This is a genomic window from Pseudarthrobacter sp. alpha12b, from assembly GCF_054130495.1.
Map to the genome: position 1 here is coordinate 4,368,975 of NZ_CP196746.1, position 115,343 is coordinate 4,484,317.

95 protein-coding genes, 4 tRNA genes, 3 rRNA genes and 1 pseudogene (2 of these 103 cut by a window edge) are annotated in these 115,343 nt (G+C 65.6%); 69 read left to right on the forward strand and 34 right to left on the reverse strand.

The annotated features are described in order from the left end of the window. The 18 genes from ACTAQI_RS20305 to ACTAQI_RS20390 all read left to right on the forward strand — a co-directional run. Positions 1–320, forward strand: partial view of a hypothetical protein gene (locus ACTAQI_RS20305; protein ID WP_457948299.1) — the 3' portion only. The gene continues 289 nt to the left of window position 1, outside the view; 320 of the gene's 609 nt are visible here — the last part of the coding sequence; the start codon falls outside the window, past its left edge; the stop codon is at positions 318–320. 17 nt (positions 321–337) lie between these two features. Beyond that, positions 338–1,315, forward strand: a complete 978-nt coding sequence (locus ACTAQI_RS20310) for a major capsid protein (protein WP_457948301.1) — start codon at positions 338–340, stop codon at positions 1,313–1,315. 56 nt (positions 1,316–1,371) lie between these two features. Then, positions 1,372–1,911: a hypothetical protein gene (locus ACTAQI_RS20315; protein WP_457948302.1), complete on the forward strand. Its 540-nt coding sequence runs from the start codon at positions 1,372–1,374 to the stop codon at positions 1,909–1,911. Positions 1,912–1,929: 18 nt separating this feature from the next. Next, positions 1,930–2,349 carry a hypothetical protein gene (locus ACTAQI_RS20320; RefSeq protein ID WP_457948304.1) on the forward strand — a complete coding sequence of 140 codons (420 nt, stop codon included), beginning with the start codon at positions 1,930–1,932 and terminating at the stop codon, positions 2,347–2,349. Beyond that, positions 2,346–2,669 carry a hypothetical protein gene (locus tag ACTAQI_RS20325; protein WP_457948305.1) on the forward strand — a complete coding sequence of 108 codons (324 nt, stop codon included), beginning with the start codon at positions 2,346–2,348 and terminating at the stop codon, positions 2,667–2,669. The genes ACTAQI_RS20320 and ACTAQI_RS20325 overlap by 4 nt, the downstream gene beginning before the upstream one ends. Continuing rightward, on the forward strand, positions 2,669–3,013 hold the full coding sequence (locus tag ACTAQI_RS20330) for a hypothetical protein (protein ID WP_457948307.1): 345 nt from the start codon (positions 2,669–2,671) through the stop codon (positions 3,011–3,013). The genes ACTAQI_RS20325 and ACTAQI_RS20330 overlap by 1 nt, the downstream gene beginning before the upstream one ends. Continuing rightward, complete coding sequence (locus ACTAQI_RS20335; RefSeq protein WP_457948309.1) at positions 3,013–3,471, forward strand: minor capsid protein; 459 nt, start codon at positions 3,013–3,015, stop codon at positions 3,469–3,471. The genes ACTAQI_RS20330 and ACTAQI_RS20335 overlap by 1 nt, the downstream gene beginning before the upstream one ends. A 12-nt stretch (positions 3,472–3,483) precedes the next feature. Continuing rightward, complete coding sequence (locus ACTAQI_RS20340) at positions 3,484–3,948, forward strand: phage tail tube protein (protein ID WP_457948311.1); 465 nt, start codon at positions 3,484–3,486, stop codon at positions 3,946–3,948. A gap of 106 nt (positions 3,949–4,054) precedes the next feature. Continuing rightward, positions 4,055–4,558, forward strand: coding sequence for a DUF7426 family protein (locus ACTAQI_RS20345; protein WP_457948313.1), 504 nt, complete (start codon positions 4,055–4,057; stop codon positions 4,556–4,558). Positions 4,559–4,790: 232 nt separating this feature from the next. Then, positions 4,791–7,667, forward strand: a complete 2,877-nt coding sequence (locus ACTAQI_RS20350) for a phage tail tape measure protein (RefSeq protein ID WP_457948315.1) — start codon at positions 4,791–4,793, stop codon at positions 7,665–7,667. 9 nt (positions 7,668–7,676) lie between these two features. Continuing rightward, positions 7,677–8,660, forward strand: a complete 984-nt coding sequence (locus ACTAQI_RS20355) for a hypothetical protein (protein ID WP_457948316.1) — start codon at positions 7,677–7,679, stop codon at positions 8,658–8,660. Further along, positions 8,657–9,778: a Gp37-like protein gene (locus tag ACTAQI_RS20360; protein WP_457948318.1), complete on the forward strand. Its 1,122-nt coding sequence runs from the start codon at positions 8,657–8,659 to the stop codon at positions 9,776–9,778. The genes ACTAQI_RS20355 and ACTAQI_RS20360 overlap by 4 nt, the downstream gene beginning before the upstream one ends. Then, positions 9,778–10,755, forward strand: a complete 978-nt coding sequence (locus tag ACTAQI_RS20365) for a hypothetical protein (protein ID WP_457948319.1) — start codon at positions 9,778–9,780, stop codon at positions 10,753–10,755. The genes ACTAQI_RS20360 and ACTAQI_RS20365 overlap by 1 nt, the downstream gene beginning before the upstream one ends. 31 nt (positions 10,756–10,786) lie before the next feature. Then, positions 10,787–11,077 carry a hypothetical protein gene (locus ACTAQI_RS20370; RefSeq protein ID WP_457948320.1) on the forward strand — a complete coding sequence of 97 codons (291 nt, stop codon included), beginning with the start codon at positions 10,787–10,789 and terminating at the stop codon, positions 11,075–11,077. Continuing rightward, positions 11,070–11,858 (forward strand): hypothetical protein, encoded by a 789-nt coding sequence (locus ACTAQI_RS20375; RefSeq protein WP_457948322.1) that lies wholly within the window; start codon positions 11,070–11,072, stop codon positions 11,856–11,858. Before ACTAQI_RS20370 ends, ACTAQI_RS20375 begins: the two co-directional genes overlap by 8 nt. Beyond that, entirely contained in the window at positions 11,819–12,832 is a 1,014-nt protein-coding gene (locus ACTAQI_RS20380; protein ID WP_457948324.1) for a M23 family metallopeptidase, read from the forward strand. Before ACTAQI_RS20375 ends, ACTAQI_RS20380 begins: the two co-directional genes overlap by 40 nt. Beyond that, positions 12,829–13,200, forward strand: coding sequence for a hypothetical protein (locus ACTAQI_RS20385; protein ID WP_457948326.1), 372 nt, complete (start codon positions 12,829–12,831; stop codon positions 13,198–13,200). Before ACTAQI_RS20380 ends, ACTAQI_RS20385 begins: the two co-directional genes overlap by 4 nt. A gap of 63 nt (positions 13,201–13,263) precedes the next feature. Beyond that, a complete protein-coding gene (locus ACTAQI_RS20390) occupies positions 13,264–15,423 on the forward strand; it encodes a WD40/YVTN/BNR-like repeat-containing protein (RefSeq protein ID WP_457948328.1) in 2,160 nt (719 codons plus the stop codon). On the opposite strand, the gene ACTAQI_RS20395 is transcribed toward ACTAQI_RS20390, so the two are convergent. Continuing rightward, positions 15,401–16,720, reverse strand: a complete 1,320-nt coding sequence (locus tag ACTAQI_RS20395; protein WP_457948330.1) for an O-antigen ligase family protein — start codon at positions 16,718–16,720, stop codon at positions 15,401–15,403. The genes ACTAQI_RS20390 and ACTAQI_RS20395 overlap by 23 nt on opposite strands. A gap of 143 nt (positions 16,721–16,863) precedes the next feature. On the opposite strand from ACTAQI_RS20395, the gene ACTAQI_RS20400 reads away from it, so the two are divergent. The 3 genes from ACTAQI_RS20400 to ACTAQI_RS20410 all read left to right on the forward strand — a co-directional run bounded on the left by ACTAQI_RS20400 (position 16,864) and on the right by ACTAQI_RS20410 (position 17,814). After that, complete coding sequence (locus ACTAQI_RS20400) at positions 16,864–17,022, forward strand: hypothetical protein (RefSeq protein ID WP_457948332.1); 159 nt, start codon at positions 16,864–16,866, stop codon at positions 17,020–17,022. Between the two features lie 16 nt (positions 17,023–17,038). Beyond that, on the forward strand, positions 17,039–17,389 hold the full coding sequence (locus tag ACTAQI_RS20405) for a hypothetical protein (protein WP_457948334.1): 351 nt from the start codon (positions 17,039–17,041) through the stop codon (positions 17,387–17,389). A gap of 107 nt (positions 17,390–17,496) precedes the next feature. Further along, complete coding sequence (locus ACTAQI_RS20410) at positions 17,497–17,814, forward strand: hypothetical protein (protein WP_457948336.1); 318 nt, start codon at positions 17,497–17,499, stop codon at positions 17,812–17,814. Here the strand turns inward: ACTAQI_RS20410 and ACTAQI_RS20415 are convergent. The 5 genes from ACTAQI_RS20415 to ACTAQI_RS20435 form a co-directional block, all read right to left on the reverse strand. After that, positions 17,811–18,143, reverse strand: a complete 333-nt coding sequence (locus tag ACTAQI_RS20415) for a hypothetical protein (RefSeq protein ID WP_457948338.1) — start codon at positions 18,141–18,143, stop codon at positions 17,811–17,813. The two genes, ACTAQI_RS20410 and ACTAQI_RS20415, sit on opposite strands and share 4 nt — an antisense overlap. Positions 18,144–18,170: 27 nt before the next feature. Next, the gene (locus ACTAQI_RS20420; protein WP_457948340.1) at positions 18,171–19,301 is read right to left on the reverse strand and encodes a tyrosine-type recombinase/integrase; all 1,131 of its coding nucleotides are present in this window, start codon (positions 19,299–19,301) and stop codon (positions 18,171–18,173) included. 84 nt (positions 19,302–19,385) lie between these two features. Further along, positions 19,386–19,477: transfer RNA gene (locus ACTAQI_RS20425), tRNA-Ser, on the reverse strand. Positions 19,478–19,583: 106 nt separating this feature from the next. After that, a complete protein-coding gene (locus ACTAQI_RS20430; protein ID WP_457948342.1) occupies positions 19,584–20,135 on the reverse strand; it encodes a GNAT family N-acetyltransferase in 552 nt (183 codons plus the stop codon). Next, positions 20,114–22,357 carry a prolyl oligopeptidase family serine peptidase gene (locus ACTAQI_RS20435; RefSeq protein ID WP_457948344.1) on the reverse strand — a complete coding sequence of 748 codons (2,244 nt, stop codon included), beginning with the start codon at positions 22,355–22,357 and terminating at the stop codon, positions 20,114–20,116. The genes ACTAQI_RS20430 and ACTAQI_RS20435 overlap by 22 nt, the downstream gene beginning before the upstream one ends. Before the next feature lie 73 nt (positions 22,358–22,430). Between ACTAQI_RS20435 and ACTAQI_RS20440 the strand changes: the two genes are divergently transcribed. Beyond that, positions 22,431–24,368 (forward strand): FAD/NAD(P)-binding protein, encoded by a 1,938-nt coding sequence (locus ACTAQI_RS20440; RefSeq protein ID WP_457948345.1) that lies wholly within the window; start codon positions 22,431–22,433, stop codon positions 24,366–24,368. Positions 24,369–24,481: 113 nt separating this feature from the next. Here the strand turns inward: ACTAQI_RS20440 and ACTAQI_RS20445 are convergent, their stop codons facing one another. Continuing rightward, the gene (locus tag ACTAQI_RS20445) at positions 24,482–29,011 is read right to left on the reverse strand and encodes an ExeM/NucH family extracellular endonuclease (RefSeq protein WP_457948347.1); all 4,530 of its coding nucleotides are present in this window, start codon (positions 29,009–29,011) and stop codon (positions 24,482–24,484) included. 437 nt (positions 29,012–29,448) lie between these two features. Continuing rightward, a tRNA-Ser gene (locus ACTAQI_RS20450) sits at positions 29,449–29,536 on the reverse strand. 108 nt (positions 29,537–29,644) lie between these two features. On the opposite strand from ACTAQI_RS20450, the gene ACTAQI_RS20455 reads away from it, so the two are divergent. From ACTAQI_RS20455 to ACTAQI_RS20495, 9 genes are all read left to right on the forward strand, one after another. Beyond that, entirely contained in the window at positions 29,645–30,628 is a 984-nt protein-coding gene (locus ACTAQI_RS20455) for an NAD(P)H-quinone oxidoreductase (RefSeq protein WP_457948349.1), read from the forward strand. Positions 30,629–30,750: 122 nt separating this feature from the next. Beyond that, complete coding sequence (locus tag ACTAQI_RS20460; RefSeq protein WP_457948351.1) at positions 30,751–31,356, forward strand: PadR family transcriptional regulator; 606 nt, start codon at positions 30,751–30,753, stop codon at positions 31,354–31,356. After that, a complete protein-coding gene (locus ACTAQI_RS20465) occupies positions 31,353–32,090 on the forward strand; it encodes an ABC transporter ATP-binding protein (protein ID WP_457948353.1) in 738 nt (245 codons plus the stop codon). The genes ACTAQI_RS20460 and ACTAQI_RS20465 overlap by 4 nt, the downstream gene beginning before the upstream one ends. A 5-nt stretch (positions 32,091–32,095) precedes the next feature. After that, entirely contained in the window at positions 32,096–34,945 is a 2,850-nt protein-coding gene (locus tag ACTAQI_RS20470; RefSeq protein WP_457948355.1) for a hypothetical protein, read from the forward strand. A gap of 161 nt (positions 34,946–35,106) precedes the next feature. Next, a complete protein-coding gene (locus ACTAQI_RS20475; RefSeq protein ID WP_457948356.1) occupies positions 35,107–37,404 on the forward strand; it encodes a carbon starvation CstA family protein in 2,298 nt (765 codons plus the stop codon). Further along, positions 37,404–37,607 (forward strand): YbdD/YjiX family protein, encoded by a 204-nt coding sequence (locus ACTAQI_RS20480; protein WP_457948357.1) that lies wholly within the window; start codon positions 37,404–37,406, stop codon positions 37,605–37,607. Before ACTAQI_RS20475 ends, ACTAQI_RS20480 begins: the two co-directional genes overlap by 1 nt. Positions 37,608–37,685: 78 nt before the next feature. Then, complete coding sequence (locus tag ACTAQI_RS20485) at positions 37,686–38,312, forward strand: bacterial proteasome activator family protein (protein WP_457948359.1); 627 nt, start codon at positions 37,686–37,688, stop codon at positions 38,310–38,312. 7 nt (positions 38,313–38,319) lie between these two features. Further along, positions 38,320–38,763, forward strand: coding sequence for a hypothetical protein (locus ACTAQI_RS20490; RefSeq protein ID WP_457948360.1), 444 nt, complete (start codon positions 38,320–38,322; stop codon positions 38,761–38,763). 116 nt (positions 38,764–38,879) lie between these two features. Next, complete coding sequence (locus ACTAQI_RS20495; protein ID WP_457948361.1) at positions 38,880–39,725, forward strand: aldo/keto reductase; 846 nt, start codon at positions 38,880–38,882, stop codon at positions 39,723–39,725. Between the two features lie 140 nt (positions 39,726–39,865). On the opposite strand, the gene ACTAQI_RS20500 is transcribed toward ACTAQI_RS20495, so the two are convergent. From ACTAQI_RS20500 to ACTAQI_RS20510, 3 genes are all read right to left on the reverse strand, one after another. Further along, entirely contained in the window at positions 39,866–40,051 is a 186-nt protein-coding gene (locus ACTAQI_RS20500) for a hypothetical protein (protein WP_457948362.1), read from the reverse strand. 100 nt (positions 40,052–40,151) lie between these two features. Next, complete coding sequence (locus ACTAQI_RS20505) at positions 40,152–41,243, reverse strand: hypothetical protein (RefSeq protein ID WP_457948363.1); 1,092 nt, start codon at positions 41,241–41,243, stop codon at positions 40,152–40,154. Between the two features lie 73 nt (positions 41,244–41,316). Beyond that, a complete protein-coding gene (locus tag ACTAQI_RS20510; RefSeq protein WP_457948364.1) occupies positions 41,317–42,306 on the reverse strand; it encodes a hypothetical protein in 990 nt (329 codons plus the stop codon). A gap of 129 nt (positions 42,307–42,435) precedes the next feature. Here ACTAQI_RS20510 and ACTAQI_RS20515 point away from each other — a divergent pair, with 129 nt between their 5' ends. Next, complete coding sequence (locus ACTAQI_RS20515; RefSeq protein ID WP_457948366.1) at positions 42,436–43,677, forward strand: NAD(P)/FAD-dependent oxidoreductase; 1,242 nt, start codon at positions 42,436–42,438, stop codon at positions 43,675–43,677. A gap of 108 nt (positions 43,678–43,785) precedes the next feature. On the opposite strand, the gene ACTAQI_RS20520 is transcribed toward ACTAQI_RS20515, so the two are convergent. From ACTAQI_RS20520 to ACTAQI_RS20530, 3 genes are all read right to left on the reverse strand, one after another. Further along, complete coding sequence (locus ACTAQI_RS20520; RefSeq protein ID WP_457948367.1) at positions 43,786–45,222, reverse strand: phenylacetate--CoA ligase family protein; 1,437 nt, start codon at positions 45,220–45,222, stop codon at positions 43,786–43,788. Between the two features lie 98 nt (positions 45,223–45,320). Then, positions 45,321–45,968, reverse strand: a complete 648-nt coding sequence (locus tag ACTAQI_RS20525; protein WP_457948369.1) for a hypothetical protein — start codon at positions 45,966–45,968, stop codon at positions 45,321–45,323. A gap of 128 nt (positions 45,969–46,096) precedes the next feature. Further along, the gene (locus ACTAQI_RS20530) at positions 46,097–47,035 is read right to left on the reverse strand and encodes a polysaccharide deacetylase family protein (protein WP_457948370.1); all 939 of its coding nucleotides are present in this window, start codon (positions 47,033–47,035) and stop codon (positions 46,097–46,099) included. A 354-nt stretch (positions 47,036–47,389) separates the two neighbouring features. Between ACTAQI_RS20530 and ACTAQI_RS20535 the strand changes: the two genes are divergently transcribed. Both ACTAQI_RS20535 and ACTAQI_RS20540 read left to right on the forward strand, forming a co-directional pair. After that, on the forward strand, positions 47,390–47,605 hold the full coding sequence (locus ACTAQI_RS20535; protein WP_457948372.1) for a hypothetical protein: 216 nt from the start codon (positions 47,390–47,392) through the stop codon (positions 47,603–47,605). A gap of 286 nt (positions 47,606–47,891) precedes the next feature. Beyond that, positions 47,892–48,296, forward strand: coding sequence for a hypothetical protein (locus tag ACTAQI_RS20540; RefSeq protein ID WP_457948374.1), 405 nt, complete (start codon positions 47,892–47,894; stop codon positions 48,294–48,296). A 134-nt stretch (positions 48,297–48,430) separates the two neighbouring features. Here ACTAQI_RS20540 and ACTAQI_RS20545 read toward each other — a convergent pair. From ACTAQI_RS20545 to tmk, 4 genes are all read right to left on the reverse strand, one after another. Beyond that, positions 48,431–48,503: transfer RNA gene (locus tag ACTAQI_RS20545), tRNA-Thr, on the reverse strand. A 105-nt stretch (positions 48,504–48,608) separates the two neighbouring features. Then, positions 48,609–50,177: an alpha/beta hydrolase gene (locus tag ACTAQI_RS20550; RefSeq protein WP_457948375.1), complete on the reverse strand. Its 1,569-nt coding sequence runs from the start codon at positions 50,175–50,177 to the stop codon at positions 48,609–48,611. Then, the gene (locus tag ACTAQI_RS20555; RefSeq protein ID WP_457948376.1) at positions 50,174–51,337 is read right to left on the reverse strand and encodes a DNA polymerase III subunit delta'; all 1,164 of its coding nucleotides are present in this window, start codon (positions 51,335–51,337) and stop codon (positions 50,174–50,176) included. The genes ACTAQI_RS20550 and ACTAQI_RS20555 overlap by 4 nt, the downstream gene beginning before the upstream one ends. Then, positions 51,334–52,044, reverse strand: coding sequence for a dTMP kinase (gene tmk / locus ACTAQI_RS20560; RefSeq protein ID WP_457948377.1), 711 nt, complete (start codon positions 52,042–52,044; stop codon positions 51,334–51,336). Before tmk ends, ACTAQI_RS20555 begins: the two co-directional genes overlap by 4 nt. Before the next feature lie 133 nt (positions 52,045–52,177). Between tmk and ACTAQI_RS20565 the strand changes: the two genes are divergently transcribed. Both ACTAQI_RS20565 and ACTAQI_RS20570 read left to right on the forward strand, forming a co-directional pair. After that, entirely contained in the window at positions 52,178–53,368 is a 1,191-nt protein-coding gene (locus ACTAQI_RS20565) for a trans-sulfuration enzyme family protein (protein WP_457948379.1), read from the forward strand. Between the two features lie 9 nt (positions 53,369–53,377). Continuing rightward, a complete protein-coding gene (locus ACTAQI_RS20570) occupies positions 53,378–53,731 on the forward strand; it encodes a DUF2516 family protein (RefSeq protein ID WP_457948381.1) in 354 nt (117 codons plus the stop codon). Here the strand turns inward: ACTAQI_RS20570 and ACTAQI_RS20575 are convergent. Beyond that, positions 53,716–54,549, reverse strand: a complete 834-nt coding sequence (locus tag ACTAQI_RS20575) for a class I SAM-dependent methyltransferase (protein WP_457948382.1) — start codon at positions 54,547–54,549, stop codon at positions 53,716–53,718. The genes ACTAQI_RS20570 and ACTAQI_RS20575 overlap by 16 nt on opposite strands. A 133-nt stretch (positions 54,550–54,682) precedes the next feature. Here ACTAQI_RS20575 and ACTAQI_RS20580 point away from each other — a divergent pair, with 133 nt between their 5' ends. Then, positions 54,683–55,429, forward strand: coding sequence for a phosphoglyceromutase (locus tag ACTAQI_RS20580; RefSeq protein WP_457948383.1), 747 nt, complete (start codon positions 54,683–54,685; stop codon positions 55,427–55,429). A gap of 79 nt (positions 55,430–55,508) precedes the next feature. Here ACTAQI_RS20580 and phoU read toward each other — a convergent pair whose 3' ends face one another. After that, a complete protein-coding gene (phoU, locus tag ACTAQI_RS20585; protein ID WP_159632912.1) occupies positions 55,509–56,171 on the reverse strand; it encodes a phosphate signaling complex protein PhoU in 663 nt (220 codons plus the stop codon). 205 nt (positions 56,172–56,376) lie between these two features. Between phoU and ACTAQI_RS20590 the strand changes: the two genes are divergently transcribed. After that, positions 56,377–57,618 (forward strand): sensor histidine kinase, encoded by a 1,242-nt coding sequence (locus ACTAQI_RS20590; protein WP_457951117.1) that lies wholly within the window; start codon positions 56,377–56,379, stop codon positions 57,616–57,618. After that, on the forward strand, positions 57,615–58,295 hold the full coding sequence (locus ACTAQI_RS20595; RefSeq protein WP_142119926.1) for a response regulator transcription factor: 681 nt from the start codon (positions 57,615–57,617) through the stop codon (positions 58,293–58,295). The genes ACTAQI_RS20590 and ACTAQI_RS20595 overlap by 4 nt, the downstream gene beginning before the upstream one ends. A 117-nt stretch (positions 58,296–58,412) precedes the next feature. Here ACTAQI_RS20595 and ACTAQI_RS20600 read toward each other — a convergent pair whose 3' ends face one another. After that, positions 58,413–59,012 carry a hypothetical protein gene (locus ACTAQI_RS20600; RefSeq protein WP_457951118.1) on the reverse strand — a complete coding sequence of 200 codons (600 nt, stop codon included), beginning with the start codon at positions 59,010–59,012 and terminating at the stop codon, positions 58,413–58,415. Positions 59,013–59,284: 272 nt separating this feature from the next. Between ACTAQI_RS20600 and ACTAQI_RS20605 the strand changes: the two genes are divergently transcribed. The 8 genes from ACTAQI_RS20605 (at position 59,285) to ACTAQI_RS20640 (ending at position 66,816) form a co-directional block, all read left to right on the forward strand. After that, entirely contained in the window at positions 59,285–59,767 is a 483-nt protein-coding gene (locus tag ACTAQI_RS20605) for a CarD family transcriptional regulator (RefSeq protein WP_011690592.1), read from the forward strand. A 108-nt stretch (positions 59,768–59,875) separates the two neighbouring features. Then, entirely contained in the window at positions 59,876–60,658 is a 783-nt protein-coding gene (gene ispD / locus ACTAQI_RS20610; protein WP_457948384.1) for a 2-C-methyl-D-erythritol 4-phosphate cytidylyltransferase, read from the forward strand. Between the two features lie 8 nt (positions 60,659–60,666). Then, a complete protein-coding gene (ispF, locus tag ACTAQI_RS20615; RefSeq protein WP_457948385.1) occupies positions 60,667–61,167 on the forward strand; it encodes a 2-C-methyl-D-erythritol 2,4-cyclodiphosphate synthase in 501 nt (166 codons plus the stop codon). Positions 61,168–61,176: 9 nt separating this feature from the next. After that, positions 61,177–62,643 (forward strand): cysteine--tRNA ligase, encoded by a 1,467-nt coding sequence (gene cysS / locus ACTAQI_RS20620; RefSeq protein ID WP_457948386.1) that lies wholly within the window; start codon positions 61,177–61,179, stop codon positions 62,641–62,643. Between the two features lie 79 nt (positions 62,644–62,722). Beyond that, entirely contained in the window at positions 62,723–63,712 is a 990-nt protein-coding gene (gene rlmB, locus ACTAQI_RS20625) for a 23S rRNA (guanosine(2251)-2'-O)-methyltransferase RlmB (protein WP_457948387.1), read from the forward strand. A 90-nt stretch (positions 63,713–63,802) separates the two neighbouring features. Next, positions 63,803–65,914 carry a glycogen debranching protein GlgX gene (gene glgX, locus ACTAQI_RS20630; protein WP_457948388.1) on the forward strand — a complete coding sequence of 704 codons (2,112 nt, stop codon included), beginning with the start codon at positions 63,803–63,805 and terminating at the stop codon, positions 65,912–65,914. A 49-nt stretch (positions 65,915–65,963) separates the two neighbouring features. Beyond that, entirely contained in the window at positions 65,964–66,452 is a 489-nt protein-coding gene (locus tag ACTAQI_RS20635) for a ribonuclease domain-containing protein (RefSeq protein WP_457948389.1), read from the forward strand. Between the two features lie 7 nt (positions 66,453–66,459). After that, entirely contained in the window at positions 66,460–66,816 is a 357-nt protein-coding gene (locus ACTAQI_RS20640) for a barstar family protein (protein WP_457948390.1), read from the forward strand. A gap of 35 nt (positions 66,817–66,851) precedes the next feature. On the opposite strand, the gene ACTAQI_RS20645 is transcribed toward ACTAQI_RS20640, so the two are convergent. Both ACTAQI_RS20645 and glgP read right to left on the reverse strand, forming a co-directional pair. Continuing rightward, entirely contained in the window at positions 66,852–68,639 is a 1,788-nt protein-coding gene (locus ACTAQI_RS20645) for a thiamine pyrophosphate-requiring protein (RefSeq protein WP_457948391.1), read from the reverse strand. Positions 68,640–68,700: 61 nt separating this feature from the next. Beyond that, positions 68,701–71,319: an alpha-glucan family phosphorylase gene (gene glgP / locus ACTAQI_RS20650; RefSeq protein WP_457948392.1), complete on the reverse strand. Its 2,619-nt coding sequence runs from the start codon at positions 71,317–71,319 to the stop codon at positions 68,701–68,703. 191 nt (positions 71,320–71,510) lie between these two features. On the opposite strand from glgP, the gene ACTAQI_RS20655 reads away from it, so the two are divergent. The 7 genes from ACTAQI_RS20655 (at position 71,511) to ACTAQI_RS20685 (ending at position 85,631) form a co-directional block, all read left to right on the forward strand. After that, on the forward strand, positions 71,511–73,553 hold the full coding sequence (locus ACTAQI_RS20655; RefSeq protein ID WP_457951119.1) for an alpha-1,4-glucan--maltose-1-phosphate maltosyltransferase: 2,043 nt from the start codon (positions 71,511–71,513) through the stop codon (positions 73,551–73,553). Next, positions 73,550–75,343: a maltose alpha-D-glucosyltransferase gene (treS, locus tag ACTAQI_RS20660; protein ID WP_457948393.1), complete on the forward strand. Its 1,794-nt coding sequence runs from the start codon at positions 73,550–73,552 to the stop codon at positions 75,341–75,343. Before ACTAQI_RS20655 ends, treS begins: the two co-directional genes overlap by 4 nt. Before the next feature lies 1 nt (position 75,344). Beyond that, the gene (locus ACTAQI_RS20665) at positions 75,345–79,043 is read left to right on the forward strand and encodes a 1,4-alpha-glucan branching enzyme (protein WP_457948394.1); all 3,699 of its coding nucleotides are present in this window, start codon (positions 75,345–75,347) and stop codon (positions 79,041–79,043) included. Positions 79,044–79,503: 460 nt separating this feature from the next. After that, positions 79,504–81,027: ribosomal RNA gene (locus ACTAQI_RS20670) — 16S ribosomal RNA — on the forward strand. A gap of 498 nt (positions 81,028–81,525) precedes the next feature. Next, positions 81,526–84,655: ribosomal RNA gene (locus ACTAQI_RS20675) — 23S ribosomal RNA — on the forward strand. A gap of 171 nt (positions 84,656–84,826) precedes the next feature. After that, a 5S ribosomal RNA gene (gene rrf, locus ACTAQI_RS20680) occupies positions 84,827–84,943 on the forward strand. Together the 16S, 23S and 5S rRNA genes form the textbook arrangement of a ribosomal RNA operon. A gap of 148 nt (positions 84,944–85,091) precedes the next feature. Next, complete coding sequence (locus ACTAQI_RS20685) at positions 85,092–85,631, forward strand: hypothetical protein (protein WP_457948395.1); 540 nt, start codon at positions 85,092–85,094, stop codon at positions 85,629–85,631. Here ACTAQI_RS20685 and ACTAQI_RS20690 read toward each other — a convergent pair. Together ACTAQI_RS20690 and ACTAQI_RS20695 are read right to left on the reverse strand one after the other, a co-directional pair. Further along, entirely contained in the window at positions 85,628–86,683 is a 1,056-nt protein-coding gene (locus ACTAQI_RS20690; RefSeq protein ID WP_457948396.1) for a LacI family DNA-binding transcriptional regulator, read from the reverse strand. The two genes, ACTAQI_RS20685 and ACTAQI_RS20690, sit on opposite strands and share 4 nt — an antisense overlap. Positions 86,684–86,685: 2 nt before the next feature. Continuing rightward, on the reverse strand, positions 86,686–88,419 hold the full coding sequence (locus tag ACTAQI_RS20695; protein WP_457948398.1) for a glycoside hydrolase family 13 protein: 1,734 nt from the start codon (positions 88,417–88,419) through the stop codon (positions 86,686–86,688). A gap of 188 nt (positions 88,420–88,607) precedes the next feature. On the opposite strand from ACTAQI_RS20695, the gene ACTAQI_RS20700 reads away from it, so the two are divergent. Further along, the gene (locus ACTAQI_RS20700) at positions 88,608–89,978 is read left to right on the forward strand and encodes an FAD-binding oxidoreductase (protein ID WP_457948400.1); all 1,371 of its coding nucleotides are present in this window, start codon (positions 88,608–88,610) and stop codon (positions 89,976–89,978) included. 3 nt (positions 89,979–89,981) lie between these two features. Here the strand turns inward: ACTAQI_RS20700 and ACTAQI_RS20705 are convergent, their stop codons facing one another. The 4 genes from ACTAQI_RS20705 to ACTAQI_RS20720 form a co-directional block, all read right to left on the reverse strand. Further along, a complete protein-coding gene (locus ACTAQI_RS20705; RefSeq protein WP_457948401.1) occupies positions 89,982–91,400 on the reverse strand; it encodes a DUF4032 domain-containing protein in 1,419 nt (472 codons plus the stop codon). Positions 91,401–91,512: 112 nt separating this feature from the next. Beyond that, entirely contained in the window at positions 91,513–92,595 is a 1,083-nt protein-coding gene (locus tag ACTAQI_RS20710; protein ID WP_018762103.1) for an ABC transporter ATP-binding protein, read from the reverse strand. A gap of 217 nt (positions 92,596–92,812) precedes the next feature. Beyond that, the gene (gene otsB, locus ACTAQI_RS20715; protein ID WP_457948403.1) at positions 92,813–93,649 is read right to left on the reverse strand and encodes a trehalose-phosphatase; all 837 of its coding nucleotides are present in this window, start codon (positions 93,647–93,649) and stop codon (positions 92,813–92,815) included. Next, positions 93,639–95,141, reverse strand: a complete 1,503-nt coding sequence (locus tag ACTAQI_RS20720) for an alpha,alpha-trehalose-phosphate synthase (UDP-forming) (protein ID WP_457948405.1) — start codon at positions 95,139–95,141, stop codon at positions 93,639–93,641. Before ACTAQI_RS20720 ends, otsB begins: the two co-directional genes overlap by 11 nt. 178 nt (positions 95,142–95,319) lie before the next feature. Here ACTAQI_RS20720 and ACTAQI_RS20725 point away from each other — a divergent pair, with 178 nt between their 5' ends. From ACTAQI_RS20725 to ACTAQI_RS20745, 5 genes are all read left to right on the forward strand, one after another. Next, positions 95,320–96,207 (forward strand): DsbA family protein, encoded by an 888-nt coding sequence (locus ACTAQI_RS20725; RefSeq protein WP_457948406.1) that lies wholly within the window; start codon positions 95,320–95,322, stop codon positions 96,205–96,207. Between the two features lie 148 nt (positions 96,208–96,355). After that, positions 96,356–96,429 (forward strand) — tRNA-Thr (locus ACTAQI_RS20730). Between the two features lie 166 nt (positions 96,430–96,595). Continuing rightward, the gene (locus tag ACTAQI_RS20735; protein WP_457948407.1) at positions 96,596–97,021 is read left to right on the forward strand and encodes a ChaB family protein; all 426 of its coding nucleotides are present in this window, start codon (positions 96,596–96,598) and stop codon (positions 97,019–97,021) included. An 84-nt stretch (positions 97,022–97,105) separates the two neighbouring features. Then, positions 97,106–99,277, forward strand: a complete 2,172-nt coding sequence (locus ACTAQI_RS20740; protein ID WP_457948409.1) for an elongation factor G-like protein EF-G2 — start codon at positions 97,106–97,108, stop codon at positions 99,275–99,277. Positions 99,278–99,309: 32 nt separating this feature from the next. Continuing rightward, positions 99,310–100,560 (forward strand): MFS transporter, encoded by a 1,251-nt coding sequence (locus ACTAQI_RS20745; RefSeq protein WP_457948410.1) that lies wholly within the window; start codon positions 99,310–99,312, stop codon positions 100,558–100,560. 107 nt (positions 100,561–100,667) lie between these two features. Here ACTAQI_RS20745 and mmsB read toward each other — a convergent pair whose 3' ends face one another. The 3 genes from mmsB to chvE form a co-directional block, all read right to left on the reverse strand. Continuing rightward, positions 100,668–101,948, reverse strand: a complete 1,281-nt coding sequence (gene mmsB / locus ACTAQI_RS20750) for a multiple monosaccharide ABC transporter permease (RefSeq protein ID WP_457948411.1) — start codon at positions 101,946–101,948, stop codon at positions 100,668–100,670. A 4-nt stretch (positions 101,949–101,952) separates the two neighbouring features. Further along, positions 101,953–103,482 (reverse strand): multiple monosaccharide ABC transporter ATP-binding protein, encoded by a 1,530-nt coding sequence (gene mmsA / locus ACTAQI_RS20755; RefSeq protein ID WP_457948413.1) that lies wholly within the window; start codon positions 103,480–103,482, stop codon positions 101,953–101,955. A 105-nt stretch (positions 103,483–103,587) separates the two neighbouring features. After that, complete coding sequence (chvE, locus tag ACTAQI_RS20760) at positions 103,588–104,715, reverse strand: multiple monosaccharide ABC transporter substrate-binding protein (RefSeq protein WP_457948415.1); 1,128 nt, start codon at positions 104,713–104,715, stop codon at positions 103,588–103,590. A gap of 267 nt (positions 104,716–104,982) precedes the next feature. Between chvE and araB the strand changes: the two genes are divergently transcribed. From araB to ACTAQI_RS20800, 8 genes and pseudogenes are all read left to right on the forward strand, one after another. Beyond that, positions 104,983–106,743, forward strand: a complete 1,761-nt coding sequence (gene araB / locus ACTAQI_RS20765; protein WP_457948416.1) for a ribulokinase — start codon at positions 104,983–104,985, stop codon at positions 106,741–106,743. After that, entirely contained in the window at positions 106,740–107,456 is a 717-nt protein-coding gene (locus ACTAQI_RS20770; RefSeq protein ID WP_457948418.1) for an L-ribulose-5-phosphate 4-epimerase, read from the forward strand. The genes araB and ACTAQI_RS20770 overlap by 4 nt, the downstream gene beginning before the upstream one ends. 34 nt (positions 107,457–107,490) lie before the next feature. Beyond that, positions 107,491–109,011, forward strand: a complete 1,521-nt coding sequence (araA, locus tag ACTAQI_RS20775) for an L-arabinose isomerase (RefSeq protein WP_457948420.1) — start codon at positions 107,491–107,493, stop codon at positions 109,009–109,011. Continuing rightward, positions 109,004–109,069, forward strand: a pseudogene (locus ACTAQI_RS20780) (hypothetical protein); the annotation flags it as partial. The gene araA and the pseudogene ACTAQI_RS20780, both read left to right, overlap by 8 nt. Then, positions 109,066–110,079: a LacI family DNA-binding transcriptional regulator gene (locus ACTAQI_RS20785; RefSeq protein WP_457948421.1), complete on the forward strand. Its 1,014-nt coding sequence runs from the start codon at positions 109,066–109,068 to the stop codon at positions 110,077–110,079. The pseudogene ACTAQI_RS20780 and the gene ACTAQI_RS20785, both read left to right, overlap by 4 nt. Before the next feature lie 76 nt (positions 110,080–110,155). Further along, positions 110,156–110,359 (forward strand): hypothetical protein, encoded by a 204-nt coding sequence (locus ACTAQI_RS20790; RefSeq protein ID WP_457948422.1) that lies wholly within the window; start codon positions 110,156–110,158, stop codon positions 110,357–110,359. Between the two features lie 92 nt (positions 110,360–110,451). Then, positions 110,452–110,754 (forward strand): DUF4193 domain-containing protein, encoded by a 303-nt coding sequence (locus tag ACTAQI_RS20795; protein ID WP_018762118.1) that lies wholly within the window; start codon positions 110,452–110,454, stop codon positions 110,752–110,754. Between the two features lie 159 nt (positions 110,755–110,913). Then, positions 110,914–111,459, forward strand: coding sequence for an AMIN-like domain-containing (lipo)protein (locus ACTAQI_RS20800; protein ID WP_457948423.1), 546 nt, complete (start codon positions 110,914–110,916; stop codon positions 111,457–111,459). 74 nt (positions 111,460–111,533) lie between these two features. On the opposite strand, the gene ACTAQI_RS20805 is transcribed toward ACTAQI_RS20800, so the two are convergent. Beyond that, the gene (locus ACTAQI_RS20805) at positions 111,534–113,090 is read right to left on the reverse strand and encodes an APC family permease (RefSeq protein ID WP_457948424.1); all 1,557 of its coding nucleotides are present in this window, start codon (positions 113,088–113,090) and stop codon (positions 111,534–111,536) included. A gap of 221 nt (positions 113,091–113,311) precedes the next feature. On the opposite strand from ACTAQI_RS20805, the gene ACTAQI_RS20810 reads away from it, so the two are divergent. Next, positions 113,312–113,791: a Dps family protein gene (locus ACTAQI_RS20810; RefSeq protein ID WP_306632365.1), complete on the forward strand. Its 480-nt coding sequence runs from the start codon at positions 113,312–113,314 to the stop codon at positions 113,789–113,791. A 90-nt stretch (positions 113,792–113,881) separates the two neighbouring features. On the opposite strand, the gene ACTAQI_RS20815 is transcribed toward ACTAQI_RS20810, so the two are convergent. Continuing rightward, positions 113,882–115,343, reverse strand: partial view of an MFS transporter gene (locus ACTAQI_RS20815; RefSeq protein ID WP_457948426.1) — the 3' portion only. It continues 95 nt past the right edge of the window; the window shows 1,462 of its 1,557 coding nt (coding positions 96–1,557); its start codon lies beyond the right edge, outside the window; its stop codon occupies positions 113,882–113,884.

Here is a 115,343-nt window from a genome sequence, read left to right on the forward strand (position 1 = left end):
CCCAGGCGCTCACCGAGCGCGAAGCCGACGCCAAACAGGCCAAGACCGAACTGGCAGTCTTCCGACTCGCTGGCAAACAGGGCGCCGACGCTGATGCCCTCCTCGACTCCCGCAACTTCCTGGCGAAGATCGCGGACCTCGACCCGTCCGACACGAAAGCCATCACCAAGGCGATCACGGACGCGGTCACCGATAACCCCAAGCTCAAAGCAACCCAGGCGGCTGCAGCGAGTGGCGGCGACTTCACCGGCGGGTCCGGAGAAAAGCCCGCGAAACCCACCACCATCGCCGGAGCCGTAGCCAAACACTACGGCGCCTAACCGCTTAGGAGCACACCTTGCCCATCACCCTCACTGAGGCGAAGAACAACGCCCAGACCGATCTCGACGTCAACGTCATTGACGAATTCCGCACCAACCCGATCATGGACCTCATCACCTTCGATGACGCCGTGAACCCGGCCGGCGGCGGCGCCACCCTCACCTACGGCTACCGGCGCCTCCTGACGACCGCAACGGCCGCCACCCGTGCGATCAACTCCGAGTACACCCCGCAGGAAGTCACCACGGTCCAGAAGACCGTGAACCTCGGTGTCCTCGGTGGTTCGTTCCAGGTGGACCGCGTCCTCGCCAAGGTCGGCCCCGCCGCTTCCGGCGCTGTGTCCCTGAACATCTCGCAGAAGATCAAGGCCACCCAGGCCAAGTTCGGTGACCTCGTCATCAACGGTGACACCGCCGTGGATGCCAACGGCTTCGATGGCCTGTCCAAGGCCCTCACCGGTTCCTCGACCGAGGACACCACGGCCCGCGACTGGACCGGCGTCATGTCCCAGACCCTGGCGTTCAAGATCCTCACGGACGTTGACGACCTCCTGTCCACCCTCGACGGTGAAGCTGGCATCCTGCTGGGCAACCGCAAGCTGATCAACCTGGTCAAGGCAGCTTCCCGCTTCGCCAACCAGGCCACCCAGGTTGTGGGCCCCCGCAACACCGCCCTGACCTCCTACGCCGGTGCGATCCTGCAGGACGCTGGCCTCGTCGCCGGTTCCGCTTCCGATGTCATCCCCGTCAACACGGTTGACCCGGACGGCGCCGGCCCGCTGACCGCCGGTTCCTCGGCCCTGTACGCGGTCCGCTTCGGCCTGGACGGCTTCCACGGCGTATCCACCGCCGGCGGCCAGCTCGTCCAGACGTGGCTCCCGGACTTCTCCACCCCCGGTGCTGTGAAGACCGGCGAAGTGGAGCTCGGCCCGGTCGCCGTCGCCCTGAAGGCCTCGAAGGCTGCGGGCGTGTTCCGCAACATCAAGGTCCAGTAGTCACCCGCTGCCCCGGCCACCGCGCCGGGGCAGCACCTACCGTGAGGAGCCAGACAATGGCAAAGATCACTGCACCGAACGAAGAATTCAACGGCGAGATCGGCGGCGTCCAGTTCGAAGACGGGAAGGCCGAAACCGACAACCAGGCAGTCATTAGCTACTGCCGTAACGCCGGCTACACCGTGGACGGCGACACCAAGGAGACCGCGCCGGAGCCGGAGTCCCCGGACCCCCGCAACGTACCCGAGCCTGAGGAATCCACCCTGCGGGACGCCGCCGTGGACCCGAAGCCCGAGGACTTCCTCGCACCGACCAACGCCGGCGAAGCGAACCCCCACGGGCCCGAGGTCATCTCCCCGGAGATCCACGCATCCGAGGGTGTCAGGCCGGTCAAGGGCGGTGACGTCCACGTTGAGAACACCAACACCCAGGACGCCGAGGAGAAGGCGCACGCCGTCCAGGAGTCCTTCGAGGCTGACAAGCCTGCAGGGAACGCCTCCAAGGAGGAATGGCACGCCTACGCCACCGCGCAGGGCAAGACCGAAGCGGAACTGGACGGCCTCGGCCGCGACGGCATCCGCGAACTGTTCAACTAACCCGTCTGGAGGGCCGCCGTGAAGGTCTACGCTACCGAGGCTGAACTATCCGCATGGATGACCCCGGCCACCGTCCCGGCCAACGCGGCGGCCCTCCTCAGATCGGCATCCGGCCTCGTCCGATCGTCCACGAAGATGGCCACGTATGGCACGGATGCTGACGGGTATCCGACCAACACGGCTCTGCGAACAGCCTTCCGTGACGCCACCACGGCCCAGGCGCAGTACTGGGCTGACCTTGGGATTGACCCTTCCAAGGGTGCGGCCGGCGTCGCGCCTCTGGCGGCTTCCAAGTCGATCGGTGGGGCATCCATCAACTACAGCGTCTATGCGACCACCGCGGAGGCGCGTGCGGGCGCTGCGGGGGTGCTGGGGCCGGATGCCTTCTACATCCTCGAAGAGGCGGGGCTCCTGTCGGGGAGCCCGGTGGTGCTGTGAGTGACTTTGACGAGTTCATGGTCCATACGGTCACCGTCGAAACCCATGCGGGGGAGGGGCCTTTCGGGAACACGACGTCCCAGGAGTCGGACCCGATCCCGTGCCTCATCGAGGACAGCCAGGGGCTGAGCCGTACCGCGACCGGTGACACGGTATCGACCACGGCCACGCTCTGGATCATGGACACCACCCAGCGAGACAAGTTCACCCCGGAGTCCATCGTCCACCTCAACGGCCGGACCGCCACGGTACTCCGCATCGAACAGGCTGACTCCGGCTCCCTCGGGCTGCCGGACCACTTGAAGGTGGTGCTGACCTGATGCCGAAAGGATGGAAGGTCAGCATCAACCCGAAGGCGAAGGACGTCCTCAACGGGTCCGCGAACCGGGCGGTTGCCCTCGCCGCGGAACACATCCTCGGTGTCTCCAACAAGTCCGTCCCGATCGAAGAGGACACCCTCGAACGGTCCGGGACGGTCTCCACGGACCCTGGCAACTTCACCGCCGCAGTCAGTTATGACACCCCCTATGCGGTGAAGCAGCACGAGGACATGACCCTTCGGCACGACAATGGCCGATCCGCCAAGTACCTGGAAAACGCGATGAACTCCGAAGTGAAAACCGCGGCGGAAATCATCCGGCAAACGATAGCGGGGACCCTGTAATGGCCATCGTCTTCGCCTCGCTCGGGTTCGAGTACAAGCTCCTCATCGGTTTGGGTGAGTACCTCGGCTCCCAGTCGGTTGGCCGGTGGATCACCTCTGGCACGTACCTGGCCACAGACACCGCAATCACGGTAGATGCCCTGCCGGCCACCCCGGACAAGGCAATCGCCATGACGCTCTACGGTGTCGAAGACGCCGGCACTGGGACGGACTCCGTCCAAGGCGTCCAGTTCCGGATCCGCGGTAAAGCCGGTGACCGGCTCTCGGACAAGGACATCTCCTCCCGCCTGTTCGACGCGCTCCACGGCCGGACGAACTTCGAACTCAACGGCATCCCCATCGTCCGGGCCTGGCGGCAGTCAGCGACCCCCCTTGGCCCTGACGGCAACAACCGACAAGAGCACTCCCACAACTACTACCTGCAACTCACCCGCACCGGCACGTACCGGGAAGACTAAGGAGCACACCCAATGTCCACTGAAATCACGCCCGGCGTCGTCGGTGACTACCAGCTTGAGGTAGCGCCCTACACCACCGGCGCCGAAACCACCACCTGGACCATCCTCAAGGGCATGACCGAGTTCACCCCGCCCAAGGTCGAGAAGAACCTCGAAGACGATTCCTCGTTCGACTCGGACGGCTGGGGTTCCCAGATCGCCACGGGCCTCGGCTGGTCCGCGGAAGGCACTGTGAAGCTGCCCCGCGCATCCCTCACCGCTGACCCGGGCCAGGAGATCCTCCGCGCCGCCGGCAACGGCCTCGCTGAGGACGGCCTCGTGCACGTCCGCATCACGAACCGCACTACCCCGACCGAGGGGCAGGTCGGTGTCGCTGACGCGTCTTTCACGAAGAACGGCGGCCCCCGCACGGACATCACCACCGCCGCGTTCACCCTCTCCGGCCGCGGCGCCCTCGAAGACGTCACCATCCCGTAACGCCTTCCCCTAGACCCCGTGCCCGTCCGCTTTCCAAGGGGCGGGCGGGCACGGACACACCACCCTTGGACACCTTGGAACCCCTAACCCCTTGGAGCACACCCCCATGACTGAAACACTCGAACAGCTCGGCACCTTCCTCGACCCCATCCTCGGCGTCCCCTTCCGCGGGAAGACCTACAAGGTTCCCCCGGTAGACGCCGAAACCGGTCTGAAGCTGCAGCGCCTCATCTCCGCCGGCGTGCAGGCCGCCGTTGAGAAGAAACTCGACCCCGAAACCATCGAACTCGTCTCCGACGCCGAGGAGAAGGGCTTCTACCAGACCGTCCTCGGCCCCGTGTACGACGAACTCCTCGCGGACGGGGCAACGTTCCACGCCCTCAAATTCATCGGCCAGACGGCCCTCATGTGGCACGCCCAAGACTTCGACACCGCCGACGAGTTCTGGAGGGCTGAGGGAAAGGCTCCGACGCCGAACAGGGCGGAGCGCCGAACGGCGACCCGGACCGGTACGGCCGCGGCAACTACGACCCGGAAACGGGCCTCAGCGACTGGTACGACTACCCCGAAGGGTACGCGCAGCCGGGCCGCAAGTGGTCGGAAATCCTGAAGCACTGGAACCTGATCGAAGCGGACCTGCAGGATGCCGGCGTTGACGTCGGCTCCGGGATCCTCCGGGAACGGTCCTGGCGGTGGCTGCAGGTCCGCATCATCGGGCTCCTCGGCAAACCCCCGGGGTTCCACCCTGACGGGCGGGCGGTCCCGTCCACCCGCCTCGGCCTGGCAATGAATCCGGTCAAACCACCCAGTAAGCAGCACAACTAAATAGCGGAGGCCCCGACATGGCGCTCAATTTGGGTGAACTCTTCGGCACCATCGGGCTCGACGCCTCGGAGTGGGACAAGAAACTTGTCGGGGCACAGGACTCCCTGAAGCACTTCGGTGTGGCGGGGGCAGCCCTTGCCGGGGCCGCTGCCGTGGCCATCGGGGCGGCCCTGACCAAGGGTGTTGTGGACGCCATCGACATCGAGGCGGGCAATGACAAGATCCAGGCCAGCCTCGGGCTGACCGAGGAGCAAGCCGGGGTTGCCGGTAGGGCTGCCGGGTCCCTGTTCGCCGCGAACTACGGCGAGTCCATGGAAGACGTAAACCTCGCCGTTGAAGCCGTGATGTCCTCAGTGCGGGGCATGCGGGACGCCTCGGAAGAGGAAGTCCAGGCCATGACGGCGGACATGATGAACCTGTCCAAGGTCATGGGCGTAGACGTCGCCCGGGCCGCGCAGGTCGCCGGGCAGATGATCACCTCCGGGATCGCCAAAGACGGGACGCACGCCGCAGACCTGCTGGCAGCGTCCATGCAGAAAGTCCCTGTCAACGTCCGCGAGGACATCCTGGACGCCATTGACGAGTACGGGCCCTTCTTCAACAACATCGGTATCCAGGGTGAGGAAGCCATGGGCATCCTCGTGCAGGCCTCCGAGAAGGGCATGTACGGCATCGATAAGACCGGTGATGCCCTGAAGGAATTCGGTATCCGGGCCACGGACATGTCCACCGCCTCGGGTGCCGCTTACGAAGCCCTTGGCCTGGATCAGGAGGCCATGTCCGCCAAGCTCCTCGCCGGCGGGGAATCCGCAAAAACGGCGTTCGGGGACATCATCCACGGGCTGCAGGAAATGCAGGACCCGGTCGCCCAGTCGCAGGCCGCCCTTGCCTTGTTCGGCACACCCCTCGAAGACCTCTCCGTGACCGAGATCCCCAACTTCCTCGGGGCCCTCGACCCGATGGGTGACAAGTTCGATTCCGTTGCCGGGGCCGCGGCCAAAATGAGCGAGGACCTGAACTCGAACGCGGGCGCCGGGTTCGATGGGTTCAAACGCCAGGCTGAGGCCGCCCTGATCACCTTTGTCCAGGCGAACATCATGCCCTCAGTGGGGAAGTTCGCTACCTTCCTGAACACCACTGTCGGCCCGGCCATCACGCAGTTCGGCGGCTGGATCACCTCCGACGCTCTGCCCGCGCTGCAGGCCTTCTCTGAATGGTTCTCGGCCAACCTCCCCACCATCCAGGCTTGGGCCACCGGCGTCGGGATCCTCCTGCTGCCGCTGTTCCTGAAGATCGCCATCAGCGCCGGCGTCTCCGCGGCGGCGCAGGTAGTCGCCTGGACCATGGCAGCCGGCGGCGCGATCAAGGCCGCAGCAACCTACGTCGCATCGTCCTACGTCATGGTCGGCGCCTGGGTGAAGATGGGCGCCCAAGCCCTCATCCAAGCCGCCCGCATGGCCGCCGCCTGGTTCATCGCCCTCGGCCCTGTCGGCTGGGTCATCGCCGCCATTGTTGGCATCGGCGCCCTGATCTTCGCCAACTGGGACGCCATCGTGAAATTCACGACCGAAGCGTGGGGGAACGTATCCCGCATCGTCACCGAATGGGGGTCCAACACCCTCGGCATGTTCCGCGACTTCGGCGCCAATACCGGCGGGATGTTCGCTGACTTCTTCTCCAACACGGTCGGGATGTTCGTGGACTTCTTCACGAATACGGTCGGCCTGGCACGCGATTTCGCGGCAAATCTGGCAGCTCCCTTCGAAGCCGGTTTCCGCGTCGTCCAGACGATCTTCTCGACCGCCTGGGAGGTCATCCAGACCTACGTGGCCACCGCCCTAGCGATCCTGATTGCTGTCTTTACTGGCCAGTTCGACAAAATCCCCGCGTATTTGCTCTCAGCCTGGCAAAAAATCAGTGGATTTTTCCTCGCCGGAGTGGCGCAAATCGATGCGATTTTGGGTGGCGGAATTTCGGCAGCCGTGAATTTCGCGATCGGAATTTTCAACAGTCTGGTTGCCTGGGTCGCTGGGATTCCGCAGCGGTTCATGGACGGCCTCGCCGCCCTCGGCAACCTTGCCGGGCAGGTAGGTTCTTGGATCTCGAACGCCAAGGACACGGCCATCCGGATCTTCATGGACTGGGTCTCCTTTGTGGCCTCGGTCCCGGGACGGATCATGGCGGGCCTAATCGCCCTCGCGCAGCTCGCGGGAACGGTCGGCGCCTGGATCATGTCGGTGAAGGACGCCGCTGTTGGGAAGTTCCTGGAGCTCGTCAACTGGGTCCGGAACGTCCCGAACATGGTCCTCGATGGGCTCCGTGCACTGGGCAACCTTGCGGGGCAGGTCGGCGGCTGGGTGTCCGGCATGCGGGACGCGGCAGTGAGCCGTTTCCTGGACCTCGTGTCCTGGGTCCGCGGCCTGCCGGGTATGGTCCTCGGCGCCCTGGGGAACCTCGGTGGCCTGCTGGTCAACGCAGGGCAACAGATCATCTCCGGGTTCCTTTCCGGGCTGCAGGCTGGGTTCGAGTCCGTGAAGAACTTCGTCGGCGGCATCGGCCAGTGGATCGCTGACCACAAGGGACCCAAGGCCTACGACCTTGCCCTGCTGGTACCTGCCGGCGGCTGGATCATGGACGGCCTCGAAACGGGTATTCGCCGGTCTATGCCTTCGCTGAAGTCCACCCTCGGGGACGTGTCCGCGACCATCGCGGGCGGCGTCACCGGCGGCCACGTGGGGCTGACGGCCGGGACACACCTCGGCGGGTCCGCGGCGGTAGCCGTTCCTGGCCGTTCGGTCACGTACGCGCCGCACATCTACGGAGGCCCGGACCCTGACGAGCAGGAACGCAAAGCACGCGTCCGGTTCAAAGACCTCCTGACCGCAATCAAATAGAGGAGCCCCATGGCGAACATCGTTTACGGTGCCCCGTACATCCCACCGGTGGACCCGGCACCGGCGTGGTCGGGTATGCCGATGACGTGGACGGCCAAGGGTACCGAGTGGTCCCTGACGGACCGTTCCACGGGCATCTTCCTGCTGCCCGGCGTGCGGGGCCTCGGCTCCGCACGCACGGAACGGCACTCCACCTCATCCCCGGCAGTGGCCGGATCCCAGTATCAGGGCACATCGTTCCTGGACCGGGACGTGATGTGGCCGCTGAAGATCTGGCACAACGGCGGGTCCACGGCATGGGTGGAAAGGGACCGTGCGTTCTGGGCCACCATGGACCCACTCGACACCGGCGTGTGGACTGTCGTGCACCCGGACGGCAACCACCGCTCCCTGACGCTCCGCTTCCTCGATGACGGGGACCACGTCCGGGAGAGGAACCCGCTCCGCCTCGGCTGGGACCGGTACAACATCCACCTCATCGCGGAGCAGCCGTTCTGGATGGGCAGCCCGGTCGTGAGGTCCTTCATCGGGGAGGTCCCACCGGAGCCGTTCTTCCCGCCTGACGGGCCGCAGATCGTCAACATCGCCTCGTCCTTCTCCGCGGCGAACGCCCGGATGGACAACCCCGGCGATGTCGAGTCATACCCGCGCTGGTTCATCGACGGCGACACCTCCGCCGCCTCGGTGGGGGTGGGTGGCGTGATCGTGGACGTGCCGTTCCCGGTGGCCGCCGGCACCTGCCTGGTCATCGAGTCAGACCCGGATCTCCTCGGCGCAACCCTCTACGAAATCACCGTGTCCGGGGCGGAGAAGAAGCCATCCGAACGTGTGATCGGGGTGGACATGATCAACCCCGTTGACATGTCCGCCGACCTCGGTGAGGCCGACTTCGCCGCGGTCCCCGCCGGCGCGCAGGTCCCCCTGTCGCTCCAGATCACCGGGACGGGCACCGTTGAGGTGCTCCTCCCCACGCTGTACAGGAGGCCTTGGTGAGCGCCTTCCGGATCGCCGTCTATGACAAGGACTTCCGGTTCCGCTGCCAGATCGGCAACCCGGCCGCTCTGACCGCCACCGTCCGGCACAACCTAACCTCCACCCTGACCATGTCAGTGCCACTGACTCACCGCCGGTTCAACGAACTCAAGGAAGACGGGGCCCGCCTCAAAGTCTCCTTCAAGGGAGAACACCTGATCAGCGGCCCCATCACCGCGGACAACATCGAAACCGATGGAGTCAAAGGGCTCTACACGGTCACGGTGGAGGACGACCTCCGGGTCCTGTGGGAGATCTTGGGCTGGCCCGTCCCTGTCGCTGACATCACAGACCAGTCAGGCGCCGAGTACCGGACCTACACCGGTAACGCCGAATCGATTGTGAAGGCCGCGGTGGAGGAAAACGGCGTCTTCAGGCTCGCCGTCCCAGGCCTGACCGTGGCGCCGAACCTGAACCGCGGTGCGACCATCCCCGGCGGAGTCCCACTCCGCATGCACCCCCTCGCTGACCAGCTCTTCCCAGCAGTGGAGGAAGCAGGCCTGGGCGTCTCGGTGAAGCACGTGGGCGCCGGGCTTGTCCTGGACGTCTACGAACCCACCACCAAGTCCCGGCTCTCGGTCAAGGGCCGAACCCTCAAAAAGGTCTCCATGAACCGGACCCGGCCCACGGCCTCCCGGGTGATCATCGGCGGCCAAGGCGAAGGGACAGCCCGCAACTTTCGGCTCCTCACCGACGCCGGGCGGGAAGCTCAGTACGGGATGCGCGCCGAAGCCTTCCGGGACGCACGCGACGACAACGACCCAGCGGTCATGGACGCCCGAGGCCAGGAAACACTCACCGAACGCGGACCCAAAAACGGGGTGTCCATCACCCTCGCGGAGGCCGGGATCTTCCAGTACGGGCCCGGCGGCTTCCACGTCGGGGACCGGGTCCCCGTCAAGGTCACCGACGACATCACCATCACCGAGGTAATCCGCGAATGCAAGCTCACGTGGACGTCCAAGGACTACGCCACCTCCGAACCGGTCATCGGTGAAATCACAGACCAGCCCGAACGCATCACCGCGCAACGCCTCGCAGCCCTCGGCCGCGGCCAACGAAACCAGGAGACACGCTAATGCCAGTCGCTTTCACATCCAAGGGCTACGACACCACCGTTGACAACCCGTACACCGAGGCGTCGTGGGCCGAAGCCCACCCCGTGATCGGGTCCGCGACGTACGGTGTGCGGTCCCCGCTGGACTGGAAGGTCACGGCGGTGGCCGGGCAGGACCGGACCGTGTCCATCAACGCCGGACGCGGCTTCGGGCACGGCGTCACGGATAAGACGGTGGACAATGACACCATCCAGCTCGCCACCATCAGCTCCGGTTCCCGCTGGGACCTGATCGTGGCCCGCCGCGACTGGACCCCAACCGCTGGTGTGACAAAGTTCGAGAAGGTCAACGGCGGCGCTACCGCCACGATCCCGGGCGGACGGCTCTACGGTCCCGGGAACATCGATGACCAGCCCCTCGCCTTGGTGCAGGTCACGGCCGGACAGACGCAGCCCACGGCGATCATCGACCTCCGCACTTGGACCGGTGACGGCGGCGGGCTCGTCGCCAACCACGACCTCGTCCGGTCCTACCTCAACCAGGTTGGGACCCGGATCAACATCAACGGTGTGGACTGGGTCCGCCGCGTCGGTGAGAACGACACCCCCGAATGGGTGAAGGGAACCGAGATCGGCAAGGCAACTCTCTACGGTGCCGGGTCCGCGCTACTCGGTGTGGCCTCCGCCGGGGATTTTCTCGTCCAGGCCGGAACCCTGGTGGCCGTCTCAGACGGTGCTGGCTTCGGCCGCCTCACCTTCCCCAAGGCATTCCCCAACGGGCTGCTTTATGTCGGCCTGACCAACGGTGACGGCTGGGCGTCCGGGCCGGGCGTTACCTTCGCTGCGGCAGGGTCTGTGACGGTGGGCGGGACACCGAACTTCTGGGGCCAGTCCGGTTACGGATCAAAAGCAGACATCGTCTATGAGGTAGCCGCCGCGGACGGCGCGAAGGCGACGAACCGGAGCCACCGCATCAACTGGATCGCAATCGGCTGGTGACGGCACCAACTTTCAAGGGAGGGCTAAAAGTGTGGATTTCCAATGGCTCGTCCCGCTCGGCGGCTTCCTCACCGTCATCGGCGGCGGGATCGGCTGGCTCATCAACCGGGCGGACAAGAAGCGTGAAAGCCGGGAGGCTGCCGTGATCCAGACGCTCAAAGACATGGTAGCAGAGCTCAAAAAGAAACTGCGGTGGTGGGAACGGCGGGACTCCCGCCGGACACGCGCTGGGGACAAGTGGCGTGGGCAGTTGCTGGCAAACCACATCAGCCCGGACCCTGCGGACTGGCCTGAGGACCCGGAGGAGAAGGACGATGAGTAGCGATTCAGTGTACGACGGTCCTCTCCGGGAGCAGGAGCTTGCGCTGGAACGGTCGCAAAAGGCCGCCCGTCGCCGGAACCTTCTAATCCTGGGCCTCGCGCTCATCGCCCTTCTGTTCGGCATCGGGATGTTGTCCCTCGCCATGGAAAACGCCCGGCTGGCGTCGGCCAATGCGGTGTACGGGCAGACGCAGCAGCAGGAGAAACAGAACCTGGCGGAGGAGTTCGACACGGCCTGCAAGACCGCGGACTTCCAGCAAACCCCCGCAGGCTCGAACATTTGCCGAAAAGCGGAGCAGGTGGCTTCTGAGCCTGGCGCTCCTCTGGCGGGTCCCCAGGGTGTGCAGGGTGTGCAGGGGCCCCGCGGTGAACAAGGCTTCCCCGGCCCGGCCGGCGCAACAGGACCGGCCGGGGCGAAGGGTGACAAGGGCGACAAAGGCGACCAGGGAATCATGGGCCTACTCGGGCTGACCGGCACCGCAGGACCCCCTGGCCCTGTTGGGGCTACCGGGCCGCAAGGCCTGACCGGCTTAACCGGAGCGCAGGGCGAGACCGGGCCTGCCGGTCCCTCTGGTCCGGCAGGCGCAGACTCCACCGTGCCGGGACCGCCTGGTCCCGCCGGCCCCCAAGGACCCACCGGACCACAAGGCGGGGACGGCCGCGGCATCCAATCCGCGTACTGCGGCAACGACGGGCGATGGCTCATCACATACACAGACGGCACCACCATGGACGGCGGCCAATGCCGCACAACACCTACACCTATTGGGGGAACACCATGAGGCCTGTTGACGCGAAATATCCCATCAGTCAGCTCTTTGCCGGGCTCGCCACCCGTGGAGTCACCGGACGCCCGGATGGCAGCGAGGTCGAGTACCTTGTGTGGCTCTACGGCGACTACCAGCCCTACGGGCACGCCGGCGTGGACATCGCCTGCCCTGTCGGGACACCCATCCGGGCCATGCGCGCCGGCGCCGTGGTCTACGCGGGCTGGGGCGAGGACCTGCCCGGCGACGACTCCTGGAGCCAGTCTGGGTACTTCCGCCGCTGGGGCATGTACAAGACCTTCCCCGGCATCGTCACCGTCATCAAGGCTGACGGCGCGGATGAGTTCGACATCTACGGCCACCAGTCCAGCAACGACGCCGTCAGCGTCGGCATGCACGTCGATGAGGGGCAGGTCATTGGCAAGTCCGGGGACACCAAGACCCGCACCGAGAAGGTAGGCCCGCACCTGCACGTGGTCACCGTCGCGGATCCGGTCAACTACTCCACCGACTGGCCGCGCATCATCTTCGGATGCATCGACCCCACCCCGCTCTTCGGCACCACAGGCATCGTCCTGCAAGGCGCCATCACCAACGCAGCAACCACCCAAGCACAAGAAGAGGACGACGAAATGCTTACCATCTTCCGCGACACCGCCTCCGCCACCCCTGATCAGACCTGGATCGGCAACGCACTCCTCAAGAGCAAGGTGCGCGACCCGCAGCACCTTGCCGACCTGCAGCTCATGGCCCGAGAAGGCAAGATGTCGATCTTCAAGGGCGGCGAAGTTCAGATCCTCCCCGAGGGGCTGTTCGGCGTAGACGTGGAGCGCCTGACGGCAGAGGCCAGCGCCCAGGCGACGGTGAAGCAACCTTTCCCGTACCGGGAGCCGCGCACCAACGAGGTCAAGGGCACCACGTCCATCGAGGCCGCCCTCGGATCCTCCGACCTGCAGTTCGTTGCCACCCGGGACGAGGTGGAGAAGTGAGCCAGTTCCTCACGGCGGTCCTCCGCACTGTCATCCCGTCGCTTTGGGGCAGCTTCATTACGTGGGCTGTGCTGCTTCTGCCGGTGCTCGCCCCGCTGCAGGACTATCTGCTGAGCCAGTCGGACGTGGTCACCACTGCCGTCACCTCGGCCGTTACCGCCGTTGTGATCGGTGCCTGGTACGCGACCTGGCGGTGGCTCCAGCCGCGGCTGCCAGTGTGGTTGGCCCGCGCTGTTCTCGGCTCCGCAAAGACGCCCTCCTACACGTCCGTCGCCTCCGTGAATCCAGCCTCTGCCACGTCCGCTGCAGCTGCCAGAGTTGCGTCCCAGTCCCTTGACCGCGTGGACGGCCCGGACCACCGAGCCTGACCCCAACCCAACCACTCAGCGCCTGTCCTGGGCGCTTTTTTCATGCCCACCTGGAGGCCCCACATGGCGTACACCTTTGACTTCATCGAAGCCCGCGACCCATCCAACACTGCAGCGTTCGCCTCGAACGCATCCATCACGATCTACGCGCCCGGGGACGCAACGAAAACCCCGCTGGCCATCACGGACACCACGGGCTCCCCGCTGCCGAACCCGATCACCGTGAACCAGTTCGGCTACGGGCCGGCGTTCATGCATGCCACCTTGGACCGTGTGGCCTGGGCCGGGGCCGGGTTCTCGAACTTCTTCACCGCCTATGAGGGCATCAAGGATGAGGCGGTGGCGGCCCGGCAGGCGGCCGAGGCTGTCCAGTCCCAGGCGGCGGCGGGGAACTTCAAGGGCTCGAAGGGCGACAAGGGCGACAAGGGAGACAAGGGCCTCGACGGGTCCAACGTACTCCCCACGGATGACGCTATCGAGCAGGCGATCAAGACCGCTGGAACGAAGACGGCTACGGCACTTTCTGCCACTTATGCGCAGCAGTGGAAGGCCAATACGGCGTACGCTGCGGGCCAGCCTGTGGTGAACCCTTCCGGAGATGTCGTCACCGCGAAGGCCGCATTCACCACTGGAGCGACCTACGACGCCACCAAGTGGAATGCGTCCACGACGACCGTCGCCAAGGTCAAGGACATCCAGGGCGGCGCGTTCCCGGCCGTCCTCCGCGCCCCGGTCCTCACCGTTGAAAAGTCGTGGCCGAACCGCGACGCCGACTACCGCATCCTCTGGACTGAGAACGCAGGGCAGACGCTCTACGCCATCGGCTACGACATGGGCGTCCGCAAATCAACAGACGGCGGGGCCACCTGGACTTTCAAGGGTTACCAGGGATTCGGCATCGCGGATACGGGCGCGTTCCTGAAGCTCGCCTCCGGCACGTTGCTGATGATGCGCCCAGGTACCCCGGCAGCGATCCAGCGCTCCACGGACGACGGCGCGACCTGGACGGCACCGTTCAACACCGCGACAACCCCGGCGTCCCGCACATCAACCTACGCGATGGGTGTGCAGTCCTGGGCGCAGGACCCGGTCAGTGGTGCGGTCTACTACGGCGAGTACGATATCGCCAACGATAAGACCACCCTGCTTGTCTACCGCTCCACGGACGACGGCGCGACCTGGCCTGTTTTCTACACCTTCCCCGGCTACGCCTCCACCGACCCCAACAAGGTCCGGCACGTCCACTCGATCGACTACGACACGGTTATGGGCCGGATGATCTTCATGATCGGCGACTCCGACCCAGCCGCCGGCATGTACCGGGTGACCGCAGACGGGACCAGCGTCGAACCGCTGCTGCTGAACCGTGATGTGCCAGGCATCCCCGACGCGGCCCGCGCCATCGGCATCATCCCGTTCGCCGACTACCTCTGCTGGACCGGCGATTCCAGCGGCAACCCGTACCTGATGCGGATGGCCCGCACAGAGATTGGGAAGGCCAACCCGATTGTTGAACGGGTCTACAGGCTCAACTCAACAGGATGGTTCACCATCAAAGCGTCCGATGACGGAAGCCGCTGGATCTTCTCGGCATCCCCGGAGAACACCAGCATCCGCATCGACCGGGCAGCACACCTGTACTCGGTTGAAGACCAGGGCAAAACGGTCTACGAGATAGGCGCACTGGCGATCCCCTCCACGGCGGGCGGCATTCCGGCTATTGCTCCTGTGGGACAGTCGCGCATTCACGGCGACATGATGTTCCTGCAAGCGCACTCCGCCGGGCGGAACGCGGTATGGAAGGTGCAGCTCGCTAAGGGCACCACGCCGCTGCCGTGGCCGATGGACTCACCGACCGCCTACCTGCCCACCACGGTCAACAGCGGGGCGGTGGATCTGGCTGCCTCACCGAACAACACCCAAGTGTTCGCGCACACCAAAGCCCCCTACTTCGCTAAGAAGCTGCACATCTTTGAGATGGGCTGCATCGGCCAAAGCGGGGACGTCAGTATGGTGCGGGTCCGGGCCAAAAAGAAGTCGGACGGGACCGTGCTGTTCAGCTCGGCGGTAGCGAGTGAGCGGGCGCAGCGCCGGGCGGAAGCCGGCGGCCCAATCATCTCCATCGACATGACGGCTGCGGATGACATCGAGTTCGAGATCTACCTCAGCGCGGTAGGAGCGGCCCGCTGCACGGCAACTGTCACCTACGGGTTCGGCCGCTAGGCGAGGACTCCATGCTGGGCCGCTCGGACATATCGTCTGGGCGGCCCAACAGGGATTCTCCCCTGGCCTTAGATGCCCGCTCGGCGGCTACCTTCGCTGCCGCAACACTCGGTGCCAGGGCGCGGACGCGCACACGCTCAACCGGATCGGACACCGGAAGGACAAAGGCGAGCCCGAGTGTCACCCACATCAGTTTCTGATCGTTGACATCCCCCGAGACAAGAGCGTTCGTCAGGGCGAAGGCGAACAGCCCTAGGAACGTTGCAAGTTGTGGCGTTGTCGCGTTCTTCAGCAGCCTCCGGGCGGCGATGACAACGAAAAGCAGCAGCGCGGCACCTACAAGCCAGCCGCCCTCAACCAAACCTTCGAGGAACAGGTTGTGGGGGTACATGCGGCCGTCAGAGTTAGTGAACTGGCTGACGTCCGCATAGCGCGGGAATGAACCCCAGCCAACGCCTTGAGGGTACTGCAAGAGCAGTGAGTAAGCGTGGTCCCATATCTGGTTTCTGGCCGCGGTGGAGGCGTCCTGTTCACCATTGAGGAACGACAGTACGCGCTCGGCCCCGGCGGACCCGTCCTGAATGGAATACCAGCCAGCGAATACTAGGGCCGTTACCCCGGCGACCAGGGCGCGCACGCGGTATTTACGGAAGGCGGGCGCGAAAGCAAGGGCAACAACGACGCCAACAACTACGGCGAGGACAGGGCCACGCCGCCCGGACGCGAAGATCATCATGAGCAGCCCGCTCGCAGCAGCGAACATGACAAGCCTCCGGAGTGTCCCGATGCCCTTAGCGAATGCCAAGACGAGAAGGATCACCGCGCCCGTTGCCATGAGCCGGGAGATGCCAATCGGGTTGATGTCAGCGAAGGCCGATCCCGTCAACGAGTCAAGCGCGCCTGCCTGGTAGGACATGATGCCGACCACGACGGCGAGTATGACCAACGCCCCCAGGAATACCCGCCGCTGCTGCGTCGTCCGCAGGACGAAGAACGGGGCAATCGCAGACACGAGTGTGAACGTGAAGAGGGTGAGGACCTTCTGCGTTCCGTAAGGTGTCGGGGTGAGAAGGAATATCGGGAAGAGGAAGAACCACCACAGCCCGAGTACGACGAAAATGCGGGGGCCTGGGCGCGTGGCAAACAGCAGGAGCGCCGAACAACCCAGGGTAACCGCCGCAGTCAGCAGGGTCAGGTCAATCGGTATCCAGCCCATGCCAGGCAGCGTCTTGACCTGCCCGCCGTAGGTAAGCACGGCTAGAGCGATGGCACCAATGAACCCCAGAAAACGCCCCAATGGACACTTCCCCCCTTGTTTTGACCGACACCCAAGAGTACCCGCTACCCGTAGCCCGCGAAGGGTCACGTAAGACCGGTTTTCTTCACTAACTGTCGGAGCCGTGGCAGGCAGTTGTACGGCTCCGGCAGTATGCTCATGCAATGACCGAATATGAGTATGAGTTCAACGCCGGGCCGGGCACCAATTGGACCAACTGTGACGCCGCCGCCGCTGACCACATGGCATCCCTTGAGGGCTTCGAGGTTCGGCGTCGGCCGGTTGGCGACTGGGAACCGTACAAGGCAGTGGCACAGCTCTGACCGATAGTCTCCGTCCATGACGCCGCAGACCAGGGGAATCGTGCCGGAGCCAGACGTACAGTGCATCAAGGCTGCGCTCGTCCTTCGGGAGGAAGCGCAGCACCAGCTGGAGATAGCTGTGGCCGACGCGCTGAAAGCAGGTGGCTCCGTGCGCGAGGTAGCAGCGTCATCCGGCATCTCCACCACCACCGTCCAGAAGTACGGCCGCTCCCACGGCTGGCCCACCAGCCAGCAGCGCGCCGGGTGGGAAGCCGACCGCGCACGGCAGGACGAGTTCACCGCTCGCATCGAGGCCGCAACGGCGGTCCTGGCGCACTTGGGGGAAGGTGTGGACGATCCTGCCACAGCCACAATTCCGGAGCCGTAGCGGCGCTTTCCACCGCTGCCAGACCGGTTAAGTGCCGTTACCTTCCCGAGACACAGAAGCGCCCCATCTCCTCGGAGGTGGGGCGCTTTCGGTGGTTAAGTGGATGGGTGGGACTCTTCGATGATCAGACCAAGTTCGTGCAGGCCGGCGCCGAGTACGAGCATGCCGACCCGCGGCCGGAGCTGGCCCCTGGGAGCGTCCGCAGGTTCGTCTACGGCGGAGAGCCCAAAATCATCGCGCAAGTCCCCCTGAAGGCCGGTGGGACGATAGAGGTCCACGGCTACGCCACTCACTACACCCAGGAGTGGGTGAGTCTGGTGTGGACGGATGATGTGTTCTCGCACTGCACGTGCTGGGTGCCAGCCGCCGACGTCCGACGCCCCGCCGAAGGCGAGTGGAAGGGACGGTACGTCCAGTTCGGTTAGGCGACCTGCACGGCCGCGGAGACCTTCTGGTAGAACTCGTCCGCGAGCTTTGCGATCCTGGCCGCGTCCAGCTGCTGGGCGCCATTCCGAGGCGTGACGGTAGCGACGACATGCGGCAGCCCATCCACACCGGTGGCGACCTGGACCAGCCACCGTTGCCCCCACGTCATCAGCGACGCACCGGTCCGGAAGGACACCATCTTGGTGAACTCCGAAGGCTCCACCTTCTTGTAGGGCCCGGCGTTGACGACCTGCAGGACGCCTTCGTAGACGCTGTCCACCGTTCCCGGCACGGCGATGTCGAACTTCTGCTGCGCGTTTGCTTGCATGTGAATCCCCCTCAGTTGGTCGAAAGTCTATCGGGCCAGCGCCGACGTGGCGATGGCCGCGCCCGCCTTCTGCGACGACGGCAGGAGGTGAGCGTACCGGGTGTCCGTGGTGCGGGTGGACTCGTGCCCAAGCCGGTGGGACAACTGGAAGAGATCCATGCCGCCGGCGATCATCCACGACGCATGCGTGTGCCGGAGGTCATGGATCCGCGCCCACTTCTCCGGATCCACCCCGGTCTTCTTCCAGGCAGGCTCCCAGGCACGCCAGTAAATGGACGACGAACGGATCGGACCGCCACGCTTGAGCCGGAAGACCAGGTCATCCCCGGCAGCCTCCACACGGGCCCTCACAAGGTCTACGGTCTGGCCGGCGAGGGGGACAGTGCGGCGGGACCGCTTCGTCTTCGGCGGCCCGATGTAGTAGCGGCTGTTCTCGTCTTCCTTCCACGCCTTGTTCACCCTCACAGTAGGGGTGGGCCCGTCCAGGTCGAAGTCCTCAGCGAAGAGTGCCGTCGCTTCCCCGACACGGAGGCCGGTGTCCACGAGGAACCCAAAGAACGGCCGGAAGAACGGGTCCATGACGGCGTCCAGGGCGTTGTATTCCTCCTTGGTGAGGAATCGCATCTGGTCCCCGGCTTCGGAGTCCTTCGGGAGCCGGATCCCAGCACAGGGGTTCCCTTCCCGATAGCCGAGGAGCTCGGCGGTGTTGAACGCGGCGGACAGGAGGCCGTGGTGGTTTGCCAGTGTCTTCGCCCGCATGGTGGTGCCCTTCTTCCGTCCGGGCTTCGCAAGCATGCCCTTGATCCACAGGACGACGTCTTCATGGGTCACAGCGGCCACCGGCATCCGGCCGAGGCTCGTGCCGTCGAAGTGGTGGGTGGTGGACTTCTTGTACCGGCCCAGTTGGTCCGGTCCGACGTCGGTGAGGAGGCTGATGTGCTTGTGGATGAGCTGGACGACGGTGGGGCCGCCCAAGCCTGCGTTGTCCATGGCCCGTTGGGCGGCAGCAAGGGAGTGCCCATTGGCCTCCAGGAGGGCCTTCCAGATCTCGGCCTGCTCCCTCGTGGGGAGGGTCATGTTGTCCGGAACGCCCTCATACCGCCACCGCAGGAGGAAGGAAGATCCCTTCTTGCCTGGGCGTTCTTTGATGCTTGCCATGGATAGCAACTCCTCTGGTTTGTACACGTGAACCATACTTTTGTGCACAGACAATAAAAAAGCCCCGGAAATCCGGGGCTTTTTTGGCGGAGACGGGGGGATTTGAACCCCCGGTCGAGTTTAACCCCGACCCTTCATTAGCAGTGAAGTCCATTCGGCCGCTCTGGCACGTCTCCAGTTGCTATCACTAGCCCACCAAGGATACGCAGATCCGGCCATGCAGTGCAAAACGGTGCCCGCCAAAGCGCCTGCACCGGCGGCCAGGGTCCGGGTGTTTCGCGGTCAGCGCTGCGCCGGGCGGACCATCCTGATTTCCGGCAGGTCCTCCCATTCCGGCAGGACGTCCCGGGCACCGTCAGGTTTGAAGCCGAAGCGGCGGTAGAAACCGATGGCGCGACTGTTGCCGGCGGCCACCCAGAGGCTCGCCGCATTGGTGCCAATGGCTGCGTCGAGCAGCCGGCCGCCCAGGCCAAGGCCCTGGTGCGAGGCCAGCAGGTACAACCCCCACAGCTCCAGGTCTCCGGAAGACGGCGGCGGGTGCCCTTCGGGGGAACCGGGGGCAGGCAGCCGGCGGGAACCTGCAAACCCCACCACCGTCCCGCGGTCGCACGCCACCCACGCCTCGGCGGGGTCGGGGCGGTCCAGCAGGTGCCGCCAGAGCCGCAGCCGGTCCGTAGGGTCCACCGCAGCGAGGAAGCTGTCGGACAGCATGCCCCGGTAGGTCTCCTGCCAGCAGCGGACGTGCACCTGGGCCAGCCGCTCAACGTCCCCGGCATCGGCCCTCCGGACCGCCAGCCCAGGCGTCAGGGCGCTCAGCCCGCCAGCGCTTTCCACAGGAAGTGCTGGCTGCGCGCCTGCAGTGCAGCGGCCTGCCGGTTGTCGGAGGCGCCGGCGTGGCCACCTTCCAGGGCTTCGTGGAACCACACGTTGGGGATGCCCATGGCCAGCATCCGGGCTGCCATCTTCCTCGCCTGGACGGGGCCGACGCGGTCATCCGAGGTTGCCGTCCAGATGAACGTTTCGGGATACTCCACCGCGTCCCTGAGCAGGTGATAGGGCGAGAAGGTCCTGATGTACTCCCACTGTTCGGGAACGTCCGGGTCCCCGTACTCGGCAATCCACGAGTGCCCGGCGGAGAGTTTGGTGTAGCGGCGCATGTCCAGCAGGGGCACCCCGCAGGAGACGGCCCTGAACAGTTCCGGGTACCGGGTGAGCATGTTCCCCACCAGGAGGCCGCCGTTGGAACCGCCCACGCAGCCCAGCCGCCGCGGCGAGGTGACCCCGCGCGAGATGAGGTCGCGGGCCACGGCTGCGAAGTCCTCGTAGGCGCGGTGCCGGTTTTCCTTCAGCGCGGCCCGGTGCCAGGCCGGGCCGTATTCGCCGCCGCCGCGGATGTTCGCCACCACGTACACTCCGCCGCGCGAGTGGGGGGCCTTCCCGTCGCCTCCGTCCGAGAGCGTGGTGCGCCGCTCCAGCCATGCCCTGCCTACGGTGCCGCTGTATGCGGGCGTCCGCGAAACCTCAAACCCGCCGTAGCCGGACAGCTGGGTGGGGTTCTGCCCGTCCAATGCCAGGCCACGCGGAGCTACCTGGAAGTACGGAACCCGGGTGCCGTCGTCGGACACGGCGAAGTGCTGCTCCACCTCATAGTCACCATCGGCAAAGAACGACGGCGAGGCCTTGATTGTCGAATGCCGGCTCACCACGCCGGACGTCCCGGCGCCGCCGGCCTCCAGGGTCCCGCGCATCAGGGTGGTTGGGGTGGTGAAGCCGGTGGCAATGAGCCAGAAGTCGTCCCCCGCGCCGCCGTCGGCCGGTGCCTCATCCTCGTCATCCACGGCGTAGGCGTTCACGTCATGCAGCGGCGGGCAGGCGTCCAGGATGGTGGCCGTCCAGCCACCGTCCGGGCCGCCGGAGGGCCGGGACGGGTCCAGCACCCGGATTTCGGAGGAGACGTCCTTGAGCAGGTTGAGCAGCAGGAAGTTCCGGGTCCAGCTCCAGGACTGCAGGGAGGTGTGGGCATCGGGAGTAAAAAGCGCGGTGAGCTGCCGGCCACCGGCAAGATAGTCCTCGAAATTGGCGGCAAGCAGGGCCCCGGACGGGTAGGTGGTGCCGTCCACAGTCCAGTCCTGCTGCGGGCGGAAGAGAAGCCATTCCCGGTGGGCGCTGACGTTGACATCCGTGGGCACATCGATCGGCGTCCAGCCACCATCCCGCAGCACAAAGTTGGTGCGGTTGAAGAAGTCGATGTAGTCCACGGCGAAGGTGCGCTCAAAGCCGGGAGTGGAGTCGTGTGCAGCCACGGCCATCATATGGTCTTCCGGCACCTCGAACAGGCGCGGGGCAGCCGCCAGGGAATCGCCGCGCTTGAGGGACACTGCCGTTCGCGCGTAGGAGGATGCTGTTTTGGGCAGGCCGTCTGCGGTGGAGGCAACCAGCAGCGTATCGGCATCCAGCCAGGACACGTTGCCCTTCGCCGTCGGCAGGTCGAACCCGCCCCGGGCTGGATCCACAAAGCCGCGTGCCTCGACGTCGAACTCCCGGTAGCGGTTCGCGTCGCCGCCGTCGGGGGAGAGGGCAAGCAGCGCCAGCCGGTAGGGCTCGCCGGCTGTCGGGCGCAGGAACGTGGCGCCGTGGAACACCCACTCTTCGCCTTCGGCGCGGGACAGCTCATCAACGTCCAGCAGGACGTCCCATTCGGGGGAATCGGTGAGGTAGCTCTCCCAGGTGGTGCGCCGCCAAAGGCCCTTGGGGTTCTTCCCGTCCTTCCAGAAGTTGTAGTACCAGTCGCCGCGCTTGCCCACCATGGCGATCCGGTCCGTGGAGTCCAGAACCTCCAGGATCCCTGTTTCCAGTTCCGCGTAGCCGCCGTCCTCCAGCAGGTCCTCGGTGCGGGAGTTTTGCTCCTTGACCCAGGCCAGTTGTTCCTCGCCGTAAATGTCCTCCAGCCACACATTCTCGTCGACGGGTTCCGGTGCGGTTTCCCGGGAGGCGGTGCCGGAGGTGTCCTGGCCGGGACCGGGAACGGACGCTTGATCAGCTGCTGTGGTGGTCATGCGCCCCATCCAAACAACATCCCCCAACGCTGGCAAGTCAAGCGGCCCGCGCACAGCGGATACGCTGGATGCCGTGGAATTATCGCAGAGCAACCGGGCCGTCATCATCGGCGGCGGCCCCCGTGGCACCAGCGTGCTGGAGCGGCTGCTCGCCCACACGGCCGGCGGCTCCGCCCGGCTGCACATCGACGTCGTGGACCCCTACCCTGCAGGCTCCGGGCATGTCTGGCAGCCCAGCCAGTCCCGGCTGTTCCTCATGAACACGCAGTCCTTCTACCCCACGCTGATACCCGAGGACACCACGCTTCCCGCGCCTGTTGCCGGCACCACCTTCGACCAGTGGCGGGCGGGGCAGCGGCGGGACCCGCTGCCGGCCCTCACCGAAGAGGAACGGGCGGAGCTGGCAGTGCTGGGATCAGATGATTTCCCCAGCCGCGCCATCTACGGCCGCTACCTTCGCTGCACCCTGGAGGAGTTGCTGGCCAAGGCTCCCGACGGCGTGACGATCGAATTCCACCAAACGTCCGCACTGTCCGTGCGCCCCGTGGATGACGGAATGTTCGACGTCGGCCTGGCCGCCGGGGCAACCATTCGGGCCGGCTCCGTGGTGCTGGCCCTGGGACACATCCCTTCCCGGCTAAACCCGGAACAGAGGGAGCTTCAGGCCGCCGCCGGGCAGCTGGGCCTGCAGTACTTTCCACCCGCCGTCCCCGCGGATGTGGAGTGGTCCCGGATCCCTGCCGGTGAGCCCGTCCTGGTCCGCGGCATGGGGCTGAACTTCTTCGACACCATGGGCCAGCTCACTGAAGGCCGCGGCGGAAAGTTCATGTCCACCGGCAGCCGCCTTGAGTACGAACCCTCCGGCCAGGAACCCCTGATCATCGCGGCGTCCCGGCGCGGAACCCCGTACCGGGCAAAAGCGGCCCTGGACGGTTACTACGCCTCCTCCGTCACGCTCCGCTACCTCACCGACGCCGCCATCGAGCGGCTGGCCAAGGCAGGAATCCGCCCGGCGTTCGATCACGACCTGTGGCCGCTGCTGCACCGCGACGCACTGTGGGCGTACTACTCAACGCTGGTGCGCTCGCAGCCCGGCGCGGTGCCCGATGCGGCGGCGTTCCTCGCGGCACTGGAGGAAGCCCTGCGGCCGCACGCGCACAGCGCCGCGAAATGGGAGGACGGCGTGGAGAGCGTCCTGGCCGTCCACGTGGGTCCCCGGCACCGCCTGGATCTGCCGGGGCTTGCCGCCCCCCTGGCGGGGCGCTCATTCGCCTCCCGCGGTGAGCATGACGCCGCGGTGGTGGAGTTCCTGCTGGACGATGCACGCCGTTCGGCGCTCGGCGAGGACGACCCCGTCAAAATGGCCATCGGGGCGCTGCACCACGGACGCGCCGTCCTCAAAACGGCAGTGGCCGACGGCGGCATCACCGATGAATCGTGGGTCGCCGGGCTGCGTGGCTGGTTTGAGTCCTTCGTGGAGGGCCTGGCCAGCGGTCCGCCGGCGCTGCGCGCCGAACAGCTCGCCGCGCTGGCAAGGGCCGGAGTGGTCAGCTTTGTTGGGCCGGATCCCAAATTCGGTGTGGACCGGAAGTCGGCGCTGTTTACCGCGTCCTCGCCGTGGGTTGCCGGCCCGCCGGCCACCGCGCGGACCATGGTGGAGGCCCTTGCCCCGGGCAACCGGGTATCGGCCAACGATTCACCGGTCCTGGAGCAGCTCCTGGCCGACGGACTGGTGCGGCCCAAGCTCATGATGACCGCCGAAGGGGCTCCCGTCGAGTCCACCGGCCTGGACGTGGAGCCCCACCCGTACCGCCCGATTGCCGCCAACGGGTCCGTGACCGAGGGCCTCTTTGTGCTGGGACTGCAGTTGTCATCAACCCAGTGGGGTACCGCCATCGCCGCCGAAGCACTCCAGCCCGGCGGACCCGCCTACCGCAGCGGCCAGCGCAGCCTCCGGGATGCCGACGAGATCGCGGTCGCCATCCTGCAGCGCTGGCCGAAGTCCCGCTGATCTTCCAAACCCCCGCTCACCTTTGACGGTAGAACAGCAGCGCCCGCTCACCTTTGGCGAGCGGGCGCTGCTGTCACGGCGGCCGCGGGGTAGTGCCGTCGAGTGTCTTTCCTTTAGCCGCGCAGGCAGGCGCGGTAGGCGGCCATGGCCTGGCCGTAGTTCGCCTGGCCTCTGACATCAGCCGGGCGGGTGGGCTTGACCGGCGGAACGCAGACCGGCTGGGACGGGGTGTCCGCCCCGACCATGACGGCCACCTTCACCACGGTGCCGGACTCGACGGCGGTGAGCACCAAGGTGCCCGCGCCCGCCGCGGTTCCGGCGGGGACTGCCAGGCTCACGGAAGCCGCACCGGAGGTCACCGGAACGGTGCCCAGCAGGGTCACCTTTCCGGCCGCGTCCGTGAACGCCGCCACCAGCGCTGTGTTCACCGGGCTACCCAGGGACGTCAGGTCCAGTTTCGACAGGGCCAGGGTGACCGGTTCACCGGGCTTGACCTCAGCGGCAGTGGTGTTGGTGACAGCCACCGAACGCCGGGCAAAGTCCGGGGACACCGGGCTGCTCCTCTGGAGGTACCCGATCCAGGCATCCCGGTCCACCAGCCCGGAATCGCGGGTGTTGGTGCCCGCGGTGAAGATCCGGAAGTTGTCGCCACCGGTTGCCAGGAAGCTGAACGTTCCCACCCGGTACGACTTGGCCGGGTCCAGCAGTTCGCCGTTCACCCGTATCGAGGTGATCCTGTCGCCTGCGGCACGTGCTGCGTCGTAGGTGTAGTTCACGTTCTGTGACAGGCCCAGCTGCAGGTAGGCGCGGCTGGGAACCGTGCCGTCCGGGTTGGTCTGCCACTGCTGTTCCAGCAGGGTCTTGAACTGCGCACCTGTGAGGGACGTGGTCCACAGGTTGTTCACGAACGGCAGGACCGCGTTGGCCTCGGCGTAGGTGATGGTTCCGTCCGGGGCGTAGTACAGCTCGTTGCGCAGGCCGCCGGGATTGACGACGCCGATCTCCGCGCCGCCGAGCTCAGCCGGCTGCAGGGAGGAGAGCAGGGAGTCGGCCACCAGGTTGCCCAGGGTGGATTCGTTGCCGCGGTCGTCGCGCTTGGCGGTGCCGGTGGCGTCAGTGGTGAAGGCCGTGGTGATGTCCTTGGTGACCGAGCCGACGGGCTGGTTGCCCACAACGGCGGCGTCCGCGAGGGCCTTCTTGACGATGGCATCCACGGCGGCCACGCGCGGATAGGCAGCCACCAGGTCTGCCGCCGGGTCCGTGGTGCGCTTGACGTTGCCGGCCTTGTATGCGGTCACCTGTTTGGTTGCCGTGTCCACGGTCAGCTGGATTTGGCCCACGTTCTCGCCGTAATTTCCGGTCTGCACGATCGGCCGGGTCTTGCCCGCCGCGCCGGGGACGGGCGCGTCCCAGGCGTACTCCTTGTGGGTGTGGCCGGTGAAGATGGCGTCCACCTCGGGGGACGTTTCGGTGACCAGTTTCGCGAAAGGCCCGCCGGCTGCCACTTCCTGCTCCAGTGTGGCGCCTTCCACCACACCCGAGCCGGCGCCGTCGTGATCCTCCACGATGATCACGTCGGCGAGCTTGTCCGCGGTGATCTTTGCTGCCACCCGGTTGATGGCGTCCACCGGGTCCCCGAAGTCGAGATCGGCGATGCCGGCGGGTGTCACCAGGGAGGGGACCTCCTGGGTGACGGTGCCGATCACGGCAACCTTGATCCCGTTCAGGTCCACCACCGTGTACTCCGGAAGGACCGGCTCGGTAGTGCCCTTCCTGTAGACGTTGGCACCCAGGTAGGGGAACGTGGCGTTCGTACCGCCCGCGATGACGCGGTCGCGCAGGTCCGCCCAGCCGCCGTCGAACTCGTGGTTGCCCACGGCAGACGCCTTCAGCTCCAGGGCGTTCAGCACGTCGATGGTGGGTTGGTCCTTGGCAACCGCGGAGGCGAACAGGGATGCACCAATGTTGTCACCGGCGGACAGGAACGCCGTGGCGCCCGGAGCGGCCGCGGCGCGGAGCTTCTCGATGGTCCCGGCGAACTGGACCGTGTTGGTGTCGATCCTGCCGTGGAAGTCGTTGATATTCAGGAGGTTCAGGTCAACGGTGGCAGGGGTAACCGGGAGGTCCAGGCCTACCACCACGGGATCGTGGTCGCTGGCGCGGAACTGGTCCGGTACGTAGTAGTCGGTGACGTTGTTGTTGTAGCGGCTGTACTCCAGCGCCACGGACTCCACCGAGTTGATGTTCCAGATGTCCGCTCCGGTGACGACAGCGTTGGCCGCCGGGGAGGCGAGGATGTGGTCCAGCGAGCCCACCAGGCCGCCGAAGAGGTAGGAGTGCTTGGCGGTACCGCCGGCGTTCCTGGCTTTGTCGTCCTGGTTGACATACCCCGCGCCGGTGAGGACGTTGATCGGGTCTTCCTTGCCGTACGAGTTGAAATCGCCGATCAGGAACACTTTGTCGGTGCCCTTTGACTTCTGCAGCTCGTCAGAGAACGCCAGCAGGGACTGCGCCTGGGCGGTGCGGGCGAGGTTCGAATTGCCTTGGCCCTTGTCCGTGTCGTCCGGCGTTGCTGCCGAGCCCTTGGACTTGAAGTGGTTGGCGATCGCGATGAATTTCTTCTCATCGGGGGCGCCGACGGGCTTGAACACCTGTGCGAGCGGCTTGCGGGCACTGGCGAAGGCCACGGTGTCGTTGTGGATGATGGACTCACCCACGGGTTCGGCCGCCGCCTTCTTGAAAATGAACGCGGTGCGGATCATGTCCTCGTCAGCCAGCGGGGGTGCGTTCGCGGGAGTGCGGACGTAGTCCCAGATGCCCGGGGTGGGGATGTTGAAGGCCTCCACGAGCTTGGCCAGGGCGTCGTCCCGGTTCTTGCCGAACTGCGCGGAGTTTTCGACCTCCATCAGGGTGACGACGTCGGCGCCGGACTTGCTGATGGCGGCGACGATCTTGTCCTGCTGGCGCTTGAAGTTTTCGGCATTGGCCGCGCCGCGGACGTTGCAACCGCCGCTGACGGTGATGGGGTTGCCTGCGCGGTCGGTGTAGAACTTGCAGCCGGCGATCTGGTCGCCGGTGGTCGGGAAGTAGTTCAGCACGTTGAACGACGCGATTTTCAGGTTGCCCCCCACGGCCGCCGGAGCCTCCGTGCGGGTGGCTCCGAAGCTGGCCGGCTGGACCGTGGACTTGTTGCCCTCGGTCAGGTGGGTCAGCGGCTGCAGCTTCCAGGAGTTGTTGGCGTAGCCCAGCACCACGTTGGTGGTGAAGGTGGCCGGGGAGCCCACCCGGACGGGGTCCGTGGTGGTCAGGTACGGCAGAACCTCGGCCTTGGTGGTTGCGTCCTTGAGGAAGTTGGTGCTGGAGCCGTCGTCGAGCTTGATGCCCCGGGCAGCGTTGTCTGCAACGGTCGCGGTGTACTCGGCCGAGCCATACGGTGCCACTGCCGTGGGTTGCACCAGGGGCGTGGTACCGCCTGCCAGCCCGATCTCGCCGTACTGGTTCAGGCTGTAGTTGTCGCTCACTGTCATGGGGCCCTGGGGTGCCAGCAGCATGCCTTCCAGTGATTCGCGGAAGGTGTCCGTGGCGGGGAGGGTGAAGACGGTGGGCTTGACCTCGGGCGCGGCGTCGGTGAGCTTGGTAAGGCCCGCGGCCGCCGTGACGTTGAGCTGGGTCATCCCGTAGTACTCGGCCACGGTTCCGGTCACCTGCACGTAGTCGCCGGCCTGCACCGACCCCACTGTGGCGGGGGAGTAGACAAAGATGCCGTCCGATGCGGCGTGGTTGGTGGCCGTCGGGTCGCCGCCGGTGCCGGGGGTCTGGATGTAGTAGCCGTTGAGCCCGCCCGTGGGGAAGGCTGCGGTGACTTTGCCTTTGGTGGTGACGGTGGCCCCGGCCATGGGGCTTTCCGTGCCCGTTCCCTGGATTTCGGCGATGGTCGTGGCCACGGGATCGGGGGTGGGGGCCGGCGTCGGATCCGGAGTGGGAACAGCGCCGCCGGCGGACGTCGGCGTGATGGCAGGCGTGAGCGTGAAGTCCGCGGCGTTGCTGTTGCTGTCCGCGCCGGCCGTCCGGTTCAGGCTTTTCACGTCGGTGTTCGAGGCGGGTGCCGCTGCGGCCTGGGTCTCGAAGGTGTTGGACGTGCCGTAGCCCAGGAGATCGGCCACGCCTGCGGGCTCCACGACGGAGCCGGTGGAAAGTCCGACGGCGGTGGGTTGCTTGGCGAGCACGATGGTTCCGCCGCTGCCGCCAAAGTTGAGGGCGCCGGCTACAAGGTCAGGCTTGGGCAGGTCGGCGCCGTTGGTGCCGTTGCTTCCGCCCTGCACCAGGTAGTAACCCTTCGCAGGGATGGATCCCGCCAGGGCGGCTACCCCGCTTGGCGCCGCAGTGCCGGTGGCGGAGCGGTACTGCACGGACCAGCCGTCAAGCAACACGGGGGCGTCCGAGGTGTTGTACAGCTCAACGAATTTGTTCTTGTACGCGGCGCCGCTGCTGCCGCCGCTCAGGTAGGCCTCGTTGATGACAACGGGGGAGGTGCCGGCCGCGGCTGAGACCTCCGCGGCCGCCGGGACAGCTGCCAGCGGGGCTGCGATGAGCCCCGCGGACAGCGCCGTGCCCAGCGCTAACTTCCAGGGTGTGTGTTGCATCCGCTCTTACTTTCATTGAGGAGTCCCGGGTGGGTGGCCCGGTGGGGTGCGTTCATGCGGTACGGATCGGACTGGGACCGGTTTGTGCTCCTGGCCAAATGGTTGTCCAGGCACATGACAACAGCACGGAATGAACGCAAGGTGGCTGGAGCGTGCATTCGGCAGGGCGTTCCCCAGCGGAGCGCCCTGCCGTCCGGAACGGGCTTCCCCAACCCGTTCCGGAGATGCTGTTGGCGGGAGTGATGACTGCCGGCAAAACCAAAGGTGTGCCGGCAGTCACAAACGATACCCGCCGGTAGCTTCACGGCGAGGGGTTTGAGGAGGTTTACTCCAAAGAATTTACGTTCCGGCAACACGGGCCTGCCCGCAGCGGCAGGGTTCGGGCGTTAAAGCAAAAAACCCCTGGCGGCCGGTGCCGGCTGCCAGGGGTTCCCTTGCGGAAGGTAAGAGATTCGAACTCTTGGTACGGGGTTACCGCACACTGGTTTTCAAGACCAGCTCCTTCGGCCGCTCGGACAACCTTCCTCAGCTAGTAGTGTTTCATAGGCACTTGCCTGCAACAAAACAGGCCCGGGGAAGCGCCCGGTGCACACTGGTTGCAGCCAGGATTTGAGTCAGGAACGGGAGAGGTCCATGAAAGCCGTCTATATATCGGAACCGGGCGGCCCGGAAGTGCTGGAAGTGCGGGACGTGGACGCCCCGGTGCCCGGCCAGGGCGAGGTGCTCATCGATGTGGTGGCCGCCGGCCTGAACCGGGCCGATGTCCAGCAGCGCCGCGGGTTCTACCCGCCGCCTCCCGGTGCCTCCGAGGTCCCCGGGCTGGAAGTGTCAGGCAGGATCGCGGGCTTTGGCCCCGGCGTCAGCAGGCCCTTCTCGCTGGGGGACAAAGTAGTGGCCCTGCTGGCAGGCGGCGGCTATGCCCAGCAGGTGGCGGTTCCGGCCGAGCAGGTGCTGCGCGTGCCCGAAGGCGTTGACCTGGTCACTGCCGCGTCGCTGCCGGAAGTGGCTGCAACGGTCTACTCCAACCTGATCATGACGGCGCAGCTGCAGCCGGGCGAGACGGTCCTGATCCATGGGGCCACCGGCGGGATCGGCACCATGGCCATCCAGCTCGCCAAGGCCTTCGGTGCCAAAGTGGCCACGACGGCCGGTACCGATGAGAAGGTCAGCACCGCTAAAGCGTTCCTGGGCGCGGACATCGCCATCAATTACGCCGAGGAGGACTTCCCCGAGAGCCTTCGGCGGCAGAATGGCGGCAAGGGCGCGGATGTCATCCTGGATGTGGTGGGGGCCAAGTACCTCCAGCAGAATGTGGACGCCCTTGCCGATTATGGACGCCTGGTGGTGATCGGCCTTCAGGGCGGCACAAAGGGGGAGCTGGACCTGGGGCTGCTTCTGAAGAAGCGGGCGGCGGTGGTGGCCACTGCCCTGCGGCCCAGGCCGGTGGCGGAAAAGGGTGCCATCATGACCGCTGTCAGGGACGCCGTGTGGCCGCTCGTGGCCGATGGCAGGATCCGTCCTCTGGTAGCCAAGACCTTTCCCCTGGACCAGGTCGCGGCGGCCCACCGGTATTTCGACGGCGGCGACCATGTAGGCAAGGTCCTCCTGGTCATGTAGAACCCTCGATACATACCCGGTATTGCCAAGAAGGGTGCTCCCGGTTTAGGCTGCCTATACGCGGTATGCACGGGTCTTGGGGGCCTGTGCATACCGGCAATGACTAAGCCCGGGGGAGCAACATGTCGATTCGCCACAGCCTCCTCGCCCTGCTGCAGGACCAGCCACGCTATGGCTACCAGTTGCGGGTCGAGTTCGAGAACCGTACCGGAGCCACCTGGCCCCTGAATATCGGGCAGGTCTACACCACCCTGGACCGGCTCGAACGTGATGCCCTGGTGGCCAAGGAAGGCGACGACGGCGATGGCCATGTGGTGTACAGCATCACCCCTGCCGGCACAGCCGAGGTGCGGAGCTGGTTCGCCGCCCCCGTGGAGCGGAACAACCCGCCCCGCAATGAGCTCGCCATCAAGCTCGCGCTCGCCGTCACCCTGCCCGGGGTGGATGTCCAGGCCATCATCCAGGCCCAGCGTGTGGCGTCCATCAGGGCCCTGCAGGACTACACCAAGGCCCGCCGCGACACGGCGTCGAACCAACGGTCCGCGGATACCGCCTGGCTGTTGGTGCTCGACTCGCTGATTTTCCAGACCGAAGCGGAAGTCCGCTGGCTGGACCTGTGCGAGGCCAGGATGGTCCAGCAGGCGCAAGCCTCTGCCACGGGTGCAGCACGCAAATCGTCCAACGGGGCCACGGAAGACGCCCCGCTCAACGCGGACAGCCGCCGGTGAGCGTGCAGGGGCCGCAGCAGGTCCTTGAACTCGCCAGGGTCGGCAGGACGTTTGGGGAAGGCGCGACGGCGGTCGCCGCACTCCGCGACGTCGACCTCACCATCTCCGCGGGGGAGTTCGTGGCAGTCATGGGCCCGTCGGGCTCAGGCAAGTCCTCCCTGCTGGCCGTTGCCGGCGGGCTGGACCGGCCCACATCGGGCGCTGTTTTCGTCGAATCCACGCCCCTGGCCGGTCTGGGCCTGAATGAACTCGCACGCCTGCGCCGGCGTGCCGTCGGCTATGTCTTCCAGGACTTCAACCTGGTCCCGACCCTGACTGCCGCGGAAAACGTGGCACTGCCGCTGGAGCTTGACGGAACATCTGCGCGGAAGGCCCACCGGCAGGCCGCCGATGCGCTCCGGCAGGTGGGAATCCCGGAGCTCGCGGACCGGTTCATGGACCAGATGTCCGGCGGCCAGCAGCAACGCGTGGCGATCGCACGGGCCATCGTGGGCAAACGGCGCCTGATCCTGGCCGATGAACCCACCGGTGCGCTGGATTCGACAACCGGGCAGGGGGTCATGGAGGTCCTGCGCGCCCGGGCCGATGCCGGGGCGGCGGTCATGCTCGTCACCCATGAGGCCAGGCACGCCGCGTGGGCGGACCGGGTGGTCTTTCTTCGCGACGGACGCATCATCGACCAGGCCGCAGCAATGCACGACCCCACGATGCTCCTGACGCGGGCCGGACTCTGATGCCCATGGACCTGGCTCCGGTGCCGCACGGGCGCCGGAGCGGCTACCGGGTTGCCTTGCGGCTGGCCCGACGCGACATCGCGCGCCACAAAGGGCGGTCCCTCCTCATCATCCTGCTGATCATGCTGCCGGTGGCCGGGATGACTGGCGCGGCCACCCTCTACCAGAGCTCGCAGCGGACACCGGAGGAGATCGTCCGGTACGAACTGGGCAACACCCAGGCCAGGTTCAGCATCCTGCCCGTCCCCAGCGCAGACTCCCTGCAGGACCCGCTCAATGACGGCGTTGTGGCCTCCAGCACCGGCCGCTATGACCAAGGGTTCCGGCCCACCGATCCGCTTGATGTCATCCCCGCAGGCTACGAAGTCCTGCCGCAACGGATGCTGACGCTGACCACCGGCGTGGGGGAGGCGCTCGTTTCATTCCAGGGCCGCGAAGTGGATGCGCTCAATCCGGCCTTCACCGGCAAGTTCAGCCTCCTGGACGGACGGGCGCCGCGCGGAGGGGTAGAGGTGGTGGTTTCGCCAGGTCTGATGGCGCGGTTCCACCTCCACTTGGGCAGTGAATTTGCGACGTCGGCAGGAACCTTCGTCCCGGTGGGAACCATCCGCGACGCCGGCGCCGCCGACAGCAACAGTTTCATGTACTTCAAGGCCGGCCAGGCGCCCGCGGACCTTGCACCTGGCCCTAAGACGCGCCAGTCCGTCTCCTACTACGTGGTGGGTGCGGAACCGGTCGCCTGGCAGCAAATCAGGGCGGCCAACGGCAAGGGGGTGGGTGTGCTCTCCCGCAGTGTGGTGCTGAACCCGCCGCCCCCCGAACAGCGGTATGTTCCGGGTTCGCAACCACGGGATGAGTCGTCGGCCGCGGTGGCCGTTTACGCCACCTTCGGCCTGGTGGGTGCGCTCGCACTGCTGGAAGTGGGTCTGCTGGCAGGTGCTGCCTTCGCTGTCGGAACAAAGCGGCAGGTGCGCGAACTGGCGCTCCTGGCGTCGGCGGGAGCGGAAAGTTCCACCATTGGTGCGGTCGTCACGGCCGGGGGACTGTGGCTTGGCGGCATCGCCGTTGCCTTGGGCGCCGCGGTGGGGCTGGGCGCCGCTGCCGTCGTCGTCCAGGTGGTCCGCATGGCCGGCTCCGTCCGGCTGGCGGGCCTGCACCCGGACGTTCTGCTGACGTCCGCTGCCATGGGCATGGGACTGGCCGCCTGCGTCCTCGCGGCGATGGTGCCTGCCCGGCAGGTGTCACGCCAGGCGGTGCTGGGCGCGCTGAAGTCGGGGCGGGCGCCGGCAGGGAAGACGTCCCGGACCACCCTCGCCGGCGCAGTTACACTGACGGCTGCCGCCGGGCTCCTGGCGGCCGGCTGGCTGCTGGCCACGTCCACCACGGACCCGGACAGGCGGGCGGAGCAACTGCCGCTGGTAGTCACGGTGCTGATCTTCGGCGCAGTGCTGGCTGTCACCGGCCTGGTGATGCTGACGGGTTGGTTGATCCTTCGCCTGACATCCCGGAGCCAATGGTTGTCCTTGTCCCTTCGAATGGCTGCGCGGGACTCGGCCAGGAACCGCGGCCGGAGCGTTCCCGCTGTCGCCGCCGTGCTGGCCGCTGCGACCTTGGCAAGCGCCGCTTTGGTGCTGTCAGCCAGCCAGCAGGCGGGCCTGCGCGAGACGCACTACTGGACGGGGCTGGAAAACCAGGCGTACCTGCCGCTCACAGTGGACCAGCCTCTGGCAGCTGATGGCAGCAGCCCGCCGCCCGTGCAGGTGGAGGAACCAGTCCTCTCCTCCGCGCTGGCCGACGCCCTGGGCACCGTTGAATGGACCCACACCATTACAGCTCCGGAAAGCCTCCGCAACTGCGCCGAGGGTCCCGGTGGCCTGGCTCTGCCCGCCCGGACGCCAACCTCCAACTGCCTGGCGTACTCACTGGCCAAGCCTGTTGCCAACCAGTGCCCCCGGACTCCGCAGGGGAGAATGGCAGATCCAGGCGACTGGCGGTGCCGGGGCTCCCTGGTGGGCGAACAGCCGTCCGATCGCGCCGTCCTGGTAGGCGGCGCAGCGGACATCCGCGCAGTGCTGGGCCGGGACGCGTCTCCGGAAGCGTTGGCAGTGCTGGAGGCGGGCGGAATGGTGGTGACCAACCCGGTGTTCGTCGGCGACGGGACGGTCCTGCTGCAGGCGCAGGACGTGCGGACGCAGATGCCATCGGCGTCGGGGCCGGCCAGCGTACATGCCACGGTCAGGAGTGACTCCCTTCCCGCGGTGGTGCTGGAACCGGCCGTCCCCGTTCCCTACTACGGCGTTGTCTCGCCGGAGACTGCGGACCGGCTGGGGCTTAACCCGGTGCCGGCCGGCCTGTTGGTGCAACTGGCGGCCTACCCGTCCGAGGCGCAGTCCGACGCGGCAGCCGCAGCGGCGGCGGCCATTTTCAGGCAACCGGATGTGTCCTTCCGGGCGGAACCGGGAATTTCCCAGGGCAGCCAATGGGCCACCTGGTCCATCGTGGCGGCAAGCGCGCTCATCACGTTCAGCGCGGCTGGCATTACCGCCGGGCTGTCCCTGGCAGACGCCCGCAAGGACCATGCCACCCTTGCCGGGGTCGGTGCCTCGCCGCGGCTGCGTAAGGCCCTGGCGGGTTCGCAGGCCCTTTTCACCAGTGGCATGGGCGCTGTCCTGGGAACACTGGCGGGCTCAGTGCCGGCGGTCCTCCTGGTCCTGTCCACGGACATGCGGACCGCCGTCGAGGTCCCCTGGCTGCACCTGTTTGCCCTTGTGGCTGCCGTGCCGATAACGGGGGCGGCCCTTGCCTGGGCCTTCACCCGCTCCGGCCTGCCCCTGTCCCGGCGGGACGTGGGGTAACCGACCCCGCCGCGCCGTCCCGGCCTTACCCTGATCGTTCGTCGCCGGGTCGCCGCCGCTCACCGCAAGGCCCGGCGCCGCGCCGCCGTCGGGCGTTCCCGGCATGTTACCCCTTGGTAAGGTGCCCGTAGCAGAAGTGCGAAATCTCTCAAGGAGGAGACATGGCCGGAGTGCCTGACCAACGGAAAAATGCATCCCGGGCGGAGGGCGGGCTGGCCACGGACCCACATCTTCCCCCGCCCGCCGTGGACGAGGCACGGCTCGAAGCCGAAGAACGGAAATGGACGCCCGGCAAGATAGCCCTCTGGGCCGCGATCGCGCTGCTGGGCGGCGTTGCCTGGTTCATGCTGGCCATCGTCCGCGGCGAGACCGTCAACGCCATCTGGTTCGTCTTTGCCTCCGTGTGCACCTACCTGATCGGCTACCGCTTCTACTCAAAGGTGATCGAGCGGTACATCACCAAGCCTGACGACCGCCGCGCAACCCCCGCCGAGTACAAGGCCGACGGCAAGGACTACGTCCGCACGGACCGCAACGTCCTGTTCGGCCACCACTTCGCCGCCATCGCCGGCGCCGGCCCGCTGGTGGGGCCCATCATCGCAGCCCAGATGGGCTACCTGCCCGGCACCATCTGGATCATTCTCGGCGTCGTCCTTGCCGGCGCCGTCCAGGACTACCTGGTCATGTTCTTCTCCATGCGCCGCGGCGGCCGGTCCCTCGGCCAGATGGCCCGCGAGGAACTCGGCGTCATCGGCGGCACGGCCGCCCTCATCGCCACCCTGCTGATCATGGTGATCATCGTGGCCATCCTGGCGCTCGTCGTCGTCAATGCACTGGGTGAAAGCCCGTGGGGCGTGTTCTCCGTGGGCATGACCATCCCCATCGCCCTGTTCATGGGCGTCTACCTCCGCTACCTGCGCCCCGGCAAGGTCATGGAGGTCTCGATCATCGGCTTCGTCCTCCTGATGGCCGCCATCATCGGCGGCGGCCTGGTGGCGCAGACCGAATGGGGCGCCACCGTGTTCCACCTGGACAAGGTGACCATCGCCTGGGGCCTGCTCATCTACGGTTTCATCGCAGCGATCCTGCCGGTATGGCTGCTGCTGGCCCCGCGCGACTACCTCTCCACGTTCATGAAGATCGGCGTGATCGTGATGCTCGCGCTGGCCATCATCGTGGTCCGGCCCGAGGTCACCGTCCCGGCCTTCAGCGAATTCGCCGGCCGCGAGAACGGGCCGGTGTTGTCCGGCGCCCTGTTCCCCTTCCTGTTCGTCACCATTGCCTGCGGCGCACTGTCCGGTTTCCACGCCCTGATTTCCTCCGGCACCACCCCCAAGCTCGTGGAGAAGGAACGGCAGACCCGGTACATCGGCTACGGCGGCATGCTGATGGAATCCTTCGTGGCCATCATGGCGCTGGTGGCGGCCATCTCGATCGACCGCGGCCTGTACTTCGCCATGAACGCCCCCGCAGCGCTGACCGGCGGGACCGTGGAAACGGCAGCTACCTGGGTCAACAGCCTGGGCCTGAGTGGCGTCAACATCACTCCCGGCCTGCTCAGCGAAACCGCGGCCAACGTTGGTGAGCAGAGCATCGTGTCCCGCACCGGTGGCGCGCCCACGCTCGCCGTGGGCCTGGCACACATCATGCAGCAGTTCATTGGCGGGACGGCCATGATGGCGTTCTGGTACCACTTCGCCATCATGTTCGAGGCACTCTTCATCCTCACCGCAGTGGACGCGGGCACCCGCGTCGCACGGTTCATGCTGCAGGACTCGATCGGCAACTTTATCCCCAAGTTCAAGGAAGCCTCCTGGCGCCCCGGCGCCTGGCTTTGCACCGCCATCATGGTGGCTGCCTGGGGTGCCGTGCTGCTGATGGGCGTGACCGATCCGCTGGGCGGCATCAACACGCTGTTCCCGCTGTTCGGCATCGCCAACCAGCTGCTGGCCGCGATTGCCCTGGCTGTGTGCCTGGCGATCGTTGCCAAGCGCGGCACCTTCAAGTACTTGTGGGTTGTTGCCCTGCCGCTGGCTTTCGCTGCGGTGGTGACCATCACGGCCAGCTACCAGAAGATCTTCTCGCCCGTCCCGGCCGTGGGCTACTTCGCCAACAACGCGGCCTTCAGCAAGGCCCTGGCCGACGGCAAGAAGGAGTTCGGCACCGCCAAGACGGTGGCCGCCATGGAAGCCGTGGTCCGCAACACCGCCATCCAGGGCTGGCTGTCCGTGATCTTCGTGGTGCTCAGCATCATCGTGATTGCGACGGCGCTCCTCGCCACGGCCAAGGCGTTCCGTGACCGGTCGGCAGGGACGGCCGCCGCCGACAACGAGGACCCGGCCGTACCGTCGCGCGTCTTTGCCCCGGCCGGGCTGGTGCCCACGGCTGCCGAACGTGAGCTGGCTGCCGAGTGGGCGAACGTGCCCGCCGACGCGCGCCTTGAACGGGCCGGTCACTGATGAGCTCCGGTATTGCCCTGGTTGCCAACGGGTTCCGCGGGTTCGCCCGCTACCTCGGCGGCGTCATGGGCGCGGACGCCTACGCAAAATACCTGGAACACCACCGGGCGGCCGGGCACCAGGAACCACCCATGAGCGAGCGCGAGTTCTGGCGGGACCGTACGGACCGCCAGGACAGCAACCCGCAGGGCAGGTGCTGCTGATTGAGCCCGCAGCGGACAAGCCCGCCACGGGCCTTCATGGGTGGACCCGGTGCCGATGGGCCGTGAGAGTATGAACGCATGAGCGATCCCAACGACACCCAGGCAGCTGAGGACCTCCCGGTAGAAGGCACTCCCGTTGACGAGACCGAGGACCCCGTACAGGTTCCGTCCGCCGCGGACGGCAAGCCCAGGGGCAGCAGCCTGCAGGACCTGGTGGACGAGCCCGCCAAGGTGATGCGGATTGGCACCATGATCCGGCAGCTTCTTGAAGAGGTGAAGTCCGCACCGCTGGACGACGCCGCGAGGGGCAGGCTCGCTGCCATCCACGCCCGCTCCATCAAAGAGCTTGAGGATGGGCTGGCGCCCGAGCTCGTGGCAGAACTGGATCGGATCAACCTGCCGTTCTCCGGCGACGCCACACCGTCCGACGCCGAGCTCCGGATCGCCCAGGCCCAGCTGGTGGGCTGGCTGGAAGGCTTGTTCCATGGCATCCAGACGGCCATTGCAGCCCAGAACGCAGCCCGCGAACACGCTGCGGCACAGCTGCAGCTGCGCCAGCTGCCGCCGGGCACCATGATTGCGCCCGGCGTCGTGATCGGCGAAAACGGCGAACCGCAGCGTGCCCCGGCCGGAGCCCGGCCGGGGCAGCCGGCGCGGCCCAGCCAGCGTGAGGACCCGGACCACGGCCCGGGCCAGTACCTGTAGGCTCCGCTTGGGCTTTTTCAGCGCCGCCAGGCAGGGGCGCAAGGACGACGCGGAACTGGGCAAGGGATTGTGGCGCCGTGCGCACGACCGCTTCCACCGGGGATTGGACCGCTTCCACCAGGTGCTCGAGGGCGTGGAGGATGACCAGCTGTACGGCGAGCTGGTGGACATCGCCAACCAACTCGCTGCCCTGCTTCCGCGCGTCCGCGCGGTATGCATGGAGGCCCAGCGGCGTGCCCCCAGCGACGGCCTGGACATACCGGCGGCGCTGGCGCACGTCCACAGATCCCTGTCCAAGGCCGGAAACTCGCTGGCAACGACCGCCGAAGCGGCAGCAATGCTTCGGCTTGCAGTGGGTCCGGTGCCGGTAGGGGCAGCGTCCGTCCACCGCCGCGCTGAGGCCGTGTTCCAGCAGGTTGACGACGCCGAGAGGCAGCTTCGCGGGGAATAGCTGGGCGGTGCCACGAAAATATTCCCGATCCAGCAGGAGAATATTGCGGTTACGCGGCTGGCTGACATCCGCCGGAATGGCACCTCGCGGCGGGTGCGGTATGGCAGGTTGGATTTATGACTCTTTCACCTACCTTGACTTTCAACGACGGAAACACGATCCCCCAGCTCGGCTACGGTGTGTGGCAGGTTGAGGACGACGTGGCTGAAAAGGTCGTCCGCCAGGCGTTCGAAGCCGGCTTCCGCCACATCGACACGGCAAAGATCTACGGCAACGAGGCAGGCGTGGGCCGGGCCATCGCCAGCTCCGGTTTGTCGCCGGAACAGATCTTCATCACCACCAAGCTGTGGAACGCGGACCAGGGGTACGAGTCCACCCTCGCCGCCTTCGAGGAATCGATGGACCGGCTTGGCCTGGAAACGCTGGACCTCTACCTGATCCACTGGATGCAGCCCAAGCAGGACAAGTACGTGGACACCTGGAAGGCGCTGATCGAACTTCAGAAGCGCGGCCGGGTCAAGTCCATCGGTGTCTCCAACTTCACCGTTGAGGGCCTGCAGCGCATCATCGACGAAACCGGCGTGGTTCCGGCCATCCACCAGATCGAACTGCACCCCTACTTCAGCCAGCGTGAACTGCGTGAGTTCGGAGCCGCCAAGGGCATCCTGACCCAGGCCTGGTCCCCGCTGGGCCAGGGCGGGGAGCTGCTGCAGGACCCCGCCATTGCGTCAATTGCCGCCAAGCACCAGGCCACGCCCGCCCAGGTGGTCATCGCCTGGCACCTCGCGATCGGTAACGTGGTCATCCCCAAGTCCGTGACCGAGTCGCGCATCCAGGAGAACTTCGCAGCACTCGAGGTGTCCCTTGACGCCGAGGACGTTGAAGCCATCAACAACCTGGACAAGACCGCCAGCGGCGAAGGCCGCATCGGAGCGGATCCGGCGGTCTCCGACTTCGCCTAGTCCTCAAGGCAGCGGGACCGGCCCAGCAGGCCGGCGGATCCCCGCCTAAACCACGTCAGCCCGTGCTGCCGGCAACCGCCAGGCAGCACGGGCTGATGCCGTTAACGTGGCTTATGCCGGCCGTGGTTTACGTGGGCCGGTCAGGCAGCGATCTGGATGTGCTCCACGGTGACAGCGTCCACCACAGCCCAGTTGTCCTCGCTGTGGCAGTGCCGGCAGGCGAAACGCTCGGCCTCTTCCAGCGTGTCAAACACCTCGGACCGGGCCCGGCCGCAGTCGGCGTCGAAGTAGGTAACGTGAAATTCCTGTACGGCTTGGTTTTCCATAAATCCAGTCTGCAACCGGGGTCTGACATTCTTTGGAACCAACTCCGCGTGTTGTGGAGAGACGCCGGGACGGCGCCGGTTTACCCACGGGGCAAACCAATCAGCGGGCCAGTGAATCCTGGGTCCCGGCAGCCGCGGCCGGTACCTTCAGCGTAAGCGCGGCGAGTGCCAGCATTCCGAGTCCGGCCCACACAAGGGTTCCGCTCCAGACCTCGGGGGAGAAACTGAGCGCGCCGTCGTGGAGCGCCACGCCGGCGAAATACGGGGCCCAGAACACGACGGGGGAGAGGCCGGCCGCGGTCATAAGCCGTGCGGGACGGTCAGGGGCGGGCCGGACCACCGCCCACACCGCTCCTACCAGGATGGCCCCGGCCAGGGCATCGGGCACCAGCCAGGCGTCCCGCAGCGCAACCATGACCTGCAGGGCCACGGAGGGGACCAGGGCCATGGCTGCCGGCACCGCAGGGTGCAGGCGCCACTTCAGTGACAGCAACAGGACGGGAACAAAGAGCGCGAACGTCGAGACGAGGAACGAGGCCAGGGACACCATGATGCTTGAGGACGTCGGAACCGTCACCGCGGGCTGCGTCCCGGCAGCTGTTGTGTAGGTCTGGATGAGTCCATGCCGGGCAAAGACCGCGAACTCCTGCAGGATGAACGCCGCAACCATGCCGGCCAGCATGGCGCTGGCGGATGCCGGGACCAGCCGTGCCCACGGCCGGTCCGGCGCGTGCCACGCGGCGGCGAATGGTGCGCCCAGGATAAGGAAGCCGCCGGTGGCCAGGCCCAAATGCGAGGGACTGAACAGCGCGCTGATGTTCTGCTCGATCCCGAACACCGAGTGCCAGGCGAAGTCGCCCACCCCGGAGGCGAGGAAGAGCACAACGCCGGCCACCGCGGCGCCGTAGCCGGCGGGGACAGCGTCCGTCCAGCGCGTGCCGGGTGCGTGCCGGCGCCAGGTCAGGGCGGCGATCCAGACGGCACAGGCAGCGAAGCCCGAGTAGAGGACCGCGTGCCACGGCGTGAAGAACGTCTCGAGGCCGCGGAGGTTGTTGTGCGCCCACCCGTCAACATAGGTCCCGGTGAGGAGCCAGACGCCGGCGGCCAGGGTGATGATGTCCTCCCCGGCAGTGGTGGGGCGGTGAACTGAAACCGGCGGAATCGCAAAGGCATGAGCAGCTGCGGCGTCCATAGCTCCAGAGTAGGTCCCGCCTGCGCCCGGGGCGAGAGGCAATCCTTCCCCTTGCCGCCTGTGCCGGCTTTCCCTAGCTGCTGCCCAGGCGGAGTACGCGTTCCTGCGCCAGCATGGCGGTGCGGCTGGCCTTGTCTGCCGCCCGCGCGGCCTGTTTCGCTTCGGCTGCGGTGGCGGCAAGCCGCTTGCGGGAGCGATCCAGGTTTTCTTCGGCGGCTTTGAGCCGGCTCCGGAGGTCGGCCGTTTCCTGCTGCAGTTCCGCGATGTCCGCGCGCGCCTGCTGTTCCTGCTCCTGCAGCTCACCGGCCAGCCGTGCAGCATCCTCTTCAACCTCCCGGGCCTCCGCCAGGACGGCCTTGGCCCGTTCCAGCGCGGGCGGCGAGGCCGGCCGGGGAGTCTGCCGGACTGCCTTAAGCCTGGGCTTGGCAGGCGTTGGCTGGGAGCCGGGCGTCGCCGTCGTCCGCGTCTTCGGTGCTGCCGTCTTCGATCCTGTCGCCCCCCGTGCGGCCGGAGGAGTGCTGTCGGAGTGGCCAGGTGGCGCGGCCGGAAGCAGCCCGGGGAGGGCCACCGCGCCGTCCAGGTCCACGTCGTTGACGCCGTCTGCGGACAGGACTTTCAGCAGCCGGCCGCTGGCAACGGCGTTGGCCGCACCCCCGTCTGCCGTCAGTGCACGGAGGGTCTCCTCGACGTCGGATGCCATTGCGTCGCTGATGGCGCGGCCCTGCTCCCTGGCAACAGACCGGGCAGTGTCGACGGCGTCTGCGAGCAGGGTGCGCCGCTCGCGGCCGAGTTCGCGGAGGGCGGCGGCGTCCAGCGAGTCCTGCGCTGCCCGCATGCGCACCCCGAGCTCGCCCAGCTGGGCGGGCACGTCCGGACGATGCCGGGCAAGCATGTTAAGGGCCCACGCGGCGACGGAAGGTTTCGGCAGGCCGCGGACCGCTGCCGCCAGATCTTTGTCCTGGCCTGCAGCTTCCCTGGCAGCGGCCGCACGGGCCGCGACGAAACCGTCCAGCGGCCCCGCATACAGCCTGTCTGCAATGTCCGCCAGGGCGTCGTCTTCCATGCCGCCATCTTAGGTGCCGGGGGATTGTCGTTCTGCAGGTCCGCACTTGGAGCCGCGGCAATCGTCTGCCCCAGCGGCAGCGGCAAAAGCCCCCTGTTACTCATCCGCCGTGAGGGGTAAGTTGCTCGAATGGACGATTCATATCAGGTCATCGTGGTTGGCGGCGGTTTTGCCGGGAAGACGGCGGCTGAGGAGTTGGGCCGCAAAGGTGTCCGGGTTCTGCTGCTTGACGCCAACAACTACCAACAGTTCCAGCCGCTCCTCTACCAGGTGGCTGCATCCCAGATCGGCGTCTCCGCGGTCACCCGGCCGCTCAGGTCGGAGTTCCGCGGGATCAACAGCGTCCGGGTCCTGACGGCGGAGGTCACCTCGATCGACGCGGCCAACCGCACCGTCACCACGGCAGACGGCTCCAGCTACCGGGCGCAGGCTCTGGTCATCGCTACGGGGGCGGTGCCGAACTTCTTCAACACCCCCGGCGCCGATGAGCACGCCTACCCCTTGTACTCCGTGGCGGATGCAACGCGGCTCAGCGCCGCCATTACCGCGGTCCTGGATGAAGCTGACCGCGAGCCCGCAGCAGGGGCTGACGTGATTGTGGTGGGCGGCGGTCCCACCGGCGTCGAGACTGCCGGCGCCCTCGCGGAGAACGTTAAATACATCGTGCCGAAATACTTCTCGCCGGGGCTGGCCGCCCGGTGCCACGTCCACTTGGTGGATATGGTTCCAAACGTGCTTGCTGCTTTTTCGGAGAAATCCCAGGCATATGCGCGGGACCGCCTGACGAAACTGGGCGTGCAGCTGCACATGGGGACGGCGGTAGGTGAAGTCCGCACGGACGGGGTGACCCTCAAAGACGGGACGGTCATCCCGGCCCGGGTTGTGGTGTGGGCCGGCGGCCTGCAGGCCGGCCCGGTCATCACCGAGTCCGGCCTGAAACAGGGCAGGGGCGGCAGGGTGGACGTGCAGCCCGACCTGACAGCCCCTGACTTCGAGGGCGTCTACGTACTGGGTGACTCCGCCAACATCACAGATGCGGCCGGTAGCAAGCTTCCGCAGCTTGGGTCAGTAGCCCAGCAATCGGGTAAATGGGCGGCGCGCAACATCTATGCGGACCTTACGGGCGGGGTGCGCGAGCCCTTCCGCTACTGGGACAAGGGATACATGGCCATGGTGGGCCGCGGCGCAGCCGTCGCGGAGCTGGGGCGCCGGCGCCTGCAACTGCAGGGACCCCTGGCGTTCGTGTCCTGGCTGGCGGTCCACCTTGCCCTGCTGCCCGGCTTCCAGCAGAAAGTCAGGGCACTGTTCTCCTGGGCAAACGGCTACGTCACCCACAGCCCGGCCCAGGTGGTGGTGGGCAGGCCGGATTAGCTGCCCTGCCGCTCGGCTGGGAAGGCTTCATGGCCGGCGGATGCAGGTTCAGTACCCCGCCCGCCCAGGGAGCGAGGCGGGGAAGGGCTCGTCGCACTCGCCCAGGTGTCATGACGACGGGAACGTCGAGCCGTTCGTGGGTGAAAGGGGAATGACGACCCGGTACTTTCCCCCTGCCGACTGTTGGGGAAGTTCTTCGCTAGGTTCCACCGCGACATGGGCAAGGCCGAGACCGGTGAGCAGGTTCCTGATCCCTTCCAGTACGGCCGCATGCACGAGGTCGGTTTCGCCGCCCGGTTCGGGAAGCAGCCGCACGGACAGGCGAGTGGGAGCGGTCTGGACGATCTGGAACAGTCCCACCCCCGGGGTCCGGTCCAGGGCGGATCCCAGCGCGAGTGGTGGCACCGCCACCTGGCCTTTACCGTCAGCGGTGGGGAAGGTGAGCACGTCGGAGGCCCGCCCTTCAACCAGCAAGGCCGGCGCCGGGTTGCCGCACTCGCATGCGACAGGTCTCACTAACACGCGGTCGCCCAAGTCATAGCGGATGATGGGCTGGACCCTGTTGGCCAGGTTTGTGATGAGCACCGTGTGCGAGACCACCCCCGGTGGCACAGCGTTGTAGTCGGCGTCGACGGGTTCGAGGATCACCCAGTCCTCAATGAGGTGCAGCCAGCCCTTTCGGCAACTGGCCGCGGCATAGCTGGACTCGGTGCAGCCGTAAACCTCCCGCACCGGCGCCGAGAAGGCATGCTCCACGCGTGCCCGCTCGTCTGGTGGGAGGCCCTCGGCAGTGCTGAGCACAAGCTTCGGGTGCAGCCGGAGCCGGCCGGATTCCTGTTCCGTTGCCAGCAGGCGCAGCACGCTCGCGTAGCTGCCGAGCAGGACCGGCCGGAGCAGGTTAAGCCCGGCCACCAGTTCTGGCAGCGGACGATGGACCGGGAAGATCCGCAGCCGGCGGTGGCGCCGGGGCTTTTCCTTCCTCTCCCGGGTGCCCGCGGCCACGGACAGGAAATGCCCGCGGGTGGCGACTACGCCGGCGAAATGCCCTCCACGTGCCACCAGTTGCGCCAGTTGGGCCGGCGACAGCCAGTCCGCTCCCAGTCGGGCTATCAGCCCCGATGTCACCGCCCAGTAGCGGTCATCGAGTACGAACAGGCCCCGGGTGCCCGTGGTGCCGGCCGTGGTGGCGACCAGGTACTTGCCGGCAAACCGCTCCCCGATCCGGGCCGGATCCGCTACGAAGTCCTCCACGGCGGCGCGGGTGACTGCCGGATCAGTGAGCACCTCGTCGAACCGGGCCATCAGTTGCCGCTTGTCCGTCACCGGTAAAACGGTGGCGTCCTCGACCCGATTGGGCAGCCCCTGGTAGAGGTCCCGGTAGAACGCCGAATGCTGGCGGGAGAACGCCACCAACTCCGCGAGCCGCTCCCGCTGACGGGCGTGGACCGCAGCCTGGCCCTGCCGGTGGACCCGGACGGCGTCCCACCACACCCGCAATGCGTCACCACGACGGTCACGGAGCACGGCTCTCCGAGGTGTCACCATCGTTCGATTTTAGGGGCGGCAGACCGCGCGTAATAGAGGGAGCGAAGAGTCCGCTGGACGAGGCGGCCGCCCGGACCCAGACGGCTGGACCGCCGTCGTCAGTTCCTTTCGAAACCCAGCAGACGGCCCGTCACAGTCCAGCCGGATGCCTCGTAGTGAGCGGCGGCATCCGGCTCGACCACCATATGCAGGTACTCGGCGCCATGGAGGAACGCCTCCTCCGCCATCGCCGCGAACAGGGCCCGTTCGAGTGCCTCCCTCTCCGGTCCTTGGGGGAGCCCGGTGATGGCCACCACCGCGAAATCGTCACGCACCTGGATGCGTCCCTTGGCCACGGGGTGGTCGAAGACGGTGATCTCGACGGCGTCGAACGTCTCCATGGGGGCTAAAGCCACCTGCGAGTTTTCCGGCAGCTCCACTTCCGAGTTCAGCCCGGCTGTGGCGGCCATGAGCAGAACCCGCTCAGCCGCAGCAGCGAGGCCGCCGGGGGCCACGCCCCTTGCGGCGTCGGCTTCGGCATCCGCGCAAAGCAGGGTGAGGAGCAGACCGTGCCCGCCTGCCGCCATGCCGGCAAGCTTCCCAGCGTCAGGACCGGGCCAGGCCACCACGTATTCCCGAACTTCGGATCCCTGCCCCGAGGCGGCCTCGACAACGAAGCCCGCACCGACGGGGACAGCGCTTCGTTCCTCAAGGTCTGCCCAAGCGGGAACCCAGCCGATTGCGGGGATGTTCTGTTGGTCCGGCATGCGGAGTTCCTAACGCTTGGCGGCGGCCGGACGGGTCCACCCGATGCGGCCGGGGAGGGCTTCCTGTCAACGTATCGGATCGGCAGCCAGCCCGCCAGCGGAGGCGGGCGGCGCCTAAGGCAAATGCCTTAGGGCAAATGGGTGAAGGACATTCCTGCTGTCAGCAGCTTGTCCACAGCCTGTTTCAGGCCTTCCGCTGTTCCGCCGTTGGGGTGGTTGCCGTGGCAAATCACCACGTCCCCTGCCCGGGCTTTTGCCACCTCCTTGGCGACGACGCCGGCGGGATAGGTTGCCCCGCCGTCGCCATTGATGCTGAAGCCCACCGGCTTCACGCCCAACGCGCCCAGGATGTCCGTGGCGACGTCGTCCATATAGGCAGTGCCGGGGCGGAAGTATCTGGGACGCCTGCCCGTGATGCCTGCGAGGGCGCCGTCGTTCGGCATGATCTCGTCATAGACTTCCCCCGCGTTCCGGGTGCCCGGGATGCCGTAGGCCGTGTTGCCGGTGGTCGACAGCGGCTTATGTGAAGTCCCGTGGTTGGCCACCTCAAAGAGCGGGTCTGCTGCCAGCTGCCGGGTCGTGGCGGGGTTGGCTGCGATCCACCGCGAATTCAGGAAGAGCGTGGCCGGGATGTGGCGTTGGCGCAGTGTGTCGAGCAGCGCCTGATCGTAGCCGCTGCCGCCGGGGCCGCCGCAAAAGTCAAAGGTGAGTGCGATTCCCTGCGATCCGGGTGGCAGCCGCGTCAGGACGCCGGGAGCCTCCAGGCCCCAGTATCGTGCCTGGTGCTTCCCATAAGTGTCGACGATCTGGGCCCGTGACGGCAAAGGTGCTGCCGGCGTGCTGGGGGCGGGCGCGTCACCGTCGGGGCCGGTGTTCAGGACCGTCGGGTTGACGTCTGCTGCCCCGTCGTCGGGCACGGGCACGTCCGGTGCACTGGACGCGTGCCGATTGTCCGGCTGCAGGTCCGGCACCGCCGCGGACAACGTCAGCACTGCCGCCAGCAGCACCGCCCGGCGGCCGGGGCCTTTCCCGTCCTGGCTCAGGTGCCGCGGGACATGTGGTTCCACAGCTACTTCCTACTCCGTGACGGGTCTATGGCGCGTGTCCGGCTTCCTCTGCCGGGGCATGCGGACGTGGCACGTGCGGCGAGGCTGCAGTCTGCCGGACTTGCAGTGTCGCCGGCCGTGGCGCGCGGAACAGCAGCGTGGAAGCGGGGGATCATACCGGGAGGATACCTTGGCTGCCTTGCCGTTTCCTGAACCTTGCCCTACGCCGGGGCGGCGGGCGTAATAAAGGGCTGTGGCAGGGACTTTGGTCCCTGTGCCCTCCGTCAATGCCCGCGTTAACGTGTGGTTTGGGTTGGGCAAAGCGCCCGCTGCAGAGCCAGCTCTGGTACCTGAACACGGAGGCAACATCCAGCAATGAATCTCAAAGACCATTGGGGCCGCCTTGAACCGGCCACGCGGAAGTGGCTCATCGACAACCCCGGGTGCCAGATCCTTCCACGGACGATCACTGCGGTCATCTCCAAGGAATGCGGCGAGAGCTTTCCTACGGGACGGCACGGTGAGGCAGCCGTTTCCCGCGAGGACCAGGACTTCATCCGATCGAAGATAGATGAGGCTCCGAATGCCTGACCAGGCCTGACCCGCCGCGGCGCGGGACCGGCCGGTTGATTGTCGCTGGCCGCGGGCCACGTGAGGTTGCCTGCCGTCCCGGGGCACGAAAAACCCCATCTTCCCCGGGAAAAACCTGCATCCTGATCCGCTGAACCGGGGCTGGCACCCAGAAGATGCCGGCCCCGGGTTTGTTTCCGGGCTTGGTCCGAAGGCTACCGGCGCTCTCTGCGCATGTTTGGATAGGAGTGACATATCCACGGTTGGGGGACAGATGGAGCAATTCAACTATGTGCAGGGACCAGCCTTGCCTCACAAGCGAAGCCCGCGCTGGCCCTGGTTCCTGGCAGCCGGCTCAGTCGCCGTGCCGCTGATCCTTTTGTTTGGAATCGCCACGGTCAACGAGTCCATCAAAATCAACAGGCTAACTTCCATCGCGGACGGAATTCCGGCACGGGACTGGAAACTGCTCGGGAGAGACGACCCCCGCCACGACATCACCTGCATCCCTTTCGACCACTCCTGCCATGACCTTTACAGGGCCTGGGAGACACCCGGGCCCCTCAGTCTTCCGGAGCTGGTGGCCTCCACCGGCTACGACCTGGAAATAGGCACGGTCTACAGGCCGGACTGCGCCGATGGCTACAAGAACAAGATTTCCATCCGGCTGTGCATCGACGAAAACCAAGTCTCGCTCAACATGCACGACTGAAGAGGCTCGGGAAGTCAGGGCACATTTCCCAGGACACCCCTGCCCTGCGTCCCGTCCTCCGGAATAACTTCACCGCTTAACCAGCGAAAAACCCCGGAAACCCCTAAACCAAGGGCTGTCCGGGGTTTATCCCGAGCTTCCTATCAGAATCGAACTGATGACCTTTTCATTACGAGTGAAACGCTCTACCGACTGAGCTAAGGAAGCACCGCATGAATTTCCCGGCGGAACCGGGCGCTTCATGCAAGAGTCAACTGTAATAGAGTCCCCTCGCCCCGGTCAAAATGGGACGGACGGAAGCTGCCGGGGCCATCAGCACACCGTGTTGTCGGCCGGAACTTTGCCGCTCACCAGATAGTTGTCCACCGAGTCCTCAAGGCAGCTGTTGGCGCGGCCGTAAGCGGTGTGCCCTTCACCCTTCCAGGTCAGCAGCGAGGCGTTGCCCAGCTGCTTGCGCAATGATGCCGCCCAGTCAACGGGGGTCGCGGGGTCGCCCGTGGTGCCGATGACCACGATGGGGGAGCCCCCGGTGTATTCCACCGGCGCCGGTGTGCGGACGTTCTTATACGGCCAGTCCGCGCACGTGGTCCCGCCGTAGGCAAAGAAATAGCCGAGGGTTGGGGAATCCTGTTCCAGCCGCTTTTCCTCCGCCCGCATGCCCGCGGCGTCCGAAACCATGGGGTAGTCAAGGCAGTTGATTGCGTTGAAGGCGAAGGTCGAATTGGATGTGTAAGAACCGTCGGAGGCGCGGTCGGCGCCGAGGTCGGCCAGCCGGAGCATAAGGCTTACGTCTCCGGACATGGCGGCCTCCAGCGCCTGCGTGAGGGCCGGCCAGCTCTGGTCGTTGTAAAGCGGGGTGATCAGGCCGCTGACAAACGTGGTTGCGTTGACAAGCCGGCCGTCCTTGGCCGTGCGGGGCGTCTCCTGGACGGCGTTGATCAGGTCCCGGATCTGCTGCACGCCGGAGTCGGCATCGCCGCTCAGCGGGCACTTGCCCTGCTTCTGGCAACTGGCGACGTAGGTGTGCAGCGCTTTTTCGAAGGCGCGGGCCTGGCCGCTGGTCAGCTCTTCATTTGTGATGGATGGGTCCAGTGCGCCATCAAGGACCATGCGGCCCACGTTGTCCGGGAACAGCGAGGCGTAGGTGGAACCCAGGAACGTGCCGTAGGAGTATCCCAGGTAGTTCAGTTTGGTGTCGTTGACCACGGCACGGAGCACATCCAGGTCCTTGGCGGCGCTGACGGTGTCAATATGCGCCAGGACCGGGCCTGTTTGCGCCGCGCACTGGGCGGCAATGGCCTTGTTGTCCGCCAGTGCCGACTGGAGCCCGGCATCGGTTTCGAGAGCGTAGATCTTGGCCCGGGAGGCGTCGCGTTCAGCATCTGTCATGCAGGTGACGGGAGCGGAGCGCTTCACACCGCGGGGATCGAAACCGACAAGGTCATAGGCGTTGCGGACAGCAGCCGAAAAATGGGTTCCGGCAGCGTCCTTGACGAAGTCGTAGCCCGAGGCGCCCGGACCGCCGGGGTTGACCAGGAGGCTGCCGGTCTTCTTGCCGGTGCTCGGAGCCCGCAGCGCAGCCAGCTGAATGGTGTCACCGCCAGGATTCGCGTAGTCCATGGGCACCGTTACTTTGGCGCACTGGAATTCCCCCTCGCAGGGCTGCCAGACAATCTCCTGCGAGTAGAACTTTTCCAGCCCGGCAGGAGCGGAGGCCACGATCGAAGGATCGGCTTTGGCGGTGGCCGCCTCCGGCTGGTTTTTGCCGCCGCCGTTGAGGAGGCTGCACGAGGCCAGGACCATGGCCAGGACCAAGGCACCCGCGGCGCGGACGGCGACCGTTAGGGACCTGTGGCGTGCGGGCAGGGGGCGGGCAGTCATCGGGTCTCCTTGGAGGGCTGGATCAGGCTGGCCGCCATGGACTCGATGGTCAGCAGCGGGGCAACATTGGTGGTGGTTATGCGTTCGCGGGCTTTGTTGATGGCGTCCATGCGGGCCAGCGTGGCTTCCGGAGTGCTGCGGGCGGCGAACTCATCCAGTTCACTCCTCAGCTCAACGTTGACCAGTTCCACGGCGTTCCCCAACTGGATGACCAACACATCCCGGTAAAAGGACAGCAAATCGGTGAGCGTCCGGTCCAGCGAGTCCGTGATGGATCTCTTGGCCCGCCGCTTCTGGTCGTCTTCGAGCTGTTTCAGCTGGCTGCGCATGGCCGGCGGCAGGGTTCCGGATTCCGGCGCTCCCAGCGTGGCCAGGAGGGCGGCCTTCTCCGCGGCGTCCCGCTCCTCGTTGGAGCTGTTGGCCTCTGCGGTGGCGATTTTGACCAGCTTGTCCGCCATCATGACTGCGGCCGTTACGCCGCGCAGTCCAAGCGGGAAGCGGACCGTCTCCAGTCGGCGTTCCCTTGCGGCGGGATCCCTGGCCAGCCGGCGGGCGATGCCCACGTGGCTTTGCGCTGCACGGGCCGCCTGTTCGGCAAGGGCAGGGTCGACGCCGTCGCGCCTCACCAGCAGGGCGGCAACGTCCGCGGCGGGGGGCAGCCGCAAGGCAACGCTGCGGCAGCGCGAGCGGATGGTGACCAGGACGTCGGCCGGCGACGGCGCACACAGCATCCACACGGTGCGGGGCGTGGGCTCCTCGATGGCCTTGAGCAGCACGTTGGTGGTGCGTTCGGCCATGCGGTCGGCATCCTCCACCACGATGATCCGCCAACGCCCTGAAGACGGCCGGTTTCCCGCCGTTGCTACAAGTTCCCGGGCCTCGTCGATGGTGATGGTGACTTTCTCCGTGCGGACAAACGTCACGTCTGAATGGGTTTCGCCCAGGATCGTGTGGCACGCCTGGCACTGCCCGCAGCCACGCAGGCCCACATCCTCCTGGTCACAGTTCAACGCAGCGGCGAACGCCTTGGCCGCATTGGAGCGGCCGGACCCCGGGGGCCCGGTGAACAGCCATGCATGGGTCAGGCTTTCGCCGCTTGCGGCCTGGCGCAGTTGTTCGACGACGGCGGGCTGGCCCTGGAGGTCATCCCAGACGGTCACGAGCCACCGCCGTCCTTGGCTGCTCCCCGCGCAGTTGGTTGCGGAACAGCATCCTGCGATCCTGCCAGGGGAACATCAAGCAGGGAACCGACCCGGGCGAGGATCCGCTCCGCCAGCTCATCGACCGGCAGGTGGGCCGGGAGGACCAGATACGAGGCGGGGCGGCTCGCTGCCAGGTCAAGGAAAGCGTCCCGGATCCGGGTATGGAACTCGTCCGCTTCGGATTCCAGGCGGTCTTCGGCTGCCTGGTCCACGGTCCGGCGGCGGCGCCCCAGCTCCGGGTCAACGTCCAGGAGGACAGTCAGGTGCGGCTGGAGGCCCGACGTGGCCCACTCATTGAGGGAACGCACAGCGTCCTGGCCCAGGTCGCGGCCGGCCCCCTGGTAGGCCACGGAGGAGTCGATGTACCGGTCGGTCAGCACAATCTCGCCGCGGCCAAGTGCGGGGCGGATGACCTGCGTGGCGTGGGCTGCCCGGGAAGCAGCAAAGATGAGGGCTTCCGTGTGGGCATCGATGTCGCCGTTGCCGTGGTCCAGCACCAGCGAGCGCAGCTTTTCGCCGACGGGGGTGCCGCCGGGTTCCCGGGTACGCAGCACGGTGTAGCCCCGGGATTCCAGTGCCGCCGCAAGCCGGGCCGCCTGGGTGGACTTGCCGGCACCATCGCCACCTTCGAATGCGATGAATACACCGGCCCTCTGTTTGTTCACTACTCAAGCCTACCGAGGCGTGACGACATTCCTGGTCTCCGTGTACCCCCTGTGCAGGACGGGTGGATGTACCAGCGTCCACAAAATGACACCACTTTTCGGCCCAATTGGCCGGAACAGTACGCTTTTGACCATGAGTCTTTCCGAGCACCAGGCCGCGTCCCTTTCTCCCGAGACGGTGGTGGTGGCGGCAGGGCGTCCGCCACGGGAAAGGGACCAGCCGGTCAATCCTCCCATTACCCTTTCCTCCACCTACTTCGGCACCGGCCCGCTCGGTGACGGGGACCGGGGTTATGGCCGCTACTCCAACCCCACCTGGGATCCCTTCGAGGAGGCGCTGGGCCAGCTCGAAGGATCCGCGTTGCCTGGCCTGCTCTACGCGTCGGGCCTGGCGGCGGTCAGTTCGGCACTGTCGCTGATCCCTGCCGGCGGGGTGCTGGTCATGCCCAACCACAGCTACTCCGGCTCCCTGGTGATGGCCACGGAACTCGCCCAAAAGGGTTTCATTGAACTCCGGACCGTGGACATTGCCGACACCGATGCAGTCAAGACCGCCCTTGCACCCAAGGGCCCGTCGGCGAAAGCCGCCGCGATGTTGTGGCTGGAGAGCCCCACCAATCCCATGCTGGGAATCGCTGACATGGCCGCCGTCGCGGAGGCCGCACATGCGGCCGGCGCGATCGTGGTCACGGACAACACCTTCTCCACGCCCCTGGTGCAGCAGCCCCTGCTGCTTGGCTCCGACGTCGTCCTTCACTCGGTGACGAAGTACCTTGCCGGGCACTCCGACGTCGTCCTCGGTGCGCTGGTCACATCCAACCCGGACATCCGCTCCGCGCTGCTCCACCACCGCATCATTCACGGCGCCATCGCCGGTCCCTTTGAGGCATGGCTCGCGCTGCGGGGACTGCGGACCCTGGCGCTGCGCGTGGAGCGGTCCCAGGAGTCTGCGATGGTCCTGGCGGAACGTCTCGCCGCGCACCCCGCCATCGAATCCATCCGGTTCCCGGGGCTGGATACCGATCCGGGCCACGCCCGCTCCAAAGCGCAGATGAAGGGGTTCGGTTCCATCATCTGCATCCAGGTGGCGCCCTCGGCAGGGCTCAGCGGTGCCGACGCGGCGGACAAACTGGTGCAGGCACTGGACCTCTGGCTGCCTGCCACGTCCCTGGGCGGTGTCGAGTCCCTCATCGAACGCCGGCGCCGGCACTCAGCCGAACCCACCAGCGTCCCGGAGAACCTGGTACGGCTGAGCGTCGGGGTGGAAAATGTCGAGGACCTGTGGGCTGACCTGAAGCAGGCGCTGGACGCGCTGGACGGCTAGGCTGGGCTTGTGGACGGTCGAATCATAATCGCGTATGTAGAGCAGGCAGTGTTCTTTATCCTCGGCCTGGTGGCCTTGGGGCTTGAACTGTGGGCGTTCGTCGACTGTGCCCGGCACCGGGCCAATGCCTTCGAAGCCACTGGCAAACGGACCAAGACGTTCTGGCTGGCCCTGACCGGCGGGTCGGCCCTGGTTGGCGTGATTTCCCTGTTCGGGACCGGCGGAGGACTGTTCAGCACCCTGGGCCTGTTCGGCCTGGCCGCGGTTGTCGCGGCCTCCGTTTACCTGGCTGATGTCCGTCCCGCAGTGAAGGACGCAGGTCGCGGCGGCAGCCGCAACATGGGCCCCTACGGCCCTTGGTGACGCGGGGCCACTGACTCCCAGTCCACCGTCAGCTCACCCAGCCGCCACCGGCCCGGGCCGTCCTGGACCGGCCAGCCCGCCGCGCGCAGGCTTCGGCACATGCCCACCCAGCGCTGCCTGTTGCCAAATGAGGCGAGCGGCGCTCTTTCAAGCCATGCCCTGTCCATCGCCTGCATGAAGGCGTGGACCGGTTCGCCGGGGACATTGCGGTGGATCAGGGCCTTGGGAAGGCGCTCAGCCACCTCCGATGGCAGGTCGAAACTGCCGAAACGGACCGAGATGCTCAGGGACAGCGGGCGGTCCCGATCCAGCGCCACCCACGTGACGCGCCGCCCGATTTCATCGCACGTACCGTCGATGAACAAGCCCGCGGGGGTCAACCGGTCCTGCACCAGCCGCCAGATGCCCGGAACGTCGGCTTCCTCGTACTGCCGCAGGACATTGAAGGCACGGACCAGGACAGGGCGCCCGGGAACGGGCAGTTCAAAGCCACCCACGTGGAAGGTCAGCCCGGGACGTTGCAGCGGAAGCGCTGCCCGGACGCGCTCGGGCTCAATTTCAATCCCGCAGACCCGCACGTCCGGCCGGATGGCGGCGAGCCGTTCATAAAGTTCGACGGCGGTGGCGGGCGTTGCGCCGTAGCCCAGGTCAACGACGAGAGGGTCGGCCGCGGACCGGAGGCGCCAGCCCTGCGGTCCCGTCAGCCAGCGGTCCACCCGGCGCATGCGGTTGGGGTTGGTGGTGCCGCGGGTCACGTTGCCCACCGGCCGGCCCTGCCTCGCGGCGGACGTCCTCCCGGATAGTTGTGGGGCGTTCACCCGTTCAGCCTTTTGAACCACTGCCCAACCCTATCCCTGCCTCCGGGGCGGTGTCCTGCCCGTAGCGGGACAACAGGCGGGGAGCCTTGTAACGCTGGGCGGGCGGCAACACTGCTCGGCTAGGATGAAAATCATGACTTACAAGCTGATTCTGCTGCGCCACGGCCACAGCGAATGGAACGCCAAGAACCTGTTCACCGGCTGGGTGGACGTTGACCTGAACGACCAGGGCCGCGCGGAAGCAGCGCGTGGTGGCGAGTTGCTGGTGGAAAACAACATCCTCCCGGATGTCCTCTACACCTCCCTGCTGAAGCGGGCCATCAACACCGCGAACATCGCCCTGGACAAGGCGGACCGCGGCTGGATCCCGGTCAAGCGCGACTGGCGCCTGAACGAACGCCACTACGGTGCGCTGCAGGGCAAGGACAAGGCACAGACCCTGGCCGAATACGGCGAAGAGCAGTTCATGGAGTGGCGCCGCTCCTATGACACCCCGCCGCCGCCCCTGTCCGATGACTCCGAGTTCTCGCAGGCCCATGACCCCCGCTACGCGGACCTGGGCGATGCCCTACCGCGCACCGAGTGCCTGAAGGACGTCCTGGTGCGGCTCCTGCCCTACTGGGAATCGGACATCAAGGAAGACCTCAAGGCCGGCAAGACCGTCCTGGTCACCGCCCACGGCAACTCGCTCCGCGCGCTGGTCAAGCACCTGGACGGCATCAGCGATGAAGCCATCGCCGGCCTGAACATCCCCACCGGCATCCCGCTGGTCTACGACCTCGATGACGACTTCCAGCCGATTAAGCCCGGCGGCACCTACCTCGACCCCGAGGCCGCCGAACAGGCCATCCTGGCAGTAGCCAACCAGGGCAAGAAATAAGGCGTTAACGCATACGACGGCGGGCTGGTCACCTCAGGTGACCAGCCCGCCGTCGTAATTCCCTAAGAACTCCAGCGGGTTAGCTGTGCTCCGTGGCGTTCGGCTGCCACGCACCGGTAACCAGGTACGTCACCTTCTGGGCGACGGAAACGCCGTGGTCGGCGAAACGCTCGAAGTAGCGGCTGGCGAGGGCAACGTCCACCGTGGTGGCAGGGGACTCGGACCACTCGGGAGCCGCGATGGCCTTGAAGACGCTCAAGTGCAGATCATTGATGGCCGTGTTCGCCTTAAGGATGTCCCTGGCCACCTCGAGGTCACGGCTCTCCAGCAGGACCGTCAGCTTGTCGGCGATCTCCTGGTCGAGTTCGGCCATCCGGTTGAAGGTCTCCGTCATGGACGCCGGAATCACGGTGGATGGGTACCGGAGGCGGGCCAGCTGCGCGATGTGGCGGGCGAGGTCGCCCATGCGCTCGAGGGATGCGCTCATCCGGAGGGAACCTACGATCATGCGCAGGTCGCTGGCGACAGGACCCTGCAGCGCCAGGATATCGATGGCCCGCTCATCAAGGCTGTTCTGCAGGAAGTCAATGCGTGCATCCGCAGCGATGACGTCCTGGGCGAGGTCCACGTCCGCTACCTGGAATGAGGTAGTGGCCTTGTCCATCGCTTCGCTGACCAGCCGCGAGATCTCCACCAGCTGGTCACCAACCTGGGTGAGCTCTTCCTGAAAAACCTTACGCACGTGGGCGTCCTTTCCTTGGAACTCCCGCCGGCCGCTCCGGGGCAGCAGGAATCGTGTCGCCGTTGGGCGCTCTGACCTCTAACTTTGTCATCGCCCGGTAAACGATTATGCCCACACAGGTGAACGTTAGTTGAACCATTCGCCGGAAGTGCCTGAAGGCGGGGGGAGGCTCCAGGCAAGAGCATAAAGTGGAGCTGTGGATCCTATGCTCATTGGTCTGGTTGCCGGCCTCATCGGCCTGGCGCTTGGCACGTTCGGCGTGCTTGCCTACCGGGTCAGCGAGAAGCAGCGCGAACTGCTGGACGTCGATGCCGGGGAGCTTGCGCTGCCAGCCGGCGCAGCGGAGGTGCTCGCCGTCGTCGGACGCGCCTTTGTGGTGCTGGACGATGTCGATGGCGTGGTCCGGGCCAGCCCCGCGGCCTATGCGTACGGCCTGGTCCGCGGGCACACCGTGGTGCACAAGGAACTCCTGGACATGACGGCAGGGGTCCGCAGGGACGGCGTCATCCTGGAAAAGCAGCTTGAGCTTCCGCGCGGGCCGCTGGGACAGGGAACCATCATCGTCCAGGTCCGGGCGGCCATGCTTGGTGAGGAATACATCCTGCTCCTCGCCGATGACCGGACCGAGATCACCAGGACCGAAGAGATCCGCAACGACTTCGTGGCCAACGTATCGCACGAACTGAAAACCCCGGTGGGCGCCATCTCCCTGCTGGCGGAGGCCCTGGAGTCCTCCGCCGATGACGAAGAAGCTGTCCGCCGCTTCGCCAAGCGCATGCACAAGGAGTCCGCCCGCCTGGCCGCCCTGGTGCAGGACATCATCGAACTTTCCCGCCTGCAGGGCGCCAGCGTGACGCAGCAGGGCGGTCCCGTGGACATCAATGCGGTCATCGCCGAGGCCGTGGACCGGTCGCAGCTGCCCGCCGAAAGCAAGAACATCAGCATCGTGGTGGGCGGCCGCACCGAAGGCAAGGTGTTCGGGGACCAGGACCTCCTGGTGACGGCGCTGCGGAACCTCATCGACAATGCCATCCGCTACTCTCCGGCCAACACCCGCGTTGGCATCGGCGTACGGTCCAGGGACGGCCTGGTCTCCATTTCCGTGACCGACCAGGGGGAGGGGCTGTCCCCTGAGGACCAGGAACGCGTCTTCGAGCGCTTCTACCGGGTGGACGCGGCCCGTTCCCGCCAGACGGGCGGCACCGGCCTGGGCCTGAGCATCGTCAAGCACGTGGCATCGAACCACGGCGGTGAAGTGACGCTCTGGTCCCAGCCAGGGCAGGGATCCACCTTCACCCTCCGGCTGCCCGAAATGGAAGGGCAGGACGGCGACGCCGGACCTTCCATCTCCGACGCGCTGGCGCCGGCGCACGGGGCGCCGGAACAGCCCACTCTTACCCAAGTACCCCGCGCCGCCGGCGCAACAGAACGAGGAGCTAGCGCTTGAGCAGGATTTTGATTGTCGAGGACGAGGAATCGTTCAGCGATCCCTTGTCCTATTTGCTGGGCAAAGAGGGGTTCGAGGTAGAGGTGGTGGACAACGGCCTGGACGCCATTACCGAATTCGACCGCAACGGCGCCGACCTGGTGTTGCTGGACCTGCAGCTTCCCGGGCTTTCCGGCACGGAGGTGTGCCGCCAGCTCCGCCAGCGCTCAAGCGTTCCCGTGATCATGCTGACCGCCAAGGACTCGGAAATCGACAAAGTGGTGGGCCTGGAGCTCGGCGCCGACGACTACGTCACCAAGCCGTACTCTTCCCGTGAACTGGTGGCCCGTGTCCGGGCGGTCCTGCGGCGCCAGGGCGAACCGGAAGAACTGATCTCCGCCACGGTCCAGGCCGGGCCCGTCCGGATGGACATCGAACGGCACGTGGTGAGCGTGGACGGCGAACAGGTCCTGCTTCCGCTGAAGGAGTTCGAACTGCTGGAGATGCTCCTGCGCAACTCGGGCCGGGTGCTCACACGCGGGCAGCTGATCGACCGGGTATGGGGCTCCGACTACGTTGGCGACACCAAGACCCTTGACGTCCACGTAAAGCGCCTCCGCGGGAAGATCGAGCCGGATCCCTCGGCCCCGCGCTACCTGGTCACCGTCCGCGGCCTCGGGTACAAATTCGAGCCGTAGGGCGCCTCCCGGCGGAAGAACAGAAGCAGGCATAACAAAAGGGAGGGCTTGAGGGCCCTCCCTTTCGTTATGCCTGCCGGTTGGTGTGCCGGGCAGAGTGCAGTGCCCGCTGTGCGCCTAGCGGCTGGTGGCGGTCGCCGTTGCGCTCGGGGTGGCGCTGGCGGAAGAGCCGGTACCGGCGGACGAGCCGGCGCTGGCTGACGGGCTGGCGCTGGTCGAGGAGGAGGGCGTCGCCGACGGGCTCGGGGTGGGCACGTAGTCCTTGTACTCACTCAAAGTGGCGTCCAGGACAGGAACCTTGACCGTGTTGCTGACGTTGGTGCCGTTCTCGCTGATCTTGACGTCCACCAGGGAGCCCGGCTTGCCTCCGGTGGTGCTCAGGATGGCTTCATCCGACTTCTCGTTCAGCAGGGTGTAGGAGTTGGCCTTCACCGGAACCTCGGTCTGTGAGCCCTTTGCACCGTTGACGGTGAGCTTCACGTCCTTGGAGGAGGAGTTGTAGACGGCACCGATCAGGCGGCCGGGCTCGTTTTCGCCCGTGGAGACAATGAGGATGTTCCGCAGCTGCAGCGGACCGAGGTCCGCACGGATGCCGTCCGAGGCGGAGTACTGATGGCTGGTCTGCTGGGGCGTGATGTAACCGCAGCCCGCGGTCAGCAGGCTGGCGCCAAGGGCAGCAGCCGTCAGTGCCAGTTTGCCGCGCTGGGCCCGGTTCATCGCAGTGGAACGCACGTCACGTACTCCTCAAGAAATTTGAAGTCTTTTTCAGCCCATAGCCTATCCGCAAAGAGGCGCAAACGAGGATTCGGCGGTGTCACATCCCCCGTGGGAGCGCTCACCTGATGCACTAATCCGCGCATCCGTCAAGGGGGTGGACGGGGTCGATTGGGCCGATTTTCCGCGGATTTTCGCGGTTGGGAGCACTTTCTCCGGCCGGTCATATGCCTGAATCGTGATAAACTGGTCTGCGGGAAAGGGGAAATGTCCACATGGTATTTGAGGTCGGCGAGACAGTAGTTTACCCTCACCACGGTGCTGCGAAGATTGAAGAAATCAAGATGCGCACCATCAAGGGCGAAGAGAAGATGTATCTCAAGCTCAAGGTGGCTCAGGGTGATCTGACCATTGAAGTTCCAGCAGAGAACGTTGACCTTGTTGGGGTCCGGGACGTAGTGGGCAAGGAAGGCCTGGAGCACGTTTTCGATGTGCTCCGTGCCGAGTTCACCGAGGAACCCACCAACTGGTCACGCAGGTACAAGGCAAATCTGGAGAAGCTTGCTTCCGGTGACGTCATCAAGGTGGCAGAGGTTGTTCGCGACCTGTGGCGCCGGGATCACGACCGGGGCCTTTCCGCAGGCGAGAAGCGAATGCTGGCCAAGGCCCGCCAGATTCTGATTTCAGAACTGGCACTGGCTGAAAAGACCGACGAAGAGAAGGCTGCAAGCGTTCTCGACGAGGTCCTGGCTTCCTAAGAATTTAGCCCCGGCGGCACGCAAGTGCCGCCGGGGCTTCTTTTTTGGGCCCACACCGGCGGCGTCTTAGGCACCCAACGGAAGTGGCGGCGTCGTAGGCTAGTCCGCATGAGCAAATCACCCACGCGCCTGGTCACAGCAGTCATCCTGGTTGCCGCAGGTTCGGGGCAGCGACTTGGCTACGGCATGCCCAAGGCAGCCGTGCCGCTGGGAGGAGAGCCAATCCTGATGCATGCCCTGCGGGGCATTGTCGCGTCAGGGGTGGCCAGCCAGGTCTGCGTGGCGCTGCCCGCGGGCGACCAGGGCCTGCGCCAGCTCTGCGATGGTTTCCAGGAGGAGCTTGCCGACGGCGGCCCCCTCCTGAGCGTTGTTGACGGCGGATCCACCAGGGCCGAGTCCGTCCGCGCCGGGATCGCTGCCGTGATGGAGGGCATCGAGGCCGTCCTGGTCCATGACGCCGCCCGCGCGCTGACACCCGAATCCGTCTTCCACCGCGTTTCCGATTCCCTTGCAGCCGGCGCCGCCGCAGTCATTCCCGTGCTGCCGGTAGTTGACACGGTCAAGACCGTGACGGCCACAACCGGGGATGACACCGCGCTTGCGCCCGAGATTGTCACAGGGACGGCCCGCCGCGGGGAACTGCGGGCCGTACAGACGCCGCAGGGTTTCAAAATCGGCACGCTCTTGGAGGCACACCAGGCGGCACAGGCCCTGGACCCGGAGCAGGCCGCGGCCGTCACCGATGACGCCATGCTCGTGGAGATGCAGGGCACGCACGTGCACGCCGTCCGCGGATCAACGCAGTCCCTGAAGATCACCACGCCCCTGGACCTTATCTTTGCCGAAGGGCTCCTCGAGGGCCCCCTGGGCGCCCGATGGGTGGAAGGATGAGCCCGGACATGGTGCTTCCCCGTACCGGGGTGGGAATCGACGTCCATGCGTACGCCCCTGAAGACTCGCCCCGTGCGCTTTGGCTCGGTGGACTCCTGTGGCCCGGCGAACGCGGCCTTGCCGGGCACTCTGACGGCGACGCCGTGGCCCACGCCGCTGCGGACGCACTGTTCTCAGCCGCCGGCATCGGCGACCTTGGCACCCATTTCGGCACCGACCGCCCGGAATTCGCAGGCGCCTCCGGTGCCACCCTCCTCGCCGAAGCCGCACGGATTGTCAGGGCCGCCGGCTTCGAGATTGGCAACGTTGCCGTGCAGTTCGTAGCCAACCGGCCCAAATTCGGGCCACGCCGGGAAGAGTCGCAAAGGGTCCTCAGCGAGGCGGCAGGCGCCCACGTTGGTGTCACGGCAACCACCAGCGATGGCCTGGGATTCACCGGGCGCGGGGAGGGCATCTCGGCGGTGGCCACCGCCCTGGTGTACCCGCGGCCTGGCGCGCCCATCGGCTAGTCTGGAGCGGTGACCCTGCGCTTCTATGACACCGCCTCCGCCGAAGTCCGGAACTTCGTCCCCATCGTCGACGGCAAGGTCAGCCTCTACTACTGCGGCGCAACGGTCCAGGGCATGCCCCACGTGGGCCACATCCGGTCCGCCATCGCGTTCGACCAACTCACCCGCTGGCTGGAGTACCGGGGCCTGCGCGTCACGGTTGTCCGCAACGTGACGGACATCGACGACAAAATCCTGGCCAAATCCGAGGCTTCCTTCGCGCCGGACTTCAGCCCCGAACCCGGGGAGGTAACCCGCGAAGAGTGGTGGGCGCTGGCGTACCGCTACGAGCGGGAGTTCCTTAAGGCCTACGACACCCTGGGCGTTTCCCGCCCCACCTATGAACCCAGGGCCACCGGGCACATCCCCGAGATGCATGCCCTGATCCAGCAGCTCATCGACCGCGGCCATGCCTACCCGGCGCTGGACGACTCAGGCGACGTGTACTTCGACGTCCGGTCCTGGGATAAGTACGGCGCCCTGACCCGGCAGAACATCGATGACATGCAGGCAGCGCCCGACGCCGATCCCCGCGGCAAGAAGGACCCCCGCGACTTCGCGCTGTGGAAGGGCTCCAAAGAAGGGGAACCGGCCACCGCCAGCTGGGCATCGCCCTGGGGTGCGGGACGGCCCGGCTGGCACCTTGAGTGCTCCGCCATGGTCACCAAGTACCTCGGCACCGCCTTCGATATCCACGGCGGCGGGCTGGACCTGCGGTTCCCGCACCACGAGAACGAGATGGCGCAGTCGCAGGCGGCGGGACACCCGTTCGCCAACTTCTGGATGCACAACGGCATGGTGACCTACCAGGGCGAAAAGATGTCCAAGTCCATCGGCAACACCATCAGCCCCGCCGAAATGCTGGAACTCGCCTCCCCGCGGGTGGTGCGCTACTACCTGGGCCAGGCCCACTACCGCTCCATCCTTGACTACCGTCCCACCTCCCTGCAGGAGGCAGCGGCCGCCGTCGAGCGCATTGACGGGTTCCTTGCCAAGGCCGCGGCGCGCTTCGGCGGCGATGCGGGCATCGTGGACGGCACCGCGGGTTCCCCGTCCGCGGGCGTCGACGCGTTCTGCGAGGCAATGGACGACGACCTCAACGTACCGCGGGCCCTGGCCGCACTGCACGAGACCGTCAGGGCGGGCAACACAGCCCTTGCCGAGGGCGACGACGCGTCGGCGCGGAATGCGATGCACGCAGTGGTCCTGATGACTGACGTCCTGGGACTGAACGCCGTGGCCGGCTCAGCAGCGGTGAGTACCCGTGAGGCCGATGCACTGGGCGTGCTGGTGGAAGCGCAGCTGGCGGCCCGGGCCGCTGCCCGTGCCGAAAAGGACTGGGCCGCTTCCGACGCCATCCGGGACACGCTCAACCAGGCCGGCGTCGTGGTGGAGGACGGCCCGGACGGTGCCACCTGGAGCCTCAAGCGCGACTGAACAGGCCGCTGCCCCCGATTTTTTTCGGGTCAGTAGACTGGTATGCAGATTCAGTCAGCACAATCAAGGGTGGAACATCATGGCCAACAATGGTCGCCGATCGGTTAAAGCGAAGAAGGGCCCAACCGTCGGAACCGGTGGCCATGGCCGCAAGGCCCTCGAAGGCAAGGGCCCCACGCCCAAGGCCGAGGACCGCGTGTACCACAAGGCACACAAGGCCAGGCAACTTTCCGAGCGGTCCGCAGCAAAGCGGGGAACCGGCGCCCGCAGCGCCGGTGCCGCCAAGTCCGGCCCCAAGGGCCGTGCCACCGAGGAAGTAGTCACCGGCCGCAACTCCGTCGTCGAGGCGCTCCGCGCCGGCATCCCGGCGAAGGCCCTCCACGTTGCCATCCGCATCGAAATGGATGACCGGGTCAAGGAATCCCTGAAGCTGGCCGCCGAACGCGGCATCCCGCTGCTGGAAACGGGCAAACCTGAACTGGACCGCATGACGGACGACGCCGTCCACCAGGGCCTGGTGCTGCAGATTCCGCCGTACGAGTACCAGGACGCCTATGAACTGGCCGAGGAAACCGTGGACAAGTGGAAGAAGGGGCACATCGGCAACGCCCCGCTCTTCGTCGCCCTGGACGGCATCACCGACCCCCGGAACCTGGGCGCGATCATCCGCTCCGTCTCTGCCTTCAGCGGCCATGGCGTCATTGTGCCCGAGCGCCGGTCCGTGGGCGTCACCGCATCGGCGTGGAAGACCAGTGCCGGCGCGGCGGTCCGCGTACCCGTGGCCCGCGCCTCCAACCTGAACAACGCCCTGAAGCAGTTCAAGAACATGGGCATCTACGTACTGGGGCTCGACGGCGACGGCGACGTTTCGCTGCCTGACCTCACCCTGGCCACCGAACCGGTATGCATCGTGGTGGGCTCGGAGGGCAAGGGCCTGAGCCGCCTGGTCCGGGAAAACTGCGACCAGATCGTCTCCATCCCCATCGATTCCGCGATGGAGTCATTGAACGCTTCGATGGCCGTGGGAATCTCGCTGTACGAGGTCTCCCGCCAGCGCGCGGCGGGATAGGTCCGCCAGGCACGTCATCCAAGGGCGGTTTCCCAGCGTCGCGGGGGCGTATGGGCAGGTCAAGCGTCGTTGACCGCTACTATGTAGGTGATGGTCATGCCGCTCTTCGACACCGCATCCACCATGGACGCCTCCTCGGCCGTTCCCCTCGGTGTCAGCGTCCCGCGCGCTGATTCCGGCGGTACCCGCCACCATGCCGGCGGACGCGCCAACGTTGCCTGCTTCGCCCCTGCCGTGGCCAGCCTGGACATTGCCTACTGCCCGCCCGGTGGCGAATGGCGGATCCAGACCCTGCCCAACGTCACCGGGGGGGTCCACCACGGCATCGTGGAGGACCTGCCGTACGGATCGCGCTACGGCTTCCGCCCGTCGTCGGACCGCCTGCCGCTGCCCCCAAAGGTAACGGCAGGCAACGGAAACGGCTCCGGCAGCCAGCCCCTCTTGTTGGACCCGTACGGCAGGGGAGTGGACCAGCGCGACGGCGTCCTCACCAGCGTCCGCACTGCCGCCGACTTCGACTGGGGAGCCGACGAACGGCTGCATCTTCCCTGGCGCAACACCATCGTCTACGAAGCCCATGTTCGCGGCCAGAGCATGCTCCACCCCGACGTACCGGAAGAGCTGCGGGGCACCTACGCCGGCCTGGCCCACCCCGCCGTCGTGGAACACCTCACGAGCTTGGGAATCACCTCGGTGCAGCTCCTGCCCATCCACTTCCATATCGATGAGCCGCACCTGCAGGACCTCGGGCTCACCAACTACTGGGGGTACAACACCGCCGCGTTCTTTGCCCCGCACCCCGCCTACGCCACCCGCAAGGCCCAGGAGGCGGGCCCCCAGGCCGTCCAGGACGAGTTCAAGGCCATGGTCAAGGCGCTGCACGCCGCCGGGCTGGAGGTCATCCTTGATGTCGTCTACAACCACACGGCCGAGGGCGGCCCGGACGGCCAGGTCCTGAGCTTCCGCGGTCTGGGGGAGGACACTTACTACCGCGTGGACGGCAACGGCAAGTACATCGACACCACCGGCTGCGGCAACTCACTCAACTTCGGGGACCACCGGGTGGTCCAGCTGGTGACTGATTCACTGCGGTACTGGGTGGACGAGTTCCACATCGACGGCTTCCGGTTCGACCTGGCCGTCACGCTCTGCCGGAACGCCGCGAACGAATTCGACGCGAAGCACCCCTTCCTCGCCGCAGTCGCCGCCGATCCCGTGCTGTCCTCCGCCAAGCTGATTGCCGAGCCATGGGACATTGGCTACGGCGGCTGGCAGACCGGGCAATTTCCGCTCGGATGGGTGGATTGGAACGACCACTTCCGGGACGCCGTCCGCACCTTCTGGGTAGCAGACCGCGCGGCTCTTGATGCCGGCGGAAACGGCGGGACCATGGCCAAACTCGCAGACGCCCTGTCAGGTTCTGCGGGCCTCTTCCAGGCGTCCGGCCGGTCCCGGCTGGCCTCGCTGAACTTCATCACCGCCCACGATGGCTTCACCATGAAAGACCTCGTCTCCTTTGACCGGAAACACAATGAGGATAACGGTGAGGAGAACAGGGACGGTCACGGGGACAACCGCAGCTACAACCACGGCGTCGAGGGACCCACCGAGAACGGCGCAATCCTGGCGAGGCGCGCCCAGGCCCGCCGCAACCTGATGGCATCGCTCATGGTTTCGCTCGGGGTTCCCATGATCACGGCAGGGGACGAACTGGCGCGGACGCAGCAGGGGAACAACAACGCCTATTGCCAGGACAACGCCATGACCTGGCTGGACTGGACGCTGACGCCGGAGGCGCACGAGACGCTGCGCAGCACCAAGCGGTACATCCGGTTGCGCAAGGAGTTCCTGGCTGCCCAGCCCCATGACTTCCCCGTCCGGGATGAACAGTCCTACCTCTACTGGTTCGACCAGCACGGCCAGCCCATGTCATCCGAGCGCTGGAACGATCCCCAGCAGCGGGTGATGCAGCTCCTGCTGGGCTCCGACGACGGTGAACTGGCCGGCCTGGTGGTGGTGAACGGCGGTACCCGGGACGTTGAGGTCACCCTGCCCAGGGTCACGGCCGAGGGCACCCTGCCCCGCATGTTCGAGCTCCGCCTGACCACCTCGCCGCTGCACGAGGTTCGTCAGGGCGGCCGGGTCGCGTCGGGCGAAAAGGACCTGGTGGAGGCCAACTCCATCAGCATCTACCGCACCTAGCGCCACCAAAGCCAGGACTCCAGTCCACCCACCCGTCAGGTAGACCCAAATGCGCAACCGTTCCATCCTCCCGCTGCTCCTCACCACCTTGGTGGTGCTGGCCATGGTGGCGTTCGGCGGTGCCGGGCTGCTCGGTCAATTAACGGACGGCACGACGCCGGGAACTGCTTCCAGCCGCGCGGCCACACCGGGCGGGGCGGCCACGTCCCCGGCAGCCAAGCAGTCAGCGCCACACCGGGGAACCAACCCGTCCAGCCTGCCGGAAATCCGGGAATCCACGCTCCCGGTGGAGGGCCGCCGGGTGCTGGCGCTGATCCGGGCGGGCGGCCCGTTCCAGTACGGGCAGGATGACCAGGTGTTCGGCAACTTTGAGCGGGTCCTGCCCGCACGGGACCGCGGCTACTACCGCGAATACACTGTCCCCACTCCCGGCGAACCGGACCGCGGCGCACGGCGCATCGTGGCAGGCAACGGCGGGGAGAAGTATTACACCGGGGACCACTACGCAACGTTCAAGTACATAGCGGAAGGCAGCTAGCACAACCATGAGAATCTTCTCCGGCGACACCTGGACCCTTGAGGAACTGCAGGAACAGGTAGCCGATGCCGGGCGCCGCAGCGTGATCGTCCCCCCGGCGGACAGCAAACGCGCCGTCCTGGAAACCTTCGGCGAGGTCCTGGACTTTCCCGAGCACTACGGCGTGAACCTGGATGCCCTGAACGACTCGCTTCACGACTTTGCCGACAGCATCAGCGAGAACGGCAACCCGCCAGTCACGGTCCTGTGGCAGGTGGCGGCACCGTTCCGTGTCGACAGGTCCTTTGGGATCATCTGCGAAATCCTGCAGGACGCGGAGCGGTACGCGGGCAAGGACCTGGCCGTCACCGCAGTGCTGCTCTAAACCCGCTTTACTGCCCTGCAGCCCACCGTGCGCAGCTAACCCTCCCGGCGCTCCTCGTGCGAAACGTAGGTGTCCAGGAGCGCGGAGGCCCTGCCGCCGTCGTCCTCCGCCGCCAGCCCCTTGCGCATGCTTTCCGCCTTCTGGCGCCCGGCCGGGAACGGCGGCAGCAGCGGGATTTCGGGGTCCGTCAGCACCTCGATCACCACGGGGCAGTCCGCTGCGAAGGCCTGGTCCCAAGCGTCGGCGATCAGCTCCGGGTCCTCCACGCGGATGCCTTTCAATCCCAGCAGGTCTGCGTAGCCGGCAAAGGGGAAATCGGGCAGCTCCTGGCTCGCTGCGAACCGCGGTTCGGCCTCCGACTCACGCTGCTCCCACGTGACCTCGGTGAGCTCCCGGTTGTTGAAGACGCACACCACGAACCGTGGGTCCTGCCACTGGCGCCAGCGGTGCGCCACTGTGACCAGCTCTGCCACACCCAGCATCTGCATGGCGCCGTCCCCGGCCAGGGCCACCAGCGGGCGGTCCGGATGCGCCAGCTTGGCGGCAAGCCCGTACGGGATGGCGCAGCCCATGCTGGCCAGCGTCCCGGACAGATGTGCCGGGACGCCCTGGGGCAGCACCAGTTGGCGGGCGTACCAGTAGACGCAGCTTCCGACGTCGACACCCAGTTGGGCGTTCTCCGGCAGCCTGCCGTTGAGCTCCCGGACCACGCGTTCAGGATTGACAGGGCTTGCGGGCACGGCGGCCCGGTCTGCCGAGAGGATGCGCCAGCGGCTGACTTCCTCCTCCACGGCTGAACGCCACGGGGTGCGCGGGCGGTGTTCCAGCCGTTGGTTCAAAGCTTCCAAGGCAGACGCGGCGTCTCCCGCCAGGCCCACCTCCACGGGGTACCGGTTGCCGATCTTCTTCTCATCGATGTCGATCTGCACGGCGCGGGCTGCGCCCGGCGGCGGATAGAACTCGGTCCAGGGATCATTGGAGCCCACGATGAGGAGGGCATCACAGCTGCCCAGCAGGTGCGCACTGGCGGTGGTGCCCAGATGACCCATGGTTCCCACCACAAAGGGCAGGTTCTCATCCACATACGGCTTGCCCAGGAGGCTGGTGGCAATCCCCGCCCCGAGCTTCTCCGCCACGGCAACCACTTCCTTGCCGGCGTGCCTGGCGCCCTGGCCCACCAGGAGCGCCACCCGTTCGGAGGCGTTGAGGAGGGCTGCCGCGGCAGCCAGGTCCTCGTCCCGCGGGGTCTTGGCTGCTGCGCTCCAGGACGGAGCGGTGACCACGATGCCGTGCTGTTGTTCGAGTTCCGGCGCGGGCGCGGACTGCACATCATGCGGAATGATGACTACGCAGGGGGAAGATGTGGCCTTTGCCGTCCGGAAGGCACGGTCCAGCACCATGGGCATCTGCTCTGCCGCACTGACCAGCTGCACGAACTGCGACGCGACGTCCTTGAACAAGGCAGGGAGATCGATCTCCTGCATGTAGGCGGACCCCAGCACGGTGCGGCTCTGCTGCCCCACGATGGCCACCACCGGCACGCCGTCCAGCTTTGCGTCATACAGCCCGTTGAGCAGATGGACGGCGCCCGGGCCCTGGGTGGCAGTCACCACCCCCACGCCGCCGGTGTATTTCGCATGGCCCACGGCCATGAACGCCGCCGACTCCTCATGCCGGGCCTGGACGAACTCCACCTGCCCCTCAGCCCGGCGGAGGGCGCCCATGAAGCCGTTGATGCCGTCGCCGCTGTAGCCGAAGACCCGGCCCACACCCCATGTGGTGAGGCGTTCCACGATTACATCTGCCACCGTACGTTCGGTCATTGGGTCCTCCTGGTCGGGTACTGCCCTGCCTGCCAGGAGCCGTACCCATGAGACCCGCGGGCTAAGCGTTGACGATCAGTCCGAGCTCCGCCTTGGAGGCCAGGGCCTCATGCCGGGGCAGGACGCGGACCGTGTAGCCGAACGGGCCGGAGCGGTCGATGACCAGAGAGCCGCTGAACAGGTGCCGCCCGTTGCCCAGGTCCTCCTTCACCTGCAGTTCCATCATGGTGATGTCCGCCAGGGCGTCGTTCTCCTCCGCCCGGCCGTAGGCCACCTCAACGCAGACGTCCTCCGGGGTGAGGGCGTTCAACGCCACGTAGGCGTTGACCTGGAGCGTGTCGCCGATCTGCGGGTCCTCGGATACGCCCACGGAATCCACGTGCTCCACGTGCACCTGGGGCCAGGCTCCGCGAACCTTGGCCGACCACGACGCCAGGGCACGGGCCTGGGCGTAGGAGTTGGCTGTGGCGCTGCGGCCGGCTTCCGCGGCGGGGCGGTACAGGATGTTCACGTAGTCGCGGAGCATGCGCTCGGCGGAGACGGCCGGCCCCAGGTGGGACAGGGTGTGCTTGATCATGGACACCCAGTGGGTGGGCACCGTCTCGCTCCTGGTGGTGGAAGGCCCGGCAGCACCGGCACCCTCGGACACTGTGCTCCCGTAGAAGCGCGGCGCCACCTGTGTCTCCAGCAGCTCGTACAGCGCTGCCGCCTCGATGTCATCGCGTTCCTCGGGGGAGGCGTCGTTGTTGGCGGTGGGGATGGCCCAGCCGTTCTCGCCGTCGTACATCTCATCCCACCAGCCATCAAGGACGGACAGGTTCAGCGATCCGTTCAGCGCCGCCTTCATGCCGGAGGTACCGCATGCCTCCAAAGGCCGCAGCGGATTGTTCAGCCAGACGTCGCAGCCCGGGAACAGGGTCCTGGCCATGGCGATGTCGTAGTTGGGCAGGAACGCGATGCGGTGCCGGACCTCGGGATCGTCCGTGAAGCGGACCAGGTCCTGGATCATCTTCTTCCCGGCGTCGTCCGCGGGGTGGGACTTTCCGGCGATGACCAGCTGGATGGGGTGGTCCTTGTGCAGGAGCAGTGCCTTCAACCGCGCCGGCTCGCGGAGCATCAGCGTGAGCCGCTTGTAGGTGGGCACGCGGCGGGCGAACCCGATGGTGAGCACGTCAGGGTCAAGGACGTTGTCGGTCCAGCCCAGCTCGGCGTCCGCCGCGCCGCGCTTCTTCCATGCCGCGCGCAGCCTGCGGCGGACATCCTCCACCAGGGCGGCCCGCATCTCCCGGCGCAGCGCCCAGACATCGGCGTCGCTGACGTTGTAGGCAAGGTCCCATTTGCCCAGCGCTTCCGCCTCGCTGCCGAACTGGTCACGGGCCAGCTTGGAGATGCGGCTGTCCACCCAGGTGGGCACGTGCACGCCGTTGGTGACGGAGGTGATGGGCACCTCGGAGTGGTCAAAGCCCGGCCAGAGCGCGGAGAACATGCCGCGCGACACTTCGCCGTGGAGTTTGGCCACGCCGTTGGCGCGCTGGGCCAGGCGGAGGCCCATGACCGCCATGTTGAAGACGGCCGGGTTTCCGTCCGCGTAGTTTTCACGGCCTAGTTCCAGGATCCTGTCCACCGGCACCTCGGGGGCCAGCCCGGCCTGGAAGAAGTGGCTGATCTGGCTGATTTCGAACCTGTCGATGCCGGCCGGCACCGGCGTGTGAGTGGTGAACACCGTGGAGGCGCGCCCTGCGGCCAGGGCTTCGTCGAATGTCAGGGCCTGTTCCCCGGACATCAGTTCCTGGATGCGTTCGATCCCGAGGAACCCCGCGTGGCCCTCGTTGGTGTGGAAGACCTCAGGGGCGGCGCAGCCCGTCAGTTTCTGGAAGGCGCGCAGGGCCTTGACCCCGCCCATGCCCAGCAGGAGTTCCTGCTGCAGCCGGTGGTCGCCGCCCCCGCCGTACAGGCGGTCGGTGATGCTGCGGGCGGCGTCGTCATTGCCCGGCACGTTGGAGTCCAGGAGGAGCAGCGGAACGCGTCCGACGTCGGCGCGCCAGATGTGTGCCAGCAGCCGGCGCCCGTTGGGCAGGGGAAGGGAAATCTGCAGGGCCTTGCCGTTGCCGTCCGGGGACGGTTCGCGGAGCAGGGTCAGCGGCAGGCCGTCGGGATCCAGGACGGGGTAGGTCTCCTGCTGCCACGCATCGCGGGACAGTGACTGCTTGAAATAGCCCGCCTGGTACAGCAGGCCCACACCGATCAGCGGGACGCCCAGGTCCGAGGCAGCCTTCAGGTGGTCGCCGGCAAGGATGCCCAGGCCGCCCGAATACTGGGGGAGGACCTCGGTGATGCCGAACTCGGGGGAGAAGTATGCGATGGAGGCAGGCGCATCCGGGCCCAGACCCTGGTACCAGCGCGGCTCCTGGAGGTACCGGTCAAGGTCCTGCTCGGCCGCGCGAACCCGGTCCACCACGGACTGGTCCGCGGCGAGCTGCTGGAATTCCTCGCGGCTGACCATCCCCAGGAAGCCCACGGGGTCCTGCCCGCTTTCCTCCCACAGACGCGGGTTCAGCCCGGCGAAGAGTTCCCGGGTGGGGCGGTGCCAGGACCACCGCAAATTGCTGGCCAGCCTGGCCAGGGGCCGAATGGGTTCGGGGAGGACTGTACGGACCGTAAACCTGCGGATTGCCTTCACCTGCGTCACACTAACCGACAACATGCGCGGCTGGAACCAGCTTTCGGTTTCTTTTGGGTAAATGACAGGGGCATGAAGAAATTGGGCCGCGGCACGGCGAATTTAGGGAGCAGGCTTAGCAATCCTGATCATTTCTCGCTAACGTCGAGCCTGTGACGACTAACTCAGGAACCAGTGCCGCATCCACCAAAATGCCCCAGCGCCGTATCACCGAGGACCTGCGGTTCGGGCGTTTTCCCATCACCGCCGTGCAGCCCGTCGTCGAGGACGGCAAATTTCCGGCCAAGGCCCTGCCCGGCGAGGCCATCGTGGTGGGCGCCACCGCTTTCCGGGAGGGGCATGACCAGCTCGGCGTCAGCGCCGTGCTCCTGGACCCTTCCGGTGCAGAGCGCCAGCGCGTGCGGCTTGCGCCGCCCCGCGGGGAACGCGGCATGGGCACGGACCGCTGGGAAGGTGTGCTCACGCCATCGGAACCGGGGAACTGGTCCTTTGCCATCGAAGCCTGGCACGACCGCTACGGCACGTGGCACCACAACGCGGAGGTGAAGATCGACGCGGGTATCGACGTCGAACTCATGCTCGCCGAAGGTGCCAAACTGCTTGGTGAAGCGTCCGCGGAGGACTTCCGGGACGAGGTGGACCGGGCAGCACTGCGGCACGCGTCGGAGGTCCTGGAAGACCAGTCCCGCAGCACGGAGGAACGGCTCGGGGCCGGGTTCAGCCAGGAAATCGCGGACATCGTTGGCCGCCACCCCATCCGGGAACTCGTCACCGTATCCGAGAGGTTCCCCCTCCTGGTGGAGCGGGACCGGGCCGGCCGGGGCGCCTGGTACGAGTTTTTCCCCCGGTCCGAAGGCGCCGTCAAGGACCACAACACCGGCGCCTGGACGTCGGGCAACTTCCGGACCGCGGCCAAGCGGCTCGACGCCGTGGCTGCCATGGGCTTCGACGTCCTCTACATGCCGCCCATCCACCCCATCGGCGTCCAGTTCCGCAAGGGACCCAACAACACCCTCGTGGCCGGCCCCAGCGATCCCGGCTCCCCCTGGGCCATCGGAGCCAAGGAAGGCGGCCACGACGCCATCCACCCGGACCTCGGATCCTTCGAGGATTTTGACGCCTTCGTGGCACGGGCCAACGAACTGGGCCTGGAAGTTGCCCTGGACCTCGCGCTCCAGGCGGCCCCGGACCACCCCTGGGTGCAGTCCCATCCGGAATGGTTCACCACCAGGGTGGACGGGAGCATTGCCTACGCGGAAAACCCGCCCAAGAAGTACCAGGACATATATCCGCTCAATTTCGACAATGACCCGGAGGGGCTTTCCCAGGAAATCCTGCGGATTGTGCTGCTGTGGGTGAGCCACGGCGTAAAGATTTTCCGCGTGGATAACCCGCACACCAAGCCTGTGTGGTTCTGGGAGTGGCTTATTGCGGAAGTGGATAAAGCGGTACCCGGCGTCGTGTTCCTCGCCGAGGCCTTCACCCGCCCCGCCATGATGCACGCCCTGGGCAGGGCTGGCTTCCAGCAGTCCTATACCTACTTCACCTGGCGCAACACCAAGAAGGAAATCGAGACCTACTTCAATGAAGTAAGCCACGAATCCCCGGCATTTTTCCGGCCCAACTTCTTCGTCAATACCCCGGACATCCTTACGGAATACCTGCAGTACGGTGGACCGGCTGCATTCCGGATCAGGGCGGTCCTGGCCTCCACCGGAAGCCCGCTCTGGGGCGTCTACGCCGGCTATGAACTGTACGAGCACGTTGCCCGGCCCGGCGCCGAGGAGTACATCGACAACGAGAAGTTCGAGTACAAGGCCCGCGACTGGGACGCCGCTGCTGAGTCCGGTCGCTCGCTGGCCCCGTACATCACCCGGCTGAACCACATCCGCCGGGACCACCCCGCGCTGCTGGACCTGCAGAACCTGACGGTCCACCAAAGCACGGACGAGTCCACTGTGGTCTACTCCAAGCACAAAACCCTTCCCGACGGGTCCAAGGACACCATCATCGTGGTGGTCAACGTGGACCCGCATGTCACCAAGGAATGCAGCGTGGCCCTGGACCTGGCGGCCCTGGAGCTGGACCCGCAGGACATCACCCCGGGCGGCGGCTTCTACGTGGACGACCTCATCTCCGGCCAAAGCTGGGAGTGGGGCGAGTACAACTACGTGCGGCTTGATCCGCACGTGGAGCCCGCCCACATCCTGAGCGTGAGGAGAATGCATCAGTGAGTTTCAATCCGCAAAGTTCCGGCCACTTCACTCCCAAGAGCACGTTCGAGCTAAATGCGCCTGGCCTTCAGCATGACCCATTGTGGTACCGCAAGGCAGTGTTCTACGAAGTACTTGTCAGGGCCTTTGCGGATGCCAACGGCGATGGGTCCGGGGATTTCTCCGGACTCATCGACCGGCTGGACTACCTGCAGTGGCTGGGCGTGGACTGCCTGTGGCTGCCCCCGTTCTTCCAGTCGCCGCTGCGGGACGGCGGCTATGACATTTCCGACTACAACTCCGTCCTTGACGAGTTCGGCACCATCAGCGACTTCAAGCGGCTCGTGGCGGAAGCGCATGCCCGCGGCGTCCGGGTGATCATCGACCTGCCGCTGAACCACACCTCTGACCAGCACCCCTGGTTCCAGGAGTCGCGGAAAGACCCGGACGGTCCCTTCGGCGACTTCTACGTCTGGAGCGACACCGACGAAAAGTACCAGGACGCGCGCATCATCTTCGTTGACACGGAGGAATCGAACTGGACGTTCGATCCCATCCGCCGCCAGTTCTTCTGGCACCGGTTCTTCAGCCACCAGCCGGACCTGAACTTCGAGAACCCCAAGGTGATCGACGCCGTCTTCGATGTGGTCCGGTTCTGGCTGGACCAGGGGATCGACGGATTCCGGGCAGACGCCATCCCCTACCTCTTTGAGGAAGAGGGCACCAACTGCGAGAACCTTCCGGCCACCCACGAGTTCCTCCGCCGGCTGCGGGAAATGGTGGACGAAAGCTATCCCGGCCGCGTGATCATCGCCGAAGCGAACCAGCCGCCCACCGAGGTGGTGGAGTACTTCGGCACCGTTGAAGAACCGGAGTGCCACATGGCGTTCCACTTCCCCATCATGCCCCGCCTGTATTACGCGCTGCGGGACCAGAAGGCCGCGCCAATCATCGAAACCATGCGCGACACCCCGGACATCCCCGAGGGTGCGCAGTGGGGCACGTTCCTCCGCAACCACGATGAGCTGACCCTGGAAATGGTTACTGCCGATGAGCGTGCGGCAATGCTGGGCTGGTACGCACCGGACCCCCGCATGCGCGCCAACATCGGCATCCGGCGCCGGCTGGCACCCCTGCTCGATAATTCGAGGGCCGAAATCGAATTGATCAACGCGCTCCTGCTCTCGCTTCCGGGCAGCCCGTTCCTGTACTACGGGGACGAGATCGGCATGGGGGACAACATCTGGCTTGAGGACCGCGACGCCGTCCGTACGCCCATGCAGTGGAACCCGGACCGGAACGCCGGTTTCTCGCACGCGGATCCCGGCAAGCTGTACCTGCCGCCCATCCAGTCCCTGGTGTACAACTACGCCATGGCCAACGTGGAGGCTGAGGCAGCCCACTCCGGGTCCCTGCTGCGCTGGACCCGCCAGATCCTCAGCGTCCGCAAGAACCACCCGGCGTTCGGGCTGGGGGGCTTCAAGCACGTCGAGGCAGACCACGACGCCGTCCTGGCATACGTGCGCGAGCTGCCGGACAGCAACCCTGCCGGTGCCGACGCCGAGATTATCCTCTGCGCCTTCAACCTCTCCCAGCACCCGGTCGCCGCCACGCTGCGGATTCCCGAATATGCCGGCAGGGGGCTCCGCGATGTTTTTGGCGGACAGATCTTCCCCGGCATTGGTGATGACGGCACCCTCACCCTGACCATCGGAAGCCACGATTTCTTCTGGCTTCGGATGCGCTCGGCGGGGTCCAACCCGTCGTCGCCCTACACCCAGGCCATGCCCATCCTGTCGATAGAGAACTGAGATGAACCAGCCAATCCTCACCCCCGCCCTCACCGCGCTGCTCAAGGAATGGCTGCCGCAGCAGCGTTGGTTCCCGGTCAAGACCCCCGATTTCGCCATCTCCCAGGCAGGCAGCCTGGGCCTCACGGACCCCGGCGGGCGTGCGGCGCTGGCCGTGTTCCTCCTCAACATCAGCACCGAAGGGCCCGACGGCGGTCCGCGCACCGCCGTCGTCCAGGTTCCCTTGAGCTTCCGGCCGGCCCCGGCAGGGGGCATGGAGCGGGCGCTGGTGGGCGAAGCGGCGGGGATGGATCCCACCCGCCCGTGGGTTTACGACGCCGTCCACGACCCCGACTTTGTGGGCGCCTGGCTGGAGCTGATCCGCCAGGAGGAAAAGGCAGCCAGCGGCACCGCAACGGGATTCCGCGTGGAGGGGCCGCACCGCCTTCCCACCGCGAAGGGTGTTGTGAAGGTACTCTCCGGCGAGCAGTCCAACAGTTCAGTCATCGTGGACGACGGCGAGTCAGCGGCCATGGTGAAATTCTTCCGGGTCCTTTCGGACGGGACCAACCCCGAGATTGAAGTCGGAGCTGCCCTGACCAAGGCAGGTACCTCGGAGGTCCCGGCCACCCTTGGCTGGGTCAGGGGGGAGTGGCTGGGGCACGGCAGCCATGCTTCCACCGGCGCCGGACAAGGTACCCGGTACGTCCAGGGGGAGCTTGCGGTGGCCCACGAATTCCTCGCCGGTGGCCGCGACGCGTGGCGGCTGGCGGTGGACGCGGCCCGCTCAGGCACCGACTTCACGGCAGAAGCAAAGGCCCTGGGTGCGGCCACCGCCACGGTGCACAAGCGCCTGGCGGAGGCCCTGGGGCAGTCAGCCGAGCCTGCGCCCGGCAAGGGGGCCGGGCCTGCTGTTGCCCAGCGTGTCCGGACCGCCTGGGCGGAAGCCCGTGCCGCCGTCGGACCTTACGACGACGCCCTGGACTCCCTGCTGGCCAACCTTGACAATGCCCCCGCCGGGCCCCTGCAGCGCATCCACGGCGACCTTCACCTTGGCCAGATCCTCCAGGTCCCGGGCCAGTCCAGCGACGGGTCGCGCTGGGCCATCCTCGATTTCGAGGGCGAGCCCCTGCGGCCCATCGCCGAACGGAACGTTCCGGATGTGCCCCTCCGCGACGTCGTCGGGATGCTGCGGTCCTTCGACTACGCCGCCGGAGCAGCCCAGCGCGAGCAGGAGGGCGCGCAGGTGCCGGACAACTGGGTTGATGACTGCGCCGACGCCTTCCTGGCGGGGTACGCGGGGGTGATCCCCGGCACGGTGGACCGGACCTCGCCCTTGTTTGTGGCATTGTGGCTGGACAAGGCACTGTACGAAGTTGTTTATGAAATGCGTAACAGGCCCGACTGGCTGGCGATTCCAGTAAACGCCTCCAGACGGCTCCTGCGTGGTAACGGCACCGGCGACCACGCCGGTGCAGCATCGGAAGGTAACGAAATGACAGGCTCAGCACGAACTGACCGCCCTGGGGTGCCGCTGCACGTGGATGAAGGCATCCTGGGCAGGATCGCGAATGGTGAACACCACGCCCCCCACTCCGTCCTGGGCGCGCACCTGGACGACTACGGCCATGTCACCGTCCGCACCGTGAAGCACCTCGCCGAAGCAATCACCGTGGTCACCAGCGCCGGTGAAGTGCCCATGAAGCATGAGGCGCATGGCGTGTGGGTTGCCGTACTGGAGCCGCTGGAGCAGGGCCACGTTCCCGACTACCGGCTCTCGGTCACCTACCCGGGCAAGGCCCCGGTGACCGTTGACGAACCTTACCGCTACCTGCCGACAGTAGGCGAAGTGGACCTCCACCTCATCGGCGAAGGCCGGCACGAGAAACTGTGGCAGGTGCTTGGCGCCCACGTCCAGCACTACAAGTCATCGTTGGGGGACGTCAACGGTGTTTCCTTCGCCGTGTGGGCCCCCAACGCGCAGGCAGTCCGCGTCAAGGGAGACTTCAACGCCTGGGACGGACGGGAAAACTCCATGCGTTCCTTGGGTTCCTCCGGCGTCTGGGAAGTCTTCATCCCCGGTGTCGCTGCAGGCGCCTGCTACAAGTACGAAATCCTGACGCGCGGCGGCTACTGGGTCGAAAAGGCCGACCCGCTGGCGTTCGGCACCGAGGTGCCCCCGTTGACCGCATCCAGGGTTGTTGAGCCGTCCTACGCCTTCAAGGACGACGAATGGATGGCCGCCCGGGCCCAGCGCGACCCGCACAACTCGGCCATGAGCGTCTACGAAGTGCACCTCGGGTCGTGGCGCCTGGGCCTTGGCTACCGCGAACTCGCCAAGGAACTGGTGGAGTACGTCAAGTGGCTCGGGTTCACGCACGTGGAATTCATGCCCGTGGCAGAGCACCCGTTCGGCGGTTCCTGGGGCTACCAGGTCACGTCCTACTACGCGCCCACGTCCCGGTTTGGCCATCCCGACGAGTTCCGCTACCTGGTGGATGCGCTCCACCAGGCGGGAATCGGCGTCCTGCTGGACTGGGTGCCGGCGCACTTCCCGAAGGATGCCTGGGCGCTGGCCCAGTTCGACGGCGAGCCCCTCTACGAGCACTCCGACCCGGCCCTTGGCGAACACCCGGACTGGGGCACCCTCATCTTCGACTTCGGCCGCACCGAAGTCCGGAACTTCCTGGTGGCAAACGCCCTCTACTGGCTGGAGGAATTCCACATCGACGGCCTGCGCGTTGATGCTGTGGCCTCCATGCTCTACCTGGACTACTCACGCCAGGAAGGCCAGTGGCGGCCCAACCGCTTCGGCGGCAGGGAGAACCTCGAGGCCATCTCCTTCCTCCAGGAAGTCAACGCCACGGTCTACAAGACGCACCCCGGCGCCGTCATGATCGCTGAAGAATCCACGGCGTTCCCTGGCGTCACCGCACCCACCAGCCACGGCGGCCTGGGATTTGGCCTGAAGTGGAACATGGGCTGGATGCACGACTCCCTCAAGTACATCTCCGAGGACCCCTACAACCGCAGGTGGCACCACGGCACGGTGACGTTCTCCCTGGTCTACGCCTTCACGGAGAACTTCCTGCTGCCCATCAGCCACGATGAGGTTGTCCACGGCAAGGGCTCCATGCTCCGCAAGATGCCGGGTGACCGGTGGCAGCAGCTGGCCAACCTCCGTGCCTTCTTCGCCTACCAGTGGGCGCACCCGGGCAAGCAGCTCATCTTCATGGGCACCGAGTTTGGCCAGGAAGCCGAGTGGTCCGAACAGCACGGCCTTGATTGGTGGCTCGCGGACATCCCCGCGCACAGGGGACTGCAGCTGCTGACCAAGGACCTCAACGAACTGTACGCATCCACCCCGGCCCTGTACGCGCAGGACAACGTTCCTGCCGGCTTCCAGTGGATCAACGGGGGAGACGCAGACCGTAACGTCCTGTCCTTCATCAGGTGGGACACCGAAGGCAACCCGATTGTCTGCGCCATCAACTTCTCCGGTGCCCCGCATGTGGGGTACACCCTGGGCGTCCCCACGGCCGGGCCCTGGACCGAGGTCCTGAACACCGACCACAGCACGTACGGCGGATCCGGTGTGCTGAACGAGGGCGGGTTGAAGGCAACGGACGAGGGACAGGACGGCCAGCCGGCAACGTTGACTGTCACCCTGCCTCCGCTCGGGGCCTCCTACTTCAAGCCCGGCGCAACACCGGCTGACTGACCCAGGCCGACCGGCTATACACGAAAGGCCCGGAATCCGCGTGATTCCGGGCCTTTCGCCTGTCGCCAAGGTGCCCCTCGCGGGCGGACTGGCGATCCGGCAGGAGTGGTGGTACAGTTTATTTCCGCGCTGCTCCACGGAGTCAGACGGAAAACCGATCCCCCAAGCATAAGCTGAGGATGGTCGCGGACGCCGGTTTGACACGCAGGAAGTCAGCGGGTAAGTTTGAAAAGTTGCTCCGGAGCGATCCTGAACGTGGGTTTGGGTGGTGCCGGGTGTGTCTGTTGTTTGAGAACTCAATAGTGTGCCAAGTTTGTTGATACCGATTTTTTATAAAAATTGGTTGATTGTGCTGGGTTTGTCCACCCCGTGGATGGGCCTGGTGTTTTTAGCTGGTTTCAAATTTTGTGCAGCTGTTTCTGCCGTTATTTCCGGTGGTTGTGGTTGTGTCTGTTTGTTTTCAACGGAGAGTTTGATCCTGGCTCAGGATGAACGCTGGCGGCGTGCTTAACACATGCAAGTCGAACGATGAACCTCACTTGTGGGGGGATTAGTGGCGAACGGGTGAGTAACACGTGAGTAACCTGCCCTTGACTCTGGGATAAGCCTGGGAAACTGGGTCTAATACCGGATATGACCGACTATCGCATGGTGGTTGGTGGAAAGCTTTTGTGGTTTTGGATGGACTCGCGGCCTATCAGCTTGTTGGTGGGGTAATGGCCTACCAAGGCGACGACGGGTAGCCGGCCTGAGAGGGTGACCGGCCACACTGGGACTGAGACACGGCCCAGACTCCTACGGGAGGCAGCAGTGGGGAATATTGCACAATGGGCGCAAGCCTGATGCAGCGACGCCGCGTGAGGGATGACGGCCTTCGGGTTGTAAACCTCTTTCAGTAGGGAAGAAGCCGCAAGGTGACGGTACCTGCAGAAGAAGCGCCGGCTAACTACGTGCCAGCAGCCGCGGTAATACGTAGGGCGCAAGCGTTATCCGGAATTATTGGGCGTAAAGAGCTCGTAGGCGGTTTGTCGCGTCTGCCGTGAAAGTCCGGGGCTCAACTCCGGATCTGCGGTGGGTACGGGCAGACTAGAGTGATGTAGGGGAGACTGGAATTCCTGGTGTAGCGGTGAAATGCGCAGATATCAGGAGGAACACCGATGGCGAAGGCAGGTCTCTGGGCATTAACTGACGCTGAGGAGCGAAAGCATGGGGAGCGAACAGGATTAGATACCCTGGTAGTCCATGCCGTAAACGTTGGGCACTAGGTGTGGGGGACATTCCACGTTTTCCGCGCCGTAGCTAACGCATTAAGTGCCCCGCCTGGGGAGTACGGCCGCAAGGCTAAAACTCAAAGGAATTGACGGGGGCCCGCACAAGCGGCGGAGCATGCGGATTAATTCGATGCAACGCGAAGAACCTTACCAAGGCTTGACATGAACCGGTAACGCCTGGAAACAGGTGCCCCGCTTGCGGTCGGTTTACAGGTGGTGCATGGTTGTCGTCAGCTCGTGTCGTGAGATGTTGGGTTAAGTCCCGCAACGAGCGCAACCCTCGTTCTATGTTGCCAGCACGTGATGGTGGGGACTCATAGGAGACTGCCGGGGTCAACTCGGAGGAAGGTGGGGACGACGTCAAATCATCATGCCCCTTATGTCTTGGGCTTCACGCATGCTACAATGGCCGGTACAAAGGGTTGCGATACTGTGAGGTGGAGCTAATCCCAAAAAGCCGGTCTCAGTTCGGATTGGGGTCTGCAACTCGACCCCATGAAGTCGGAGTCGCTAGTAATCGCAGATCAGCAACGCTGCGGTGAATACGTTCCCGGGCCTTGTACACACCGCCCGTCAAGTCACGAAAGTTGGTAACACCCGAAGCCGGTGGCCTAACCCCTTGTGGGAGGGAGCTGTCGAAGGTGGGACTGGCGATTGGGACTAAGTCGTAACAAGGTAGCCGTACCGGAAGGTGCGGCTGGATCACCTCCTTTCTAAGGAGCACCTACAACGATCACGTACCAGCGCATGTTGGTGTGTGGTGTTGTCAGGAAGCAAGCCCGCAGCATGGACGATTGTTCCGTGGCGGGTGCTCATGGGTGGAATATCAACAAATAGGTGCCTGGTGGCACGGACCATTGTTAGTACGGATGCTTTCCTTTGTGGGGGTTGTCCTGGAACGCGGTTGGTTTGTTGCTGCTGGGTAGTGTTTGGCACACTGTTGGGTCCTGAGGCAACAGGACCGGGGGTTTTTGCCTTCGGTACTTTGTTTCTGGTTTCCCTGCCATGGCGGTCCGTGCACGTGTTTGTGTGTGGGGTGTGTGGTGTGGGGTTGTTGTTTGAGAACTACATAGTGGACGCGAGCATCTTGTATAAGAAGCAATTTCCAAGATTTAATGAACCTGGATCTGGTTCGTGTGCTGTGACTCTTTTGGGGTTGTGGTGCGTGGAACGGTTTTCATGGTTCTCTCGAAAATGTTTTTGATCTTTGTGGTCAAGTTTTTAAGAGCACACGGTGGATGCCTTGGCATTAGGAGCCGAAGAAGGACGTAGGAATCTGCGATAAGCCTGGGGGAGTCGATAACCGGACTGTGATCCCAGGGTGTCCGAATGGGGAAACCCCGCCGAGCGCGCGAGTGACTCGGTGACCCGTACCTGAACACATAGGGTGCGTGGGGGGAACGCGGGGAAGTGAAACATCTCAGTACCCGCAGGAAGAGAAAACAATAGTGATTCCGTTAGTAGTGGCGAGCGAACGCGGATCAGGCTAAACCGTTCCATGTGTGATAGCCGGCGGGCGTTGCATGGTCGGGGTTGTGGGACTTTCCATACCAGTTCTGCCGGGCTGGTGGGGTGTGATGTGCGCGCATAGGTGAACGGTTTTGAAAGGCCGGCCAGAGAGGGTGTTAGTCCCGTAACCGTAATGTGTTTGTACCGCCTGTGAGAGTATCCCAAGTAGTACGGGGCCCGAGAAATCCCGTGCGAATCTGTCAGGACCACCTGATAAGCCTAAATACTCCCTAATGACCGATAGCGGACCAGTACCGTGAGGGAAAGGTGAAAAGTACCCCGGGAGGGGAGTGAAACAGTACCTGAAACCGTGTGCTTACAATCCGTCGGAGCCAGTCTGATTCTGGTGACGGCGTGCCTTTTGAAGAATGAGCCTGCGAGTTAGTGTTACGTCGCGAGGTTAACCCGTGTGGGGCAGCCGTAGCGAAAGCGAGTCTGAATAGGGCGTGTGAGTGGCGTGATCTAGACCCGAAGCGAAGTGATCTACCCATGGCCAGGTTGAAGCGACGGTAAGACGTCGTGGAGGACCGAACCCACTTCAGTTGAAAATGGAGGGGATGAGCTGTGGGTAGGGGTGAAAGGCCAATCAAACTTCGTGATAGCTGGTTCTCCCCGAAATGCATTTAGGTGCAGCGTTGCGTGTTTCTTGCTGGAGGTAGAGCTACTGGATGGCTAATGGGCCCTACAAGGTTACTGACGTCAGCCAAACTCCGAATGCCGGTAAGTGAGAGCGCAGCAGTGAGACTGTGGGGGATAAGCTTCATAGTCGAGAGGGAAACAGCCCAGACCACCAACTAAGGCCCCTAAGCGTGTGCTAAGTGGGAAAGGATGTGGAGTTGCCCAGACAACCAGGAGGTTGGCTTAGAAGCAGCCACCCTTAAAAGAGTGCGTAATAGCTCACTGGTCAAGTGATTCCGCGCCGACAATGTAGCGGGGCTCAAGTACACCGCCGAAGTTGTGGCATTCAAGCATTGACTAAGCCTTCGTGGTTCAGGTGTTTGGATGGGTAGGGGAGCGTCGTGTGGGCGGTGAAGTCGCGGTGTAAACCAGCGGTGGAGCCTACACGAGTGAGAATGCAGGCATGAGTAGCGAAAGACGGGTGAGAAACCCGTCCGCCGAATGATCAAGGGTTCCAGGGTCAAGCTAATCTGCCCTGGGTAAGTCGGGACCTAAGGCGAGGCCGACAGGCGTAGTCGATGGACAACGGGTTGATATTCCCGTACCGGCGAAAAACCGTCCATGTTGAACAGGGGATACTAACCGCCCGAGACCTGACCGATCACCCTTGTGGTGTGAGGTTTTTGGTGGAGCGCGGGACCTGATCCTGGGAGGCAAGCGTATTAACAGGTGTGACGCAGGAAGGTAGCCGAGCCGGGCGATGGTTGTCCCGGTCTAAGGATGTAGGGCGAGTGGTAGGCAAATCCGCCACTCATTGTGCCTGAGATCTGATGGGACCCCCGTTTGGGGGGATTTGGTGATCCTATGCTGCCGAGAAAAGCATCGACGCGAGGTTTTAGCCGCCCGTACCCCAAACCGACACAGGTGATCAGGTAGAGAATACTAAGGCGATCGAGAGAATTATGGTTAAGGAACTCGGCAAAATGCCCCCGTAACTTCGGGAGAAGGGGGGCCCCAACCTTGAACGGACTACGCGTCCGGGAGGGGATCGGGGCCGCAGAGACCAGGGGGAAGCGACTGTTTACTAAAAACACAGGTCCGTGCGAAGTCGCAAGACGATGTATACGGACTGACTCCTGCCCGGTGCTGGAAGGTTAAGAGGACCGGTTAGCCTGTAAGGGCGAAGCTGAGAATTTAAGCCCCAGTAAACGGCGGTGGTAACTATAACCATCCTAAGGTAGCGAAATTCCTTGTCGGGTAAGTTCCGACCTGCACGAATGGAGTAACGACTTCCCCGCTGTCTCAACCATAAACTCGGCGAAATTGCAGTACGAGTAAAGATGCTCGTTACGCGCAGCAGGACGGAAAGACCCCGAGACCTTTACTATAGTTTGGTATTGGTGTTCGGAGTGGCTTGTGTAGGATAGGTGGGAGACGTTGAAGCCCGGACGCCAGTTCGGGTGGAGTCATCGTTGAAATACCACTCTGGTCACTTTGGACATCTAACTTCGGCCCGTAATCCGGGTCAGGGACAGTGCCTGATGGGTAGTTTAACTGGGGCGGTTGCCTCCTAAAAAGTAACGGAGGCGCCCAAAGGTTCCCTCAGCCTGGTTGGCAATCAGGTGTCGAGTGTAAGTGCACAAGGGAGCTTGACTGTGAGAGAGACATCTCGAGCAGGGACGAAAGTCGGGACTAGTGATCCGGCGGTACATTGTGGAATGGCCGTCGCTCAACGGATAAAAGGTACCTCGGGGATAACAGGCTGATCTTGCCCAAGAGTCCATATCGACGGCATGGTTTGGCACCTCGATGTCGGCTCGTCGCATCCTGGGGCTGGAGTAGGTCCCAAGGGTTGGGCTGTTCGCCCATTAAAGCGGTACGCGAGCTGGGTTTAGAACGTCGTGAGACAGTTCGGTCCCTATCCGCTGCGCGCGCAGGAAATTTGAGAAGGGCTGTCCTTAGTACGAGAGGACCGGGACGGACGAACCTCTGGTGTGTCAGTTGTACTGCCAAGTGCACCGCTGATTAGCTACGTTCGGATGGGATAACCGCTGAAAGCATCTAAGCGGGAAGCTCGCTTCGAGATGAGATTTCCATACACTTTATGTGTGAGAGGCCCCCAGCCAGACCACTGGGTTGATAGGCCGGATGTGGAAGCGAGGACTAACGACTCGTGAAGCTGACCGGTACTAATAGGCCAACAACTTACACCACACAGAAACATACAAAACACTGTGCTTGCGTCCACTATGTGGTTCCCAACCAACAACCCCGCCACGGGGAAACGGTTACACGGAACCAACAACAAAATAACAACACCACAAATGTTGTAACCACCAGTCTTCCCACCCCCCAAAGCACCACCGGGGGACCGGGTAAAAGGGTTACGGCGGTCATAGCGTGGGGGAAACGCCCGGTCCCATTCCGAACCCGGAAGCTAAGACCCACAGCGCCGATGGTACTGCACCCGGGAGGGTGTGGGAGAGTAGGTCACCGCCGGACACACATTAAGTAGGGCCCTGACAAGGAACGTCAGGGCCCTACCGCTTTAACAAACAACCCACAGGGTCCAGGCCCACCAAACCATCCAAGCAACGCTCCGCCAACTGGTTCCGTCCGGCCGGGGCTCCCGCAGGTAGAGTATTCCCTCATGAGCAGCATCTTCAGCCACGCCCAGGATCCTTCCCAAGACGACGGCCGGAAGACCGGCGACCCGCTGGAGCCGGTGGTGAACACTGTTTTGGTGCCGGGTCCGGTGGCCCGGGCTTTCGCGGGTTTTACGGACCACACGCACCTGTGGTGGCCCCTGGAGAAGCACGGTGTCTACGGGGCAGGCTCCTATGTGGAGTTTGAAGAGAACCTGATCCTCGAAACAGCCGACGATGGCCGTACCAGCATCTGGGGAACCCTCGATGACTGGCAGCCACCGTTGTCCTTCCACGCCACCTGGCACCCCGGAACTACGGCACTGTGGTCCACTGAACTCCTGGTGGTTTTCCGCGCCGTCGAAGAGGCAACGGAAGTCCGTGTGTTCCATGAAGGGTGGGAAGGCGCCGAGGACCCGGTCGCCGCGCGTGAACAATACGTGGACGCCTGGCCGCAGATCCTGGAAAGGTTTGCACGCTTCATGGGCGCCGCGGACCCGGCCACGGACCCAACTGGCGCGGAGCCAGCCGAAGGCTTGTCCTAGATTGGCTGCCCCGCCACGTCCGGCGGTACGGCAGTGCTGTTCCGAATCACGAATTCCGTAGGGTACTCCTGGTCCTGTGCAGCAGCTGCTGCCGTGCCGTCGTCGTAATTCCTGGCGGTATCATCCAAAAGGGCCAGCGCAGTGGCGGCCGCCAGCTTTCCCTGGCCCCGCGGGTCCTGGCTTACCGTGGTCAGCCCGAAGGTCTCTGCGAGCTCGTGCCCGTCAATTCCCACCACGGAGAGATCCTGCGGGACCCGAAGCCCAAAGTCGCGTGCAGCAAGCATGATCCCCACTGCCATCTCATCGGAAGCGGCAAACACTGCAGTGGGGCGCCCGGCAGGTGTTCCCAGCAGCCGGCGGCCGGCCGCGTAAGCGCCCTGGATGGTGAAATCGGCACTGGCGTTCCACTCCTGCCGCAGCGGCAGCCCGGCTGCTGCTATTGCCGCGGCGAAGCCCTTCTGCCGAAGCTGCGGGAGCTTGAAATCGCGGTTCAGCCCTGCGTCCCCGGTGATATGCGCAATCCGGGTATGCCCCAGCCCAACCAGGTGGCGGGTAGCCATCATGGCCAGGCCTTCGTCGTCGATCCTGATGGTAGAGGCGCCGGGCAGGGCCCCTCCGATGCCCACAATGGGACGGTGCACTGCCAGCAGCTGGCCAATCTCTTCCTCGCTGAGCACCAGCGCCACGGCGATCACGGCATCAAGGCGTTTTCGCAGCAGGAAGTCGGTGAGGATGCTGCTGCGGCGTTCCGGCTGCTCGCCCACGTTGTACAGCGTGAGGTCATAGCCGGCATCGAGCAGGGTTTCCGAAACGCCTTCCAGCACCGAAGAGAAGTACCAGCGCTGCACGTTGGGCACCACAAGCCCAATGTTGTGGTTGCGCCCGGATGCGAGGCTGGACGCATGGTACGAGGGAACAAACCCGAGTTCCCGGGCCGCCTCCTGGGCAAGGCGGCGGCTCCTGGATGACACGTTGGACTTGCCGCTCAATGCCCGTGAGACGGTAGCCACGGACAAGCCGGCCCGGCTGGCAACTTCTTTGATGCCTGCCATTGTCAGTGGGCTGCTGTGGTGTCCGGTCCAAGCTGTATCCACGCGGTCTCACCGGAGGCAAGAGCATGGCCAGTGCCTGCCGGAAGGCTGCGGATCAGGATGTGGCCCGCAGGCATTTCCAGCGGCTCGTGGTTCAGGTTCATAATCACCAGCGTAGTGCCGTTCAGGTAGGCCAGGGAGGAGCCGGTGCACCAGTCCTCGACCCAGGCCAAGGATCCCCTGCCCAGGTCCAGTATCCGCCGGCGGGCCAAAGCGTCCCGGTACAGGGACAGGTGCGACGACGGCGATTCCGCCTGCAGGTCCCTCGCCAATGCCTGGAAGGAGTCGGGAATGGGCAGCCATGGATCGCTTCCCGAACCAAAGCCAAGGTGCTGGTCCCCGGCACGCCAGGGCAGTGGCACGCGGCAGCCGTCACGGCCAAGCCGCTGGCCGCCTGTACGGACGAACGTGGGGTCCTGGCGCAGGTGTCCCGGAATGTCGATGCCGTCCGGCAACCCGAGCTCCTCACCCTGGTAAAGGTAGGCGGCACCGGGCAGCCCAAGCATGAACAGCGAGGCGGCGGCTGCGCGGCGCCGGCCAAGTTCGTCATCCGGCTGCGGATCTGCGGAGCCGATGCCGTCTCCATCCCGTGGGCCGAGGCCGTTGTAGCCAAACCTGCTGGCGTGGCGGACCACATCGTGGTTGGAGAGCACCCACGTGCTCGGGGCGCCCACGCCGTCGAGGACCGTCAGGGAGTCCGTGATGACCGAGCGAAGCCGGTGGACGTCCAGGCCTGCGTGGAGATACGGGAAGTTGAATGCCTGGTGCATCTCGTCGGGCCTGACCCAATGCGCCAGCCGATGGAGGTCCACACTCGCTTCGGCACAGAGAATCCGGTCCGGTCCATACTCGTCGAGGATGAGCCGCCAGTTCCGGTAGATGTCGTGGACGGCGGGTTGCCCGAACATGGGCGCCTCGTGGCCGGGGTACCCCTCGCTGCTGCCGCCATCGGCGCGGCCGCCCCAGGCCGGCAGGCCCGGTGCCTTGACCAGCGCGTGGGCTACGTCCACCCGGAAACCGGAGACACCGCGGTCCAGCCAGAAACGGAGCACGCGCTCGAACTCTGCGTGGACGGCGGGGTTGTCCCAGTTGAAGTCCGGCTGCGAGGAATCGAAGAGGTGCAGGTACCACTGGCCCGGCTGGCCGTCCGCCCCTTCCACCCGGGTCCACGCCGGCCCGCCGAAGTGGGATTGCCAGTTGTTCGGCGGTTCCTGGCCGTCCGGTCCGGTCCCGTCCCGAAAGATGAACATGTCCCGCTCCGGGCTTCCGGCCGGTGCGGCGAGGGCTGCCTGGAACGCCGGATGCTGGTCCGAGCAGTGGTTGGGTACCAGGTCCACGATCACCCGCAGGCCCAGGCGGTGCGATTCAGCCATCATGACGTCGAAGTCGCCGAGGGTGCCAAAGATGGGGTCAACGTCGCAGTAGTCGCTGACGTCGTAGCCGGCGTCACGCTGCGGCGATCGGAAGAAGGGGGACAGCCAGACGGCGTCGACGCCCAGGTCAGCCAAATGCGGCAGTTCCTCTGTGATTCCAGCCAGGTCACCAACGCCGTCGCCGTTCAGGTCGCGGAATGACCGGGGGTACACCTGGTAGATCACGGCGGAGCGCCACCAGCCCGGAACGGTGTCAGCAGCATGGACGGGCGTCAGGGGACCGGCGAAAGCCAAGGTGTCCTGGGTCACAGTATCGACAGACATGGAAGCCAGCATAACGGCGGACCTCGATTTAATGAAAACGCTTCCATGGTTGTTTCGCGGAAGGATTGGCGCGCCGTCAGAGGGCGCGGCTTTAAAACTGGAAGCGGTTGCACCGTAGGAAGTCCGCAGGTGACCGAGGGCAGCGCACCTAGACTGGGAAGGTATGTCCGACGACGGGTGGAGGCTTTGTGGGAAGCATCATTGACGAGCTGGAAGCCATCCTGACGTCAGATCAATTGGACACGGGCGAGGTCTCGCTCCGCCGGTACGCGGTGGACCAGGCGCCTGTCATCGACTTCCAGCTTCCGCTGGCAGTGGTGTTTCCCGAATCAGTAGCCGACGTACAGGCAGTGGTGAAGGCCTGCGCGGGCAGCGGGGTGGCGATCGTGCCCCGGGGCGCCGGTACCGGCGTGTCCGGCGGTGCCCATGCCATCACGAACTGCATCGTCCTCTCACTGGAGCGGATGAATCGGATCCTTGCACTGAACCCGGACGACGAAACTGCCGTGGTGGAACCGGGCGTGGTCAATGCTGTCCTGAATGAATCCGCAGCCGGCCACGGCCTCATGTACGCACCGGATCCTGCCAGTTTCCGCAGCTCCACAATTGGTGGCAACGTTGCCACCAATGCCGGCGGCCTCCGGTGCGCCAAGTACGGGGTCACCAGGGACTCCGTCCTGGCACTGGATGTGGTCCTGGCGGACGGCTCCCTGATCCACACCGGCCACCAGACTTTCAAAGGCGTGGCGGGCTACGACCTCACGGGACTCTTCGTGGGGTCCGAAGGGACGCTGGGCATCGTCGTCGGGATCACCGTTCGGCTGAAGTACCTGCCCCGGGAAGTGCACACCGTGGCCGCCTTCTACCCTGACTTCAGGCTGGCTGCCGCGGGGGTCCTGGCTGTGGGCAGGGCGCGTGTCCAGCCTGCCATCATGGAACTGCTCGACGGCGGAACGCTGGCCCAGCTCGACGACATCCACGGGTCCGACCTCACCGCACGCGGGAAATCGTTGCTGCTGGTCCAGACGGACGGCTTTGGGGCTGCTGCGGAAGCGGAGGAGGTGCGCCAGGTCCTCCGGGCAGGCGGCGCCACCGTCACCACCGAGGCAAGCGCAGAAGCGGAACGGCTGGTGGAACTGCGCCGGCACAGCCGGGGCGCGGAGGTGGACGACGAGTACCGTGTGGGTGAAGACGTCGCTGTTCCCCGGTCGCGCCTGGTGGACTACGTTGCAGCGCTCGAAGCCATGGCAGCCGAGCAGCAGGTGCACCTGAAAGTGGTGGCCCACGCCGGCGACGGAAACCTGCACCCCACATTTTGGATCGACCGGCAGGGGGCCATCGTCGACGCCGGTGCCATGGAGCGGTTGCAGATGGCGCTGGACGAGTCCATTACGGCGGCCCTGGCCATGGGCGGCACCATCACGGGCGAGCACGGCGTGGGCCAGTACAAGCTCCGTTGGCTGGGCCAGGAGCAGCCGGAGCCCCTCCGGGAGCTTCAGCGGCGGATCAAGGACCTGTTCGATCCTGCCGGAATCCTCAACCCCGGAAAGGCTATCTAGGACTTAGTCGTCCGAGTCCGGATATTCGTCCGCGGAATCATCAGCACCGTAGCGGGACTCTTCGGTTTCCACCTCAAGGATCTTCAGCAGCTCGGTGTCCGGGTTGAGCATGATCGCGGCCTCGTCCCGCCGGTGCCGCAGGATCGAGTCGATATAGGACTGCACGGCTTCTGCGAGGGGGATGTGGCGCTCCTGCTTCTCGGACATATACCACCGGTGCTCCAGGACCTCGTGGACCACTTCTGCGTGCTCGAGCTTGCCGGACAGGTCCCGGGGGATGGCACGCACGATCGGCTCGAAAATCTGGCTGACCCAGAGGTGGGCGCTGTATTCCTCATCCATCTCCGGGTTGTTGTCGGCCCGGAACGAGTCCATGTCGTTAAGGAGGCGCCGTGCCTGGTTCTCCTGGGCGTCCAGGCCGGTAAGCCGCAGCAGCCGCCGCTGGTGGTGCCCCGCGTCCACCACTTTGGGCTGCAGCTGGATGGTGGATCCGTTCTGTGTGGTCTTGATGGCGTATTCCTCGACGTCGAAGCCGAGTTCGTTCAGCCGCCTGATGCGGGCGCCCACCCGCCAGCGTTCGCCCAGCTCAAAGGATTCCTTTTCGGTCAGTTCAGCCCACAGCCGCCGGTAGCTGTCCATGATCAGCTCACTGGTGGCCACGGGGTCCACCTTCTCCTCGATGAGGCCGCCGTCCAGCAGGTCCATCAGTTCGCCGGCGATGTTCACCCGGGCAATTTCAAGGTCGTATTCGCGCTGCCCCGTGGAGAGGTCCGGGTAGAGCTCGCCCGTTTCGGCGTCCACCAGGTAGGCGGCGAAGGCGCCGGCGTCGCGGCGGAACAGAGTGTTGGAAAGGGAGACGTCGCCCCAGTAGAAGCCAATCAGGTGCAGCCTCACCAGCAGCAGGGCCTGCGCGTCGATGAGGCGCGTCAGCGTGTCCTTGCGCAGCATCTGGGAAAAGAGGGCGCGGTAGGGCATGGAGAATTTCAAGTGGCGGGTCACGAGCACCGGATTGAGCGGACGTCCCTCGGGGGTGGTGCGCCCGGTGATCACCGCAACAGGCTCCACGCACGGCACATCGAATCGGGCCAGCTTGCGGAGCATGTGGTACTCGTGGCGGGCCACGTGCTCGGAGGTTTCCTTGATGGCGATGACCGAGCCGCCCAGGTGGGCGAAGCGGACGATGTGCCGGGAGATACCACGGGGGAGTGCTGCAAGGTATTGCGCCGGCCACTCCTCGAGGGCGATGTGCCAGGGCAGGTCCAGCAGTTCGGGATCCGCCGCCGCCGCGGTGATGTTCAGCGACGAGGCTACCGAGGCCGACTTGTTGTCGTCGGCACTGGCTGCGACGAACCGCGGCAGTTTACCGATCTGCGCGTAGTCGGTGGGTTCGTCGTGCCACTGGGCGCTGTATTCCTCGGTCATGGGTCAATTCTTCCGTACTCGGGGCAGGGCAGCTAAATCTTGCGCAGGCTTCGTTAAAGGCCGGCGGCGGCCCGCCAGTAAGGAGGGCCGCCGCCGGGTGAAGCGCAGTTGGTCAGTCGCCGAGGCGCAGGCCGGTCTTGGTGTCGAACAGGTGCACGTGGCCGGACTGCGGACGGACGTAGATGACCTCGCCCTTCATCGGGGGACGGCGGCCGTCGACGCGGGCCACGATGTCGTGGTCCTTGCCGTCCAGCGTGGTGTGGCCGTAGACGTAGGCGTCGGCACCGAGCTCTTCGACGACGTCCACCTCCACCTTCAGGCCTTCACCCTGCGGAGCGGTTTCCAGGTCTTCGGGGCGGCTGCCCAGCGTGACCGTGGAGCCGTGTGCCTCTTCGAGGACGTCGCGCGGCACGGGGTAGACGGTGCCGCCGAACTGGACGCCGCCGTCGACAACGGGAAGTTCCAGCAGGTTCATGGCGGGGGAGCCGATGAAGCCTGCAACGAACACGTTCTTGGGGCGGTCGTAGAGGTTGCGGGGGGTGTCCACCTGCTGCAGCAGGCCGTCCTTCAGCACGGCGACGCGGTCGCCCATGGTCATGGCCTCGACCTGGTCGTGCGTGACGTAAACGGTGGTGACGCCCAGGCGGCGGGTGAGGGATGCAATCTGCGTACGGGTCTGGACGCGGAGCTTGGCGTCCAGGTTGGACAGCGGCTCATCCATGAGGAAGACCTGCGGGTTGCGGACGATTGCGCGGCCCATGGCAACACGCTGGCGCTGGCCGCCGGAGAGCGCCTTCGGCTTGCGGTCCAGGTACTGCTCAAGGTCCAGGAGCTTTGCGGCTTCACGGACGCGCTCGGCGCGCTCTTCCTTGGAGACGCCGGCGATCTTCAGGGCGAAGCCCATGTTGTCGGCCACAGTCATGTGCGGGTACAGCGCGTAGTTCTGGAAAACCATCGCGATGTCGCGGTCCTTCGGCGGAACGTCGGTGACGTCACGGTCACCGATCAGGATGCGGCCTGCGTTGACGTCCTCAAGGCCTGCGAGCATGCGCAGGGAGGTGGACTTACCGCAACCGGAGGGTCCTACCAGGACCAGGAATTCGCCATCGGCGATGTCGATGTTGAGCTTATCGACGGCGGGCTTATCTGTGCCCGGGTACAGACGCGTAGCGTTATCAAAAGTAACTGTAGCCACAGTTATCAATCCCTTCACCGGCAGGTACGTGCCGGACGATCCGTTGTGAATGGTTCATGTTTATTCAATTTTGTTTCTGCAGTGTGCTCCGCGCCTAGACACGGAGCACAGAGTGACGCCGCACGCTGGTTGTGCGCCACATCACACAAAGAGTATGCCAGAGGTTGCGCTTTTTAGCGTAAATGTTACGAACGTCACATGTGCCGCTGGACACGTCCTAGCCGGAAGCGGCCTGCGGATCCTCGTCGGCAACGGCCATGCTCCGCTCCTGGAGCAGGGCCTCCAGCAGCTCCGCGATGTGGACAGGGGCCTCCACCCGGTATTGGGCCTGGGTGAAATCCAGGCCCACCTTGACCCCTACATCGTCCGGTTCCAGCCGGCCGAAAGCGTCCTCGTCCGTTACGTCGTCGCCGGCAAACAGCACCGCGGTGGCGCCGGTGGCCTGCCGCAGGAAGGTGACACCTTCGCCCTTGGAAGCATTGACCACTGAGGTTTCCAGGACGCGCTTGCCCTCCTTAAGGAAGACGCCCTTGCGGTTCTCGAGCACTGACCGGGCTGCCGACACCGCGTCTTCTGCCACGTCGTCCTCGGCCAGGCGCGTATGCAGGACCACTCCGGCCGGCTTGTCCTCCAGGGAGGTGCCGGGAGCCTCGGCGACGATGGCTGCCAACTCGGCCCGGACCTCTTCCAGGAGCGCCTTTTGGTCCTCTTCAAGGGCCAGCTCGGCGGAGCCTGGCCCCAGCCAGGCCTCGGCGCCGTGGCTGCCGATCAGCAGGGTGTCCACCGGCGGGGAGGCGACCTCCCGCAGGCTGGCGAGGGCGCGGCCCGAGATGAGGGCCGTCGTCGTGCGTGGAAGCACTGCGAGGCCCGCGAACGCCGCGGCCGAACGCGGAAGCGGCCGCGCATCCTGTGCCCGGCCCACGATCGGTGCCATGGTGCCGTCAAAATCCATGGCCACCAGCAGGTGCTCTGTCCCGGCGATCCGCCGCAGGGCGTCCCGGAGTTCGGGTGTGAGCGCCAGCGGTGCCTTGGTGCCGCGGCTGTCAGGAGTCATCGCGGACCACCTTTTCGTTCAGCGCATGCAGGAAGTCCGCGGACCAATGGTCCACATCGTGGTCCAGGATCTGCCGCCGCATGGACCGCATGCGGCGGCCGGCTTCCCGTGGCTGCATCTCCACGGCGCGCATGATGGCGCTTTTGAGCCCGTCGATGTCGTGGGGGTTCATCAGCAGGGCTTGCTTGAGCTGGTCGGCTGCGCCGGCGAACTCGCTCAGGACCAGGGCGCCGTCGTTGTTGGTGCGTGCCGTGACGTATTCCTTGGCGACGAGGTTCATGCCGTCCCGGAGGGCCGTCACCAGCATGACGTCGGCGGCGAGGTATAGAGCCACCATCTCCTCGACGGGGTAGCTGTGGTGCAGGTAGCGGACGGCGGTGTTCTCGATGGTGTCGTAGGTGCCGTTGATGTGGCCAACGGTGCCCTCCACTTCCTCGCGCAGGAGCCGGTACTGCTCAACGCGCTCGCGGCTGGGGCTGGCCACCTGGATCAGGGTGGCATCGCCGACAGACAGCTTGCCGTCCGCGAGGAGCTCCTCGAATGCCTTGAGGCGGTGCCGGATGCCCTTGGTGTAGTCCAGCCGGTCCACGCCGAGCAGGATGGTCTTGGGGTTGCCAAGGTCCTGGCGGATCTGGCGGGCCCGCTCAACGATTTCCGGTTTGGCGGCCAGTTCGCTGATCTGCCGGACATCAATGGAGATGGGGAAGGCCTGGGCGCGGGCAATATGCGTGACCTCGCCGTCGTGGCCCTTCACATGGACCTGCTGCTGCTTGACGCTGGCACCCAGGAAGCGGCGTGCCGAGCGCATGAAGTTGCCGGCGTCGCTGGTCCGCTGGAAGCCCACCAGGTCGGCTCCGAGGAGTCCGTCGATGATTGCCTGGCGCCAGGGCAGCTGGGCAAAGATCTCCGGCGGCGGAAACGGAATGTGGTTGAAGAACCCGATCCGGAGGTCCGGCCGCGCTTCACGCAGCATGCGCGGCACCAGCTGGAGCTGGTAGTCCTGGACCCATACAGTGGCGCCCTCGTCCGCATGGCGGACGACGGCGTCGGCGAACCTGCGGTTGACCTTGCGGTAGGCGTCCCACCAGGTCCGGTGGAACTCCGGCGGGGCGATGACGTCGTGGTAGAGCGGCCAGAGGGTGGCGTTGGAGAACCCCTCGTAGTACAGCTCCACATCCTCGGTGCTGAGCTGGACCGGTACGAGGTCCATGCCGCCGTGGCTGAATGGCTTGACGGTCTCGTCCGGTGCCCCGTGCCAGCCAACCCATGCGCCGTCCGTCTTGGTCATCATCGGGGCGAGTGCGGTCACCAGGCCGCCCGGGGACCGGCGCCAACCGGAACCGTCGTCGCTGTCGTCCCCTGGCGCCACACGGTCGACAGGCAGCCTGTTGGAGACCACCATGAAGTCGTACTTGGTATGGCCGGCGTGGCCGGAATCGGAACCGGCGGCCGTAGCTGTGCCGGCTGGTTTTTCCTGGACGGGTGTTTGCATTGCGGCCCCCTGGGGTTGCTTGTGCCTCTAAGCCACCCTAGTCGGACGGAATCATCGGGGCTATTCGTCCGTTGGTCAACCCGGAGGAATGGTTGAAACCGCAAGCTCTCAGCTTTCTCCCCTAAAATGTTGGGGTGCCACCAAGTGGTCCCCCTACGTCGACCGACCCAAGGAACTCATGAGCCCCGCAAACGAAGTACGTAAGTCCAAGGCTGAGCGAACCGCCGAGGCGCGCGAGAAGGCGCGCCTGATCCGGGAAGCGCAGGTAAAGAAGGACAAGCGCAACAAGCTGCTGATCGGCTGGGGCATCGTGGCGGCGGTCGTGGCCATCCTGGTGGTGGTGGCGCTGGTGGTTACCAACAGCCTCAAGCAGAATGCGCCGGTTGCGGACCAGGGGCCCACGCCGGCAAATGCCAATGTGCACGGCGGCGTGACCCTGCTGGCCAACACGGACGTGGCCAAGATGGAGCCTGCCACGGTTGACGCGGCCTCCGTGGGAGACGCCCCGAAGACCCCGCCTGCCCAGGTTGCTGCTCCGGGTGCGGAGGCTGAGGCGGGCAAGCCGGTGAAGGTTGTCCTTTACATCGACTTCATCTGCCCCGTCTGCAAGAACTTCGAGGCCCAGTACAACGACCAGCTGACCTCGCTGCGCAACGACGGCAAGATCACCGTTGAGTACCGCGCCCTTGGGTTCCTGGACAGCCGGTCCACCACCAACTACTCGTCCCGCGCAGCCAACGCAGCTGCGTGTGTGGTTAACGAGTCCCCGGAAAAGTACTCCGACTTCGTCAACGCGCTCTTCGCCAAGCAGCCGGCGGAGGGCAGCGCGGGCCTTTCCGACAACGACCTGAAGAAGATGGCATCCGACATGGGCGTGGACATCGGCTCCTGCGTGGATGACAAGACCTACCGCCCGTTCGTGAAGTTCACGACGAAGGAAGCGTCGGCCATCGGCGTGACCGGGACGCCCACCGTGTTCGTGGACGGCAAGCAGTGGGGCAAGGGGGACAGCGCCCAGACGCCGTTCCCGGACTTCCTGCAGGCAGCCATCGCCGCCAAGGGCTAAAGGACCAACAGCCGTGGCAGGGCCCGCTCCGGATCGTCTCCGGACGGGCCCTTGCCGCATGTACCGGCGGTGCCGCGGCGTTTTTACGCCCGGCAGGAGTTGGGCTACCCTTATCTAGCGCCTTCCGGGCGCACGCCCGCGAGGGCACGCCTCCTTAGCTCAGTTGGCCAGAGCACCGCTCTTGTAAAGCGGGGGTCGTCGGTTCGAATCCGACAGGGGGCTCCGGCAACAAACCCCACTTCAGGTTCCCAGGGGCCTGGGGTGGGGTTTTCTGTTGCAGCTTGTCAGGGTTCGTCGCCAAGAATGGGACGTTGGGCCGGCGGGGCCTTCAGATCTAAGCTGTATCCATCCGAATAATCAGCCTGCTGACTAAAGGAGGATGGGTGCCATGCCCAAGACCGGCAAGAACGATCATGCCCGCAAGGACGAGCTTCCCTCGACCCTGCAGCGTTCCGAGCAGAAGGCCCAGGACACGTTCGCGAAGACCTACGACTCGGCCCTGGAGTCCTACGACCACGACGAACAACGCGCTGCCCGCGCAGCGTACGCCTCCCTGAAGCACAGCTATGAGAAGGTGGGCGACCACTGGGAGCCCAAGGACAAGCGCGGCCCCTCGGACAAGCGCGCGGAACAGGGCATCCGCTCGTCCGAACCCACCGCCGGCGGCGTCGATGCCAACGCCTCCAAGGAGCACCTCTACAAGCTGGCCAAGGAATTGGACGTCAAAGGCCGCTCGAAGATGGACAAGGACCAGCTGGTCGACGCGCTTCAAAAGGCCAACGACGCCGCCACCCGCAAAGCCCGCAGCAAATAGCCTGCGCTCTTGCCGTCCTGCCGTCCAAGGTGTCGAATCAGAGGACACGTCCGGTCCGGCCGGCAATGATGCCAGGAGGTTCCAATGTCGGTGAAGAGCACCAGGGAGTCAGCGCGGGCGGCAGGCGGCAGGAACGGGCCTGATGCAAAACGGGCCGACCAAGCCGCCGGCATCGCGGCGCAGGACCCGGCCCGGATCCGGAACGTGGCCCTGGTTGGGCACTCCGATGCCGGGAAGACCATGCTGATCGAGGCCCTGCTCGCAGCCAACGGCATGATCACCCGCAAAGGCTCCATCGCGGACGGGTCGACGGTCAGCGACTCGGATCCGGCAGCGGTGCACCAGCAACGTTCGGTCACGCTGTCCCTGGTGCCGATCATGGTTGACGACGTCAAAGTGAACCTCCTGGACACCCCCGGCTACCCGGATTTCATCGGGGAGCTGCGGGCGGGGCTGCGAGCCTCGGATGCCGCACTTTTCGTGGTCTCCGCCGTCGACGGCATCGACGCGACCACCACCGCGCTGTGGGGCGAGTGCGGGCACATGTCGCTGCCGCGCGCCGTCGTGATCACCCGGATGGACCATCCGCGGGCAAATTACGACGGCGCCCTGGCCGCCTGCAGGAAGGCGTTCGGCGACGGCGTCCTCCCGCTGTGCGTCCCAGTCCGGACAGAGGGCCAGGCCACCGGCCTGCTGGGCCTGTTGTCCCAGGAAGTGACGGACTACTCCACCGGAGACGCGTCGCCCGATGTGCGCCCGGCGGCACCGGAGGAACTTGCTGATGCAGAGCCGGCCAGGGGCGCCCTCATCGAGGGCATCATCGCCGAAAGCGAAGACGAGACGCTGATGGACCGGTACCTGGAAGGTGAGGACATCGACACCGCAGCGCTCGCGGCCGACCTGGAAACCGCCGTCGCCCGGGGATCGTTCTTTCCCGTCCTGCCCACATCCGCCGTCACCGGACTCGGCACTGCGGAGCTGCTCGACCTGCTGGTGCGCGCCTTCCCGGCGCCGGCGGAGCGCAGCCTGCCGGAGACGACCGACCTCGCGGGGGAAGCGGCCGGAAGGCTGACCTGTGATCCCTCCGGGCCGCTCGCCGCCGAGGTGGTGCGCACCTCCAACGATCCCTTCCTGGGGCGCATCTGCCTGGTGCGGGTGTTCTCCGGGACACTGCGGGAGGACACGCCTGTCCACGTGGGCGGCCACGGCCTGGCTGACCGCGGACACCAGGACCACGACACCGACGAACGGGTCACCCATATCTACTCCCCGCTGGGCGCCAGCCTGCGGCCCGTTCCCCACTGCGTGGCCGGGGACATGTGCGCGCTGGCGAAGCTGGGCAGTGCCGAAACCGGGGACACCATTTCCGCCCGGGAAAACCCGCTGCTGCTGGCCACGTGGGAAATGCCTGAACCGCTGCTGCCAATTGCCGTGGAAGCGGACTCCCGCAGCGACGAGGACGCGCTGGCCCGCAGCCTGGGCCGGATCGCGGCTGGGGATCCCACCCTGAGGGTGGAGCGGAACGCCGAAACGCACCAGCTGGTGCTGTGGTGCATGGGTGAGGCGCACGCCGAGGTGGTCCTGGACCGCCTGCGGGAGCAGGGCGTGAAACTGCATTCAGTGGAGGTGGTGACGCCGCTGCGGGAAACGTTTGCGGCTGCGGCCTCCGGCCACGGCCGACACGTCAAGCAGTCCGGCGGCCACGGCCAGTACGCTGTCTGCGACATCGAGGTTGAACCGCTGGAGCGCGGCGGCGGGTTTGAATTCGTCGACAAGACGGTAGGCGGCGTCATTCCGGGAACGTTCATCCCGTCGATCGAAAAAGGGGTCCGGGCCCAAATGGAGCGGGGTGTCTCTGCGGGTTTTCCCGTGGTGGACCTGCGCGTGACCCTGACGGGAGGCAAGGCCCACAGCGTGGATTCATCCGATGCTGCCTTCCAGGCGGCGGGGGCCCTTGCGCTGCGGGAGGCCGCGGCCGCCGGGAAGGTCCAGCTGCTGGAGCCGGTGTCCTCCGTGTCCATCACCGTTGCTGACGAACACGTGGGGACCGTGATGAGCGATTTGTCCGGCCGGCGGGGACACCTCACCGGCACCACCTCCTCCGGCGAAGGGCTGACGGAGATCAGTGCCGAAGTTCCGGACCAGGAACTCCTGCGGTATGCGGTGGAACTGCGGGCACTGACGGCAGGCACCGGCCGGTTCCGCCGGGAGTACCTGCGCCATGACCCCGTTCCCCCGAACTACAGCCCGTCCTGATTCCGGCGGGAACATTCCAAGAGCGCGCCCCCGTGAACGCCGCAGCACGAAAGATCCAGACCGTATACCTGACGCTGACGTTGGGTAACACCCTTGCGGCATCGTTCATTTGGGGGATCAATACGCTGTTCCTGCTCGACGCCGGGCTGACCAACCTGGAGGCCTTCGCCGCGAACGCCTTTTTCACGGCAGGGATGGTGCTCTTCGAGGTGCCAACCGGGGTGGTGGCGGACAGCTGGGGGCGCCGCACGTCCTTCCTGCTGGGGACCGTGACCCTGGCAGCGTCCACGTACCTCTACTACCTGCTGTGGCAGTTGTCCGCGCCGTTCTGGTGGTGGGCAGCGGTCTCCGCGCTGCTGGGCCTTGGCTTCACCTTCTTCTCCGGGGCAGTGGAAGCCTGGCTGGTGGACGCACTGCACTTTTCCGGTTACGACGGCGGGCTGGAAGCGGTCCTGGGCCGCGGCCAGATGGTTTCAGGCATCGCCATGCTGGTCGGGTCAGTAGCCGGCGGGGTCATCGCGCAGGCAACGAACCTGGGTGTGCCGTTCCTGCTGCGCGTCGCGGTGCTGGTGGCAATGTTTGCAGTGGCCTTCCTGCTCATGCACGACGTCGGCTTCACCCCGGAGCGTTCGGCCCACCCACTGCAGGCCACGCGCGCTGTCCTGCGGGCGTCACTGGACGGTGGACTAAAGAATCCGCCGGTGAGGTACATGATGCTGGCTGCCCCGTTCACCGAGGGCGTCGGGTTCTATGTTTTCTACGCCCTCCAGCCCTACCTGCTGCAGCTCTCCGGTGATCCCAAGGCCTACGCCATCGCAGGCCTGGCAGCGGCCATCGTTGCCGGCGCGGACATCGTGGGCGGCTGGCTTGCCCCGCTGGTCCGGAAACTGGTGGGCCGGCGCACCACGGTGCTGATCGCTTCCACGATCACCAGCTCGGTGGTCCTGGTGGTGCTCCTGGCTACCCACGTCTTCTGGCTGGCCCTGGTGCTCCTGGCGCTCTGGGCGGTGGTTGCCTCGGCCGGCACCCCGGTGCGCCAGGCGTACCTCAACGACATGATTGCCTCGAAGCAGCGGGCCACAGTCCTGAGTTTTGCCTCGCTGATGGGGTCCAGCGGGGGAGTGGTGGTGCAGCCAGTGCTTGGCAGGACAGCGGACCTCTACGGCTATCCGGCGTCACTGGCCCTGGGCGGCGCGGTGCAGCTGCTTGCGGCGCCTTTCATCGTGCTGAGCCGGCGCCGGCGCTCGCCGGCAGATGCAGCAACCGGTCTGGCAGCGCCCTGAGCGGTTGCCGGGAAAGTGCTGCAGGAGCCGCACGCAAGGAAGGCCCCCGTGGCCCTGGATTCGGTCCAGGGCCACGGGGGCCTTTATACGTGCAGGTGCCAGCTGTCCTACTTGATGCCTGCGTCCACCGTTTCGCTGGCTGCCGGCGCCGGCTTCTCCTGTGCCGGCGGAGGGCTGGTCTTCAGCTTGAACCGCTTCCCGAGGTCACCACCGCCGCCGCCGCGGTTCTTGTTGAAGATGTCGAAGCCGACGGCGACAAGGAGTACCAGGCCCTTAATGAGCTGCTGGTAATCGGTGCCCAGACCCAGGATGGACATGCCGTTGTTGAGCACGCCCATGATCAGGCCGCCGATCATTGCTCCGGCCACTGTTCCGATGCCGCCGGTGACGGCGGCGCCGCCGATGAACGCTGCAGCGATGGAGTCCAGTTCGAAGCCGGTTCCACCGGCGGGCTGTGCCGAGTTGAGCCGGGCGGTGAAGACAAGGCCCGCCAGCGCGGAGAGGACGCCCATGTTCACGAAGAGCCGGAAGGTGACGGCTTTGGTCTTGATGCCTGACAGTTCGGCTGCGTGGAGGTTGCCGCCGATTGCGTACGTGTGCCGCCCGAAGACGCTGTTGTTCATGAGCGCGGTGTAGGCAATCACCAGCGCGGCCAGGACCACCAGGACGATGGGCGTGCCGCGGTAGGAGGCCAGCAGGAAGGTGATGATGAGCATGAGCAGCGACGTGAAGGCGGTCTTGATGACGAACCAGACCAGGGGTTCGCTTTCCAGATCGAAATTCCTGCGGATCCTGCGCTCCTTGAAGGCCTGGATCAGCAGGGCAGCCGTAGCACCGACGCCCAGGATGACCGTCAGCCATTCCAGCACGGACGTGCCGCCCGAGATGTCCGGAAGGAAGCCGCCGCCCAAGGCGCGCAGTTCGGCGGGGAAGGGTGTGATCTGCTGGTTCTTGAGGGTGATGAGCGTGAGCCCGCGGAAGATCAGCATGCCGGCGAGCGTGACGATGAAGGCCGGGATTCCCACATAGGCGATCCAGTAGCCCTGCCAGGCGCCGACCAGCGCACCGACCAGCAGGCAGGCAGGGATGGCGGCCCACCACGGCCAGCCCCAGTGCACGATCATGACGCCGGCAACGGCACCGATGAACCCGGCCACCGAGCCGACGGAAAGGTCGATGTGCCCGGCGATGATCACCATCACCATGCCGATGGCCAGGATGAGGATGTAGCTGTTCTGGACCACCAGGTTGGTGACGTTCTGCGGTTCCAGCAGGATCCCGCCGGTCAGTCCCTGGAACAGCAGGACGATCAGGATCAGGGCAACGAAGATGCCAACCTGGCGGAGGCGGCTTGTGAGGAATCCGAGCGATTCTCGTAAGGCGGACATTTCGCTATTCCTTCTCTTTGGTCATGTAGTGCATCAGGGTTTCCTGGGTGGCCTCGGCGATGGGCACTTCACCGGTGATGTGGCCGGCGGCGAGGGTGTAGATCCGGTCGCAGATGCCCAGGAGCTCGGGAAGTTCCGAGGAAATGACGATCACGGCTTTTCCTTCGGCCGCGAGCTTGGTGATGATCGTGTAAATCTCGTATTTGGCGCCGACGTCGATCCCGCGGGTGGGTTCATCGAGGATGAGCACATCAGGGTCCGAGAACATCCATTTGCTCAGCACTACCTTCTGCTGGTTCCCGCCGGAGAGCTTCCCCGTGATGGCGGCCACCGAGGGCGCCTTGATGTTCATGCTCTTGCGGTAGCCGTTGGCCACCACGGTCTCCTGGTTCTTGTCCACGAAGCCGCGTTTGGCAAGCTTGCGCAACGCCGCAAGCGAGATGTTGCGCTTGATGTCCTCGATGAGGTTCAAGCCGTAGTGCTTGCGGTCTTCGGTGGCGTAGGCAATGCCGTGCCTGATGGCGTCAGAGACGGTAGAGGTGTTGATCTCCTCGCCGTACTTGTAGACCTTGCCGGACGTGGCGGTGCCGTAGGTGCGGCCAAAAACGCTCATGGCGAGTTCAGTGCGCCCCGCGCCCATCAGCCCGGCAAGTCCCACCACTTCGCCCTTCCTGACATGCAGGTTGGCGTTCCTGACCACCATGCGGCTGTGGTCCTGGGGATGCCGGACGGACCAGTCTTCGATCCGGAGGACTTCCTCGCCGATATTCGGCTCGCGGTCCGGGTACAGGCTCTCAAGGTCCCGGCCCACCATGCCGCGGATAATCCGTTCCTGGGTGATCTGGCCTTCATCGAGCCGGAGGGTCTCAATGGTCTTGCCGTCCCGGATGATGGTGACGGCATCGGCCACCTTGCGGATTTCGTTGAGTTTGTGGCTGATGATGATGCTGGTGACCCCCTGGCCCTTCAAATGGAGGATCAGGTCCAGCAGGTGGCCGGAATCTTCGTCGTTGAGGGCGGCCGTGGGCTCGTCCAGGATGAGCAGCTTCACTTCCTTGGACAGCGCCTTGGCGATTTCCACGAGTTGCTGCTTGCCCACGCTGATGTGCTGCACAGGGGTGACGGGGTTCTCGTCCAGGCCCACGCGGGCCAGCAGCTTTGCTGCCTCCAGGTTGGTCTTGCGCCAGTCCACCCATCCGTTGGTGGCCTGTTCGTTGCCCAGGTAGATGTTCTCGGCGATGGAGAGGTACGGGCTCAGCGCCAGTTCCTGGTGGATGATTACGATGCCCCGCTTCTCGCTGTCCGAGATGCTGGAGAAGTTGCAGGGTTCGTTTTCGAAGAGGATCTCCCCATCGAAGGTGTTGTGTGGATAAACGCCGGACAACACTTTCATGAGCGTTGATTTGCCGGCTCCGTTTTCACCGCAGATGGCGTGGACCTCTCCACGGTTCACATCCAGGGTGACGTCCTGCAGCGCCTTCACGCCCGGGAACGTCTTGGTGATTCCTCGCATTTGAAGAATGGGTGTGTTCATCGTCAATTCCCACTGACTGGTCGAAGCTTGGCCTCCTGCTGCTGCAGGAGGTTGCGGGCGGGGCTGTGGCCGGATGGAGGTCCGGCCACAGCCCCCGGTCGCTGACTACTTGACGTCGGCGTCCTTGTAGTAACCCGAGTCGATCAGTTCCTTCTTGTAGTTGTCCTTGGTGATGATCACGGACTTCAGCAGGAAGGCCGGCACAACCTTGACCTTGTTGTTGTAGGTCTTGGTGTCGTTCGTTTCAGGTTCCTGGCCCTTGAGGACGGCGTCGACCATCTTGACGGCCTGGGCGCCGAGCTGGCGGGTGTCCTTGAAGATGGTGGAGTACTGCTCACCGGCGATGATGGACTTCACGGAGCCCTTCTCGGCGTCCTGGCCGGTGACCACCGGCAGGGTGCCCTTGGCATAGCCGCCGGTACTGGTGAGGGCCGAGATGATGCCGATGGACAGGCCGTCGTACGGGGAAAGGACGCCGTTCAGCTTGGTGCCGGAGCTGTAGGCGGAGGTGATGATGTCCTCCATGCGCTTCTGCGCCACGGGAGCCTGCCAGCGAAGGATCGCGGCCTGCTCAAACTTGGTCTGGCCGCTGGGGACCTTCAGGGTGCCGGCATCCAGGTAGGGCTTGAGGGTGTCCATGGCGCCGGTCCAGAAGAAGTTGGCGTTGTTGTCGTCGGGGCTCCCGGCGAAAAGTTCGATGTTGAAGGGGCCCTTGCCGTCCACCTTCTTGCCGCTGGCATCTACGAGGCCCAGGCCGGTCAGCAGCGAGGTGGCCTGCTGGACGCCCACGGTGTAGTTGTCGAACGTGGTGTAGTAGTCAACGTTGGGCGTGCCGTTGATGAGGCGGTCGTAGGCGATGACCTTGACGTTCTGCTCCTTGGCCTTTGCCAGGACATCGGTCAGGGTGGTGCCGTCAATGGCGGCAACGATCAGGGCCTTGGCGCCCTTGGTCAGCATGTTTTCGATCTGCGACACCTGGGTGGGAATGTCGTCATTGGCGAACTGGAGGTCCGTCTTATAACCAAGGTCCTTCAGGGACTTCTCAACGTTGGCGCCGTCGGCAATCCAGCGTTCGGATGTCTGGGTAGGCATTGAGATGCCGACCAGCGAGTCGCTGGGCTTCGCCGCACTGCTGGATTCGCTGGCTCCGCCACGGGAGCCGCAACCGGTAGCCCCCACGGTCAGGGCGAGGACAAGGGCCACCGCGCCCATGAGTTTTTTGATTCTCACCATTATCTCCTTCCGCGGCAGCATTACCGCGAAGTGTTGTTGGACCGGGAAGCAACGGCGCTCCGGGTCCTGGCCACATTGTTGATGTGTCGGTTCAATATAGACTGATTTGTGAACGCTAACAAGAGTTCCGTGCCCGAAACCTCGAAAGTATTTCGACTTCGTTGACTTCTGCTTTGTTAGCGTTCACACTTGCTGCAGCACTTAGCTTGACCCTGACCCTACAAAAACCGGTATTGAGGCCCATGCCTCCCGGACGGAGGCAACCCCATGCCAGATGCGCTGTTCTCTTCCAGCTCCGAGCCCCGCCAGGACCACTTCGTCATTGGAGTGGACTACGGAACCCTTTCAGGCCGTGCCGTGGTGGTACGGGTCCGCGACGGCAAGGAGCTCGGCAGCGCCGTCCACGAGTATCCCCATGCGGTGGTGACCGATTCCCTGCCCAAAGACGTGGCGGGCGACGACGGTCCACGCCTCCCCGGGGAATGGGCGCTTCAGGTGCCTAACGACTACCGGGACGTCCTGCGCACCGCGGTCCCCGCCGCGGTGGCTGACGCGGGGATCGATCCGGCCGCCGTCGTCGGTATTGCCACGGACTTCACCGCCTGCACCATGGTGCCCGTCAAAGCCGATGGCACACCGTTGAACGAACTGCCCGGCTACGCCAACCGTCCGCACGCCTACGTGAAGCTGTGGCGCCACCACGCCGCCCAGGCGCAGGCCGACCGGATCAACCGGATTGCTGCCGAGCGGGGTGAAGACTGGCTTCCCCGTTACGGAGGACTGATCTCCTCCGAATGGGAGTTTGCCAAGGGACTGCAGCTGCTGGAAGAGGATCCGGAGGCCTACGCCGAAATGGACCACTGGGTGGAGGCAGCCGACTGGATCGTCTGGCAGCTCTGCGGCCAGTATGTACGCAACGCCTGCACCGCCGGCTATAAGGGCATCTACCAGGACGGGCGGTATCCCTCGGAGGATTTCCTGGCCGCCCTGAACCCGGATTTCAAGGATTTTGTCAGCACGAAGCTGGAGCACACCATCGGACGGCTGGGGGACGCCGCCGGCACCCTGACGGCGGAGGCGGCAGCCTGGACCGGGCTGCCGGAGGGCATCGCCGTGGCCGTGGGAAACGTTGACGCCCATGTCACGGCCCCGGCTGCCAAGGCAGTGGACTCCGGCCAGCTGGTGGCCATCATGGGCACCTCCACCTGCCACGTCATGAACGGCACGGAACTGCGGGAGGTGCCGGGAATGTGCGGGGCGGTGGACGGCGGCATCGTCCCGGGGCTGTGGGGCTACGAGGCCGGGCAGTCCGGCGTGGGGGACATCTTCGGCTGGTTCACCAAGTACGGCGTGCCGCCTGAATACCACCAGGCTGCCAAGGACGCGGGTTTGGGGATCCACGAATACCTCACCGAACTGGCCTCCCGGCAGGCCATCGGGGAGCACGGCCTGATCGCGCTCGACTGGCACTCGGGCAACCGCTCAGTCCTGGTGGACCACGAGCTCTCAGGCATCGTGGTGGGCCAGACCCTCGCCACCAGGCCCGAGGACACGTACCGTGCCCTGCTGGAAGCCACCGCGTTCGGGACACGCACCATCGTGGACGCCTTCCGTGACGCCGGCGTTCCGGTCAAGGAATTCATCGTGGCCGGCGGCCTGCTCAAGAACAAACTTTTGATGCAGATCTACGCGGACGCCACCGGCCTGCAGCTGTCCACCATTGGCTCGGAGCAGGGCCCGGCCCTGGGATCGGCCATCCATGCCGCCGTCGCTGCGGGTGAATACGCGGACATCCGCGAAGCTGCCCGGGCCATGGGCTCCGAACCCGGCGAGGTCTACACGCCGATCCCGGAAAACGCGGCCGCGTACGACGAACTGTTCCAGGAGTACAAGATCCTGCACGACTACTTTGGCCGTGGCAGCAATGACGTGATGCACCGGCTCAAGGCCATCCAGCGCAAAGCCGCCCGGACCGTCCTGCCCGGCGCCGGATCCGAGCCCGAAACAACCGTGGAGGTGTCCGCATGAGCACCGAAACCGGAATCCTGGAAACCATCGCCCGTGTCCGCCAGGAAGTGTGTGCGCTGCACGCCGAGCTGACCCGCTACGAACTGGTGGTGTGGACCGCGGGCAACGTCTCCGCCCGGGTGCCCGGCACCGACCTCATGGTCATCAAGCCCTCCGGCGTCTCCTACCAGGACCTGACTCCGGAGCAAATGATCGTGACCGACCTGCATGGCACGCCAGTCAGGGGCACCAACGTTGGGGGCGGCGGCACTGTGGATTGGGGCAACCCGCCGCTGTCGCCGTCGTCGGACACTGCCGCGCACGCCTACGTGTACCGCCACATGCCGGAGGTGGGCGGGGTGGTCCACACGCACTCCACCTACGCCACGGCCTGGGCCGCCCGGGGTGAGGCAATCCCGTGTGTGCTGACCATGATGGGGGACGAGTTCGGCGGCTCCATCCCGGTGGGCCCGTTCGCACTGATCGGCGACGACTCGATCGGCCACGGCATCGTGGAGACGCTGAAGAACTCCAATTCACCGGCGGTCCTGATGCAGAACCACGGCCCGTTCACCATCGGCAAGGATGCCAGGTCCGCCGTGAAGGCCGCCGTGATGTGCGAGGAAGTGGCGCGCACGGTGCATATCTCGAGGCAGCTGGGCGATCCGCTGCCCATCGACCAGGGCTCCATCGAATCCCTCTACGCCCGCTACCAGAACGTCTACGGCCAATAACCAGCGCCGTCACCTTAGCTTCCCAGGAGAATTTATGAGCACCGCAGCAAACACGTCCCTCGACGGCTACGAGGTCTGGTTCCTCACCGGCAGCCAGCACCTGTACGGGGAGGAAGTCCTCAAGCAGGTGGCGGCCCAGTCGCAGGAGATCGCCAACCAGCTCAACGCCAGTTCGGCCGTCCCGGTAAAGATCGTCTGGAAACCGGTCCTGACCGATTCGGATGCCATCCGCCGCACCGCGCTGGAGGCGAACTCGGATGATTCGGTCATCGGGGTGACGGCCTGGATGCACACGTTCAGCCCTGCCAAGATGTGGATCCAGGGCCTGGACCTGCTGCGGAAGCCCCTGCTGCACCTGCATACGCAGGCCAACCGGGACCTGCCGTGGGCGGACATCGACTTCGACTTCATGAACCTGAACCAGGCCGCTCACGGCGACCGCGAGTTCGGGTATATCCAGTCACGCCTGGGCATTGCCCGGAAGACCGTCGTCGGGCACGTCTCCAACCCCGAGGTGGCACGCCAGGTGGGGTCCTGGCAGCGCGCCGCCGCCGGCTGGGCCGCCGTCCGCAGCCTGAAGCTCACGCGCTTTGGCGACAATATGCGCAACGTGGCCGTCACCGAAGGCGACAAGACCGAGGCCGAGCTCCGCTTCGGCGTCGCAGTCAACACCTGGTCCGTCAACGAGCTTGCCGACGCCGTGCACGGTGCGGCGGAGACCGACGTCGACGCCCTGGTGGCCGAGTATGAGGGCCTTTATGATGTGGTGCCGGAGCTCCGCGCAGGCGCGGCCAGGCACGAATCGCTGCGGTACGGCGCCCGGATCGAGCTGGGCCTGCGCAGCTTCCTGGAGGGCAACGGCTCTGCGGCGTTCACCACGTCCTTCGAGGACCTGGGTGCCCTGCGCCAGCTTCCCGGCCTCGCCGTGCAGCGGCTGATGGCTGCCGGCTACGGCTTTGGCGCCGAAGGGGACTGGAAAACTGCCATCCTGGTCCGCGCCGCCAAGGTGATGGGCGCGGGCCTGCCGGGCGGCGCCTCCCTCATGGAGGACTACACCTACCACCTGGAGCCCGGCTCGGAGAAGATCCTGGGCGCCCACATGCTGGAGGTCTGCCCCTCCCTGACGGCCACCAAGCCGCGGCTGGAAATCCACCCGCTGGGCATCGGCGGCAAGGAAGATCCGGTCCGGCTGGTGTTCGACGCCGATGCCTCCCCGGGCGTCGTCGTCGCCCTGTCCGACATGCGGGACCGTTTCCGCCTGGTGGCCAACGCCGTCGACGTTGTTCCGCTGGACCAGCCGCTGCCCAACCTGCCCGTGGCCCGCGCACTGTGGGAGCCCAAACCGGACTTCGCCACCTCAGCCGCAGCCTGGCTAACCGCCGGCGCCGCCCACCACACCGTGCTTTCCACCCAAGTGGGCATGGATGTGTTCGAGGACTTCGCCGAGATCGCCAAGACGGAACTGCTCACCATCGACGAAGGCACCACCATCCGCCAGTTCAAGAAGGACCTGAACTGGAACGCCGCCTACTACAAACTGGCCGGCGGGATCTGATCCGGTGGCACGGCTGAGGTCCCGGCCCCGGCGGCTGCCAAGGACAAGAACCCCGTGACGGACGGCAGGCCATGCCGGCTGCCCAGGCTCGAGGACGTGGCGGAAATGGCCGGGGTCTCGCACCAGACCGTGTCACGGGTGGTCAACAACCACCCCAACGTGAGCCCCGGGACCCGCGGGAAGGTGGAAGCGGCGATTGCCGCTCTCGGCTACCGCCGCAACTCCGCTGCCCGCAGCCTTGTCACCCGGCGCTCGCAGACCATCGGAGTCCTGGCAAGCGAGCTCTCGCAGTACGGGCCTGCCAACACCCTGCTGGGGGTGGAACGCGCTGCACGGGACGCTGGGTACTTCGTCAGTGTGGCTGCGCTGCGGGAGGTTAACCGGGACGCGATCCTGGACGCCGTCCGGCACTTCCTGGACCAGTCGGTGGACGGACTCGTGGTGATCGTGCCGCACCTGGAGACGCTGGCCGCCCTGGCGGAACTGCCCATCGGAGTGCCGGTGGTGGCCGTGGGTCCCAACGGAAATGACACCGTGGGCGGCGTCAAGGTGGATCAGCGCCGCGGGGCCGAACTGGCCGTGGAACATCTGATAGGGCAGGGGCACGTCCGGATCGGGCACGTCGCGGGGCCGCAGGACTGGATTGACGCCGTGGCCCGCGCCGACGGCTGGCGGGCCACCCTGGATTCCGCCGGGCTCACGGCGGACCTGATCATCGAGGGCGACTGGAGCGCGGGCAGCGGCTATGAAATCGGGCGGAAGATTGCCGCCACGCGCCGTGCCACTGCCCTCTTTGTAGGCAACGACCAGATGGCCTTGGGGGTCCTGCGCGCCCTGACCGAGGCCGGCATCAGGGTGCCGCAGGACATGTCCGTGGTGGGCTTCGATGACCAGCCGGAGGCCGGCTACTTCAGCCCGCCGCTGACGGTGGTCCGGCAGGACTTTGAAGAACTGGGCCGGCGGTGCATCCACATGATGCTCACGGCGTTCGGCGGCGCGGAGGGACCGCGGACGCTGGTGGTGGAGCCGGAACTCGTCGTGCGCAGCAGTACGGCCCCGCCCGGCTGAGGAACCAGCACCGGATTTAATCAGGGGGAGACCCCGGCGAAACGTGGCCACAACAATCGCTGCGTAGGTTTCAGGCATGACGGCTACCCTGCTCGTCCGGCTCCGCGACTGGCTGCTGGACACCTTTACGTACGAATCCGAGTCAAGTGCCGCCGGCGCCATGGCTGACGCCACCCGGTGGGGTTGGCTTCCGGCGCTGAGCGGGGTGTCCATCGGAGCTCACCAGGCCCGCTCGGAGCACGCAGTAACTGCCCCTGGAAGCGGCGGGATGTCTGCTTAAGCACACTATTGCGCCGGTAGCGGGATAATGCCCTAAACTGCTTCACTGAGGTGCCTGAAATGGCGCTGCGCAGCAACGAAAGTGAACATGCTATGGCTACCGATTACGATGCTCCACGCAAGCAGGAAGAAGAGTCGCCCGCCGACTCTCTCGAGGCCCTCCAGGCATCACGGAGCGGCAACGCGCAGACCGCGGTTATCGATGTCGACGAGAACGACACCGCTGAAGGCATCGACCTGCCCGGCGCCGACCTGTCCAATGAGGAACTGACCGTCATCGTGGTTCCCGAACAGTCCGACGAGTTCACCTGCTCGTCGTGCTTCCTGGTCCGCCACCGGTCGCAGGTTGCCCGCGAAAAGGACGGCCTGAAGTATTGCCGCGACTGCGAAGGTTAAGGTTTTTCCCTTATTTTGCCGGCGCCGGCCACCTCCTTGAGGTGGCCGGCGCTGCTTTGTCCGCGGGCGCCGTTGTTATCAAAATGCTCACTCGTTTCCGGGTCCGAACACTCCTACGCTGGAGGCATCCGACGGCTTCTATTCGTGGATGGCACCGCAATGAAAAAGTTCTCCATCTGGCTCGCAGCCATCCTGCTGGCTGCGGGGCTGGGATTAGTGGGTCAAGCGCCTGCCTCGGCGGCGCCCTACTGTGGGCTCACCTGGGGCTCGCTCGCGAAAACCGGGCAGGGCGCCGGGCCGGCATCCGTCACCAACGTCCGGAGCGGTCAGCACTACTGCTTCGACCGGCTGGTGGTTGATCTCAACGGGCCTGCGGTCTCCTACACGGTGCAGTATGTACCGCGGATCGAGCAGGAGGGCTCGGGGGCCTTCATTCCGGTACGGGGCGGCGCGCGCCTGCACGTCAGCATCATGGCGCCTTCCTACGACCAGAACGGCAACCCCACTTACAGTCCTGCTGACCGGAATGAGCTGAGCAACGTGTCCGGCTACCAGACCTTCCGCCAAGTGGTCTCCGCCGGAAGCTTTGAAGGGTACACAAGCCTCGGCCTGGGCGTCCGCGCCCGCCTTCCGTTCCGGGTGTTCACCCTGGACGGCCCGGGCTCCGGCTCCCGCCTGGTGATCGACGTGGCGCACTACTGGTGAGCGGTCCGTCGTCGTGAACCACAAAAGGTGCCGTGCCCCTGGCTGGGGGCACGGCACCTTTGTGGACTGCGGACTTACTCCGGGACTACCAGGGCGGGGGTGTCCCGCTTGAGGGTTTCGCCCCGGAAGAAGCCCGGGTGGGTGCGGGACATGACCAGCATGACCACGGCGCCCAAAGCCAGGATGCCGACGCCCAGGATGAACACCAGGCCCACGCCGAAGACCTCGGAACCGCTGCCGAACTCCGGAGCCAGGCTGTCCAGAGCGGTCTGGACGAACACCACGAACAAGCCCACGCCGCCCACCACCGGGCACACCAGCCGGAACACGAAGTGGCGGACGCTGTTGAAGAGGCTGTGCCGGAAGTACCACGTGCAGGCCAGGGCCGTGAGGCCGTAGTAGAAGCAGATCATCAGGCCCAGGGCCAGGATGGTGTCATTCAGGACGTTCTCGCTGACCACATGCATTACTGCGTAGAACCCCGCGGACATCACGCCGGCGGCGATGGTGGCGAAGCCCGGCGTGGCGAACTTCCTGCTGATGCGGCTGAAGGGTTCCGGCAGGGCGCCGTAGTGCGCCATGGCCAGCAGGCTCCGGGACGGCGACATGAACGTTGACTGCAGGGATGCGGCGGAGCTGGAGAGCACGGCGAGGGACATCAGGATGGCGAAGGGGCCCATGATGGGGGAGGCCAGCGCGGTGAAGATGTTCTCGTGGTTTTCGGCGTTGTTCAGGCCGTTTCCGGTATCGCCGACGCCGGCGAACATCATGGTGGCGATGCTGACCAGGAGGTAGATGGCCAGGACAATGACGGCGGTCAGGGTGCCGGCCGCGCCGGCGGTCTTCTTGCCGTTGGCCGTCTCCTCGTTGACCGTGAGACAGACGTCCCAGCCCCAATACACGAAGATCGACAGGGAAATGCCGGCGGCGACCTGCCCGAACGTCTCGATCCTGGTGACGTCGAACCAGTCCCAGCTGAACGGAATGGCCGTTTCCGACGTGGACCAGTTGGCGAAGGCCATGGCCACGAACAGGCCCAGTACCAGCAGCTGGAAGCCCACCAGGCTGTACTGCACCATCTTGGTGGTGTGCAGGCCGCGGTAGCTGACCCAGACGGCCAGTGCCACGAAAACGAAGCAGGTGACCACGTTCAACGCTTTGTTGTCCGCAAGGTCTGCCAGTTCGGGGGAGCCGGTGAGCTGGGACAGGAAGAGGTAGAAGAAGTCGACGGCGACGCCCGCCAGGTTGGACAGCACGATGATGTTCGCTGCCAGCAGGCCCCACCCGCCCATCCAGCCGATCCAGGGCCCGAACGCCTTGGTCACCCACGTGAAGGTAGTGCCGCTGTCCGGGGAGTCGGCGTTGAGCTCCCGGTAGGCGAGCGAGACCAGGATCATGGGGATGAACCCGATCAGGAAGATGACTGGCAGCTGGAGTCCGGCTTCGTTGACGGTTGGACCCAGTGCGCTGGTGAGGGTGTAGGCGGGGGCGATGGTTGAAATGCCCAGGACGACGACGGCGAGGAGCCCGAGCTGCCCGCCCTTGAGCCCCTTGGCGCTGACACCGTCCGCGGCGGGCGCGTGGGCGTGGGGACCGGGTTTGGCGGTACTGGTGCGGATTGTCTCTGTCATGGCACCACTTTCTGGAAGGCTGTGAGATGGAGGTCACTATATGAATGGCGTTCATTTAGTATGGAGGCGCCGGACCTGTGATGCAAGACTCAATATGAATCACATTCTTTTATGACTCTTTTTGGGAATTAGTAAGCTCACTGAGAAATTTCCTCTGGCCCTGCCGGCATGCCCACCACGACTGGTAGCGTCTGCCGTATTGGACCAATTGAGGAGGATGCATGAAAGCTTCACCGACACTGACCAACAACCTGCAGGCTGTCCTGGCGGACCTGATCGAGCTCCACGTTCAGGGCAAGCAGGCGCACTGGAACATCGTGGGCACCAACTTCCGCGACCTTCACCTGCAGCTTGACGAGATCGTCGACGCCGCCCGCCAGTTCGCCGACGACACCGCCGAGCGCATGCGCGCCCTGCACGCGCTCCCGGATGGCCGCAGCTCCACTGTTGCCGAAACCACCAGCCTGGCCCAGTTCCCTGACGGGCTGATCAGCACCGCGGATGCCATTGAGCGGATTGTCGCAGCCATGGAGGCGGCCGTAGGCACCATGCGCAAAGTCCATGACGAAGTGGATGAGGAAGACCCCACCTCCGCGGACCTCCTCCACGAGTTCATCGCCCGCCTGGAGCAGTTCGCCTGGATGGTGCAGGCTGAAAACATGAAGCCCACCGCCAAGGTCACGGCCGCCGACTCCAAATAGCGGGCATGTCACCGGGGCGTCCGGCGCTGAGGGCAGCACCCTCGGCGCCGGACGCCTTTTTGCTGCAGGCACCGCATTGCCGAAGTGCGGCTAAGCCGCTTTTGGCACCTTTCGGAGGACGACGGCGGCGAGCACTGCCGCCGTCGCCATCAGTACCAGCCCAATTGCCGCAGTGATGTGGACGCCGGAGTCGAAAGCTGCCGCCGCGGCGTCCCTGACGGGCTGCGACAGGGGCGCGGGCAGGAGATTGGCCGCCTCGACGGCGCCGGCCAGCGTTTCCCCCGCGTTGTGCAGGGCGGATTCGGGCAGCATGCCGTTCAGTCCCGCGGGCAGCCGAAGGTTCTGCTGGTAGGACGCCGTCAGGATGGACCCCAGAACCGCGGTCCCCAGCAGCGAGCCAACCTCGTAGCCTGTCTCGGAAATCGCCGCTGCGGCCCCCGATTTCTCGGGCGGCGCCGAGCCGAGGATGAGGTCGTTGGAGATGGTTTCCGCCGTGCCCACCCCCAACGCCAGGACCAGGAGTGCCGCCAGCAGCAGCGAGGGTCCGGCGTCGTGGTTCCCGAAAGCCACCATGCTGTAGCCGGTGGCGCTGAAGGCCAGCCCCGCCGCCACTACGTACCCAGGACGGACCTTGCGGACCAGCGGCACCACCACCAGGCCGGCCACCACCGTGGCTGCCAGTGCCGGGATCATGGCAACACCCGCCGCGGACGGGGTCATTCCCCCAAGGAGCTGGAGGTGCTGGGCAAGGAACAGGATGAACCCGTTGAAGGAGAACAAGGCAAGGATGTTGGCGCTGATGGCCATGCTGAACACCCTGTTCCGGAACAGCGACATGTCCAGCAGTGGGTGCCGCAGCCGGTGCTGCCGCCGGACGAACGCCACTCCCATCAGCAGCCCAAAGAGTATGCTGCCCAGCCCCGCCGCGCCCGGTCCCTCGGTGGCCACCGCTTTGATGCCGTAGACCACGGGCACCATGACCAGCATGGAGAGCAGGATGCTCGGGACGTCCACCTTGCCCGGCGCGGGGTCCTTGGATTCCGGAATGAGGGCCGGCCCGAGCACCAGCAGGGGGACCATGAGTGGCACGGCGACGAGGAACACGGCACCCCACCAAAAGTGCTCCACCAGCCATCCGCCCAGGATTGGCCCCAAGGCGGCGCCGCCGGAGAAGCCGGCGGCCCAAATGGCCACAGCCAGCCTGCGGCGGTTGGGCTCAGGGAAGATGTTGCGGATCAGCGACAAAGTTGACGGCATCAGCATGGCGCCGAAGAAGCCCAGGGCCGCGCGGCCGGCAACCAGCCACTCCGGCGTGGGCGCAAAGGCCGTGGCGGCGGACAGTCCGGCGAAGCCCATGCTGCCAATCACCAGCAGCCGCCGCCGCCCAATCCGGTCGCCCAGGCTGCCCATGGACACCAGTAGTCCGGCCAGCACCAATGGATAGGCGTCAACGATCCACAGCAGCTGCAGGCCGGTAGGCTCCAGGGCGCGGGTGATGGCGGGCAGGGCAAAGGTCAGGGCGGTGTTGTCCACCGCCACCAACAGCACCGGA

Excerpts from the sequence above, each read along its gene's own strand:
- ispD (WP_457948384.1), top strand. The coding sequence starts at position 59,876 with ATGAGCAAATCACCCACGCGCCTGGTCACAGCAGTCATCCTGGTTGCC.
- ACTAQI_RS20535 (WP_457948372.1), top strand. The coding sequence starts at position 47,390 with ATGAATCTCAAAGACCATTGGGGCCGCCTTGAACCGGCCACGCGGAAG.
- ACTAQI_RS20400 (WP_457948332.1), top strand. The coding sequence starts at position 16,864 with ATGACCGAATATGAGTATGAGTTCAACGCCGGGCCGGGCACCAATTGG.
- ACTAQI_RS20740 (WP_457948409.1), top strand. The coding sequence starts at position 97,106 with ATGTCGGTGAAGAGCACCAGGGAGTCAGCGCGGGCGGCAGGCGGCAGG.
- ACTAQI_RS20810 (WP_306632365.1), top strand. The coding sequence starts at position 113,312 with ATGAAAGCTTCACCGACACTGACCAACAACCTGCAGGCTGTCCTGGCG.
- ACTAQI_RS20405 (WP_457948334.1), top strand. The coding sequence starts at position 17,039 with ATGACGCCGCAGACCAGGGGAATCGTGCCGGAGCCAGACGTACAGTGC.
- ACTAQI_RS20445 (WP_457948347.1), bottom strand. The coding sequence starts at position 29,011 with ATGCAACACACACCCTGGAAGTTAGCGCTGGGCACGGCGCTGTCCGCG.
- ACTAQI_RS20805 (WP_457948424.1), bottom strand. The coding sequence starts at position 113,090 with ATGACAGAGACAATCCGCACCAGTACCGCCAAACCCGGTCCCCACGCC.
- ACTAQI_RS20525 (WP_457948369.1), bottom strand. The coding sequence starts at position 45,968 with ATGCCGGACCAACAGAACATCCCCGCAATCGGCTGGGTTCCCGCTTGG.
- ACTAQI_RS20350 (WP_457948315.1), top strand. The coding sequence starts at position 4,791 with ATGGCGCTCAATTTGGGTGAACTCTTCGGCACCATCGGGCTCGACGCC.
- ACTAQI_RS20800 (WP_457948423.1), top strand. The coding sequence starts at position 110,914 with ATGAAAAAGTTCTCCATCTGGCTCGCAGCCATCCTGCTGGCTGCGGGG.
- ACTAQI_RS20720 (WP_457948405.1), bottom strand. The coding sequence starts at position 95,141 with ATGCAAACACCCGTCCAGGAAAAACCAGCCGGCACAGCTACGGCCGCC.
- ACTAQI_RS20515 (WP_457948366.1), top strand. The coding sequence starts at position 42,436 with ATGGACGATTCATATCAGGTCATCGTGGTTGGCGGCGGTTTTGCCGGG.
- ACTAQI_RS20480 (WP_457948357.1), top strand. The coding sequence starts at position 37,404 with ATGAGCTCCGGTATTGCCCTGGTTGCCAACGGGTTCCGCGGGTTCGCC.
- ACTAQI_RS20435 (WP_457948344.1), bottom strand. The coding sequence starts at position 22,357 with ATGACCACCACAGCAGCTGATCAAGCGTCCGTTCCCGGTCCCGGCCAG.
- ACTAQI_RS20315 (WP_457948302.1), top strand. The coding sequence starts at position 1,372 with ATGGCAAAGATCACTGCACCGAACGAAGAATTCAACGGCGAGATCGGC.
- ACTAQI_RS20355 (WP_457948316.1), top strand. The coding sequence starts at position 7,677 with ATGGCGAACATCGTTTACGGTGCCCCGTACATCCCACCGGTGGACCCG.
- ACTAQI_RS20605 (WP_011690592.1), top strand. The coding sequence starts at position 59,285 with ATGGTATTTGAGGTCGGCGAGACAGTAGTTTACCCTCACCACGGTGCT.
- ACTAQI_RS20665 (WP_457948394.1), top strand. The coding sequence starts at position 75,345 with ATGAACCAGCCAATCCTCACCCCCGCCCTCACCGCGCTGCTCAAGGAA.
- mmsA (WP_457948413.1), bottom strand. The coding sequence starts at position 103,482 with ATGAACACACCCATTCTTCAAATGCGAGGAATCACCAAGACGTTCCCG.
- ACTAQI_RS20580 (WP_457948383.1), top strand. The coding sequence starts at position 54,683 with ATGACTTACAAGCTGATTCTGCTGCGCCACGGCCACAGCGAATGGAAC.
- ACTAQI_RS20520 (WP_457948367.1), bottom strand. The coding sequence starts at position 45,222 with ATGGTGACACCTCGGAGAGCCGTGCTCCGTGACCGTCGTGGTGACGCA.
- ACTAQI_RS20655 (WP_457951119.1), top strand. The coding sequence starts at position 71,511 with ATGCCCCAGCGCCGTATCACCGAGGACCTGCGGTTCGGGCGTTTTCCC.
- ACTAQI_RS20725 (WP_457948406.1), top strand. The coding sequence starts at position 95,320 with ATGAGCCCCGCAAACGAAGTACGTAAGTCCAAGGCTGAGCGAACCGCC.
- ACTAQI_RS20550 (WP_457948375.1), bottom strand. The coding sequence starts at position 50,177 with ATGACTGCCCGCCCCCTGCCCGCACGCCACAGGTCCCTAACGGTCGCC.
- ACTAQI_RS20505 (WP_457948363.1), bottom strand. The coding sequence starts at position 41,243 with ATGGACGCCGCAGCTGCTCATGCCTTTGCGATTCCGCCGGTTTCAGTT.
- ACTAQI_RS20380 (WP_457948324.1), top strand. The coding sequence starts at position 11,819 with ATGCCGCACAACACCTACACCTATTGGGGGAACACCATGAGGCCTGTT.
- ACTAQI_RS20645 (WP_457948391.1), bottom strand. The coding sequence starts at position 68,639 with ATGACCGAACGTACGGTGGCAGATGTAATCGTGGAACGCCTCACCACA.
- ACTAQI_RS20590 (WP_457951117.1), top strand. The coding sequence starts at position 56,377 with ATGCTCATTGGTCTGGTTGCCGGCCTCATCGGCCTGGCGCTTGGCACG.
- otsB (WP_457948403.1), bottom strand. The coding sequence starts at position 93,649 with ATGACTCCTGACAGCCGCGGCACCAAGGCACCGCTGGCGCTCACACCC.
- araB (WP_457948416.1), top strand. The coding sequence starts at position 104,983 with ATGCCAGATGCGCTGTTCTCTTCCAGCTCCGAGCCCCGCCAGGACCAC.
- ACTAQI_RS20600 (WP_457951118.1), bottom strand. The coding sequence starts at position 59,012 with ATGAACCGGGCCCAGCGCGGCAAACTGGCACTGACGGCTGCTGCCCTT.
- ACTAQI_RS20705 (WP_457948401.1), bottom strand. The coding sequence starts at position 91,400 with ATGACCGAGGAATACAGCGCCCAGTGGCACGACGAACCCACCGACTAC.
- ACTAQI_RS20390 (WP_457948328.1), top strand. The coding sequence starts at position 13,264 with ATGGCGTACACCTTTGACTTCATCGAAGCCCGCGACCCATCCAACACT.
- ACTAQI_RS20365 (WP_457948319.1), top strand. The coding sequence starts at position 9,778 with ATGCCAGTCGCTTTCACATCCAAGGGCTACGACACCACCGTTGACAAC.
- ACTAQI_RS20330 (WP_457948307.1), top strand. The coding sequence starts at position 2,669 with ATGCCGAAAGGATGGAAGGTCAGCATCAACCCGAAGGCGAAGGACGTC.
- ACTAQI_RS20795 (WP_018762118.1), top strand. The coding sequence starts at position 110,452 with ATGGCTACCGATTACGATGCTCCACGCAAGCAGGAAGAAGAGTCGCCC.
- ACTAQI_RS20695 (WP_457948398.1), bottom strand. The coding sequence starts at position 88,419 with ATGTCTGTCGATACTGTGACCCAGGACACCTTGGCTTTCGCCGGTCCC.
- ACTAQI_RS20335 (WP_457948309.1), top strand. The coding sequence starts at position 3,013 with ATGGCCATCGTCTTCGCCTCGCTCGGGTTCGAGTACAAGCTCCTCATC.
- chvE (WP_457948415.1), bottom strand. The coding sequence starts at position 104,715 with ATGGTGAGAATCAAAAAACTCATGGGCGCGGTGGCCCTTGTCCTCGCC.
- ACTAQI_RS20340 (WP_457948311.1), top strand. The coding sequence starts at position 3,484 with ATGTCCACTGAAATCACGCCCGGCGTCGTCGGTGACTACCAGCTTGAG.
- ACTAQI_RS20485 (WP_457948359.1), top strand. The coding sequence starts at position 37,686 with ATGAGCGATCCCAACGACACCCAGGCAGCTGAGGACCTCCCGGTAGAA.
- rlmB (WP_457948387.1), top strand. The coding sequence starts at position 62,723 with ATGGCCAACAATGGTCGCCGATCGGTTAAAGCGAAGAAGGGCCCAACC.
- ispF (WP_457948385.1), top strand. The coding sequence starts at position 60,667 with ATGGTGCTTCCCCGTACCGGGGTGGGAATCGACGTCCATGCGTACGCC.
- ACTAQI_RS20415 (WP_457948338.1), bottom strand. The coding sequence starts at position 18,143 with ATGCAAGCAAACGCGCAGCAGAAGTTCGACATCGCCGTGCCGGGAACG.
- ACTAQI_RS20460 (WP_457948351.1), top strand. The coding sequence starts at position 30,751 with ATGTCGATTCGCCACAGCCTCCTCGCCCTGCTGCAGGACCAGCCACGC.
- mmsB (WP_457948411.1), bottom strand. The coding sequence starts at position 101,948 with ATGTCCGCCTTACGAGAATCGCTCGGATTCCTCACAAGCCGCCTCCGC.
- ACTAQI_RS20790 (WP_457948422.1), top strand. The coding sequence starts at position 110,156 with ATGACGGCTACCCTGCTCGTCCGGCTCCGCGACTGGCTGCTGGACACC.
- araA (WP_457948420.1), top strand. The coding sequence starts at position 107,491 with ATGAGCACCGCAGCAAACACGTCCCTCGACGGCTACGAGGTCTGGTTC.
- ACTAQI_RS20770 (WP_457948418.1), top strand. The coding sequence starts at position 106,740 with ATGAGCACCGAAACCGGAATCCTGGAAACCATCGCCCGTGTCCGCCAG.
- ACTAQI_RS20375 (WP_457948322.1), top strand. The coding sequence starts at position 11,070 with ATGAGTAGCGATTCAGTGTACGACGGTCCTCTCCGGGAGCAGGAGCTT.
- ACTAQI_RS20635 (WP_457948389.1), top strand. The coding sequence starts at position 65,964 with ATGCGCAACCGTTCCATCCTCCCGCTGCTCCTCACCACCTTGGTGGTG.
- ACTAQI_RS20640 (WP_457948390.1), top strand. The coding sequence starts at position 66,460 with ATGAGAATCTTCTCCGGCGACACCTGGACCCTTGAGGAACTGCAGGAA.
- ACTAQI_RS20420 (WP_457948340.1), bottom strand. The coding sequence starts at position 19,301 with ATGGCAAGCATCAAAGAACGCCCAGGCAAGAAGGGATCTTCCTTCCTC.
- ACTAQI_RS20455 (WP_457948349.1), top strand. The coding sequence starts at position 29,645 with ATGAAAGCCGTCTATATATCGGAACCGGGCGGCCCGGAAGTGCTGGAA.
- ACTAQI_RS20510 (WP_457948364.1), bottom strand. The coding sequence starts at position 42,306 with ATGGAAGACGACGCCCTGGCGGACATTGCAGACAGGCTGTATGCGGGG.
- ACTAQI_RS20475 (WP_457948356.1), top strand. The coding sequence starts at position 35,107 with ATGGCCGGAGTGCCTGACCAACGGAAAAATGCATCCCGGGCGGAGGGC.
- ACTAQI_RS20470 (WP_457948355.1), top strand. The coding sequence starts at position 32,096 with ATGGACCTGGCTCCGGTGCCGCACGGGCGCCGGAGCGGCTACCGGGTT.
- ACTAQI_RS20690 (WP_457948396.1), bottom strand. The coding sequence starts at position 86,683 with ATGGCAGGCATCAAAGAAGTTGCCAGCCGGGCCGGCTTGTCCGTGGCT.
- ACTAQI_RS20735 (WP_457948407.1), top strand. The coding sequence starts at position 96,596 with ATGCCCAAGACCGGCAAGAACGATCATGCCCGCAAGGACGAGCTTCCC.
- ACTAQI_RS20565 (WP_457948379.1), top strand. The coding sequence starts at position 52,178 with ATGAGTCTTTCCGAGCACCAGGCCGCGTCCCTTTCTCCCGAGACGGTG.
- ACTAQI_RS20500 (WP_457948362.1), bottom strand. The coding sequence starts at position 40,051 with ATGGAAAACCAAGCCGTACAGGAATTTCACGTTACCTACTTCGACGCC.
- ACTAQI_RS20685 (WP_457948395.1), top strand. The coding sequence starts at position 85,092 with ATGAGCAGCATCTTCAGCCACGCCCAGGATCCTTCCCAAGACGACGGC.
- glgX (WP_457948388.1), top strand. The coding sequence starts at position 63,803 with ATGGTCATGCCGCTCTTCGACACCGCATCCACCATGGACGCCTCCTCG.
- ACTAQI_RS20495 (WP_457948361.1), top strand. The coding sequence starts at position 38,880 with ATGACTCTTTCACCTACCTTGACTTTCAACGACGGAAACACGATCCCC.
- ACTAQI_RS20345 (WP_457948313.1), top strand. The coding sequence starts at position 4,055 with ATGACTGAAACACTCGAACAGCTCGGCACCTTCCTCGACCCCATCCTC.